The 115,343-nt window shown below is 47.3% G+C and carries 112 protein-coding genes, 1 other RNA gene and 1 pseudogene (1 of these 114 running past the window's edge); 59 read left to right on the plus strand and 55 right to left on the minus strand.

The genetic code is table 11. The annotated features are described in order from the left end of the window. From BQ5809_RS06830 to BQ5809_RS06860, 7 genes are all read right to left on the minus strand, one after another. Nucleotides 1–298 (minus strand): transposase (locus BQ5809_RS06830; protein WP_143452387.1); only part of this gene is annotated, 298 nt, incomplete at its 3' end. A gap of 17 nt (nt 299–315) precedes the next feature. Continuing rightward, nucleotides 316–582: a transposase gene (locus tag BQ5809_RS06835; protein WP_071461636.1), complete on the minus strand. Its 267-nt coding sequence runs from the start codon at nt 580–582 to the stop codon at nt 316–318. An 83-nt stretch (nt 583–665) separates the two neighbouring features. Next, nucleotides 666–1,883, minus strand: coding sequence for an IscS subfamily cysteine desulfurase (locus BQ5809_RS06840; RefSeq protein WP_003787742.1), 1,218 nt, complete (start codon nt 1,881–1,883; stop codon nt 666–668). Nucleotides 1,884–1,918: 35 nt separating this feature from the next. Continuing rightward, nucleotides 1,919–2,368 (minus strand): Fe-S cluster assembly transcriptional regulator IscR, encoded by a 450-nt coding sequence (iscR, locus tag BQ5809_RS06845; RefSeq protein ID WP_003787741.1) that lies wholly within the window; start codon nt 2,366–2,368, stop codon nt 1,919–1,921. Nucleotides 2,369–2,510: 142 nt separating this feature from the next. Next, entirely contained in the window at nt 2,511–3,986 is a 1,476-nt protein-coding gene (gene trpE / locus BQ5809_RS06850; RefSeq protein ID WP_003787739.1) for an anthranilate synthase component I, read from the minus strand. Nucleotides 3,987–4,011: 25 nt separating this feature from the next. Next, the gene (locus BQ5809_RS06855) at nt 4,012–5,031 is read right to left on the minus strand and encodes a glycosyltransferase family 4 protein (protein ID WP_003787736.1); all 1,020 of its coding nucleotides are present in this window, start codon (nt 5,029–5,031) and stop codon (nt 4,012–4,014) included. Then, the gene (locus BQ5809_RS06860) at nt 5,018–5,800 is read right to left on the minus strand and encodes a glycosyltransferase family 2 protein (RefSeq protein WP_003787735.1); all 783 of its coding nucleotides are present in this window, start codon (nt 5,798–5,800) and stop codon (nt 5,018–5,020) included. Before BQ5809_RS06860 ends, BQ5809_RS06855 begins: the two co-directional genes overlap by 14 nt. 414 nt (nt 5,801–6,214) lie before the next feature. Here BQ5809_RS06860 and tkt point away from each other — a divergent pair, with 414 nt between their 5' ends. Together tkt and BQ5809_RS06875 are read left to right on the plus strand one after the other, a co-directional pair. Then, nucleotides 6,215–8,191 carry a transketolase gene (gene tkt / locus BQ5809_RS06870; RefSeq protein ID WP_032827801.1) on the plus strand — a complete coding sequence of 659 codons (1,977 nt, stop codon included), beginning with the start codon at nt 6,215–6,217 and terminating at the stop codon, nt 8,189–8,191. 68 nt (nt 8,192–8,259) lie between these two features. After that, the gene (locus BQ5809_RS06875) at nt 8,260–8,955 is read left to right on the plus strand and encodes a hypothetical protein (RefSeq protein ID WP_003787728.1); all 696 of its coding nucleotides are present in this window, start codon (nt 8,260–8,262) and stop codon (nt 8,953–8,955) included. Between the two features lie 130 nt (nt 8,956–9,085). Here the strand turns inward: BQ5809_RS06875 and BQ5809_RS06880 are convergent, their stop codons facing one another. The 6 genes from BQ5809_RS06880 to BQ5809_RS06905 form a co-directional block, all read right to left on the minus strand. Further along, complete coding sequence (locus tag BQ5809_RS06880) at nt 9,086–9,913, minus strand: ATP-grasp domain-containing protein (protein WP_003787727.1); 828 nt, start codon at nt 9,911–9,913, stop codon at nt 9,086–9,088. Between the two features lie 85 nt (nt 9,914–9,998). Beyond that, nucleotides 9,999–10,430: a pseudoazurin gene (locus BQ5809_RS06885; RefSeq protein ID WP_003787724.1), complete on the minus strand. Its 432-nt coding sequence runs from the start codon at nt 10,428–10,430 to the stop codon at nt 9,999–10,001. 11 nt (nt 10,431–10,441) lie between these two features. Then, complete coding sequence (locus BQ5809_RS06890) at nt 10,442–11,236, minus strand: ABC transporter ATP-binding protein (RefSeq protein WP_003787722.1); 795 nt, start codon at nt 11,234–11,236, stop codon at nt 10,442–10,444. Between the two features lie 10 nt (nt 11,237–11,246). Then, complete coding sequence (locus BQ5809_RS06895) at nt 11,247–12,485, minus strand: ABC transporter substrate-binding protein (RefSeq protein ID WP_003787721.1); 1,239 nt, start codon at nt 12,483–12,485, stop codon at nt 11,247–11,249. A 209-nt stretch (nt 12,486–12,694) separates the two neighbouring features. After that, nucleotides 12,695–13,735 carry a FecCD family ABC transporter permease gene (locus BQ5809_RS06900; protein WP_032827770.1) on the minus strand — a complete coding sequence of 347 codons (1,041 nt, stop codon included), beginning with the start codon at nt 13,733–13,735 and terminating at the stop codon, nt 12,695–12,697. Between the two features lie 177 nt (nt 13,736–13,912). Then, complete coding sequence (locus BQ5809_RS06905) at nt 13,913–15,016, minus strand: ABC transporter substrate-binding protein (protein WP_003787718.1); 1,104 nt, start codon at nt 15,014–15,016, stop codon at nt 13,913–13,915. 151 nt (nt 15,017–15,167) lie between these two features. Between BQ5809_RS06905 and trkA the strand changes: the two genes are divergently transcribed. The 4 genes from trkA (at nt 15,168) to accC (ending at nt 19,588) form a co-directional block, all read left to right on the plus strand. Then, the gene (trkA, locus tag BQ5809_RS06910; protein WP_003787715.1) at nt 15,168–16,589 is read left to right on the plus strand and encodes a Trk system potassium transporter TrkA; all 1,422 of its coding nucleotides are present in this window, start codon (nt 15,168–15,170) and stop codon (nt 16,587–16,589) included. A 115-nt stretch (nt 16,590–16,704) separates the two neighbouring features. Next, entirely contained in the window at nt 16,705–17,490 is a 786-nt protein-coding gene (locus BQ5809_RS06915; RefSeq protein WP_032827769.1) for a TrmH family RNA methyltransferase, read from the plus strand. Nucleotides 17,491–17,716: 226 nt separating this feature from the next. Then, the gene (accB, locus tag BQ5809_RS06920) at nt 17,717–18,181 is read left to right on the plus strand and encodes an acetyl-CoA carboxylase biotin carboxyl carrier protein (RefSeq protein ID WP_003787710.1); all 465 of its coding nucleotides are present in this window, start codon (nt 17,717–17,719) and stop codon (nt 18,179–18,181) included. A 45-nt stretch (nt 18,182–18,226) separates the two neighbouring features. Then, the gene (accC, locus tag BQ5809_RS06925) at nt 18,227–19,588 is read left to right on the plus strand and encodes an acetyl-CoA carboxylase biotin carboxylase subunit (protein WP_003787708.1); all 1,362 of its coding nucleotides are present in this window, start codon (nt 18,227–18,229) and stop codon (nt 19,586–19,588) included. Nucleotides 19,589–19,654: 66 nt separating this feature from the next. Here the strand turns inward: accC and BQ5809_RS06930 are convergent, their stop codons facing one another. The 5 genes from BQ5809_RS06930 to BQ5809_RS06950 form a co-directional block, all read right to left on the minus strand. Next, a complete protein-coding gene (locus BQ5809_RS06930; protein ID WP_003787705.1) occupies nt 19,655–20,347 on the minus strand; it encodes an LrgB family protein in 693 nt (230 codons plus the stop codon). Beyond that, on the minus strand, nt 20,344–20,712 hold the full coding sequence (locus tag BQ5809_RS06935) for a CidA/LrgA family protein (RefSeq protein WP_003787703.1): 369 nt from the start codon (nt 20,710–20,712) through the stop codon (nt 20,344–20,346). Before BQ5809_RS06935 ends, BQ5809_RS06930 begins: the two co-directional genes overlap by 4 nt. A gap of 146 nt (nt 20,713–20,858) precedes the next feature. Further along, complete coding sequence (gene acnB, locus BQ5809_RS06940; RefSeq protein WP_003787700.1) at nt 20,859–23,444, minus strand: bifunctional aconitate hydratase 2/2-methylisocitrate dehydratase; 2,586 nt, start codon at nt 23,442–23,444, stop codon at nt 20,859–20,861. A gap of 199 nt (nt 23,445–23,643) precedes the next feature. After that, a complete protein-coding gene (aat, locus tag BQ5809_RS06945; protein WP_003787696.1) occupies nt 23,644–24,360 on the minus strand; it encodes a leucyl/phenylalanyl-tRNA--protein transferase in 717 nt (238 codons plus the stop codon). Nucleotides 24,361–24,667: 307 nt separating this feature from the next. Further along, on the minus strand, nt 24,668–25,654 hold the full coding sequence (locus BQ5809_RS06950; protein WP_003787695.1) for a class 1 fructose-bisphosphatase: 987 nt from the start codon (nt 25,652–25,654) through the stop codon (nt 24,668–24,670). A 113-nt stretch (nt 25,655–25,767) separates the two neighbouring features. On the opposite strand from BQ5809_RS06950, the gene ygiD reads away from it, so the two are divergent. From ygiD to BQ5809_RS06975, 5 genes are all read left to right on the plus strand, one after another. Beyond that, nucleotides 25,768–26,550, plus strand: coding sequence for a 4,5-DOPA-extradiol-dioxygenase (ygiD, locus tag BQ5809_RS06955; RefSeq protein WP_003787693.1), 783 nt, complete (start codon nt 25,768–25,770; stop codon nt 26,548–26,550). Nucleotides 26,551–26,902: 352 nt separating this feature from the next. Then, the gene (locus BQ5809_RS06960) at nt 26,903–28,249 is read left to right on the plus strand and encodes an SLC45 family MFS transporter (RefSeq protein WP_003787691.1); all 1,347 of its coding nucleotides are present in this window, start codon (nt 26,903–26,905) and stop codon (nt 28,247–28,249) included. A 318-nt stretch (nt 28,250–28,567) separates the two neighbouring features. Continuing rightward, entirely contained in the window at nt 28,568–30,832 is a 2,265-nt protein-coding gene (locus BQ5809_RS06965) for a glycoside hydrolase family 65 protein (protein WP_003787689.1), read from the plus strand. 2 nt (nt 30,833–30,834) lie between these two features. After that, nucleotides 30,835–31,503, plus strand: coding sequence for a beta-phosphoglucomutase (gene pgmB / locus BQ5809_RS06970; protein WP_003787686.1), 669 nt, complete (start codon nt 30,835–30,837; stop codon nt 31,501–31,503). 201 nt (nt 31,504–31,704) lie between these two features. After that, complete coding sequence (locus tag BQ5809_RS06975) at nt 31,705–32,562, plus strand: DUF808 domain-containing protein (RefSeq protein ID WP_003787681.1); 858 nt, start codon at nt 31,705–31,707, stop codon at nt 32,560–32,562. Between the two features lie 95 nt (nt 32,563–32,657). On the opposite strand, the gene lpxK is transcribed toward BQ5809_RS06975, so the two are convergent. The 13 genes from lpxK to BQ5809_RS07040 all read right to left on the minus strand — a co-directional run bounded on the left by lpxK (nt 32,658) and on the right by BQ5809_RS07040 (nt 46,272). Beyond that, the gene (gene lpxK / locus BQ5809_RS06980) at nt 32,658–33,686 is read right to left on the minus strand and encodes a tetraacyldisaccharide 4'-kinase (protein WP_003787678.1); all 1,029 of its coding nucleotides are present in this window, start codon (nt 33,684–33,686) and stop codon (nt 32,658–32,660) included. Between the two features lie 82 nt (nt 33,687–33,768). Beyond that, nucleotides 33,769–35,046 (minus strand): sigma-54-dependent transcriptional regulator, encoded by a 1,278-nt coding sequence (locus BQ5809_RS06985; RefSeq protein ID WP_032134191.1) that lies wholly within the window; start codon nt 35,044–35,046, stop codon nt 33,769–33,771. Nucleotides 35,047–35,051: 5 nt separating this feature from the next. Further along, complete coding sequence (locus BQ5809_RS06990) at nt 35,052–37,181, minus strand: sensor histidine kinase (protein ID WP_003787675.1); 2,130 nt, start codon at nt 37,179–37,181, stop codon at nt 35,052–35,054. A 155-nt stretch (nt 37,182–37,336) separates the two neighbouring features. Next, nucleotides 37,337–37,978 carry a DUF4390 domain-containing protein gene (locus BQ5809_RS06995; RefSeq protein ID WP_003787673.1) on the minus strand — a complete coding sequence of 214 codons (642 nt, stop codon included), beginning with the start codon at nt 37,976–37,978 and terminating at the stop codon, nt 37,337–37,339. Then, nucleotides 37,944–39,200: a 16S rRNA (cytosine(967)-C(5))-methyltransferase RsmB gene (gene rsmB / locus BQ5809_RS07000; RefSeq protein ID WP_003787671.1), complete on the minus strand. Its 1,257-nt coding sequence runs from the start codon at nt 39,198–39,200 to the stop codon at nt 37,944–37,946. The genes BQ5809_RS06995 and rsmB overlap by 35 nt, the downstream gene beginning before the upstream one ends. A gap of 104 nt (nt 39,201–39,304) precedes the next feature. Next, complete coding sequence (gene pth / locus BQ5809_RS07005; protein WP_003787669.1) at nt 39,305–39,886, minus strand: aminoacyl-tRNA hydrolase; 582 nt, start codon at nt 39,884–39,886, stop codon at nt 39,305–39,307. 13 nt (nt 39,887–39,899) lie between these two features. Further along, nucleotides 39,900–40,181 carry an RnfH family protein gene (locus tag BQ5809_RS07010; protein ID WP_003787667.1) on the minus strand — a complete coding sequence of 94 codons (282 nt, stop codon included), beginning with the start codon at nt 40,179–40,181 and terminating at the stop codon, nt 39,900–39,902. Beyond that, a complete protein-coding gene (locus tag BQ5809_RS07015; protein ID WP_003787665.1) occupies nt 40,174–40,602 on the minus strand; it encodes a type II toxin-antitoxin system RatA family toxin in 429 nt (142 codons plus the stop codon). Before BQ5809_RS07015 ends, BQ5809_RS07010 begins: the two co-directional genes overlap by 8 nt. 49 nt (nt 40,603–40,651) lie before the next feature. Continuing rightward, on the minus strand, nt 40,652–41,773 hold the full coding sequence (rodA, locus tag BQ5809_RS07020; protein ID WP_003787663.1) for a rod shape-determining protein RodA: 1,122 nt from the start codon (nt 41,771–41,773) through the stop codon (nt 40,652–40,654). Continuing rightward, complete coding sequence (gene mrdA / locus BQ5809_RS07025) at nt 41,770–43,821, minus strand: penicillin-binding protein 2 (protein ID WP_003787661.1); 2,052 nt, start codon at nt 43,819–43,821, stop codon at nt 41,770–41,772. Before mrdA ends, rodA begins: the two co-directional genes overlap by 4 nt. A gap of 4 nt (nt 43,822–43,825) precedes the next feature. Continuing rightward, the gene (mreD, locus tag BQ5809_RS07030) at nt 43,826–44,329 is read right to left on the minus strand and encodes a rod shape-determining protein MreD (RefSeq protein WP_003787660.1); all 504 of its coding nucleotides are present in this window, start codon (nt 44,327–44,329) and stop codon (nt 43,826–43,828) included. Beyond that, nucleotides 44,326–45,198: a rod shape-determining protein MreC gene (mreC, locus tag BQ5809_RS07035; protein WP_003787658.1), complete on the minus strand. Its 873-nt coding sequence runs from the start codon at nt 45,196–45,198 to the stop codon at nt 44,326–44,328. The genes mreD and mreC overlap by 4 nt, the downstream gene beginning before the upstream one ends. 36 nt (nt 45,199–45,234) lie before the next feature. Continuing rightward, the gene (locus tag BQ5809_RS07040) at nt 45,235–46,272 is read right to left on the minus strand and encodes a rod shape-determining protein (protein ID WP_003787655.1); all 1,038 of its coding nucleotides are present in this window, start codon (nt 46,270–46,272) and stop codon (nt 45,235–45,237) included. A gap of 187 nt (nt 46,273–46,459) precedes the next feature. Here BQ5809_RS07040 and gatC point away from each other — a divergent pair, with 187 nt between their 5' ends. From gatC to BQ5809_RS07095, 11 genes and pseudogenes are all read left to right on the plus strand, one after another. Then, on the plus strand, nt 46,460–46,750 hold the full coding sequence (gene gatC / locus BQ5809_RS07045) for an Asp-tRNA(Asn)/Glu-tRNA(Gln) amidotransferase subunit GatC (protein WP_026036285.1): 291 nt from the start codon (nt 46,460–46,462) through the stop codon (nt 46,748–46,750). Nucleotides 46,751–46,908: 158 nt separating this feature from the next. Next, nucleotides 46,909–48,357 (plus strand): Asp-tRNA(Asn)/Glu-tRNA(Gln) amidotransferase subunit GatA, encoded by a 1,449-nt coding sequence (gene gatA / locus BQ5809_RS07050; RefSeq protein ID WP_003787651.1) that lies wholly within the window; start codon nt 46,909–46,911, stop codon nt 48,355–48,357. Nucleotides 48,358–48,464: 107 nt separating this feature from the next. Beyond that, nucleotides 48,465–48,653: a DUF3460 family protein gene (locus BQ5809_RS07055; protein WP_003787650.1), complete on the plus strand. Its 189-nt coding sequence runs from the start codon at nt 48,465–48,467 to the stop codon at nt 48,651–48,653. 18 nt (nt 48,654–48,671) lie between these two features. Then, on the plus strand, nt 48,672–49,340 hold the full coding sequence (locus BQ5809_RS07060) for an O-methyltransferase (protein WP_003787647.1): 669 nt from the start codon (nt 48,672–48,674) through the stop codon (nt 49,338–49,340). A gap of 2 nt (nt 49,341–49,342) precedes the next feature. After that, on the plus strand, nt 49,343–50,620 hold the full coding sequence (gene tilS / locus BQ5809_RS07065) for a tRNA lysidine(34) synthetase TilS (RefSeq protein ID WP_003787646.1): 1,278 nt from the start codon (nt 49,343–49,345) through the stop codon (nt 50,618–50,620). A 43-nt stretch (nt 50,621–50,663) separates the two neighbouring features. Beyond that, nucleotides 50,664–51,257 (plus strand): hypothetical protein, encoded by a 594-nt coding sequence (locus BQ5809_RS07070; protein ID WP_003787645.1) that lies wholly within the window; start codon nt 50,664–50,666, stop codon nt 51,255–51,257. Nucleotides 51,258–51,463: 206 nt separating this feature from the next. Further along, nucleotides 51,464–54,085 carry an alanine--tRNA ligase gene (alaS, locus tag BQ5809_RS07075; protein WP_032827797.1) on the plus strand — a complete coding sequence of 874 codons (2,622 nt, stop codon included), beginning with the start codon at nt 51,464–51,466 and terminating at the stop codon, nt 54,083–54,085. 69 nt (nt 54,086–54,154) lie between these two features. Beyond that, nucleotides 54,155–54,388, plus strand: coding sequence for a hypothetical protein (locus BQ5809_RS07080; protein ID WP_230478942.1), 234 nt, complete (start codon nt 54,155–54,157; stop codon nt 54,386–54,388). A gap of 3 nt (nt 54,389–54,391) precedes the next feature. Then, nucleotides 54,392–54,940 (plus strand): hypothetical protein, encoded by a 549-nt coding sequence (locus tag BQ5809_RS07085; RefSeq protein WP_003787640.1) that lies wholly within the window; start codon nt 54,392–54,394, stop codon nt 54,938–54,940. A 30-nt stretch (nt 54,941–54,970) separates the two neighbouring features. Beyond that, a pseudogene (locus BQ5809_RS07090) lies at nt 54,971–55,642 on the plus strand (IS1595 family transposase). A gap of 102 nt (nt 55,643–55,744) precedes the next feature. Next, nucleotides 55,745–56,914 carry a methyltransferase family protein gene (locus BQ5809_RS07095; protein ID WP_003787639.1) on the plus strand — a complete coding sequence of 390 codons (1,170 nt, stop codon included), beginning with the start codon at nt 55,745–55,747 and terminating at the stop codon, nt 56,912–56,914. 284 nt (nt 56,915–57,198) lie between these two features. On the opposite strand, the gene BQ5809_RS07100 is transcribed toward BQ5809_RS07095, so the two are convergent. Beyond that, entirely contained in the window at nt 57,199–57,927 is a 729-nt protein-coding gene (locus tag BQ5809_RS07100; protein ID WP_032827796.1) for an amino acid ABC transporter ATP-binding protein, read from the minus strand. Nucleotides 57,928–57,989: 62 nt separating this feature from the next. Continuing rightward, nucleotides 57,990–58,763: a 16S rRNA (adenine(1518)-N(6)/adenine(1519)-N(6))-dimethyltransferase RsmA gene (gene rsmA, locus BQ5809_RS07105; protein WP_032827795.1), complete on the minus strand. Its 774-nt coding sequence runs from the start codon at nt 58,761–58,763 to the stop codon at nt 57,990–57,992. A gap of 160 nt (nt 58,764–58,923) precedes the next feature. Between rsmA and zupT the strand changes: the two genes are divergently transcribed. Next, a complete protein-coding gene (gene zupT, locus BQ5809_RS07110) occupies nt 58,924–59,733 on the plus strand; it encodes a zinc transporter ZupT (protein ID WP_003787636.1) in 810 nt (269 codons plus the stop codon). A gap of 77 nt (nt 59,734–59,810) precedes the next feature. Here the strand turns inward: zupT and fabI are convergent, their stop codons facing one another. Together fabI and rpsU are read right to left on the minus strand one after the other, a co-directional pair. Then, nucleotides 59,811–60,596, minus strand: coding sequence for an enoyl-ACP reductase FabI (gene fabI / locus BQ5809_RS07115; RefSeq protein ID WP_003787635.1), 786 nt, complete (start codon nt 60,594–60,596; stop codon nt 59,811–59,813). Between the two features lie 177 nt (nt 60,597–60,773). Next, nucleotides 60,774–60,986 carry a 30S ribosomal protein S21 gene (rpsU, locus tag BQ5809_RS07120; RefSeq protein WP_003787633.1) on the minus strand — a complete coding sequence of 71 codons (213 nt, stop codon included), beginning with the start codon at nt 60,984–60,986 and terminating at the stop codon, nt 60,774–60,776. 297 nt (nt 60,987–61,283) lie between these two features. On the opposite strand from rpsU, the gene BQ5809_RS07125 reads away from it, so the two are divergent. The 8 genes from BQ5809_RS07125 (at nt 61,284) to msbA (ending at nt 71,199) form a co-directional block, all read left to right on the plus strand. Continuing rightward, complete coding sequence (locus BQ5809_RS07125) at nt 61,284–61,481, plus strand: zinc-finger domain-containing protein (protein ID WP_003787631.1); 198 nt, start codon at nt 61,284–61,286, stop codon at nt 61,479–61,481. A gap of 75 nt (nt 61,482–61,556) precedes the next feature. Further along, nucleotides 61,557–62,228 carry an epoxyqueuosine reductase QueH gene (locus BQ5809_RS07130; protein ID WP_019389619.1) on the plus strand — a complete coding sequence of 224 codons (672 nt, stop codon included), beginning with the start codon at nt 61,557–61,559 and terminating at the stop codon, nt 62,226–62,228. Between the two features lie 35 nt (nt 62,229–62,263). After that, nucleotides 62,264–63,178 carry a CobW family GTP-binding protein gene (locus tag BQ5809_RS07135; RefSeq protein ID WP_003787629.1) on the plus strand — a complete coding sequence of 305 codons (915 nt, stop codon included), beginning with the start codon at nt 62,264–62,266 and terminating at the stop codon, nt 63,176–63,178. 154 nt (nt 63,179–63,332) lie between these two features. Further along, a complete protein-coding gene (locus BQ5809_RS07140; protein WP_003787627.1) occupies nt 63,333–65,414 on the plus strand; it encodes a carbon starvation CstA family protein in 2,082 nt (693 codons plus the stop codon). Between the two features lie 7 nt (nt 65,415–65,421). Next, on the plus strand, nt 65,422–65,616 hold the full coding sequence (locus BQ5809_RS07145; RefSeq protein WP_032827794.1) for a YbdD/YjiX family protein: 195 nt from the start codon (nt 65,422–65,424) through the stop codon (nt 65,614–65,616). An 86-nt stretch (nt 65,617–65,702) separates the two neighbouring features. Continuing rightward, a complete protein-coding gene (gene ppsR, locus BQ5809_RS07150) occupies nt 65,703–66,527 on the plus strand; it encodes a posphoenolpyruvate synthetase regulatory kinase/phosphorylase PpsR (protein WP_003787625.1) in 825 nt (274 codons plus the stop codon). A gap of 175 nt (nt 66,528–66,702) precedes the next feature. Further along, on the plus strand, nt 66,703–68,982 hold the full coding sequence (locus BQ5809_RS07155; protein ID WP_003787624.1) for a DNA internalization-related competence protein ComEC/Rec2: 2,280 nt from the start codon (nt 66,703–66,705) through the stop codon (nt 68,980–68,982). A 366-nt stretch (nt 68,983–69,348) separates the two neighbouring features. Next, nucleotides 69,349–71,199, plus strand: coding sequence for a lipid A export permease/ATP-binding protein MsbA (gene msbA / locus BQ5809_RS07160; RefSeq protein WP_003787620.1), 1,851 nt, complete (start codon nt 69,349–69,351; stop codon nt 71,197–71,199). Between the two features lie 205 nt (nt 71,200–71,404). Here msbA and dinB read toward each other — a convergent pair whose 3' ends face one another. Further along, the gene (gene dinB, locus BQ5809_RS07165; protein WP_032827768.1) at nt 71,405–72,454 is read right to left on the minus strand and encodes a DNA polymerase IV; all 1,050 of its coding nucleotides are present in this window, start codon (nt 72,452–72,454) and stop codon (nt 71,405–71,407) included. A 188-nt stretch (nt 72,455–72,642) separates the two neighbouring features. On the opposite strand from dinB, the gene leuC reads away from it, so the two are divergent. From leuC to nagZ, 5 genes are all read left to right on the plus strand, one after another. Then, entirely contained in the window at nt 72,643–74,049 is a 1,407-nt protein-coding gene (gene leuC, locus BQ5809_RS07170; protein WP_003787616.1) for a 3-isopropylmalate dehydratase large subunit, read from the plus strand. Between the two features lie 136 nt (nt 74,050–74,185). Further along, entirely contained in the window at nt 74,186–74,326 is a 141-nt protein-coding gene (locus BQ5809_RS07175; RefSeq protein WP_003791058.1) for an entericidin A/B family lipoprotein, read from the plus strand. A 425-nt stretch (nt 74,327–74,751) separates the two neighbouring features. After that, nucleotides 74,752–74,964, plus strand: coding sequence for a peptidyl-dipeptidase (locus tag BQ5809_RS07180; RefSeq protein ID WP_003787613.1), 213 nt, complete (start codon nt 74,752–74,754; stop codon nt 74,962–74,964). Between the two features lie 87 nt (nt 74,965–75,051). Next, nucleotides 75,052–75,690 (plus strand): 3-isopropylmalate dehydratase small subunit, encoded by a 639-nt coding sequence (gene leuD / locus BQ5809_RS07185; protein WP_003787610.1) that lies wholly within the window; start codon nt 75,052–75,054, stop codon nt 75,688–75,690. A 75-nt stretch (nt 75,691–75,765) separates the two neighbouring features. Further along, nucleotides 75,766–76,848: a beta-N-acetylhexosaminidase gene (nagZ, locus tag BQ5809_RS07190; protein WP_003787608.1), complete on the plus strand. Its 1,083-nt coding sequence runs from the start codon at nt 75,766–75,768 to the stop codon at nt 76,846–76,848. 73 nt (nt 76,849–76,921) lie between these two features. Here nagZ and BQ5809_RS07195 read toward each other — a convergent pair whose 3' ends face one another. From BQ5809_RS07195 to BQ5809_RS07205, 3 genes are all read right to left on the minus strand, one after another. Then, complete coding sequence (locus BQ5809_RS07195) at nt 76,922–77,752, minus strand: substrate-binding periplasmic protein (protein ID WP_003791064.1); 831 nt, start codon at nt 77,750–77,752, stop codon at nt 76,922–76,924. A 219-nt stretch (nt 77,753–77,971) separates the two neighbouring features. Continuing rightward, the gene (locus BQ5809_RS07200) at nt 77,972–78,538 is read right to left on the minus strand and encodes an ISAs1 family transposase (protein WP_071461637.1); all 567 of its coding nucleotides are present in this window, start codon (nt 78,536–78,538) and stop codon (nt 77,972–77,974) included. Between the two features lie 27 nt (nt 78,539–78,565). After that, nucleotides 78,566–78,814, minus strand: a complete 249-nt coding sequence (locus BQ5809_RS07205) for a transposase family protein (protein ID WP_231954140.1) — start codon at nt 78,812–78,814, stop codon at nt 78,566–78,568. Nucleotides 78,815–79,117: 303 nt separating this feature from the next. Between BQ5809_RS07205 and mgtE the strand changes: the two genes are divergently transcribed. From mgtE to argA, 4 genes are all read left to right on the plus strand, one after another. Next, the gene (gene mgtE, locus BQ5809_RS07210) at nt 79,118–80,551 is read left to right on the plus strand and encodes a magnesium transporter (protein WP_003787603.1); all 1,434 of its coding nucleotides are present in this window, start codon (nt 79,118–79,120) and stop codon (nt 80,549–80,551) included. Nucleotides 80,552–80,673: 122 nt separating this feature from the next. After that, nucleotides 80,674–81,561, plus strand: coding sequence for a 50S ribosomal protein L11 methyltransferase (gene prmA, locus BQ5809_RS07215; protein WP_003787600.1), 888 nt, complete (start codon nt 80,674–80,676; stop codon nt 81,559–81,561). Between the two features lie 15 nt (nt 81,562–81,576). Then, nucleotides 81,577–82,371 (plus strand): hypothetical protein, encoded by a 795-nt coding sequence (locus tag BQ5809_RS07220; RefSeq protein ID WP_003787599.1) that lies wholly within the window; start codon nt 81,577–81,579, stop codon nt 82,369–82,371. Between the two features lie 76 nt (nt 82,372–82,447). Further along, nucleotides 82,448–83,767 carry an amino-acid N-acetyltransferase gene (gene argA / locus BQ5809_RS07225; RefSeq protein WP_003787597.1) on the plus strand — a complete coding sequence of 440 codons (1,320 nt, stop codon included), beginning with the start codon at nt 82,448–82,450 and terminating at the stop codon, nt 83,765–83,767. A 68-nt stretch (nt 83,768–83,835) separates the two neighbouring features. On the opposite strand, the gene ssrA is transcribed toward argA, so the two are convergent. Continuing rightward, nucleotides 83,836–84,201, minus strand: a transfer-messenger RNA (tmRNA) gene (gene ssrA, locus BQ5809_RS07230). A gap of 99 nt (nt 84,202–84,300) precedes the next feature. On the opposite strand from ssrA, the gene BQ5809_RS07235 reads away from it, so the two are divergent. The 4 genes from BQ5809_RS07235 to BQ5809_RS07250 all read left to right on the plus strand — a co-directional run bounded on the left by BQ5809_RS07235 (nt 84,301) and on the right by BQ5809_RS07250 (nt 87,264). Beyond that, nucleotides 84,301–84,804 carry a DUF1841 family protein gene (locus BQ5809_RS07235; RefSeq protein ID WP_003787595.1) on the plus strand — a complete coding sequence of 168 codons (504 nt, stop codon included), beginning with the start codon at nt 84,301–84,303 and terminating at the stop codon, nt 84,802–84,804. A 12-nt stretch (nt 84,805–84,816) separates the two neighbouring features. Continuing rightward, entirely contained in the window at nt 84,817–85,815 is a 999-nt protein-coding gene (holB, locus tag BQ5809_RS07240; RefSeq protein WP_003787593.1) for a DNA polymerase III subunit delta', read from the plus strand. Between the two features lie 50 nt (nt 85,816–85,865). After that, nucleotides 85,866–86,258: a PilZ domain-containing protein gene (locus BQ5809_RS07245; RefSeq protein WP_003787592.1), complete on the plus strand. Its 393-nt coding sequence runs from the start codon at nt 85,866–85,868 to the stop codon at nt 86,256–86,258. 226 nt (nt 86,259–86,484) lie between these two features. Further along, complete coding sequence (locus tag BQ5809_RS07250; RefSeq protein WP_003787590.1) at nt 86,485–87,264, plus strand: TatD family hydrolase; 780 nt, start codon at nt 86,485–86,487, stop codon at nt 87,262–87,264. A gap of 183 nt (nt 87,265–87,447) precedes the next feature. Here BQ5809_RS07250 and fur read toward each other — a convergent pair whose 3' ends face one another. Beyond that, nucleotides 87,448–87,873: a ferric iron uptake transcriptional regulator gene (fur, locus tag BQ5809_RS07255; protein ID WP_003791078.1), complete on the minus strand. Its 426-nt coding sequence runs from the start codon at nt 87,871–87,873 to the stop codon at nt 87,448–87,450. Between the two features lie 180 nt (nt 87,874–88,053). Between fur and BQ5809_RS07260 the strand changes: the two genes are divergently transcribed. From BQ5809_RS07260 to pssA, 3 genes are all read left to right on the plus strand, one after another. Then, entirely contained in the window at nt 88,054–88,431 is a 378-nt protein-coding gene (locus BQ5809_RS07260; protein WP_003787585.1) for an outer membrane protein assembly factor BamE, read from the plus strand. Then, nucleotides 88,428–89,237 carry a 4-hydroxy-tetrahydrodipicolinate reductase gene (gene dapB, locus BQ5809_RS07265; protein WP_003787583.1) on the plus strand — a complete coding sequence of 270 codons (810 nt, stop codon included), beginning with the start codon at nt 88,428–88,430 and terminating at the stop codon, nt 89,235–89,237. The genes BQ5809_RS07260 and dapB overlap by 4 nt, the downstream gene beginning before the upstream one ends. Before the next feature lie 168 nt (nt 89,238–89,405). Continuing rightward, complete coding sequence (gene pssA, locus BQ5809_RS07270; protein WP_003787578.1) at nt 89,406–90,224, plus strand: CDP-diacylglycerol--serine O-phosphatidyltransferase; 819 nt, start codon at nt 89,406–89,408, stop codon at nt 90,222–90,224. A gap of 187 nt (nt 90,225–90,411) precedes the next feature. Here the strand turns inward: pssA and nudE are convergent, their stop codons facing one another. The 6 genes from nudE to BQ5809_RS07300 all read right to left on the minus strand — a co-directional run bounded on the left by nudE (nt 90,412) and on the right by BQ5809_RS07300 (nt 96,075). After that, nucleotides 90,412–90,969: an ADP compounds hydrolase NudE gene (nudE, locus tag BQ5809_RS07275; RefSeq protein WP_003787577.1), complete on the minus strand. Its 558-nt coding sequence runs from the start codon at nt 90,967–90,969 to the stop codon at nt 90,412–90,414. 22 nt (nt 90,970–90,991) lie between these two features. After that, nucleotides 90,992–91,528 carry a hypothetical protein gene (locus BQ5809_RS07280; protein ID WP_003787574.1) on the minus strand — a complete coding sequence of 179 codons (537 nt, stop codon included), beginning with the start codon at nt 91,526–91,528 and terminating at the stop codon, nt 90,992–90,994. Between the two features lie 15 nt (nt 91,529–91,543). Further along, nucleotides 91,544–92,074, minus strand: a complete 531-nt coding sequence (locus BQ5809_RS07285; protein WP_003787572.1) for a PqiC family protein — start codon at nt 92,072–92,074, stop codon at nt 91,544–91,546. 1 nt (nt 92,075) lies between these two features. Further along, nucleotides 92,076–93,716 carry an intermembrane transport protein PqiB gene (pqiB, locus tag BQ5809_RS07290; RefSeq protein WP_003787570.1) on the minus strand — a complete coding sequence of 547 codons (1,641 nt, stop codon included), beginning with the start codon at nt 93,714–93,716 and terminating at the stop codon, nt 92,076–92,078. Between the two features lie 76 nt (nt 93,717–93,792). Then, nucleotides 93,793–95,103 (minus strand): paraquat-inducible protein A, encoded by a 1,311-nt coding sequence (locus tag BQ5809_RS07295; RefSeq protein WP_003787567.1) that lies wholly within the window; start codon nt 95,101–95,103, stop codon nt 93,793–93,795. Between the two features lie 153 nt (nt 95,104–95,256). Further along, nucleotides 95,257–96,075 (minus strand): beta-1,6-N-acetylglucosaminyltransferase, encoded by an 819-nt coding sequence (locus tag BQ5809_RS07300; RefSeq protein ID WP_003787566.1) that lies wholly within the window; start codon nt 96,073–96,075, stop codon nt 95,257–95,259. Between the two features lie 114 nt (nt 96,076–96,189). Between BQ5809_RS07300 and BQ5809_RS07305 the strand changes: the two genes are divergently transcribed. From BQ5809_RS07305 to BQ5809_RS07320, 4 genes are all read left to right on the plus strand, one after another. After that, the gene (locus BQ5809_RS07305; RefSeq protein ID WP_003787564.1) at nt 96,190–97,233 is read left to right on the plus strand and encodes a histone deacetylase family protein; all 1,044 of its coding nucleotides are present in this window, start codon (nt 96,190–96,192) and stop codon (nt 97,231–97,233) included. A gap of 56 nt (nt 97,234–97,289) precedes the next feature. Beyond that, nucleotides 97,290–98,141, plus strand: coding sequence for a bifunctional methylenetetrahydrofolate dehydrogenase/methenyltetrahydrofolate cyclohydrolase FolD (folD, locus tag BQ5809_RS07310; protein WP_003787562.1), 852 nt, complete (start codon nt 97,290–97,292; stop codon nt 98,139–98,141). 142 nt (nt 98,142–98,283) lie between these two features. Further along, entirely contained in the window at nt 98,284–99,669 is a 1,386-nt protein-coding gene (locus tag BQ5809_RS07315) for a GntP family permease (RefSeq protein WP_003787560.1), read from the plus strand. Nucleotides 99,670–99,793: 124 nt separating this feature from the next. Further along, a complete protein-coding gene (locus BQ5809_RS07320; RefSeq protein ID WP_003787558.1) occupies nt 99,794–100,303 on the plus strand; it encodes a gluconokinase in 510 nt (169 codons plus the stop codon). A 70-nt stretch (nt 100,304–100,373) separates the two neighbouring features. Here the strand turns inward: BQ5809_RS07320 and BQ5809_RS07325 are convergent, their stop codons facing one another. The 6 genes from BQ5809_RS07325 to BQ5809_RS07350 all read right to left on the minus strand — a co-directional run bounded on the left by BQ5809_RS07325 (nt 100,374) and on the right by BQ5809_RS07350 (nt 106,260). Next, complete coding sequence (locus BQ5809_RS07325; protein WP_003787555.1) at nt 100,374–100,751, minus strand: diacylglycerol kinase; 378 nt, start codon at nt 100,749–100,751, stop codon at nt 100,374–100,376. Beyond that, nucleotides 100,748–101,191, minus strand: a complete 444-nt coding sequence (locus BQ5809_RS07330) for a peroxiredoxin (protein WP_003787553.1) — start codon at nt 101,189–101,191, stop codon at nt 100,748–100,750. Before BQ5809_RS07330 ends, BQ5809_RS07325 begins: the two co-directional genes overlap by 4 nt. 77 nt (nt 101,192–101,268) lie before the next feature. Further along, nucleotides 101,269–102,549, minus strand: coding sequence for a PilT/PilU family type 4a pilus ATPase (locus BQ5809_RS07335; RefSeq protein ID WP_003787551.1), 1,281 nt, complete (start codon nt 102,547–102,549; stop codon nt 101,269–101,271). A 19-nt stretch (nt 102,550–102,568) separates the two neighbouring features. Further along, complete coding sequence (locus BQ5809_RS07340; RefSeq protein WP_003791105.1) at nt 102,569–103,609, minus strand: type IV pilus twitching motility protein PilT; 1,041 nt, start codon at nt 103,607–103,609, stop codon at nt 102,569–102,571. Nucleotides 103,610–103,814: 205 nt separating this feature from the next. Then, the gene (pseC, locus tag BQ5809_RS07345) at nt 103,815–104,972 is read right to left on the minus strand and encodes a UDP-4-amino-4,6-dideoxy-N-acetyl-beta-L-altrosamine transaminase (protein WP_003787545.1); all 1,158 of its coding nucleotides are present in this window, start codon (nt 104,970–104,972) and stop codon (nt 103,815–103,817) included. A 112-nt stretch (nt 104,973–105,084) separates the two neighbouring features. Further along, nucleotides 105,085–106,260 (minus strand): alpha-hydroxy acid oxidase, encoded by a 1,176-nt coding sequence (locus BQ5809_RS07350; RefSeq protein WP_003787543.1) that lies wholly within the window; start codon nt 106,258–106,260, stop codon nt 105,085–105,087. Between the two features lie 226 nt (nt 106,261–106,486). On the opposite strand from BQ5809_RS07350, the gene hflX reads away from it, so the two are divergent. The 4 genes from hflX to BQ5809_RS07365 are packed head-to-tail and all read left to right on the plus strand — an operon-like array spanning nt 106,487 to nt 108,699. Beyond that, on the plus strand, nt 106,487–107,623 hold the full coding sequence (hflX, locus tag BQ5809_RS07355) for a GTPase HflX (protein ID WP_003787541.1): 1,137 nt from the start codon (nt 106,487–106,489) through the stop codon (nt 107,621–107,623). Between the two features lie 4 nt (nt 107,624–107,627). Next, complete coding sequence (locus BQ5809_RS07360) at nt 107,628–108,158, plus strand: hypothetical protein (protein WP_003787539.1); 531 nt, start codon at nt 107,628–107,630, stop codon at nt 108,156–108,158. 12 nt (nt 108,159–108,170) lie between these two features. After that, a complete protein-coding gene (locus tag BQ5809_RS11005; RefSeq protein ID WP_155114353.1) occupies nt 108,171–108,338 on the plus strand; it encodes a hypothetical protein in 168 nt (55 codons plus the stop codon). Beyond that, nucleotides 108,316–108,699, plus strand: coding sequence for an AEC family transporter (locus tag BQ5809_RS07365; RefSeq protein ID WP_003787535.1), 384 nt, complete (start codon nt 108,316–108,318; stop codon nt 108,697–108,699). Before BQ5809_RS11005 ends, BQ5809_RS07365 begins: the two co-directional genes overlap by 23 nt. Before the next feature lie 83 nt (nt 108,700–108,782). Here BQ5809_RS07365 and BQ5809_RS07370 read toward each other — a convergent pair whose 3' ends face one another. Both BQ5809_RS07370 and fba read right to left on the minus strand, forming a co-directional pair. Further along, the gene (locus BQ5809_RS07370; RefSeq protein ID WP_003787534.1) at nt 108,783–109,982 is read right to left on the minus strand and encodes a Slam-dependent surface lipoprotein; all 1,200 of its coding nucleotides are present in this window, start codon (nt 109,980–109,982) and stop codon (nt 108,783–108,785) included. A 93-nt stretch (nt 109,983–110,075) separates the two neighbouring features. After that, nucleotides 110,076–111,140 (minus strand): class II fructose-bisphosphate aldolase, encoded by a 1,065-nt coding sequence (gene fba, locus BQ5809_RS07375; protein WP_003787531.1) that lies wholly within the window; start codon nt 111,138–111,140, stop codon nt 110,076–110,078. A 247-nt stretch (nt 111,141–111,387) separates the two neighbouring features. Here fba and BQ5809_RS07380 point away from each other — a divergent pair, with 247 nt between their 5' ends. The 4 genes from BQ5809_RS07380 to oppD all read left to right on the plus strand — a co-directional run. Next, nucleotides 111,388–113,052, plus strand: coding sequence for an ABC transporter substrate-binding protein (locus BQ5809_RS07380; RefSeq protein WP_003787526.1), 1,665 nt, complete (start codon nt 111,388–111,390; stop codon nt 113,050–113,052). Nucleotides 113,053–113,156: 104 nt separating this feature from the next. Then, complete coding sequence (oppB, locus tag BQ5809_RS07385; RefSeq protein ID WP_003787523.1) at nt 113,157–114,077, plus strand: oligopeptide ABC transporter permease OppB; 921 nt, start codon at nt 113,157–113,159, stop codon at nt 114,075–114,077. Between the two features lie 159 nt (nt 114,078–114,236). Further along, entirely contained in the window at nt 114,237–115,145 is a 909-nt protein-coding gene (oppC, locus tag BQ5809_RS07390) for an oligopeptide ABC transporter permease OppC (RefSeq protein WP_003787521.1), read from the plus strand. Between the two features lie 93 nt (nt 115,146–115,238). Further along, on the plus strand, nt 115,239–115,343 hold the 5' portion of the coding sequence (gene oppD, locus BQ5809_RS07395; protein WP_003787519.1) for an oligopeptide ABC transporter ATP-binding protein OppD. It continues 891 nt past the right edge of the window; only the first 105 of its 996 coding nucleotides appear in the window; it begins with the start codon at nt 115,239–115,241; its stop codon lies beyond the right edge, outside the window.

The raw sequence follows: 115,343 nt of genomic DNA on the forward strand, positions 1-115,343 counted from the left end.
CAACAGTTAAACCCAATTGCTCTGATACTTCACGCTCAAATGTATTCCGATAACCTGCGTCTGCACAGAAACCTTTTAAACTCGGATAGGTCTCAAACGCTTTTTTTGCTACAAAAATACCTGCTTTTGTGTCATGAATATTGGCTGCATGAATCACAACAGACAATAGATTACCCAACGTATCAACAGCTATATGTCGCTTACGACCTTTGATTTTTTTACCTCCATCAAAACCTTTATCATGTGCGCTAGAAGCTGTTTTGACACTTTGTGAATCAATAATGGCATAAGTTGGCATTGCTTGTTTTTGATGGATTAAACGTTTTTTTGAACCAATGCCAAAAGAATTCTATCCCATAAGCCTGATTGATTGGCTCTGCGATAGAAACTCCATACGGTTGAATAAGGTGGAAAATCATTGGGCAGCATACGCCATTGGCAACCTGTTTTGGTCATGTACAAAACGGCATTCACTAATAATTTACGTTTATCCCATTTGTAGTGGCGTAGCTGGTTAAAATATGGCTCAATCGCTTGCCATTGGGCATCTGTTAAGTCTGTTGGGTAGGATTTTCTGGTCATAAAGATATTTTATTATTTTTGTGAATACAGGTTCTAATTTCCCACACTTTCAGGCAGCCTGCACACTTAAATCATCAAAAAAATCAATGCTCCGCCCACTCCACCGTACTCAAATCCACACCGTCTTTAAACATTTCCCACAACGGCGACATTTCACGCAATTTGCCGATTTGCGATTTGATGAGTTCGGCGGCGAATTTCACTTCGTCTTCGGTTGTCATGCGACCGAATGTGATGCGCAGCGATGAGTGCGCCAACTCGTCATTGCGACCGAGTGCGCGTAAAACGTAGCTGGGTTCAAGGCTGGCTGAAGTACACGCCGAGCCACTGGATACGGCGATTTCTTTCACTGCCATAATCAAACTTTCGCCTTCCACAAAGTTAAAGCTCACGTTCAAATTGGTTGCCACGCGGTTTTCCAAATCGCCGTTGATGTAAACTTCTTCGATGTCTTTGATGCCGTTCAAGAAAATTTCGCGCAATTTTAAAGCGTGTGCCGTGTCTTTTTCCAATTCCAATTTTGCCAAACGGAACGCTTCGCCCATGCCTACGATTTGGTGTGTCGGTAATGTGCCAGAACGGAAACCGCGTTCGTGTCCGCCACCGTGCATTTGCGCTTCCAAGCGTACGCGTGGTTTGCGGCGAACATATAATGCGCCGATGCCTTTCGGACCATAGATTTTGTGTGCCGACATAGACAGCAAATCTACATTTGCGGTTTCTACGTCCACAGGCGTTTTACCACAGGCTTGGGCTGCATCCACATGGAAAATAATTTTGTGTTCACGACAAATTTTGCCGATTTCTGGGATATTTTGGATTACGCCAATTTCATTGTTTACCCACATCACAGAAATCAAAATCGTGTCGGGGCGAATGGCGGATTTTAATTCTTCCAAATCCAACAAGCCGTTTTCTTGCACATTTAAATAAGTTACTTCAAAGCCTTGACGCTCCAACTCGCGCATGGTGTCCAACACAGCTTTGTGTTCGGTTTTTAAGGTAATCAGGTGTTTACCTTTGGTTTTGTAGAATTGCGCTGCACCTTTGATTGCCAAGTTGTTGGATTCAGTCGCGCCGCTTGTGAATACGATTTCTTTGCTGTCGGCATTAATCAAATCGGCGATGTTTTTACGCGCTTCTTCTACGGCTTCTTCTGCTTCCCAGCCGTAAGCGTGGCTGTTTGACGCTGGATTACCAAACATTTCAGTCATATACGGCAACATTTTATCCAAGACACGGCGGTCAATCGGGGTTGTGGCTGCGTAATCCAGATAAATCGGTTTTTGTTTTTGAGTCATGGTTTTTTGTCCTTAATGTGTGTTTTTATTGAAAATTAAACGTGAATATGGGTCATGCGTACAATTTGCGTGGCTTTGTCGGGCTGTTGCTGCTCCAACAAGCTGGCGAGTGTTACGCTGCTCAAATAGTTGTCAATCGTGTGGTTTAGGTTTTCCCACAGATTGTGCGTTAAACAGGGCGCGCCGCTTTGACAGTTGGCTTTACCGCTGCACAAAGTCGCGTCCAAACGGTCTTCGGCGGCGGCAATAATTTGCGAAATATTGATTTGGTCGGCAGACTTGCCCAACACATAACCGCCACCTGGCCCGCGTATGCTTTCTACCAAGCCTGCGCGGCGAAGTTTGCTAAACAGTTGTTCTAAATAGGAAAGTGAAATTTGTTGGCGTTCGCTAATCGCGTTGAGTTTAACGGCGTGGCTTTGTGCATTCATCGCTAAATCTATCATGGCGGTTACGGCGAAACGTCCTTTTGTGGTCAATCTCATGGTTTATGTACTCCACTTTTTTATTGGTTTTGTGGACGCGATTGTCTAATATCCGACTATTTTAGTCAAGATTAAAAAAAGCTATAAGCGATATAGTTTGCAGGCTGCTTTTTTTCTGTATCAAAGCAGCCTGCACTTTCAATCAACAATCCAAACCTTCTTGCACCATTTGCGCCGCACGCAAAACTGCACGCGCTTTATTTTGCGTTTCCTGCCATTCGCTTTCTTCCACGCTGTCCGCGACAATGCCCGCACCGCTACTCACAAACAGCTCGCCATTTTTCACAATCGCCGTACGAATCACAATCGCCAAATCCATATCGCCATTAAAACCCCAAACGCCCACCGCGCCACCAAAAATATTGCGCTTAATCGGTTCTAATTCTTCAATAATTTCCAAAGCGCGAACCTTCGGCGCACCCGACAATGTGCCAGCAGGGAAAGTCGCCGCGAGAATGTCCATATTAGTCGTATTCGGTTTCAGGCAGCCTTCCACATTGGAAACGATGTGCATAACGTGCGAATATTTCTCAATCACCATTTTATCCGTAACCGCCACTTGCCCCGTTTGGCTAATTCGCCCCACATCATTGCGCCCCAAATCAATCAACATCGTGTGTTCCGCGATTTCTTTCGGGTCGTTGAGCAAATCTTGTGCGTTTGCCGCGTCCTGTTCTGGCGTTGCACCGCGCAAACGTGTGCCAGCAATCGGGCGAACCACCACCGTTTCACGTTCACGGCGCACCAAAATTTCAGGCGACGAGCCAATAATATGAAAATCGCCAAAATCGTAGTAAAACAAATACGGCGATGGATTGAGCGTCCGCAACGCACGATACAAATGCAACGGCTTGTCGGTAAACGGTAATTTCATCGTTTGAGCTGGCACAACCTGCATACAATCGCCATTCAAAATGTATTCACGCACACGGCGCACATACGATTTAAATGTCTCTTCGCCTGTTAAATGTTCAGGCTGTGTCGTTTGGCTGCCAAGCGAAAGCGAAATCGCAACACTCTGGCGCAATTTTTCGCGCAGATTTTCCAATTTTTCACGCGCCAATTCATAGCCTTGCGGATTGCTTGGGTCGGCATACACAATCAAATAAATTTTGCCGCTCAAATTATCAATGACCGCCAATTCTTGCGACAACATCAACAAAATATCAGGCGTACTCAACGGATTAGATTTTGCAGGCTGCTTTAAACGGTGCGCGATGTGTTCAAAATAATAAATGCTTTCATAGCCAAAATAACCCACCAAACCGCCTGTAAAACGCGGTAATTTGTCAATCTCTGGTGTTTTAAATTTCGCGTGAAATTGCTCAATAAATGGAAGTGGATTGCCATCATGAGTTTGAGTAAGTTGATGATTTTCGTACAATTCGGTGCGGCTGCCTGAAACTTTAATGTAAGTATGGCACGGCAGCCCGATAAACGAATATCGCCCAAAGCGTTCGCCACCCACCACCGATTCCAGCAAATAAGTAAACGGTTGATTGGCAAGTTTCAAATACAGCGACAATGGCGTGTCCAAATCCGCCAGCAATTCTTGCACAAGCGGAATGCGGTTGTAGCCTTGCGCGACTTGGTTTAGGTATTGTTGTTTGGTAATCATGGGGTTATTCTCGGTTATTGATTTTTTATAACAGTTTTTTATACAACTGCACATATTCCTGCGCCATACGTTTTCCTGAAAAATCACGCTGTTGCCAATACAAAGCTGTGCTTTGTTTCAGTTTCGCTAATTGTGCAGGCTGCTTGGATAATTCAAGCAAATAAACGCGGTAGTTTTCCATTTGATTGTGTTCTATTAAATAGCCTGTTTTACCGTGTTCCACAATTTCAGGAATGCCACCCACCGCGTGCGCCAAAATAGGCACATCGTATTGATAACCTTCCAAAATAACCATAGACAAACCCTCCGAATGAGACGGCAAAATTTGCACATCAACCTGCTTGAACACGCTGCCAATATAAGGCGTAAACGGAACAAATGTGATATTAGCCACATCTTTGGCGGCGGTTTTCAATTCCTGCTCCAACTCGCCCGAACCCACCAAATAAAATTGCACAGACGGCAGAGATTTCGCCAATTCAATCGTTAAAGGAAAATTTTTAACCGCTTGAAAATTACCAATTTGCGCGACTTTCAGCGTATTTGGTGCTGATTGAAAATAAGCATCTATACTTTTGTGTTCACGCAATTTTTCTATACCACCGTAAATGGTGTGGGTTTGTGCGTTGAGCGATTTGAGTTTATCGCTGGCGGTTTGGCTCACACCGACCACCGCATCGGCATAGCGATAACTGATTTGCGATGATTTGCGCTTCAAGGGAAAAATAACGTGGCGCGTTATCAACAAAGGTTTTTTAAAACAAAATTTTAGAGCAGCCGCCAAATGTACCGAACGCCCGTCACAAGCGTGAATTAACACCGAAGAATGCTGTCGCAAAAATTGCCCAACTGTCCATAAATTCGGCAAAACCAAAATGCTCTGTTTGGCTAATTTTTGCCCCAATACACCATTGGCTTTGCCGTAAAACGCGACATCAAAACCCAGTTGGCGAATATTTTGTATCAACAATTCGGTTTGCACTTCGCCGCCACCAAATTTTTTGGCTAAACTGATGAATAAAATGGTTGATTTAGCATTTGGCATGATTTTGTACCCAAAGTTGTGCGTATTTGCAAAAAACCGAATAAGCCGATAAAACAGAAATCAAAAAGCCTTGTTTACCGTCCAAAAATCCCGCCTTGAACACATACATTTTCACAAAACTATTTAATGCGTGAATGACCGCTGAAAATAAGCTGGCTTGTTTGCCCTGCTGCTGTTTTTGTTTTGCCCACAATAAAGCGTAATTGGCGGATTTATTGAGATATTGCGCCACGCTGTCATAAGTATAATGCAACACATCGCCCGACAAATCCACCACGTTTGTACCGCTCGGCACAACCACAGATTCATGCACCAAATCATCACTATATTTTGCAAATTCAATCGGATACACACGCACCACTTTATCAGGATACCAACCGCAATGACGGATTTCTCGTCCGTATGCCACGCTCAAACGGTTGATTGCAAAAACGGTTTTGCCGTCTGCTGGCGTTTGCGAAAGTTGGCGGATTAGGTCTTGGCGCGTGGTTTCGCTTAATCGCTCGTCTGCGTCTAGCCACAAAACCCACGGCGTTTGAATAAATGGAATCGCGCGATTGCGTTGTACGCCAAAGCCTTGCCAATCCGTGAACGTGTGGCATTGTGCACCAAATTGTTTGGCGATTGCTAGCGTGTTGTCGCTGCTGCCTGAATCAATGACGACAATCGGGCAGCCCAACGGTTGTACGCTGTTTAGGCAGTCGGGCAGATGTTTGGCTTCGTTTTTGGTAATCAGGGCAACAGTTAAAAGTGATGAAATGTGGGTCATAGCGAATCGGCATCAACAAGAAACGGCTATTTTACACGGCTATGGGATATTGCAAAATGTTTGCAGGCTGCTTTTTCGCACTTCAAAAGCAGCCTGCACATTGTAAACAGATTGTAAAGCTGCCATAATCAAATTTCTTTCCTATTTAAGTAGGTGCAGTTATGAATAGGTTCACACGCTGGTTCAAACAATGTTGGAATCATTGGCTAACACAGGGATTTTTACTATTTATTGTATCCATGCAATGTTTCCGACATTAAAAGGATTGATGATTGCCACTTTTGCTATTGTTTTAGCAATAATCATTTTGCTGTTAAGAGACGGTATTCATTGGTTTAAAACAAAAAACAATAGCAAATCAGGCATCCTGAAATCATGACACACTTTTTAATCACTCAACGCAAAGGACAAATTATGGCAACCAAAACCGCCAACGCTATCCGCTTCCTGTCAATGGACATGGTTCAACAAGCCAACTCTGGACACCCCGGTGCGCCAATGGGCATGGCAGACATGGCAGACGTTTTGTGGCGCGAATTTTTGCAACACAATCCAGCCAATCCCAAATTCCCTAACCGCGACCGCTTTGTTTTGTCAAACGGACACGCATCAGCCTTGCTTTACAGCGTATTGCATTTGAGCGGCTACAATTTGTCGGCTGACGATTTGAAAAATTTCCGCCAACTGCACAGCAAAACCGCAGGACACCCAGAATACGGCTACGCGGACGGCGTGGAAACCACCACAGGGCCACTCGGTCAAGGCATTGCGAATGCAGTCGGCATGGCATTGGCAGAACGCTTGTTAGCAAAAGAATTTAACCAAGACGGTTTGGACATCGTCAATCACCACACCTACGTTTTCTTGGGTGACGGCTGTTTAATGGAAGGCGTATCGCACGAAGCGGCATCATTGGCTGGCACATTGGGCTTGGGCAAACTGATTGTTTTGTATGATGATAATAATATTTCCATTGACGGCAAAGTAGATGGCTGGTTTACCGAAAATATCCCAGCGCGTTTTGAAAGCTACGGCTGGCAAGCAATCCGCGATGTAGATGGACACAATCCCGAAGCCATCCGCGCAGCCATTCAGGCAGCCCAAGCCGAAACCAACAAACCAACAATCATTTGCTGCAAAACCTTAATCGGCAAAGGCGCAGCCAACAAAGAAGGCAGCCACAAAACGCACGGCGCACCATTGGGCGCAGACGAAATCGCCGCCACTCGCGCCCATTTGGGTTGGGAATACGCACCGTTTGAAGTGCCAGCCGACGTGTACGCCGCTTGGGACGCAAAAGAAAAAGGCGCGAAATTGGAAAGCGCGTGGAACGAGTTGTTCGCGCAATACGCCGCTAAATTCCCCGAAAAAGCAGCCGAATTTACGCGCCGCATTAACGGAACGCTGCCTGAAAACTTTGACGCTCATGTGCAGGCTGCATTAACCGAAATCAGCGAAAAAGCAGAAAAAATCGCCACACGCAAAGCCAGCCAAAACAGCATTGAAATTTTGGCAAAAGTGCTGCCTGAATTTGTGGGCGGTTCGGCGGATTTGACCCCGTCTAATTTGACCGATTGGTCTAACAGCGTTTCCGTGAAACCGCAACAAGGCGGCAACTATGTTCATTATGGCGTGCGCGAATTTGGTATGGCGGCGATTATGAATGGCATGGCATTGCACGGCGGCGTGAAACCGTTTGGCGCGACATTCTTGATGTTTAGCGAATACGCGCGTAATGCCTTGCGTATGGCGGCGTTGATGAAAATTAACCCGATTTTCGTGTTCACGCACGACAGCATTGGTTTAGGCGAAGATGGCCCAACGCACCAACCTGTTGAGCAAACCGCGACTTTGCGTATGATTCCGAATATGGCGGTTTGGCGTCCTTGCGACACAGCAGAAAGCCTGATTGCGTGGGCGGAAGCAGCAAAAGCGAAAGACCACCCAAGCTGCTTGATTTTCAGCCGTCAGAATTTGCCATTTGTGCCACGCAGCGCGGAGCAGTTGGCGAATGTGAAACATGGCGGCTATGTGATTTCCGCAAAAGACAACGCGAAAGCCGTGATTATCGCCACAGGTTCGGAAGTGGAATTGGCATTGAACGCACAAAAAGCGTTAGCAGAACAAGGCGTTTCTGTGAACGTGGTTTCTATGCCGTCCACCAATGTATTTGATAAACAAGACGTGGCGTATAAAGCGAGCGTGTTGCCTGCGGATTTGCCGAAAGTGGCTGTGGAAGCTGGTGTAACAGACGGTTGGTATAAATATGTTGGTAATGGCGCAGTTGTGGGTATCAATCGCTTTGGCGAATCTGCACCTGCTGATTTGTTGTTTAAAGAATATGGTTTCACGGTTGAGAATGTGGTTTCGGTTGTGAAGTCGGTTTTGTAATGTGATTCAGGCAGCCTGAAACTATTTTTCAGGCTGCCTTTTTTATATGCTAATTAAAGGGATTTGAAATGTTCAAAAAATCGTTATGCACGATTTTAACCGCAGCCGTTTTATCACAATCAAGTTGTACAACGCTCTTTCTATGGGGCAAGAATCCACCTACCACCCACACCACCGCTTACCAAGATATAGGTAGCGACCAAGTTCATGCTTTTGGACGAGCCGAACTCGACAGCAACCAACTCAAAGCAGGTTCATTGCTGATGATGGGCGATAAATATTGGTATGCGCTAGACGCAGACGATTCAACCAATTTATTGCCCGTGTTGAATGCAAAATTAACCAACCGCTACCAAATCTATTACGGCGATGAAATCTTAACCGCAATGCCTGTGGTGCTAACAGAAAAATCACGATTTAGCAGCGATTTCTGTTTGAAATACACACCAGCAGGCAGCCTGAAAACGCAAGAAGCACAAACGCTGCAATCCTTGCAATTTAAACCATTGGGTAAGCAACCTAAAACCTATGCGCGTTGCTTCTACACCAACGGCACGTTATTTGCCAAACCCACGCAATCACCCGTAGATTACCGCTTTGAGCAAGTTGTGCCTGTAAAACTGTCGCAAGAAATCACACACAGCAAAATCAATGGAGAAAATTTGATAGGAAATATTCTGTTTACACCCATTGCATTGGCGATGGACGCAATGATTGGCATTGTTGTGCTGCCATTGACCATTTTTGCGCCTATGGCTCGGTAGAAAGAAAAGCACACACTACATTTTCAGGCTGCCTGAATTTGTAGAATAACATATCATTCGTTTATGCGAACATAACCATAAATAAAAAGCAGCCTGCACTTTGCATCATACAAAAAGTGCAGGCTGCTTTCTATTGTTTGACCCACTCCGCCACCACATCAACAAAACGCGCCACGCTTTCGGGACACAAATACCAATACAACGCAGGTTCAATCAACTCCACTTCGTTGATATAAAATTGGTTTTGCCGCATTACGCCGTCTATTCGGGCATAGCGTGGCATTTGTGGCAGCCAATTTAGCACTTGTTGTGCGGTTTGCTGGGCAATTTGGGGAGCGCAAGCAGCCTGCACTTGTGCGCCATAAGCGGAATTGGCACGCCATTCGCCTTGTACTGGCAATCGGCGCACGGCGTGGCTAAATCGCCCTGCAAAATAAATCAGACACCATTCGCCCTGCTCTGCCACTTCGGGCAAATAGGCTTGTAATAGCCAATCGCCTGATGTGTCGGTTAGCTTAATATCTTGTGGCGATTGAATTTTTTGTACGCCATAACCACTTTGCCCTACGGCTGGTTTGAGTACGGCTTGTTGCCATGATTGCGCTTGCATGGTTTGCCAAATATCGTTGGCGTGAGTAGAGACAATTTGCGTGGGCGCAACAGGAAAATCAGCGCGAATTAAATCTAGCAAATAATGTTTACGGCTGTTCCAGCGCATTAAATCAACCGAATTGGCAAACAAGCAGCCTGCACTTTGCATTTGGTTTAGCCATGTATCCCATGCGTCAAACCTTTGGGCGTAATCCCATGCACACAAAGGCAAAATATAAGGCGTAGCTGGACAAGTTTGCCATGGCGCAAATTGGGTAGCGATGCCGCGTTGTTGCAAAGCAGCCTGCACGGGAAGCAGATTGCTGGGTGGTTCGGGGTAACTTTGACAAGTGGTGATGGTGAGCATTTGGGTGTTTTCTTGAATATTGAATATAGCGCGCTATAAATAATGCAGGCTGCTTTTTCTGGTTCAAAAGCAGCCTGCACATGGTTTATTTAACCTGATTTAAATAACCTGTTAAACGTCCTTTGTTTTGCATAGAGCGGTTTTCTAGCTCTGCCACAACAGGTTTCACTTCGCTCAAATTAGTCGGCTTGCCCACTTGAATAATACCGCTCATATTCATCATGCGGTGCGGTGGGCAGTTGTACACATACACGCCTTCGTGGGTCAATTTCACCACCAATTCTTCATCTTCTCCCGAAACAAAGCTTTCTGCACCTTTTGGAACGGCTTGGCTTTTAACCGAATGCCCAGTTGTGCTGGCTTTGAATGTAACCGTGTCGCCGACTTTGGCTTTCACAAACGCTGGCTCAAACACCATGCTACCGTCTTTGCCTGTGTTAAGCATTTTGATGTCGTAATTGGCAGCATGAGCCGACATCGCTGCCAATAAAGTGGCACAGAATAAGATTTTTTTCATGAATATCACTCCTATATGGTCAAAAAATGACGTTGCGGACGAATAACAGGCAAACCTTGGCTACACGTCAAAACTTCTACCGACACGCGATATAAATCACGCAACACATCGGGCTGCAACACTTGTGCAGGCTGCCCTTGCGCTTGAATTTTGCCGTTTGCCAACAAAATCAATTCATCAGAAAACTGTCCTGCCAAGCTCAAATCGTGCAACACCATGAGCGTGATGATTTGATGTTCGCGTGTGTAGCGGCTAACCTGTTCCAGCAAATTGAGTTGATGATACATATCCAACGCGCTAACAGGTTCATCTAGCAACAAAATTTTAGGTTGGCGCAACAACACTTGGGCAAACATGGCAAGCTGTCGTTGTCCGCCACTCAATGCTGTGATGGGGCGATGTGCCAAATGCGCGATACCCAATTCGTCTAACAAACTGGCGGCTTGGTTCAAAACGTCATCGCCAACGTGCATATGCAGCGCGTCCATTCGCCCTAGCAATACGACTTCTAGCGTGCTTAATGCGGCATCAACATGGCTATCTTGCGGCATATAGCCAATCGGCTTAACCCAATCGCTGCGAGCGGTTTGCGTTTGTGCCTGCCCTTGCCACGAAATCGTGCCTGTGTGCGCCAGTTCGCCAAAAATTGCTTTGATTAAACTGGATTTGCCTGTGCCGTTGGGCCCCAACACGGTATAAATTTTGCCTGCGTGCAAATCCAAATCAATTTGCTGGGCAACGTGCAGGCTGCCACGCCGAATGCTGACTTGGTTGAGCGACAAAATGGGAAGATTGCTGTGATTCATAGTGCGTCAATTACGAGAAAAGTCCAAACAGCCAATTAATAAAACGTTGCCACAAAGACGGTGTTTCTTCCGTTGCAGGCGCAGATGTCGCAGCCGATGCCGTTGCAGGCTGCTTTTCATCGTTAGCGCAAGCAGCTTGGTTGCAATCTAGCTGGATAAAAAACGTGCCTTTGGGTTCAATCGGCAAATATTTTTTGTGGAAATCTTGATACGTTTGCTCGGGGTTTACATCGGCAAACGCATCGGGGTACAAGGTTTTTGCCATAAATTGCGCCGATGCCAAATCGCTAATAGAACGCGATGCGGTGTGGTAAATGCCGTAAACACGGTTGTTTTTAACCGCTGGCAAATCGTGCCAACCTTGGCGTGTCAAAAAGCCAGCCAAGCGTTTTTGGGCATCAGCTTGGGTAACGCCAATCCCCATTGCCATGATTTCGGGCTGCTTATCAATATTCATTTCTGTACCAGAAATAATGATGACTTCGGGCTTGGTTGCCAATAATTGCTCGGCGTTAATCGGGCCCCAGTTTTCTACATAAGGCTTACTCACATTGTCGCCGCCCACCGTGTCGGCAATCGCGCCCCACATATTTTTGCCAAAGGTAAAGCTATGTTCTTGCGGGCCTTTGTTACCAAATTCCACATAAATTTTGGGTTTGGGCAACTGGGCAGCCTGCACTCGTTTTTGAATATCGGCAATGCCTTGTGCGTATTCATTGGCAATTTGCTCGGCGCGTTGCTCTGTACCTGCAATTTGACCGAACAATTTAATGCTGGCGGTGTGTTTTGCCACGCTTTGTTCGTTGAAATCCACCACCACAATCGGAATGCCTGCCTGTTCTATTTTGGGAATTTCGCTAGACAGGGTTTGGAATTGCCAATCGGCAAGCACCAACACATCGGGCTTCATTGCCAAGGTTTTTTCCAGCGAAAATGTGCCTGTGTTCACGTTGCCAATGTCGCCAATGTTTTTGAGTTCGGGTATTTTTTCGGCAAACAAAGACCAACTGCCCGAATTGAATTTTTCCCAAAATTCACGCGAAATGCCGACTACGTTTTTGAAATTGTCCACACCTGCGGCAGCGATGTAATCGGGAAAATAAAAGCCCAACACCACGCGCTTGGCTGGCACATCTACTTTAACTTCGCGTCCGCGCACGTCAGTCAAGGTTTGCACTTGCGCGTAGGCTTGGCTGGTTAATAGGCTCAATAGCGCAATGGCTAAACTTTTTTTGATGTTTGATTTCATGATGTTATGTGTTTCCTTGTTCAAAAAACAAATCAAAAGCAGCCTGCATTTGTATTTAAGTCGTCATTCCCACATAGTTCGTAGGGTGGATGCTCGCACCCACGCAACTTGGGGTTTCCTAAAATTTGAGTGCGCGTGGGTGCAGGCACCCACCCTACTGCACTATAAATAAATCAAAAGCAGCCTGCACTTTTAATATCGCAAACCGTTTACCGCTTGCTCCAAATAATCCAAAAGAAAAATGGCACGCCCACAAACGAAGTCACAATCCCGACAGGAAACAACGCGCCTGGGATAATCACTTTGGACAACACGGACGACACGGATAAAAATGCCGCACCTGCCAAAATAGTCACAGGCAAGAAAAAGCGTTGGTCTTCGCCCACCAGCATTCGGGCAACGTGTGGCGCGACCAGTCCAATAAAGCCAATCACGCCGACAAAACTAATCGCGGTTGCTGTCATCATGGCGACCAACACCAGCGTTTTGATGCGTAAAGCGGTTAAGTTCACGCCCAATGCAGCGGCACGGTCTTCGCCCAAACGCACGGCGGTCAATTTCCACGCATCGCGCAACAATAGGCTAATGCACACCGCGCTTACCACGCTAATCACGGTTAAATTTTCCCAAGTGGCTTTGGTTAAACTGCCAAACAGCCAAAACAGAATTTGTTGCGAGATTTCGGGCGCGGAAATAAATTGCACCAGCGACAACATAGACTGAAAAATAAACAACAAGGCAATGCCCACCAACACCAAAGTCGCCGAGCCAAATCGTTGCATGGACGCAAACAAAAACAGCACCACCGCCGCCAGCATAGTCATAGTAAACGCGCCCACAGGCACAGCATATTGCAACGACAAACCAAAGCTGCCAAACGCAATCACCAGCGATGCGCCAAAACCTGCGGCAGCCGCCAATCCTAATGTGTAGGGGCTTGCCATGGGGTTGTTGAGTAGGGTTTGGATTTCTGCGCCACCTGCGCCCAAAGCTGCACCCACCACCAACGCCATCAAGGCAATCGGCAAGCGCAAATCGTGCACAATGGTGTGGGTCATTTCATCTACATCGGCTGCGCCCAATAGCGATTTAACCACTTCGCCCACAGGCAACATGGACGGGCCTGTTACCACGTCCAGTACCAAACCAATCAGGCCCACCGCAGCAAACGCAATCAACACCAGCCAGCGTTTGCGCTCCACCGCGCGTTGTTGGCGCACAATTTCTGTAATTTGAGTAGAGTTTGTCATATTGGGTTTTATCAATAATGTGCAGGCTGCTTTGTTGGAAAAAACAGCCTACATCGTTGGTTTAACATTTATTGAAACATTGTAAAACAAGTGATAACAATTTTCAAATTATGTAAACATAATCATCGTGCAGGCTGCTTTTTTCAGCTAACCAAAGCAGCCTGCACATCAACCGACTTATGGATACAAATACAACGTACCCGTTGGCACAACAGGCAAATATTTGCGATAGAAATCGGTGTAGGTTTTTTCTGGGTTGATGTCTTTAAACAGCGTTGGATACGCCGCTTTGGCAACGAATTGAACCGATGCAATATCCGACATCGTGCGCGAATTGGCGTGGTATGCGCCATAAACACGATTGTTTTTCACCGCAGGCAAAGCACTCCAACCTGCACGCGCTTTAAAGCCATTCAAACGGCGTTGCGCTTCGTCTTTGGGAATATTAAAGCCCAGCACCATACCTTCGCGGTTTTTGTTTAACTCGGTTTCGCGTCCAGTCATAATCACGACATCGGGTTTGGCTGCCAATACCGCTTCTGCCGTCATCGCACCCCACGCACCAATAGATTTAGGGGCAACATTTTGTGCGCCCACCAAATCAATCATCGGCCCCCACATACTAGACGAGAACGTGAAGCCTTGTTCCGCAGGGCCACCGCGTCCAAATTCCACATACACTTTTGGTTTAGGCAAACGAGCTTGCTGCACGCGTGTTTGAATCTGACGCACCGCCGCTTGGTATTCGTTGGCGATTTGATTGGCGCGCGCCGTTTGTCCCGTTAATTGACCCAGCAATTTGGTAGATTGAACGTGTTTGGCAACGGTTTGCGCGTTGTAGTCCAACACCACGATTGGGATATTCGCGTTTTTTAGTTTATCCAAATCCGAGCCTAATGCTTTGTATTGCCAATCCGCCAAAATCAACAAATCGGGTTTCAATGCCAACACTTTCTCAATAGAGAACGTGCCTTCTTCCACTTCGCCCACATCGGTTAATTGATTTAATTTAGGAACGGCTTTGCTAAACAATTCCCAGCTAGGTGGTGCCCAACCAGACCACACTTTTTTAGAAAAACCCACCACATTGTCCAAAGCCTTATTGCCACCCACCGCCATATAGTCTTGATAATAAAAGCCCAACACCACGCGCTTGGCAGGCAAATCTACTTTTACTTTGCGATTTAAAATATCGGTTACTTCCACAGGTGCAGCAGTTGCCAAAGCACTACTCAATGCCAAAGCCATTGCAGTTGCTACTGCTGAAAAAGAACGCTTCATTGCTTGTACTCCATTTCAAGTTGGTTGATGAACTAAATTCCGCGCATTGTAAATGAAATGATAATGATTTTCAAATTTAATTAAGAAACGTTAATTTTGTGCAGGCTGCTTTCGCTATATAATCACGTTTTCTATAAAAAGCAGCCTGCACATGAAAATTATCATTCTAGGCAGCGGACAAGTTGGCTCAACCATTGCCCACGAACTCGCGTCCATGCCCAATCACGATGTAACCATTATTGATACAGACGAAACCGCCCTACGCAACATCAGCAGCCGTTTGGACGTGCAAACCATGATTGGCAACGGCGCATCGCCCCAACTGTTGGAACGCGCAGGCGCACACGACACCGATATGCTGCTCGCACTCACACGCAGCGATGAAACCAATTTGGTTGCCTGCAAACTGGCTGCCGAATTGTTCAACATTCCGCAACGCATTGCGCGAGTTCGTTTGGCGGACTATTTGGAATACGGGCGCGAACAAACCGATTTAGCCACGCTAGACGATGAATTATCCAGCAGCCTAAACGCCTTTGCCGTAACCGATTCGATTCACCCCGAGCATTTGGTAACCGAGCATTTAATCGGCTTATTAAGTTACGCGCGCGCCTTGCAAGTTTTGCCGTTTGCAGGCGACCAAGTCCGCATGATAATCGTCCAAGTCAAAGCCGAAGACGAAATCGTTGGCAAAACGCTAGAAGAAGTCATGACCATGCTGCCCGAGCATTCCGATTGTCAAATTTGCGCGATTTACCGCAGCACGCGCATGATTGTGCCGCAACCCAGCACCGTGATTTTGGAAGGCGATGAAATCTGTTTTGTGGCAGACGCGCAATACATGGCAACCGTGATGTATGTGCTGTTTCACTACAAACAGTCCAACCACCGCATTATGATTGCAGGCGGCGGCAGCATTGGTTATCGCCTAGCCAAACATATGGAAGACAAATTCAACGTCAAAATCATTGAATACAACGAAAACCGCGCCGAATGGTTGGCAGAAAATTTGGACAACGCGCTGGTGCTACACGGTTCTGCCACCGATGAAGACTTGCTCAACCGAGAATACATTGACGAAATTGACGTATTCTGCGCCCTGACCAATGACGATGAAAACAACATCATGGCAGGTTTGTTGGCAAAAAATTTGGGTGCGAAGCGCGTGATTAGCATCATCAACCGTTCGCGTTATGTGGATTTGCTTACAGGCAATCAGATTGATATTGTCGTGTCGCCGCATCAAATCACGATTGGTAGCGTGTTGTCGCACGTTCGGCGTGGCGACATTGCCGCCGTGTATCCATTACGCCGTGGCACAGCCGAAGCGATTGAAGTCGTGGTGCATGGCGACAAACACACATCGGCTTTGGTTGGACGGCGCGTAGATGAAGTCAAATGGCCCGCAGGCTGCCACATTGCCGCGATTGTGCGTGGCGATGAAGTCATCATGGGGCGCGACCACAGCCAAACCCTGCACGATGGCGACCACATTGTCTTTTTCGTTTCGCGCCGCCGCGTGTTGCGCGAATTGGAAAAATTGATTCAAGTGAAAATGGGCTTTTTTGGTTGATTTAAAGTGCAGGCTGCTTTTTAGTTGCTCAAAAAATAAGCAGCCTGCACTTTTCATCATACAATCAAGCCACAAACCCACTTATCCACACCCTTGCCCACATGTGCTACACAAAATGAACCCAGTTATTCAATCCCCCCAAAACAACCAACTCAAACATTTAGCGAAACTGCTATCCGCCAGCAAACACCGCCGCGAACACCAACAAACCGTGCTAGAAGGCGTACATTTACTGTCTGCCTACTTGGACGCAGGCAACACGCCCGAACAAGTCTATGTACCCGAACATCGCGCCCAAAGCCCCGAAATTGCCGCGCTATTGTGCAGGCTGCCTGCAAACCGCGTTCACTTGGTCAGCCACAACGCGCTACGCAAAATCAGCAGCCTTGCCGATGCCAATGACATCATGGCACTCATCGCCCTGCCCCAACCCAGCCCATTGCCCGAGCAAGGCGATTGCGTGGTATTGGAGCGCATACAAGACGCAGGCAATGTCGGCGCGGTGTTACGCAGTGCGGCCGCAGCAGGCATTGTCCACATTATTTTGAGCGATGGTTGTGCCGATGCCTACGCCCCCAAAGTGTTACGCGCAGGCATGGGCGCACATTTTTTGCTGCACATTCACGAGCGCGTAGATTTAACCCAATGGCGCAGCCAATACCACGACCGTGTTTTGGTTACCGCGTTGAGCGAACACAACAATTTTTCGCTATACGATTTAACCTTGCAGCAACCGAGCGCGTGGATTTTTGGCAACGAAGGCAGCGGCGTGTCGCCCCAAATACAAAATATCGCCACCGCCAACGTCAAAATCCCAATGCTGGGCGCGACCGAATCGCTAAATATTGCCCAAGCCGCGACTGTTTGCTTGTTTGAGCAAATGCGCCAACGTTTGAAATAAAAAGCAGCCTGCACTTGGTAAAATAGATTTTATGTTCTAAAATATGATTTGCGCGAAATTTCATAAAAAAGTCGCTTTTTTGATGATAAAACTAGACTTTTTGCAGCATTTTCGCCAAAATCGTTTTTTCTTTTTTTTTCAGATTACGGATTCATGGTCTAAACACTCTCACATTATTTAACCATGAATCGCAATATTTTTTATCCACGCATAGGAATCACACAAAATGGATTTACGCAAATTACAAAAACTGATTGAATTGGTTGAAGGTTCTGGCATTGCCGAATTAGAAATCACCGAAGGCGAAGAAAAAGTCCGTATCACACGCTCGGTGGCTGCGCCTACGGTGCAAACGGTTTACGCGCCTGCACCTGTTGCTGCACCACAAGTCGCACCTGCTGTCGCTGCGCCCGTTGCTGCGCCTGCTACACCTAGCGCACCTGCGGCAGCAGATACAACAAACGCGCAAAAATCGCCTATGGTTGGCACATTCTATCGCGCAGCCAGCCCAACGGCTGCACCGTTTGTGGAAGTTGGCGCAACGGTAAAAGAAGGTCAAACCATCTGCATCATTGAAGCGATGAAATTGATGAACGAAATTGAAGCCGAGAAATCAGGCGTAATCAAAGCGATTTTGGTGGAAAACGGTCAGCCAGTAGAATACGGCGAGCCTTTGTTTATTATTGAATAATGTGCAGGCTGCTTTTGAGTAGCCTAAATAATTTGGAATAAAACCATGTTAAAAAAAGTGTTAATTGCCAACCGTGGCGAAATTGCTTTACGCATTTTACGCGCTTGCCGTGAAATGGGCATTGCCACCGTTGCCGTGCATTCCGAAGCCGACCGCGAAAGCCTGCACGTTAAATTGGCAGACGAAAGCGTGTGTATTGGCCCTGCACCGTCGCCACAAAGTTATTTGAATATTCCAGCGTTGATTGCCGCCGCAGAAGTGACAGGCTCGGACGCGATTCACCCAGGTTATGGCTTTTTGGCGGAAAACGCGAATTTCGCAGAACAAGTTGAAAAATCAGGCTTTATTTTCATTGGTCCGAAAGCCGATACCATCCGTTTAATGGGCGACAAAGTGTCTGCCAAACACGCGATGATTGCGGCTGGCGTACCTTGCGTCCCAGGCTCAGATGGCGCATTGCCCGATAATCCTGATGAAATTTTGAAAATCGCCGATAAAGTCGGTTTCCCAGTCATCATCAAAGCGTCTGGCGGTGGCGGTGGTCGCGGTATGCGTGTCGTTGAAAAGAAAGAAGATTTGCTCAAATCGGTGGAAATGACCAAAGCCGAAGCGGAAGCAGCATTTGGTAATCCTATGGTTTACATGGAACGCTTTTTGCAACGTCCACGCCATGTGGAAATTCAAGTATTGGCGGACGAACACGGCAACGCGATTTATTTGGGCGAACGTGATTGCTCTATGCAACGCCGTCATCAAAAAATCATTGAAGAAGCCCCTGCACCGTTTATCACACCAACAGAACGTGAAAAAATCGGCACGGCTTGCGCGGACGCTTGCAAGCGCATTGGCTATCGCGGTGCAGGTACATTTGAATTTTTGTATGAAGACGGCGAGTTTTTCTTTATTGAAATGAATACACGTGTACAAGTGGAACACCCTGTTACCGAACTGATTACTGGCGTGGACATCGTGCAAGAACAGTTGCGCGTGGCGGCTGGTTTGCCGTTGCAATACGCGCAATCCGACATCGTGATTGAAGGTCATGCGTTTGAATGCCGTATCAATGCCGAAGACCCATACAACTTTATTCCAAGCCCTGGCAAAATTGAATCTTGCCATTTACCTGGGGGATTGGGGGTGCGCGTGGATAGCCATATTTATCAAGGCTATCGCATTCCGCCCAATTACGACAGCTTGATTGGCAAAATCTGCGTTCATGGTAAAGACCGCGACCAAGCCATCGCCAAAATGCGCGTGGCAATGGACGAATTGGCGGTTACAGGTATCAAAACCAATGCGCCGTTGCACCGTGATTTGTTCCGTGATGCTGGCTTTATTCAAGGCGGTGTGAGCATTCACTACTTGGAACATTGGTTGCAAGAACGCAAAGAAAAACAAGCGAAGTAATGCTGATTTAAATACAAAGCAGCCTGCACTTTTTGTTGATTCAAAGTGCAGGCTGCTTTGTATTATTCAAATCAAAAACGGCACAATCAATGGTGCAATCAACGAAGTGATGACACCGTTCAAAATCAAGCCAACAGTCGCATACGCGGCAAAATGTCCGCTTTTCTCCAAACACGCCACAATGCCCATGGCATGTGAAGTCGTGCCTTGCGCCAATGATTTGGCAATCGGATTTTTTGTCCAATTTTTCATCAACATAAAACCAAACATCTGTCCCGTCAGCCCTGCCAAAATCACGCCAGCCGCGCTAATGGACGGAATACCGCCCAAAACTTGCGTAATTTCCAACGCAATCGGCAACGTAACCGATTTTGCCGCCACCGCCATACTCACTTCACGCGCTGCGCCCATAAAATGCGCTATCCACACGCCCGACACCACGCCCACCACGCTACCAGCCAGTTGTGACAACAAAATCGACAACCATTGCGCCCGAATTTTCTGCCATTGCAAATACAACGGCACAGCCAAACACACAATCGCAGGCTGCAACCACACGCTCACTAATTGTCCTGTTTTTTGGAAATCGGCGTAGGGTGTATCGGTAACTTTCAGATAAATAATGAAAATAGTCGTGCAAATCAGCACAGGATTCACAAAAGGGCTGCCTGTGCGTTTGCGAATCACAATACACAGCCAATACAAACTCACAAGCATAAACAGCAGCAAAAACGAATTAGATGCAAAACTGGTTTTCATGCAGATTTTCCTTTTTTGTTGTTTTGGCTGAATTTTTTCCGCGCCCATTCGTAGGTTTTGGCGGTGGCGAGCAAGACTAACACGCTGCTGCCGACTGCCGATACAAAAATTGCGCCAATATCTTTTGACAATAAATCAAGGTATTGCACCAACGCCACGCACGGCGCAATCAGAATTAACATCAAATTTTGCATTAAAAAATCGGTAATCGGTTTAAACCAATCGGGCTTGACCCATTTGCCTTGCAATAAACCAAATAAAATCAACAAGCCAATAATGCCTGACGGCAATTTGATGTGGGTTAGATAAATAATCAGCTCGCCCAACGCCAAACAGCCCAAGATAATAGAAAGTGAACGTATCATGATGATTTCTCTTGAATAATATGAAATATGTGAAAAGCAGCCTGCACTTTTTGTCCAAATCTTTGATTTGGGTATAAAAAGGGTATGCCGTAGGTGGCACATCCTTTTTAACAAAAAGTGCAGGCTGCTTTGTTATTTTAAAACGCTTATACGTTTACGCTTTCCGCCACATCATTATATTCAGCGATTTCATTAAAATTCATGTATTTATAAATTTTATCGCCGTTTTCATTGATAATGCCGATGTTGGCTTGATACTCTTCCACAGTCGGAATTTTGCCCAATTTAGAACAAATCGCCGCCAATTCCGCCGAACCCAAGAACACATTGGTATTTTTACCCAAGCGGTTTGGGAAATTGCGCGTAGAAGTGGACATCACAGTCGCGCCTTCGCGTACTTGCGCTTGGTTGCCCATGCACAATGAACACCCAGGCATTTCCATACGCGCACCTGCACGACCCAACACACCGTAGTGTCCTTCGTCTGACAACTGTTTCGCGTCCATTTTGGTTGGCGGCGCAATCCACAAACGCACAGGCGTATCCGCTTTGCCTTCCAACAATTTAGACGCAGCGCGGAAATGTCCAATATTCGTCATGCACGAACCGATGAACACTTCATCAATTTTCGTACCTGATTTTTCAGACATGAAGCACACGTCATCAGGGTCATTCGGACACGCGATAATCGGCTCTTTGATGTCGTCCATATTGATTTCAATCACGGCAGCGTATTCCGCGTCCTTGTCCGCTTCCAACAGTTGCGGATTGGCAATCCACGCTTCCATTGTCTTAATGCGGCGTTCCAAAGTACGCGCATCTGCATAGCCGTCCGCAATCATGTTTTTCATCAACACGATATTGGATTTCATGTATTCAATAATCGGCTCTTGATTCAATTTAACCGTACAACCAGCCGCCGAGCGTTCCGCAGAAGCGTCTGTCAATTCAAAGGCTTGTTCCACTTTCAAATCTGGTAAACCTTCAATTTCCAAAATGCGACCCGAGAAAATATTTTTCTTACCTGCTTTGGCAACCGTCAGCAAACCTTGTTTAATCGCATACAAAGGAATCGCATTAACCAAATCGCGCAGCGTTACGCCAGCTTGCAGGCTGCCTGAAAAGCGCACCAACACCGACTCAGGCATATCCAACGGCATCACGCCAGTTGCCGCGGCAAACGCCACCAAACCCGAACCTGCTGGGAACGAAATACCAATCGGGAAACGCGTGTGCGAGTCGCCGCCCGTGCCGACTGTGTCAGGCATCAACAAGCGGTTCAACCACGAGTGAATCACGCCATCGCCAGGGCGCAACGATACGCCGCCACGCGTTGAGATAAATTCAGGCAGCTCTTTGTGGGTTTTTACGTCCACAGGTTTCGGATACGCCGCGGTATGGCAGAACGATTGCATCACCAAATCTGCCGAGAAACCCAAACACGCCAAGTCTTTCAATTCATCGCGTGTCATTGGACCTGTTGTGTCTTGTGAACCGACCGTAGTCATGCGTGGTTCGCAGTAAGTGCCGGGGCGAACGCCTTTACCTTCAGGCAGCCCACACGCACGACCAACCATTTTTTGCGCCAACGTAAAACCAGCATTGCTTGCGGCAGGTGCTTGCGGCAAACGGAATTTGTCTGACGCGGGCAAACCCAAGGCTTCACGCGCTTTGGCTGTCAAACCGCGACCAATAATCAAATTAATGCGACCGCCTGCCTGAACTTCGTCCAACAACACTTGCGATTTCAGCTCAAACGTGGACACGGTTTCGCCGTTTTTCACGATTTTGCCCTCGTAAGGGAAAATGTCTACCACGTCACCCATTTTCAGGCTGCTCACATCTACTTCAATCGGCAGTGCGCCGCTATCTTCTTGTGTATTAAAGAAAATCGGGGCAATTTTGCCACCCAAGCACACGCCGCCAAAGCGTTTGTTTGGAACAAAAGGAATGTCTTCGCCTGTATGCCAAATCACGGAATTGGTTGCGGATTTGCGTGATGAACCCGTGCCGACCACATCGCCGACATACGCCACCAAATTGCCTTTGGCTTTCAATTCTTCCAACAATTTGATTGGACCGACTTCGCCCGCTTTATCAGGCGTAATACCGTCGCGTGGATTTTTCAACATTGCCAATGCGTGCAACGGAATATCAGGGCGCGACCAAGCGTCAGGGGCTGGCGACAAATCATCGGTATTGGTTTCGCCATCTACTTTGAACACGGTAACGGTGATTTTTTCAGGTACAGCTTGGCGCGAAGTGAACCATTCCGCGTCCGCCCAAGATTGCAACACGGCTTTGGCGTGTGCGTTGCCTTTGTCGGCTTTTTCTTTCACGTCGTGGAATGAATCAAACATCAACAAAGTATGTTTCAAACCTTCCGCCGCGATTGGGGCTAATTTTTCATTGTCCAACAATTCAATCAATGGGTGAATGTTGTAACCGCCCAGCATCGTGCCTAATAATTTGGCTGCCAATTCAGGCGACACGAGCGGACTGGTTACGCTGCCATCGGCAATCGCCGCCAAAAACGATGCTTTCACTTTGGCAGCATCGTCCACACCAGCAGGGACGCGGTTGGTCAATAAATCAACCAAAAATTCGCCTTCGCCAGCAGGGGGATTTTTCAGCAAATCGGCTAAATCAGCCATTTGTGCGGCGGTCAATGGAAGAGCGGGAATGCCCAAGGCAGCGCGTTCTGCTGCGGCTTGACGGTATTCTTGTAACATTGCTTTGTTCCTTATGTAAATGGTTTTCTTCTTGTTTGACGTTTGCAAACTGTGATAAACGGCTTGAAACTGTCTAAATCATAAACTAATTTTACACAGCTTGGGAATTTTTTTACACGGTAAATTGGGCTATGTGCAGGGACGTGGGTATGGCGGCGCAACGCCATGTACGAACGAGATCATATAGGCAAACGTAAACTTAATTTTGGGCGATATTTATGGCTTGGATTGATTGGTTTAACGGCTGGTCGTTTAAATCTAAAAGCAGCCTGCAATATTGGTCTATCGGCAAGAGCTGTGAGCCGAAGCGGCACATGTGGTCGGTGTCTTGTTGGCAGTCTATTAGGGCGATACCGCAGTCGCGCAAATACGGCACGGCGTGGGCAAAGGCGATTTTGGAGGCGTTGTCGTGCTGGCAAAACATGGATTCGCCATAAAATACGCACCCGATTTGTACGCCATAAAATCCGCCTGCCAAGTGCAGGCTGCCCGCATGGTCGGGATACCAGCATTCAAATGAATGGGCTTTGCCTTGTTGATGTAGTGCGCCGTAGGTTTGTATGATGTCGTGGTTTATCCATGTGCCGTTTTGTCCTGCGCGTGGCACGGTGGAACAGGCGCGAATCACGTCATCAAAGGCGCGATTGACGCTGACTTGGTAGCGTTGTTGGCGCAAGGCTTTGCGTAGATTGTGTCCGATGTGCAATTGGTTTGGAAAGATAACGGCGCGTGGGTGTTGGGTGAACCATAGCCAATAGCCATGTGCTTTGAGCCATGAAAACAGTCCGTTGCGATAAGCAGCCTGCACCATGTTTGGTGTGATGATTTCGCTAGCGGCAATTAAGCCGTCTTGTGGTGTGTTGCTGGGATTGAGCTTGGGGAAATGGGGATTGTCTGGGTCTATAAGTGTGAGCATGGCGTATGATTTATGCAGACTGCTTATTTTTTAAGCAGCCTGCACTTTTTGTTGTGGGTTGAATGATTTAGATGACTTATCCACAAGTTATCCTGTGGATTGTACCGAATCATATGGGTAAAAGTGGATTAGATTCTAACTAGAACAAGGCGACAACGACCGCCGTGTACATCTAGTACATAAGGGAGTTGGCAACGCGGTACTAATCTAAATTTAATTCACTATATTCGTACACGGCGGTCGTTGTCGCCTTGTCATAATCTAAATTTAATCCACTATAGTACATAAAGGCGTTGGCAACGCAGTGCTAGTTTGAAGATAATCCACTGTGTAATGTTTGTACTTTATCCACTTCTTCCACGCTACCCAACACCACCGCTACACGTTGATGTAAGCCAGTCGGTTGAATCTGCAACATATTTTCACGCGCATTGGTGATTTTGCCGCCTGCTTGTTCCACCACCAAGCCCAGCGGATTGGCTTCATACATCAAACGCAATTTGCCTGCTTTGCTGGGGTCGCGGTTGTCTTTGGGATAGAGAAACACGCCGCCGCGCGTCAAAATGCGATGGACTTCTGCCACCATGCTCGCCACCCAGCGCATATTGTAATTTTTGCCGCGCACGCCGTCTTTGCCTGCCAGCAATTCGCCAATATATTGCTGAATCGGCTGCTCCCAGTGGCGTTGGTTGGACATATTGATGGCAAATTCTGCCGTTTGCGTGGGAACTTGCAAAGCAGCCTGCGTTTGAATGAACTCGCCTTGTTCGTTGAGTGTGAACGCTGCCACGCCGTGTTTGAATGTCAGCACCAAAATCGTTTGTACGCCATACAACACATAGCCTGCTGCCACTTGCTTGCTGCCTGCTTGCAAGAACGATTGCGTGTGCAGGCTGCCCGCTGGTTTTGCCAGCACCGAAAAAATCGTGCCAATAGAAATGTTTACATCAATATTAGACGAACCGTCCAACGGGTCAAACAACACCAAATAACCGCCCTGCTCGCTAGTGGCGACAAAATCGTCTTCTTCTTCGCTGGCGATGCCTGCCACATTGGCGTTGTCGCGCAAAGTGTCGATTAAGATTTGATTGGCAAGCACGTCCAATTTTTTTTGCGCTTCGCCCTGAATATTGCCTGTGCCAGCCTCGCCCAACACGCCCGACAACGCGCCCAATCGCACATGACGGCTAATTTGCGTGCAGGCTGCCACGATGCTGCCAACCGTGCTAATCAGCTCGGGTGCAATCACGTATTGTTGGCTGTGTTGTTGCAGATAGTGGGTTAAGGTTTGCATGATGTTCTCCGTTGTTTCATGTAGATTAAAATTGTGTTGATAAAATGCCTATTTATTTTCTTGTATAACAAAATTAAACTGGCGATATATTAAAAACACAAAGAAATTCTATCATGCAATCCAATCCAAACAAAAAGCAGCCTGCACTTTTTTTGGGACACGGCAGCCCAATGAACATGTTGCGCCCCGAATTAGACATCAACCAAAACATCACGCGCATTGCCCAAACCTTTGCCAAACCCAAAGCGATTGTGTGCGTGTCGGCGCATTGGTATGACGGTTTGTGGATAACGGGCGCAGCGCAGCCTGACACCATTTACGATTTTTATGGCTTTCCCGAAGCCTTGTATCAACAAAATTATCCAGCCGCTGGCAGCCCCGAATTGGCGCAACAATTATGCGATTTATTGCCCGAAGCACAAATCCACCCTACTCGCGGTTTAGACCACGGCGCATGGGCGGTGCTGAAATTTTTGTCCCCCCAAGCCGATGTGCCTGTGGTGCAACTGGGTTTGGATTTATCGCAGCCGCCGCAATGGCATTACGAGCAAGCCCAGCGTTTGCGTGTGTTGCGCGAACAAGGCGTGTTGATTGTGGGCAGCGGCAATATTGTGCATAACCTACGCGCCGCGCAACGCACCGACCACGCGCCTGCATACGATTGGGCAGAGCAATTTTTGGCGCACATCAACCATGCGATTGAATATCGCCAGCACGACAACATCATCAACTATCATCAATTTGGCGACGTCGCGCGGCTGTCTGTGCCCACGCCCGAGCATTTGTTGCCGCTGCTGTATGTGTTGGCGCAACAAGACGATAGCGACCGCGTGGCGTTGTTCAATAATCAAATGGATATGGGGTCTATTAGCATGACTTCGGTTTTGCTGCATTGATTGATTAAGCATGCCTACGACATACCCTTTTATAACCAAATCATAGATTTGGACAAAAGGGCAAAGCAGCCTGCACTTTGAATCAACAAAAAGTGCAGGCTGCTTTTTTACTTAATTTTGACTTATTGCAACAAATAATGAATTTCCTTTGACTTTTTACAACCCCTGAAATAGTATTAGACGCGCTTAACTCGCTAAAACCGATTATTTAAAATAGCTAACTGATATAACTAATATTATTTTTATTTGCACACAAAATTAGCAAAATCTGGCGCATATCGTATCGTTATCCGCACCAAAACAGTAAACTACCATCAAAATGATTTTATTTTAAACCTCTCGGAGTAATACTATGGCAACAGACAATCAAACCCCAACCAAACAAGGGCTGCCAACGCTATCCAAAAACACCATTTGGATGATGAGTTTCGGTTTTTTGGGTGTGCAAACCGCGTTTACGCTGCAAAGTTCTCAAATGAGCCGCATTTTCCAAACGCTAGGCGCAGACCCACACAGTTTGGGTTGGTTTTTCATTTTGCCACCGCTCGCTGGCATGATTGTGCAGCCGATCGTGGGGCATTTTTCTGACCGCACTTGGTCGCCGCGTTTGGGTGGTCGCCGTTTGCCGTATTTGATTTATGGCTCGTTGATTGCGGTGATTGTGATGTTGTTGATACCCAATTCAGGTAGCTTGGGTTTGAGTTATGCGATGGCGTTGATGTTTGGTGCGTTGATGATTGCGCTGTTGGACGTGTCGTCTAATATGGCGATGCAGCCATTCAAAATGATGGTCGGCGACATGGTAAACGAAGAACAAAAAAGCTATGCGTATGGCATTCAAAGTTTCTTGGCGAATACAGGCGGTATTGTTGCGTCAATTTTGCCGTTTTTGTTTGCGATTATTGGTTTGAGCAACGTGGCGGAAAAAGGCGTTGTGCCGCAAACGGTTGTCGTGTCGTTTTATGTGGGCGCGGCGTTGTTGATTGTTACCAGCGCATTGACCGTGTTCAAAGTGAAAGAGTACGACCCTGAAACCTATGCGCGTTATCACGGCATTGACGTAAAAGCCAATGAAGAAAAAGTAAGCTGGATTGAATTGCTCAAACGTGCGCCAAAAGCATTTTGGACGGTGTCATTTACGCAATTTTTCTGCTGGTTTGCGTTCCAATATTTGTGGACGTATTCGGCTGGCGCGATTGCAGCGAATGTGTGGAATGCAACCGATGCGGCTTCGGCTGGTTATCAGGAAGCGGGCAACTGGTTTGGCGTGTTGGCGGCGGTGCAATCGGTGGCTGCGGTGGCGTGTTCGTATGTTTTGGCGAAAATTCCCAATCAATATCATAAACAAAGCTATTTTGGCTGCTTGGCGTTGGGCGCGTTGGGCTTCTTGTCTATTGCGTTTGCGACCAATCAATATTTGTTAATCGTGTCGTTTATTTTGGTGGGGATTGCTTGGGCGGGTATTTTGACTTACCCATTGACGATTGTTACCAATGCTTTGTCGGGCAAACACACAGGCACTTATTTGGGTTTGTTTAACACGTCTATTTGTTTGCCGCAAATTGTGGCTTCGTTGTTGAGTTTCGCACTGTTCCCGATGTTGGGCGGTGTGCAAGCAAATATGTTTATCATGGCAGGGATTGTGTTACTGTTGGGCGCATTCTCGGTGTTTTTGATCAAAGAAACGCACGGTAATTAACCATTTCAGGCAGCCTGAAAATGGTGGAAATGTTTCAGGCTGCTTTTTGATACGACAGAAATTTTTATATATAAGCAAATCTACTCCCTCTCCTGTGGGAGAACGGAAAACTTTTCAGCCTTAACTAAAGATTTGTTTTATTCAGCGATTTTTCCCTCTCCCTAGCCCTCTCCCAAAGGAGAGGGAACAAGATTACTGCAACTAAAAGTTTTGTCGTATATTTCAGGCTGCCTGAAAATATGCAGGCTGCTTTTTCAATAAAATTTATCCATTCAAAAATTCAATTTTTTCGCTTCAATTTTCATAAGGAATAACACTATGTATTTGAGAATTATGGACGTTCTGCCATGGGCGATTCGCTCAACCAAATTGGAAAAAGAACACAAACGCTTACAAGAAAGCCTGACCAGTATCGGTAATGGCTACATGGGTATGCGCGGCAATTTTGAAGAAACGTATTCTGCCGACAGCCATTTGGGTACTTACATCGCAGGCGTGTGGTTTCCCGATAAAACGCGTGTGGGTTGGTGGAAAAACGGCTATCCAAAATATTTCGGTAAAGCGATTAACGCCTTAAATTTCAGCAAAGTAGCGATTTTTGTGGACAATCAAGAAGTGGATTTGGCGAAAAATGAAGTTGCTAATTTCGCGATTGAATTGGACATGAAAACAGGCGTATTCCGCCGTCAATTTACCGTGTTTGGCGTGAAATTTGCGATTACCAAATTTTTGTCGGTGGCACAAAAAGAATTAGCCGCCATCCGTTGGGAAATGGTTGCGGTGGACGGCAAAACGCACGAAGTCCGCATCAATTCTATGATTGACGCTGACGTGAAAAACGAAGATTCCAACTACGAAGAAAAATTCTGGCAAGTGTTGGCGCGTGAAGTGAACGCGGAAACTTCGGCGATTGCCACTCAAACCGTTGCCAATCCATTTGGCGTGGAACAATTTATCGTGAACGCGGAACAACATTTCGCAGGCGATTTCAACGTTTCAAGCAGCCAAGAACAAGATTGGCAAGTAAGCAATGAATTTTCAGGCAGCGTTGGCAGCGAAACGCAATTTTTTGAAAAACGTGTGATTATTACCACAAGCCGCGATTATGCTGATTTGGAAGCTGTGCAAAAAGCAGGACGCGAATTGTCTGAAAAAGTGGCTAAACAATCATTTGCCGATTTGTTGGCGGCGCACAAAGCAGGCTGGCTGAAACGTTGGGAAAGCGCGGACGTGGTGATTAGCGGCAACAATGAAGCGCAACAAGGTATCCGCTTCAATTTATTCCAATTATTCGCGACTTACTACGGCGAAGATGCGCGTTTGAATATCGGTCCAAAAGGTTTCACAGGCGAAAAATACGGTGGCGCAACGTATTGGGATACGGAAGCCTATGCTGTGCCGTTGTATTTGGCGTTGGCAGAACCACAAGTTACACGCAACTTGTTGAAATATCGCCACAATCAATTACCGCAAGCGAAACACAACGCAGGACAACAAGGTTTGGCAGGCGCGTTGTACCCAATGGTTACGTTCACAGGCGTGGAATGCCACAACGAATGGGAAATCACGTTTGAAGAAATTCACCGCAACGGTGCGATTGCCTACGCGATTTACAATTACACCAACTACACAGGCGACGAAAGCTATTTGGCAAAAGAAGGCTTGGAAGTGTTGGTAGAAATTTCACGTTTCTGGGCTGACCGCGTGCATTTCTCAAACCGCCACGGCAAATACATGATGCACGGCGTAACCGGTCCAAACGAATACGAAAACAACATCAATAATAACTGGTACACCAACAATTTAGCTGCTTGGGTATTGGAATACACGTCTGCGGCATTGGCAAAATACCCACGCCCAGATTTGAACGTGAGCGCGGAAGAATTGGCAAAATGGGCGGATATTATCGCGAATATGTACCGTCCGTTTGACGCGGAATTGAATGTATTTGTACAACACGATGGTTTCTTGGACAAAGATTTGCGCCCAGTTTCGGCATTGTCCAAAGACGATTTGCCATTGAACCAAAAATGGTCTTGGGACAAAATTTTGCGTTCGCCATTCATCAAACAAGCGGACGTGTTGCAAGGGATTTACTTCTTCGGCGACCGTTTCACATTGGACGAAAAACGCCGCAATTTTGATTTCTACGAACCGATGACCGTTCACGAAAGTTCATTATCGCCATCAATCCACGCGATTTTGGCAGCGGAATTGGGCAAAGAAGAAAAAGCAGTTGAAATGTACCAACGCACGGCGCGTTTGGACTTGGATAATTACAACAACGACACGGAAGACGGTTTGCACATCACGTCTATGACGGGTTCTTGGTTAGGCATTGTGCAAGGTTTCGCACAAATGAAAACTTGGGGCGGCAAATTGAGTTTTGCGCCATTCTTGCCAAGCGTTTGGACAGGTTACGCATTCCACATCAATTATCGCGGTCGCTTGATTAAAGTAACCGTTGATAGCGCAAATGTGAAATTGAATTTGCTCAAAGGCGACGCATTGAAATTGAGCGTTTACGGTCAAGAAGTTGAATTACAAAGCGAATTTGTAACCGCATTGCAACGTGGAGAATAAGCATGACTTTTGAAGCGGTACTTTTTGATTTGGACGGCGTGATTACCGACACGGCGGAATATCATTTTCTCGCGTGGCAAAAGTTGGCGGAAGAATTGGGGATTAGCATTGACCGCCAATTCAACGAGCAACTGAAAGGCGTGTCGCGTGATGATTCGCTCAAACGCATTTTGGTGCACGGCAATAAAACCGTTTCGCCAGAAGAATTTAAGCAATTAACCGAACACAAAAACGCGAATTATTTGACGATGATTGAAGCGGTTTCGCCGAATGATGTTTACGCTGGCATTTTGGATTTGCTCAAAGCGTTGCGTGCGAGTGGTAAAAAAATCGCGTTGGCATCAGCAAGCAAAAATGGCCCGAAATTGTTGCAGCAAATGCAATTAACGGAATATTTTGATTGCATCGCCGACCCTGCAAAAATCGCGCAATCCAAGCCAGCACCTGATATTTTTTTGGCAGCGGCGGCTGGTGTGGATGTAGCGATTGAAAACTGCATTGGCATTGAAGACGCGGCGGCTGGCGTGGCAGCGATTAAAGCGGCTGGCGCGTTGCCGATTGGCGTGGGCAAAGCCAGCGATTTGGGCGATGATATTGCGATTGTGGCTGACACCAGCTTTTTGACGTTGAATTATTTGGAAAACGTTTGGCAAAGCGCGAAGTATAGTTGATTAAAATAAAAATGAGACAAGGCGACAACGCCCGCCGTGTACGATAAGTACATAAGGGCGTTGGCAACGCTGTATCATTGCAATTTTAATCAACTAGAATACCTAAATGCTAAACAAAGCAGCCTGCACTTTGAATCAACAAAAAGTGCAGGCTGCTTTTTACGCTATAATCTTGCCTTTTCAATTTGTTAGGATATTAAAATGGCTTTTGCATCTTTGTTTACCTTGTTGGACGACATCGCATCGGTGCTGGACGATGTGGCACTCATGACCAAAATGGCAGCCAAAAAAACCGCAGGCGTGGTAGGCGACGATTTGGCGTTGAATGCCAACCAAGTAACAGGCGTACAAGCCGACCGCGAATTGCCGATTGTGTGGGCGGTGGCAAAGGGCTCGCTCATCAACAAAGTCATTTTGATTCCCATCGCCCTATTGTTGTCGATTTTTTTGCCAAAGTTGATTACGCCGTTGCTGATGATAGGCGGCGCATATTTGTGTTTTGAAGGTGTAGAAAAATTGCTGCACAAGTTTTTACATCACCACGAAGAAGCGCATGAAGCCACGCACATTCCCGATTCACTCGACAGCGAAAAAGACAAAATCAAAGGTACAATTCGCACCGATTTTATTTTGTCGGCAGAAATCATCATCATCGCGTTGGGTGTGGTACAAGAATCCACGCTCATGGTTAAAATTTTCGCTTTGTCGGCGGTTGGCATCGGCATTACGATTTTTGTTTACGGCTTGGTGGCGATGATTGTCAAAGCCGATGATGTGGGCTTGTATTTGATGCAGGCTGCTTCGTCTGGCAAACGCGCGATTGGACGCATGATTATCGCCATTATGCCTTGGGTGATGCGTGCGCTGGCGTTTGTTGGCACGCTAGCAATGTTCTTGGTGGGTGGCGGCATTTTTACCCACAACATAGACGCGCTGCACCACATTCAATGGAGCAACGCTTTAATTGCCACAGGATTTGATTTAGTCGTAGGCTTGATTGTGGGCGTGATTTGCTGCGCTGTGATTTTGCCGTTGAGCAAAAGATTGGCGGTGAAATAATCACACTAGGATATTGAATAGAAAAAGTGCAGGCTGCTTTTGAAATACTCAAAAAAGCAGCCTGCACTTTTTTTGTTTGATTTAAATCACTCACATCACAAACCCAATTTCGCGCAAACCCAATCCGCCAAATCAGGCTCAATCCGCGCTTCAATCGGCAACACCCAAATGCAATCGGGCGCATGGGTCGGCAATTTCACCGCATCTTTTTCCGTAATCAACACATAATCCGCAGCAGGCAAATCATCAAGCGACAACACCGCGTGGTCAGCCAAAGCCAGCGTTTGCGCCAATTCAATCCCCATATCGCGCAAAGACTGAAAAAACCGTTCGGGACGTGCAATGCCAGCCACCGCCACGCAGGTTTGATTGGGGTGCAGGCTGCTTGGGTCTAGCTTTTCGTTTGCTTGATTGAAGCGATACGGCGCACCGCAAACCACGCTGCTGGCAAATAAATCGTGCGGAAAAACCGTTTGTTCTTGCGCCCACGTTATATCGTCTGCGTTGGCTTGGCTTAACACCACGCCGTCTAATTCGCCCAATCGTGCAATCGGTTCGCGCAGGCTGCCGTTGGGCAACACGTCCAATTCGCTTAATCGGCGCAAATCGGCGGCTGGGAACACGCCAATTTCCATATCGCGGTGCAACGCGTAATGCTGCAAACCATCGTCCGCCACCAACAGTTGAATGTCGGGATAATGCGCCAACAACGCTTGCCCAGTCACATAGCGATTCGCTCCCACCGCCATCGGTGCAGCGGTTTGACGATACAGCATCAACGGTTCATCACCAACATCTGCTGCTTGACTGTGCGCGTGCAGCACATAAATTTCGCTGCTTTGTCTGCCATAGCCGCGACTGATGATGCCAACACGCACGCCACGTTGTTGCAAGCCGCGAACCAAAGCAGCGGTAATGGGCGTTTTGCCCGTGCCACCCGCGTGAATATTGCCCACAATCACCACAGGCACAGGCAATTTTTGGATTTTGTGCGGATTGTGTTGATAGCGTTGGCGACGATGTTGTGCAATCAGCGCAAACAAACGCGAAAGCGGAGTCAGCAAAACACGCAAAATTGGATTGGGCGTTTGCCAATGTTGTTCGATGAGTTGATGTAGTTTCATGTGCAGGCTGCTTTTTTACTACGACTACGCCGTCATTTCTGCATCAAGCAAAAATGACGGCGATGATTGGTTTGATGTAGATTTACTCTTTCTCGCCACCGCGTCGAGTAAACGAAATGCCCAGTTGTTTGAGTTTGCGATACAAATGCGTGCGTTCCAAGCCCACTTTTTGCGCCACGCGGCTCATATTGTGGTTTTCTTGCTGAATGTGGAACTCAAAATAACGGCGTTCCAATTCTTCGCGCAATTCACGCAGCGGCAAGTTGAAGTTAAAACCGCCTTTTACTTCTTGCGCGGTTTCGTTTTGATTAAACTGGCTCAATACGCGCGTTACTGCGCCGTCGTGGACTTCGTTGCCCTCGCAGTTGAGCGCAAGGCTTTTAATCACATTACGAAATTGCTCCAAATTGCCCGGCCAGTCGTATTGGCGCAAGCGGTTGTAGGCGGCTGATGTAAATTTAACGTGCGTTTCTTCTTGCAGGCTACTGGATAATTCGCGCAGAATTTGCCCTGCCAAAAACGGAATGTCTTCAATTTGATGACGCAGCGGCGGCAACGAAATCACCGCGCCCGACAATAAATTGGATAAGCGCGTGTCCGATTGGACGTTTAACCATTCGTTTACAGGTGTGCTGCTGCAACACACAATGCGCACATTGAACCGCTCTGCCTTGCCCAATATCACGCCCATGCTTTGCAAAATACATTTGTCGTATTGTGAAATATCGCCCAAATACAAAATGCCGCCTGATGCTTTTTCCAATAAATCCAAAGGCATACTGGAAATATGTTCGGGTTTATGTGCTTCCACCCAAGGAGTGTTGTTTTTGTGGAATGTCCGCGCCACCGTTTCAAATGGGCAGCCTGCTTCACCCAGCAATAAAACTGCATTATTGTGGCGATACGCTAGTTCTAACTGCTTATTCAATTCTTTAATCACCGCGCTGCTACCCAAATTGTTTGCTGTTATCGGGGCTTGGGTTTGCGATTCGCCGTATTTGAGTGCGCGTTCCACCGTTTGCAACAATTTTTGTAGCGGAATCGGCTTTTCCAAAAAGTCCAACGCGCCGATTTTGGTGGCTTCTACGGCGGTGTCGATGCTGCCGTGTCCGCTCATCATCACCACAGGCATGGTCAGCAAGCCGTTGGTTGCCCATTCTTTGAGCAACGTGATGCCATCGCTATCGGGCATCCAAATATCCAGCAACACCAAAGATGGGCGCGTTTTGATACGCAATTTGCGTGCTTCTTCGGCATTTTCGGCAACAGCAACGGTGTAGCCCTCGTCCTCCAAGGTTTCTTGCAATACTTCACGAATGCCAATTTCATCGTCAACAATTAAAATATCTGTGCTTTTCATGATTATTATTTTTCTGATGGTTCAGTTAAATTTGCTACAAAAGGAAAATAAAGGTTTAGGCACGCACCACCTTCTGCACGATTGTGGAGCGTGATGCGTCCATTATGGTCTTCTACAATTTTTTTCACAACCGCTAGCCCCAAGCCTGTACCATTGGATTTATCGGTTTTATATGGCTCAAAAGCAGCCTGCAACATTTCGTGACTAAACGATTTGCCGTTGTTGCTCACGCTAATGTGAATTTGTTCGTTTTGGATTTGTGTGCTAACCCAAACTTGTGGTTTGACGTCGCTTTCGGCAGCTTCGGCAGCATTTTTGAACAAATTGTGTAACACTTGACGCATTGCCGTGGTATCGGCATTGAGCCACATAGGTATATTACTCAATTCTGTATGGAATGTACAAGGTACACTTTCGTATAGCACCAATACTTCACCAATTAACACATTTAAATCAACAGGTTTCAAACGAATAGACGGCGCACGAGCGTAATTGCGAAAGGCTTCTACCATTTCTTTTAGTGCGGCGACTTGTTTAATGATTGTGTTGGTGGATTTGTCTAGCGTTTGCACATCGGGGTCGGAAAGTTTATCACGCAATTTCCATGCCAATCGCTCGGCAGAAAGCTGGATTGGCGTGAGTGGATTGCGGATTTCGTGTGCCAAGCGTTTTGCCACTTCACCCCATGCGGCTTCTTTTTGCGCTTGAACCAAAGTGGTGATGTTGTCAAACACCAAAACCAAGCCGTTGCCGTTTTCGGCTGGCAGGCGCACGGCTTTGCCCAGCAAAATGCGGCTTTCGTCTTGGGCAAGATAGGTCAATTCAATCGCTTTGTTGGCATTTTCGCTTTCAATCAACGGCGTTAGGGCTTGGTTGAGTGCGTGGTATTGCGGCGATTGCTGCGCCCAGTCTTGCGGATTTTGTCCCAAAATAGCCGACAAAGAACAATCCAAAATCGTTTCTGCGCTGCGATTATAGGTATTCAAGCAGCCTGCACTGTCTAGCGTAATCACGCCTGCGCTCAAACTGTCCAACACGCGCTCCAAATAATGTCGGGCGGCTTCTTGTTCTTGTCGATGCTGCTCATCGGCTTGTTTGGCAATGGCAAGTTGTTCACTCATGTGGTTGAACAACAAAGTTAATTTTCCCAATTCGTCTTGGCGAATAATGTGCAATCGGCGTTGAAAATTGCCTTGCGCCACTTCTCGCGCACCGTCTGCCAACTGCACAATCGGTTCAACAAAACGTCGTGCAAAATACAAGGCAGCCGCAATCGCTAACAAAATCGCCAACAATGCCGCAATCAACAAAGTGACCAAGAAAAAGGTTTGTAAGCCTTTTTGCGCGAAGGCTAGTTCGGCGTATTTGGAACGGGCGGCTTCAATTAATTCGGCATCTTGCGCCACTTGCTGCGGCACGGCTTGGCGGAAAAACAGTGCGTATTGCTGATGATTGTATTTGGGCAACAGCAGCCAGCCGTTGGTATAAAGCGTGTGGTTGATGCTTTCTATGCTGTGATGCGTGTCGGATTGGTGGATTTTGTGCAGGCTGCTTTCGTCCAATTCGGGCGGCGTAAATTGATTGGGATTGCGTTCAACAAGCGGTTGGCGCGTATCTAAATTCCACACGGCAAGATGGGCAAATTCGCGCGCTTCGGTGGTGTTGAGTGCTGGGGCGACATCGTTTTGCTGCATGACTGCGGTTAGCACATGGGCGCGAACCGAAGCAGCCTGCACCATGCTGTGTTGCGCGGCATTGTTCAACGCCGATTGACTGAGTTTTAAACTGCGCTCCAACGCTTCTTTTGTGTCGTTGCCAAACCACGAGTCAATGCTGTATGCAATGAACTGCGCGGCAACGCCCAGCAAGAAAATGGCAGGCAAGGCGGCAACCAACGTGAACATACCCGACAATTTTCGTGCGATGACCGAGCCGAATACTTGGTTGTTTTTGTCGCTTAAAATCAACCAAATATAGCGGACGATGACGGTAAACAGCATCGATGCCAACAAGGCTGCCGCCACCGCAATCCACCAAAAATAAGGCGCAAAACGGCTGTCGCTGTCGGTGGAAAACGTGAGCAAATACAAAACGGCAAATGATGCGATGCCACAGAAAATGAGAAAACGGCGCATGGGAACTCGTGAGTTAATGGATTTGCCGTCATTCCTGCGTAGGCAGGAATCTATCTGGCTGATTCAGTTATAGAAATGGATTTTGTATAACCGAAATAAAGCATTGGATTCCCGCCTGCGCGGGAATGACGGTTGTTGCAAGTGCAGGCTGCTTTTTAACGAATAATCAAATCTTGCCAACCCGAATCCAAATTCCAGCCACGCGATGTGATGGCGTTGATTTGAAACGGTTTGGGCAATTTGCTCACACTCAAACTCAACCGAACGCTGGCTTCTACATCGCTTGGCGTGGCGTTGAGCAACGTGCCTTGTTTGAGCGTGCGCCAATTTGCAATCGCACCGACTGCTTTGAGTGCGGTGGTTAAGCTGCTGTATTCAGTAGAAAATGTGCCAACCGATACGCGATAACGGCTGGTGAGTGGGTGATACGATAGACGATAGTTTACGCGGTTTTCGTTGCTGACCAGTTGCGTGATTTTGCTGCGATACGATGCAAATGTCGGGCGTTCCAGTTGATACGACAACTCAAAATCCAGCGACACGCCTTGTTGCAGCGCATCGGTTAGCTGTTCGGGCAATTCGGTGGCAAAACGTGTGCTAATCGCCAGTTGTCCGTTGGGCAAGATTTGTGCTTCGCGGCGCGTGGACTGAATGTTTTCGGCATGGGCAATGGGCAACGTCATCAAGCCAATCATCAACACAAACACGCGCAAGCAGCCTGCACCCCAAAAAAGTGCAGGCTGCTTTGGTTTGGCTAACACATTATTTTTTGTGAATAAGCGCATAATAAAACCCATCTTGTTTTTCGTTGGGAATCAAAACTTTTTCTTCTAGCAAAGTGGCATCGGCATGACGGCGCAGGAATTTTTGGCATTGCAACTGGTTTTCCGCTTCAAAAATAGAACACGTTGCCAGCAACATTCGTCCGCCTTGTTTCAAGGTTTTCCACAATTCATCTAGCATGATTTCTTGCTGTTGCGCGGTTTTGAGCGCGTCGTTGGGGCGGCGCAACCATTTGATGTCGGGATTGCGTTTAATTGTGCCTGATGCGGTGCAAGGTACGTCTGCCAAAATCACATCAAACGGCACACCGTCCCACCATTCGGCTAAATTTTGGGCAGGTGAGCAATACAAAGCAGCCTGCAATTTTAATCGCGCCAAATTGTCTTGCACGCGAGCCAAACGTTTTTTGTCTATGTCTAACGCGGTGACGCTGCAATTGGCCAGTTCCAACAAATGCCCTGTTTTGCCGCCTGGAGCAGCGCAAGCGTCCAACACACGTTCGCCGTTTTGCGGATTGAGCAAATACGCCGCTTGCTGTGCGCCCCAGTCTTGCACCGACACCGCGCCATTGGCAAATTGCGGCAACTGGTTCACAGGCACAGGCGTGGTAATGCGAATGGCATAATCGTCCAATTTTTTGGCGGCAATGCCTGCTTGTTCCAACAGCAGCAAATAAGCATCGGCATTCATGTGGCGGCGATTGACGCGCAAGGTGAGCGGTGGGTGCGATTGAAACGCCGTTACCATATTGTGCCAATGTTTTGGGTACTGCGTTTGCAGGCTGCTTTGCAACCAAGTCGGCAAATTGAATTTGGCTATATTATTGAATTGACACGATTTATTCAACCCTTCTTGTTCGCGCTGAAAACGGCGCAAAATCGCATTGGCAAACGAGCGGTATTGTCCACGCCCCATTTTGCCGATGTATTCCACCGCTTCGTTTACAACTGCGTGTGGCGCGTTTTTGGTGTGATTGAGTTGATACATTGCCACCAGTAAATGCGCTTCTAGCAATGGGTTGTCCAACGGTTTGTTGAGCAATTTGCCCAGCATATAACGCAGGCTGCCCAAAAATCGCTGGCAACCATATGCCAAGTCTTGCAGCATGCCTTTGTCTTGCGCGGTTAAATCGGGATTTTGGGCGATGATGTTTGCCAATTCATCGGCAAGATTTTTGCCATTTGCTACCGCCAACACGGTTTGTGCAGCGAGTTTTTGTACCAAAGATAAAGACATCGTTTTGTTCTGAAATTGAAAAATAAATAGGGGGCAAGTGTATCACAACAAAAAAGCAGCCTGCACTTTTTGTTGATGAAAAGTTGCAGGCTGCTTTTTGTCATTCAAACCGCATTCTTACTATGCAAATACCGCACCGCTTCTTCCTGTTTGCCTGCCATAATATCGTCCATAGCGCGTAAGGATTTAGCGATTGCCGCATCCACCAATTCGCGTTCGGCAGCCGATGGCTTGTTCAACACAAAACCCACCACCAAAGCGCGGTCGCCAGGGTGTCCAATCCCCAAGCGTAGGCGATAAAAATTGGGCGTACCCATTTTCGCTTGAATGTCTTTTAAGCCATTGTGTCCGCCATTGCCGCCGCCCAGTTTGAAGCGAATTGCACCGCAATCAATGTCCAGTTCATCGTGTACCACCAAAATTTCTTCGGGCGCGATTTTGTAGAACTGCGCCAACGCCTGCACCGCCTTGCCCGACAAATTCATATAAGTATCGGGTTTGAGCAACCACACTTCGCCACCGGGGCGCGACACGCGAGCAACATCGCCAAAAAATTTCTTTTCGTTTTTCCAACTGGCTTTCCATTGCCACGCCAATTCGTCCAAAAACCAAAAACCAGCATTGTGGCGCGTTTTTTCGTATTCGGCAGTGGGGTTGCCCAAGCCGACAATCAATTTAATTTTCATGTTGATGAGATTCCTATTTTTTCTGCGCGACTCGTTTGCGGCGAGCGTCTTTTGGGTCAGCAAGCAAGGGGCGATACACTTCCACGCGGTCGCCATCGCGCAATACTGTGTCGTCTTTAACCGCTTTGCCGAATATGCCCAACAAAGCAGCCTGCACATCGGCATCGGGGAAATCGTGCAAAATCGGTGCTGCCAAAACGGCTTGTCGCGCCGTGCAGTCAGCGGCTAGGTGCAAGCGATACAATTTTTGCTGCGTGGCGGTGCCGTATGCCACTTCCACGGCGATTTTATCCATAGCGGCGATTCGCTTCCTGCACAAAGGCATCAACCAAACGATTGGTTACCACCGAAAACACAGGCGCAATCACACGGCTCAACAGTCCTGTTAATTCGTAGTGCAGCGTAAATTCAATCTGACACATGCCATCGCCCAAATCTACAAATTGCCAAGTGCCGTGCAGCGATTTAAACGGTCCTTCCAGCAAATTCATTTGGATTTGACGCAGCGGCTGGTTGTGGTTGTGCGTGGCAAAAGACTGGTTGATGCCCATGTAATCCATGTGTAGCCGCGCTTTGAGTTCGGTGTCGGTGCGCGACAAAATTTCGGTTTTGCCATACCACGGCAAAAATTGCGGGTAGTCTTCCACCCTGTCCACCAGCGCATACATCTTTTCCGCGCTGTGTAGCACCAAAACAGATTTTTTAATCGTTGCCATATTAAAGATTGCTTTCAAAATTTTGGGAGTGCAGGCTGCTTTTTATCGTTTATTCTTTCTTTTTACCTTGATTGGCAATGCCCATCAACAAAGCCAAAATAAACATAATCGACAAAGTTGCTGTGCCACCGTAGCTCACCAACGGCAATGGCACGCCCACCACAGGCAAAATGCCGCTTACCATGCCCATGTTCACAAAAGCGTAACAGAAAAAAGTCATGGTTAATGCGCCAGCCAAAGTGCGACTATACAAAGTCGGTGCGCGAGCAGCAATCACCAAACCGCGCCCCAAAATAATGGTGTACACCAACAGCAGCAAAATATTGCCCAGCAAACCAAACTCTTCCCCATACACGGCAAAAATAAAGTCGGTGGTGGATTCGGGAATGTAGTCCAAATGCGTTTGTGTGCCGTTGAGCCAGCCTTTGCCCCAAACGCCGCCCGAGCCAATCGCAATCATCGATTGCAAAATGTGATAGCCTGCGCCCAATGGGTCTTTGGTTGGGTCGAGCAGCGTGAGTACGCGCGTTTTTTGGTAGTCGTGCATGCCGTAATTCCAAATCAAGGGCAGCGATACGAAAAATAAAGTAAGCGAGCCAAACAGAGCTTTCCACGGCAATCCTGCAAAGAAAATCACAAACAAACCCGATGCCATAATCAGCGTGGCTGTGCCTAAATCGGGCTGCTTCAAAATCAAGCCACCTGGGATAATGATGATGCCCAGCGCGACAATGTAGTGATACCACGCCAAGCGTCCGTCATAGCGTTGGAAAAACCATGCCACCGTCATTGGCAAACCAATTTTCATGATTTCGGACGGCTGCAAGCGCACAATGCCCAAATTAAGCCAGCGTGTTGAGCCATTTACGGTGATGCCAAAAAAATGTACGCCCAGCAGCAAAACCACGCCAATCACATAAATCGGCAAGGCGAATTTGCTTAATATTTGTGGGCGAATTCGGGCAAAAATCGGCAACAAGCCCACGCCCAAAATGGTGTGTAGGGTTTTGTTTTCCAGTCGCCCAATGTCTCGTCCATCTGCGGAATACAGCAAAAACATACTCATCAAATACACCGCCAACACGGCATAAAACAGCCATGGGTCTAATGGATCCCATAGCAGGCGTTTGATTTTGATAAGCCAGTTATCAGTTGGTTGTTTCATGCTCATGGTTGTAAACTCGGTGATGAAGCAGCCTGCACTGCGGCTTTTTCCTGCGCTACGGCTTCAAAAGCAGCCTGCACTGGGCTTTTTTTCGTATTCAAGGGTGCAGTTAATTGCAACAATGGGTTAGACGTGCGTCTTGCGCCTTGCACTTCTGCGCTAACTTGCCCTGTTTGCAGGCGCAATAAATAAAAGTCGGTTAGTTGTCGTGCCAAAGGTGCGGCGTTTGCGCCCCAGCCTGCATTCTCCAAAATAACAGCAACGGCAATTTGCGGTTTATCCACAGGTGCAAAGGCAATGAACCATGCGTGGTCGCGGTGCTGTTCACGCAAAGCTGCGGCGTTATAAGTTTTGCCTTGTGCGATTTGCACCACTTGCGCCGTGCCTGTTTTACCGCCCATGGTATAGCTTAAACCTTCGCCAATTTTTCGCGCCGTGCCGCCTGCTTGCAATACGCGCTGCATCGCACGTTTTAAGTAATTGAAATTACTTAAAGAATAGGGCAGTTTACGCTCGGGCTGTGGGTCAATCACAGTAATTTGTTGGTTTTCGTGGTCGAGCATTTCTTTGACCAAATGTGGACGATACACCACGCCATTGTTCGCCAAAATCGCGGTGGCGTGTGCCATTTGCAATGGCGTGTAGGTGTTGTAACCCTGACCAATGCTCACAGGCACCATTTCGGCAATATTCCAACGGCGTTTGTTTTCGGGCAAGCGCGCAAAACGTTTTTCTTTCCACTCGGGCGTGGGCAAAATGCCTTGGTATTCGTTGGGCAGGTCGATGCCTGTTTTTTGCCCCAAACCAAATGCCGCCAAATAAGGCGCGGTTTTTTCTATGCCCAACTCAAAGCCGAGCTTATAGAAAAACGTGTCTGATGATACTTGAATCGCCTTGCTCAAATTTACCGAGCCGTGTCCGCTGCGAACCGAATCGCGGAACAAGTGCGATGTATTGGGAATACTCCACACACCTGGTGCAGACACAACCGTGTGTTGATTGATTTTGCCGCTTTCCAGCAACGCCATACCCATAAACGGTTTAAAAGTCGAACCTGGTGGATACAAACCTTGCGTAACACGGTTGATAAGCGGACGTTGCCAGTTTTCGTTTAGAGCTTTCCAACTGTCGCTGTCAATGCCATCGATAAAAATATTCGGGTCAAAATTGGGCTTGGACACAAACGCCAAAATGCCGCCTGTTTGTGGGTTAATCGCCACCATTGCGCCACGTTTATTGCCCATTAAGCGGTCGGCTTCTTGCTGCAAGCGAATATCCATCGACAAACGCAAGGTTTGCCCTGTTTGTGGCGGTTCGGAGCGAATCACGCGAATAATATTGCCTGCTGCGTCTTTTTCCACTTCTTGATAACCAGGTTTGCCGTGTAGCTGTTCTTCGTAATACGATTCCAAGCCCGATTTGCCGATGTGGGTTGTGCCACGATAGGCAATGGCACGATTGGTTTCGGTTAATTTGGTCATATCGTGGTCGCTGATGCGTCCGATGTAGCCCAAAAAGTGCGCGGTGAGCGAGCCAAATGGGTATTCGCGAAACGTGCGTGCGTTGATTTCTACGCCTTTAAAGCGATACAACTGTGCGGCAAGGCGCGAGGCTTCATCGGGCGTGAGTTTGAGTTTGAGCGGTACTTTTTCATACGAACGATAGTCGGCACGAAATTTGCGAAAACGGCGCAAATCGGCATCGTCCAACGCCACATAGCTGCGTAGCGATTCGATTAAATCGTCGATTTTGCCTTCGACTTGATTGGGGATAATTTCCAAAGAATAAGCAGGATAATTTTGCGCCAACACCACACCGTTTACATCGGTGATTTCGCCACGAATGGGTGGTGTGGGGATTAAACTAATACGGTTGGTGGCGGCTTGTGCCACATATTCATTGTGTTTTTCGACTTGTAAATAAACAAATCGCGCAATCAAAATCCCAAAAAACAATAAGATAAACATAAAAGCCACCACCAGTCGAAGCGCGAAATCACGCTGACGGGTGTTGGAATTGGAATAATTACCTGAAAGCTGGCGAGATGTTTTCATGAAATTAACGACGTAGATAACGGAAGTTCAAAATGGAAACCATGATTTTGTTGAGCAGCGGCCACAACAATGCACCCACAAGCGGAGATAAGAACACCAACCAGTCAGAAAAATGATGAGTAAAACGCAAACGCACCAACGTCAAAACCACTTCGTTGCACAACAGAGCAACAAAAACCACAACGGCTTGTATACCATAATTGTGCAGCACAATTTGACGGCGATTGCGAATAATCAAATAGGCAGAAAACATATAAGACAACGCATGCTGCCCCAGAGGCGCAGCTACACCAATATCGGTTAATAGTCCTAATAAAAATGCTGTGCCAATATCTACACTTTGTGGGCGATTAATCAGCCAATACATCAACATCATGGCAGTAAATTCGGGTAACCAATGAAACAAATCGCTCGATAAAGGAATAAAGTCCAAAAGCATCGCAATAGCAAAGCTAATATAAATCAGATGCTTTGGTATTCTACTGTAAAAATTTTCGGATTCAATCATGGCGTGGTAATCGGTGCAGATACAGGCGCAGAAGCAGCCTGCACAGGTTGTTGCGGTAAGATTAAAACAAATTTGCTGCGATGCAAGGCAGCAATAGGTTCAAGCTGCACACGATAAAACGGCGTACCTGCATTGCGGCTGGTTTGCATCACACGCGCCACAGGAATCCCCGCAGGATAAATGCTATCCAAGCCCGATGTGATTAAAACATCATTGGGCTGCAAATCGGAATCGGTTGGGAAATAGCGCAAAGTTAAGCTGCCACTGCCGCCATACACCAAAGTTCGCATACCTGTACGCATCACCATCACTGGAATGGTTAGGCTGCCATCGGTTAAAGGGCTAATTTCGGCAGAAATTGGATGGACTTGGCTCACTTGTCCAATCAAACCTGCATCGTCCACCACCGCATCGCCCACTTGAATGTGATGATTGCTGCCCTTGTTAATCACCAATCGGCTGCCCACAGGCTCGCGACCATTGGAGATGACTTCGGCTGCTAAACCATCGCTTAATGCTTTTTGTTTTAACGATAACAAAGACTTAACATCGTTTAATTCGCGCAACTGAATTTCTGCCTGACGTGTTCGCATTTTTAATTGCGTGTTTTCCAAAGTCAAGCGTTGATTTTCAGCCAATAAATAATTTTGCGATTGAAACAATGCGCTGCTGTATTCGTACCATTCAATCGGTTGATTGGCGAGCCATTGCAGCGGATACAAAGCCGTAGCGACATATCGCTTGGCATTTTGTACCGCCGCATAACGGCTATCGAGCATCAACAAGGCAATCGCCACCAATGACAAACAAATCAGTTTGTTGGCGGAGCTAATACCTTTTTTGGAAAACGACAAAGAATGGTCAGACATAATGTTTCTCGTGCAAAAGCAGCCTGCACCTTAATATTAAAGATTATTCACAAATACCGAATTCAATTTACCAATCATATCCAGCGCACGACCTGAACCGCGCACCACGCAAGTTAAAGCATCTTCTGCAATCAAAACAGGCAAGCCTGTTTCTTCGGCAAGCAAGCGGTCAATCCCTTTGAGCAATGCACCGCCGCCAGTCAAAACCATACCACGTTCGGCAATGTCCGCACCCAATTCGGGTGGTGTTTGCTCCAAAGCATTGCGAACCGCCTGCACGATTTGGCTCAATGGGTCTGCCAAGGCTTCCAATACTTCGTTTGATGTAATGGTAAACGCGCGTGGAATACCTTCTGCCAAATTGCGACCTTTCACTTCCATTTCGGTTACTTCGGTGCTTGGGAACGCCGAGCCAATGCGTTTTTTGATTTCTTCCGCAGTCGCTTCGCCAATGACCATGCCATAGTTACGGCGCACATATTGAATAATCGCTTCGTCAAAGGTATCGCCACCAATGCGAATAGAGTGTGAATACACCACGCCCGACAAAGAAATCACGCCCACTTCGGTTGTGCCACCGCCAATATCCACCACCATCGAACCCGTTGGCTCATCAACTGGCAAGCCTGCACCAATCGCCGCTGCCATAGGCTCTTCAATCAAATATACTTCTGACGCGTTCGCTTCTTTGGCAGAGTCGCGAATCGCTTTGCGTTCTACTTGCGTTGCGCCACAAGGTACACAAATCACAATGCGTGGCGACGCCGCCCATTTGCTGTTGTTTACTTTGCGGATAAATTCTTTGAGCATTTTGCCTGTGATATAAAAGTCTGCAATCACGCCATCTTTTAAAGGACGAATTGCTTGAATACCACTTGGTGTACGACCTAACATTTTTTTTGCATCTGCACCCACTGCTAACGTATCGTTTTTGCCATATTGGTCCGTTTGCACAGCAACCACAGATGGCTCGTCCAGCACAATGCCTTTGCTTTTGATATAAATTAATGTGTTGGCAGTGCCTAAATCAATCGCGATATCATTAGAAAAATAGCGAGTCAAAAAATCAAACATGTCAAAATCCTGAATAAAATATTAAATATAAACAACTAGTAAAGCATGATAATCTTAGCAAGCAGCCTGCAAAATCATCATGCTTATGAATCTTTTTTCGGTTATAATCACGCAATTTGCGGATAAAATAACGCGCAATGATACCCTAAATCAAGCCATTGCAAAATTAAATTTAAAGGATTTAACCATGTCTTTAACCATGAACGATGTAGAAAAAATTGCCCAACTTTCACGCCTTGCCTTAAACGAAACCGAAAAACAAGCCACGTTGGACAAACTCAATTCCATTTTTGAGCTAGTAGAAAAAATGCAAGCCGTAGATACCACAGGCGTAGAGCCACTGACCCACCCACACGAAGTTGCCTTGCGTTTGCGCGATGATGCGGTTACCGAAACCGACCACGCCGCTGAATACCAAGCCGTTGCGCCCGAAGTAAAAAATCGCTTGTATATTGTGCCGCAAGTGATTGGCGAATAAGTGCCAAGTGCAGACTGCTTTTTGAACGTCAAACGTAGGTTGAGGTCTTGCCTCTAACATTTTCTCCGTAAATATCATTGAATTTGGAAAATGTCGGGGTCAAACCCCGACCTACAATCGTTCTATTCAAATTATTGTCAAAAAACAGAAAGAAAACAATGCCAACTTACACCCTAAAACAAGCCAGCGAATTGCTGCAAACCAAACAAATCTCTGCCGTAGAATTGGCAACCGAATACCTAAACGCCATTGACGCGCAAAACGCCACCATCAACGGCTACATCACATTAGAACGCGACAAAACCCTAGCCGAAGCCGAAGCCGCCGATGCCAAAATCGCCGCAGGCAACGCCCACGCATTAACAGGCGTACCAGTCGCATTCAAAGACATTTTCTGTCAAACAGGTTGGCGCACCGCTTGCGCGTCCAAAATGTTGGACAATTTCATCGCGCCCTACACCGCAACTGTGGTGCAAAACCTGTTGGACGTGGGCATGGTAACGCTCGGTCGCACCAATATGGACGAATTTGCGATGGGTTCAACCAACGAAAATTCATTCTATGGCGCGGTTCACAATCCGTTTAATCACGGACACGTTGCGGGCGGCTCTTCGGGCGGTTCGGCGGCGGTGGTGGGTGCACGTTTAGCCCCTGTTGCGTTGGGTTCGGACACGGGCGGCTCAATCCGCCAACCTGCTTCACATTGCGGCATTACGGGCTTGAAACCGACTTATGGCATGGTGTCGCGTTTCGGTATGATTGCCTACGCTTCAAGTTTTGACCAAGCTGGTCCAATGGCGCAAACCGCGGAAGATTGCGCGATTTTGTTGAACCAAATGGCAAGTTTTGATGAACGCGATTCCACCAGTTTAGAACGCGAGCGCGAAGATTACACACGCGATTTAAATCAACCGCTTAAAGGTTTGAAAGTCGGTCTGCCAAAAGAATATTTCACGAATAACAACAGCGCGGACGTGCAGGCTGCTTTGGAAAACGCGAAAACGCTGTTGCAACAACAAGGAGCGGAATTGGTGGAAGTGTCGTTGCCGCAAACGGAATTGTCTATTCCAGCTTATTATGTGTTGACTTCGGCGGAAGCGAGTACGAATTTGTCGCGCTATGACGGCGTTCGCTACGGACACCGCGCCGCGCAGTTCGGCAATTTGGACGAGATGTACAGCAACACGCGCACCGAAGGTTTTGGCAGCGAAGTGAAACGCCGCATTATGATTGGCACTTATGTGTTGTCGCACGGTTATTATGACGCTTACTATTTGAAAGCGCAGAAATTGCGCCGTTTGGTGGCGAATGATTTTCAGGCTGCCTTTGCGAAATGTGATGTGATTTTAGCGCCGAATGCGCCGACTGCTGCGCCTGCGTTGAACAGTTTAAATCAAGACCCTGTTCAAGCGTATTTGTCTGATATTTATACGATTGCGGTGAATTTGGCTGGTTTGCCAGCGTTGAGTTTGCCAGCAGGCATGGGCGCGGACGGTTTGCCGATTGGCGTTCAGTTGATTGGCAATTATTTCAGCGAAGCGAAGATTTTGGGCACAGCGCATCAAATGCAGTTGAATAGCGATTGGCATACGAAAACGCCAGTGTAAATGCGTTGATTAAAAGTGCAGGCTGCTTTTATCCCCCAAAAAACCAGCCTGCACATTCTCCCACAAATTTTATATAATCCCATTTTCCCAACACAAGGAACACCACCATGTACGACAAATACCAATCCGATACCACGCAATTTTTAAATGAATACTTAAAACAACACCCCGAAGAAGAAGCCAAACGCTTAAACAACCGCAATTTGTTGTGGGACGTGGAACTCAATCCCGAAGAACAAGCAGGCTTTGAAGCGGCAAAATTACCAAAAAAACCCTACGCCTACCAACCCGACTAATCCCAAAGCAGCCTGCACATGACGGTTCAAGCCACAAACTTCACGCCCGAATTGCTGGATTATTTGCGCCAAATCAGTGCGACCGAATCACCTGTGTTGGCGCAAATTCGCGCTCAAACGGCACAGCATCGCTTGGGTAAAATGGCGATTGCGCCCGAACAATCCGCGCTGCTGACTTGGTTGGCGCAACTTTTGGGCGTTCGCAAATATTTGGAAGTGGGCGTGTTCACAGGGTATAGCAGCACCGCAATGGCGTTGGCGTTGCCCGATGACGCGCGGCTCACTTGTTGCGACATCAACGTAACCTTCACCGATGAAGCGCAACAGCATTGGTGCAACGCAGGCGTGTCGCACAAAATCACTTTGCACTTGCAGCCTGCACTCATCACGATGGACGAACTCATCGCAGCAGGCGAAAACAATAGCTACGACATGGCGTTTATTGATGCCGACAAACCGCCCACGCCACATTATTTTGAACGTGCGTTGCAGCTGGTGCGTTCGGGCGGCATTATCGCGATAGACAATTTATTGTTGGGTGGACGCATTGTGCAGGCTGCTTCGGCGCACAGCCCAGCCAGCCATGCGATTTTGCGTGATTTCAATGCCAGCCTGCCCCACGATTCACGCATTGTGCCTTTAACCCTGCCTTTGGGTGATGGCTTAACCCTAGTCCGCAAAAAATAATCATGAAACATGGTTTATCTGTTGATTTATTTGCCGCGCAGTTGCCCGATTTGCGCGGCAAACACGTTTGTGTCGCATTAAGCGGCGGCGTAGATTCGGTGGTGTTGCTGCATTTGTTCGCGCAAGCCCAAAGCAGCCTGCAACTTACCAGCTTATCTGCACTACACATTCATCACGGCTTAAACGCGCAAGCAGACCAATGGCAAGCATTTTGCGCGGATTACGCCAGCAGCCTGCATATTCCGTTTACCGCACAATCGGTTCGCATACAAACAAACGGCTTGGGGATTGAAGCTGCCGCCCGACAAGCGCGTTATCAAATCTTCGCCCAACAAAATGCCGATTTCATTGCGCTGGCACATCATCAAAACGACCAAATCGAAACGTTTTGGCTTGCTGCATTGCGCGGAGGCAGCCTACGTGCCTTGTCTGCCATGCCCAAAATGCGCGATTTGCCACGCGAAAATCGTGCAGGCTGCTTGACTTTGTTGCGCCCCTTGTTACCGTTTACACGCGAACAAATCGTGCAATACGCACAGCAAAATCAACTGGATTTTGTGTACGACAACAGCAACGACAATCCCAATTTTTTGCGTAACTGGGTGCGCCTGCATTTGCTGCCCAGCATCGTGCAAAAGCAGCCTGCACACGCGCAACACCTGCTACACAGCATCGCCACGCTGCAAGAAGAACGCGCCCTGCTAGACGAAATCATCGCCGAAGATTGGCAACGCATTCAGCATAATGCCTTGTTTTCTCAACGCTTATGGCAAACATTAAGTCCAGCGCGACAACATCAAATGCTACACCAATTCGCACAACGCAACGAACTGGGCGCACCCAGCAAAAGCAGCCTGCACCAATTTGCCCAACAACTGCGCCATGCACAATCGGGCGAATGGACGTTGCCACGCGGACGAGCGGTATTGTATCGCGATTATTTGTTTGCCATTCCGCACGATTTGGGCGCAAGCTGGACATGGTTGCACCGCACGCAAACCAATCTACCCAACGAACTGCGTTGGCATAATCCGCCCGAACACGCAAGCAGCCTGCACTATCGTGCTGCCACACGCGATGACGTGCTACACACATCAATCGGGCGCAAAAACGTGTTCCGCTTGTTGCAAGAAAAACACGTTCCGCCATTTGCACGACCGCTTTGGGCGATTGCTTGCAACGAAGCGGGGCAATGTGTTGCCGTTGCCAATATTCGCAGCAGCAGCGAGCTGGGCGATGCGCGACTGCAATGTGATGAATTGCATAGATTTATGGCATAAATTCCAGTAAGATACGCCACCTTAAAAACCCATTTATTCAATCATGAAAGCACATTTAATTACCCTAACCACCTTATCTTTATTGGCATTGAGCGCGTGTTCCGACACACCGCCAGCTAGTCCACAAAAAACCGAAGCATCTGCACCAGCCAGCAGCCCAGCCGTTGCCAGCGAGCCAGTTGCCCAAACAAGCACCGCCAGCGCAGCAGCCACACCCGTTGTAACTGCCAGCCCTGCCGAGCAAGCGAAACAGCTGCACGATGCGATTGAACGCTTCAAAGACGAAGCCGCGCAACGTGTGGTCGAAATCCGCAAAACCACAATGCAGCCCAGCACCGCGCAAACAATAGAAATTATCCGCGCCGAAGCCGCTGCCATTCGCCAAGCCGCACAAGATTTGCAAAAGTTGCCGTTAGCTGATGCCGAAGTTGTGCAAACACGCGATTTGTTTGCAAAATATATGACCTTGTTTGCCGAAGCCAGCGAAGCACAAATCAATGCAGCAGAATTGATACAGCAAGGCAAACAAAGCGAAGTGCAAGCCATTACCGCGAATATGGACACGCTGCCAGCCGCGCAAGAAGCCGCAGATAAGGCTTATGCAGATTTGTTGAAAAAATACCAAATTGCACAATAAAAAGCAGCCTGCACTTACGCATTGCCGTCATTCCCGCGCAGGTGGGAATCTATCTAACCCATTCAGTTATCAGAATAATATTCTGTTATTTAAAAATAGTGCGTTGGATTCCTGCCTACGCAGGAATGACGGCAGATAATCGTTTTCGCAAAAAAAAGCAGCCTGCACTTTTCCCTTTCCCCTTTTTATTTGATAGACAAAACACCATGAAAACATCTGAACTACGCCAAAAATATTTACAATTTTTTGAAAGCAAAGGACACCAAATCGTCCGTTCGTCTAGCCTTGTGCCGCACGAAGACCCAACTTTGCTGTTTACCAACGCAGGCATGAACCAATTTAAAGACGTGTTTCTCGGCTTTGACAAACGCGCCTACAACCGCGCCACCACCGCCCAAAAATGCGTACGCGCAGGCGGCAAACACAACGACTTGGAAAACGTGGGCTACACCGCTCGCCACCACACATTCTTTGAAATGTTGGGTAACTTCTCATTCGGTGATTATTTCAAACAACAAGCCATTCATTACGCTTGGGAATTTTTGACATCACCAGAATGGTTGAACATTCCAAAAGAAAAATTGCTCGTAACCGTGTACGCGGAAGACGACGAAGCCTACAACATTTGGCACAACGAAATCGGCATTCCAGCCGAGCGCATTGTCCGCATTGGCGACAACAAAGGCGCGAAATACGCGTCCGATAACTTCTGGCAAATGGGCGACACAGGTCCTTGCGGTCCTTGCACCGAAATTTTCTACGACCACGGCGAAGAAATTTGGGGTGGCATTCCAGGCAGCGCAGAAGAAGATGGCGACCGTTGGATTGAAATTTGGAATAACGTGTTTATGCAATTCAACCGCGACGAGCAAGGCAATATGAATCCGTTGCCAAAACCGTCCGTAGATACGGGCATGGGCTTGGAGCGTATGGCGGCGGTATTACAACACGTTCACAGCAACTATGAAATTGATTTGTTTCAAAATTTGGTGAAAGCGGCGGCGCGTGAGACTGGCGTGGCGTTTAGCATGGACGTGCCGAGCTTGAAAGTGATTGCCGACCACATTCGTGCGTGTTCGTTTTTGATTGCGGACGGTGTGTTGCCGTCAAATGAAGGGCGCGGTTATGTGTTGCGCCGCATTATTCGCCGTGCGGTGCGACATGGTTATAAATTGGGTCAAAAAGGCGCGTTTTTTCATAAATTAGTGCCTGATTTGGTTAAAGAAATGGGCGACGCTTACCCTGAATTGAAAGAAAAACAAGCGCAAATCATGGACGCGCTGAAAAACGAAGAAACCCGTTTTGCCGAAACGTTAGAAAAAGGCATGGGTTTATTGGAAAACGCTTTAAACACAAGCACTCAAACATTATCAGGCGAAGTGATTTTCAAATTGTATGATACTTACGGTTTCCCATACGATTTGACAGCCGACATCTGCCGTGAACGCGATGTGGAAATGGACGAAGACGGCTTCAATCGCGAAATGGAAGCCCAACGCGCTCGCGCTCGTTCAGCACAAAATTTCAAAGCCAATACGCAACTGGATTACAATGGCGCAGACACCGAATTTACAGGTTACACCAACCGTTCAGGCAGCGCGAAAATCATCGCCTTATACAAAGGCAGCGAAGCCGTGAATGAATTGCGCGAAGGCGAAACTGGCGCAGTTGTGTTAGACCAAACCCCATTCTACGCAGAAAGTGGCGGTCAAGTGGGCGATGTGGGCAATATTATTGCTGGTGCAAATCGCTTTGAAGTGCGCGACACGCAAAAAATCAAAGCGGCGGTTACAGGTCAATTCGGCGCGGTTGTTTCAGGCAGCCTGAAAATTGGCGACACGGTTGTGGCGGAAGTGGACAACGCCATCCGCGACAGCATTACACGCAACCACAGCGTAACGCACTTGATGCACAAAGCCTTACGCGATGTGTTGGGCGAACACGTTGAACAAAAAGGCAGCCTGCAAAATGCGGAATTAACGCGCTTTGATATTTCGCATAATCAAGCCATTACGGCTGATGAAATCGCGCAAATTGAACGCAAAGTAAACGCGGCAATCATCGCCAACGTGCCTGTGAAAGTGGAAACCATGTCCATTGAAGACGCGCAAAAATCGGGCGCGATGATGTTGTTTGGTGAAAAATACGGCGATTTCGTTCGCGTGGTAACGATGGGCGAGTATTCAACCGAATTGTGTGGCGGTACACACGTTGCGCGGACGGGCGATATTGGTTTGTTCAAAATCATCAGCGAGGGCGGTATCGCGGCTGGTGTGCGCCGTGTGGAAGCGGTAACAGGTTTAGTGGCGTTGGATTTGGTACAAAATCAAGAAACCTTGATTAAAAACATCATCGCCGAAGTGAAAGCACAAACCGAAAAAGACGTATTGACCAAAATCCAAGCCAACGCAGCCCAAGCCAAAGCCACCGAAAAAGCATTGGCAGCCGCAAAAGCGGAATTGGCGGTACACGCTGGCGCGAAATTGTTGGATAACGCGAAAGATTTGGGCGCGGCAAGTTTGGTTGTGGCGCAAATTGACGCGGACGCTGGCGCATTGCGCGACATCGTTACCGATTTGACTGGTAAGTCGGACAAGGCGGTGGTGTTGTTGGCGGCGGTGAATGACGGCAAAGTGGCGTTGTGCGTTGGTGTATCTAAACCTTTGACAGCAAAAGTGAAAGCGGGCGATTTGGTGAAATTCGCGGCGGAACAAGTTGGCGGTAAAGGTGGTGGTCGTCCTGATTTGGCGCAAGCTGGCGGTACGGATGTTGCCAAGCTGCCTGAAACGTTGGCTAGCGTGGAAGCTTTTGTTAAAAATTTGATTTAATGTGAAAAAGGCTGCCTGAAAGTTTAAAAATGGACTTTCAGGCAGCCTGAATTTTTCGGGAGAATGAAAATGCCTGTATTTGAAACAGAACGTGCCAGTCGTATTAGTTCACGTTTTAGTTCTTCTATTATCGTTTCTAATGAAGTGATTAATGGAGAAGATGTTACTGTATTTCGTAGTAAACAGAGTATTCCTTATTTAAAAGACCAAGTATTTGACTACTATTGTGCCAATTTTCAAGTTAAAATTTTTGAATTTGAATGTGATGAAAACGGTACAGTTTTGAAATTTAAATTGGATTAAATCATGACGACCACACGACCGACTTTACCGAAATTATTAGCTAATAAAAGTGCAGATGAATTGCGAAAATTATTGATTGATTTGGCAAAATCTAGCAAAGACACACGCGAAGCCATTTTTGAATACTACGGGCAATATCAATCGCCTGAAGAATTTGAATCCACATTCAAAAAGCAAAAGAAGCAAAATTTCTACACCTATTCGCGCATGATGGACGAGTATTACGCGGATTCTGCCAAAGCCAAAAAAACTTTGCGAAAATATAGCCGACATCAGCTTTATTCGCCGTTGGTTAAAATTTTGGTCGCGGAACATTTGGGCGTGGTTTTAACGAATGATACGGAATACGATTTTGAAGAATTGCTTGATGTGTTTATGGATTGTTGTTGGGGGATTTATCAACTGGCGTTAGCGGAAAAAATTCCCGATGTTTTGTTACCGAGATTTTGGCAATTTGTTGATACGGTGAATACGCAGCATATTTATGAACAATATGAAGATTACCGTGTGTTATTTCGGGAAATTAAAAAAGGGGCTGTCCTAGATAACTAGGGAAATTCAAATTAAGTTAGAATTATCCCTATGAAAAAAAGTCGTCTAAGCCAGTATAAACAAAATAAACTCATTGAGCTATTTGTCGCAGGTGTAACCGCAAGAACAGCAGCAGAGTTAGTAGGTGTTAATAAAAATACCGCAGCCTATTATTTTCATCGTTTACGATTACTTATTTATCAAAACAGTCCACATCATTTAGAAATGTTTGATGGCGAAGTAGAAGCAGATGAAAGTTATTTTGGTGGACAACGAAAAGGTAAACGCGGTCGAGGTGCTGCTGGAAAAGTCGCTGTATTCGGTCTTTTGAAGCGAAATGGCAAGATTTATACGGTTACTGTGAATACTCAAACCGCTACTTTATTGCCTATTATCCGTGAACAAGTGAAACCTGACAGCATTGTTTATACGGATTGTTATCGTAGCTATGATGTATTAGATGTAAGCGACAAAGCCATTTTAGCTTCGCTGAAACTTCGTTTTCGTATCAATCACAGCACACATTTTGCTGAACGACAAAACCATATCAACGGAATTGAGCACTTTTGGAATCAAGCAAAAACGTCATTTACGCAAGTTTAACGGCATTCCCAAAAAGCATTTTGAGCTATATTTAAAGGAGTGCGAATGGCGTTTTAACAGCAGCGAGATAAAAGTTCTTGTTCTATTTTAAAACAATTAGTGAAATTGAGTTTATCCTAGTTATCTAGGACAGCCCCAATTTTTAACATTCGAGCACAGCCACAATGAATAATTTCTTCTAAATTTTCTGTTCATAATTCTGCATGGGCAGCTTCTTTTGTTTTGCTAATCAGTTTTTTATTGGGTTGGGCAAATGCCAAATGGCTGAGCGATTGGATTGATAATCAAGACTACATCATCAGAATTTGGTTTTTGATTTGTCTTGTTCCTTTGGTTGGTATCGCGTTCAGACAAAACCAAGCCAAATTATCGCCCACATTAAATGCGTTTAATAAACAACGAATCATAGGAAAAATGAAAGCCTTTGTATTGCAGTTGGTTTGTGTGGTTTGCATGGCATTTTTGGCGATGCAAGTGGCGAGTGAATATGCAGCAACGTTTATGACATTTGTAGGGGACATGATATTTATCATACCTGTAATTATTTTGTTATCTCCATTTTATATTACATTTGTGGACAGAAGATTAGCCAATCCAGAAGATGAATATGCCAAAATAGGTACAATGTTTGTCGATAAAAATAAAATCGATGTAGAAATCATCAAATCGTTTATGCTCAAAACATTGGTTAAGTCGATTTTTATTCCCTATATGTATGGCGGATTTATTGACAATCTAGCCCTATTATTGAGCACGCCTGTTGCTGCCAATCCTGTCACTTTGAGCCTCTTGCTGTTTAATATTGGTATTTCGATTGATATGCTAATCGGTGTATTTGGCTATTTGGTTACTTCATCGCTTATCAACAACCAAGTTAAAGACACCGATAGAAATTTTTTGGGCTGGGCATTTGCATTGGTGTGCTACCCGCCGCTTTTTGATTTGTTGCACAATCTGCATCAGCAAACCGATAATTTGATTTGGTCTGACATTTTGCCCAGTAATAGCATTGTGTACTGGATTATGTTTGGTGCGATTAATGTGTTGTGGATTATTTATTGGCTGGCAACCATTGAATTTGGTATGGGTTTTTCCAATTTAAGCTGGCGAAAATTGGTTAATACGGGCGTGTATCGCTACACCAAACACCCAGCCTATGTAGCCAAAAATTTGTATTGGTGGCTGCATACTTTGCCTTTTTGCGGTGTGGCATGGTTTAGCGCAAATTGGTGGCACAATATGCTTGCATTGTTTGGTACTAGTTTGGTTTACTATGGGCGTGCATGCAGCGAAGAGCGACACCTAATGAAGTTCCCAGAATACCGCGCCTATGCCGAACACATTAGCAAGCATGGATTATTTCGCAAATTGAAACTGCCATTTATTAAATAAAAAAATCAGCAAGATGCAGGCTGCTTTGCTGGTAAATGATGTGAAAACCTCATGATGACCAAACAATCATATCCAAGACCAAGCCACGCAAGGCTACATCAGTATCTCGTTGATGCAGACTACTGGCGGATTTGGACGCATCTTTGTTGCTATAAAATTAGAATTGTACTATTTTATTTTGAATTTACTATATTTTTTAAGCAATATGCCTTATATTATATTTTAAATGAAAAAGCAGCCTGCACTTGGTTAAACATAGTGCAGGCTGCTTTTTACGATATCCATCAATGCGACATAATCTGACTTAAAAATTGTTTCGCGCGTTCTGTTTTCGGATTGGTAAAAAACTCATCGGGTTTACGGTCTTCCAAAATTTGCCCGTGGTCCACAAAAATAATGCGGTCAGCCACTTCACGCGCAAAACCCATTTCATGCGTTACACACATCATCGTCATGCCCGATTGCGCCAAATCTTTCATCACTTTTAGCACTTCGCCAACCATTTCTGGGTCAAGCGCGGAAGTCGGTTCATCAAACAACATTACCGCAGGCTGCATTGCCAAACCACGCGCAATTGCCACGCGCTGTTGTTGTCCACCCGATAATTGCGTTGGCAGCGCGTCTTTTTTATGCGACAAGCCGACTTTTTCCAACAATTCCAACGCCAATTTTTCCGCGTCCGTCTTGCTCATACCTTTGACTTTGATGGGCGACAACGTGATGTTGTCCAACACGCTCAAATGCGGATACAAATTAAAATGTTGGAACACAAAGCCGACTTCGGTGCGGATTTTATTTAAATCGGTTTTGGGGTCGGCTACGTTTACGCCATCTACCCAAATTTCGCCCGATTGAATGCCTTCCAACTGATTTACGGTGCGAATCAACGTCGATTTGCCCGAACCCGAAGGCCCGCAAACCACGACCACTTCGCCTTGTTTAATATCCAAATTCACGCCATTGATAACGTGTAAATCTTTGAAATGCTTGTGAACATTTTTAAAGCTCACCATAATTTTTTCTGCATTGGTTACAGTCATTTTGTTTCTTTCGTTGTTTTCAGGCAGCCTGAAAATTATTTATTTACCAAATAATTAGATAATTTCACATATGTGTCAGGCGCAATTTCTTCCGCGCGTTGTTGCGGCAAAATGCCGACTGCTTGCAAATCGTCATCGCTGGCAATTTCTTTTAAATTATTGCGAATGGTTTTGCGGCGTTGATGAAACGCATCGCGCACCAAATCGCTGAAATGTTTGAAATTTTCCGCCTTGCCAATCCGATTTTCTACCGGAATCATGCGAACCACAGCAGAATCTACTTTCGGTGCAGGGTTAAACGATTCGGGCGGCACTTCAATCAACATTTCCATATCAAAGAAATATTGCAACATCACGCTCAATCGCCCGTAATCATTGGTTTTTGGCGTGGCGACCATGCGCTCAACCACTTCTTTTTGCAGCATAAAATGCATATCAATCACTTCATCAGCAATTTCCGCCAAACGAAACAGCAAAGGCGTAGAAATATTGTAGGGCAGATTGCCAACAATTTTTTTGCGCCCCGCAATGCTGCGAAAATCAAACTGCAAAACATCGCCATCATGAATAACCAATTTGTTTGCAAATGATTGTTTTTTCAGAAAAGTAATAATGTCTCGGTCAATTTCGCAAACGTGTAATTGATTCAATTTGCGCGTGAGTGGTTCGGTAATCGCCGCCAACCCAGGTCCAATTTCAATCACGATATCATCAGGCACAGGGCGAACCGCGTTCACAATATCGCTAATAATGCGCGTGTCTTGTAGGAAATTTTGCCCAAAACGTTTACGAGCTTTGTGTTCGGTCATGGTGTTCATCAACATAAAAAAATTATGCGAATTATAAGCGAAAAATGTGCAGGCTGCTTTGTTGGTAATGCGATTGTTTATTTCAATCAACCCAAATAATACGATTTGCCTTTATTATTTGTGCTATTATTTGAGAATGATTTTTATTTGAGCATAAGTTATGACCGCGATTTCTTTATCCAATCTATTGACCGCTTTTGGTATTACCTTTGCCGCTGGGCTGGCAACGGTATTGGGCAGCGCGTTGGTGTTTTTTTCCAAAACGCCGTCACCACGTGTGTTGGCGTTTGGTTTGGCGTTTGCTGGCGGCGCGATGGTGTATGTGTCACTCACGGAAATTTTTGGCAAATCGCGCGATGCGTTTGTGCAGGCTACTGGCGAACAACTGGGTTTTGCTTATACCACGTTTGCGTTTTTGGCTGGCGTGATTCTGGTGATGTTGATTGACCGCTTAATTCCCAATCCGCACGAAACGCTTGATCCCAATGACAAAAAATTCAAGCCAAAAAATCGCCAACACATCGCCCGAATCGGCACAATGGCGGCATTAGCGATTACCGCGCACAACTTTCCCGAGGGCTTGGCAACCTTTTTTGCTACGCTGGAAAATCCGTCTGTTGGCTTGCCTTTGGCGTTGGCGATTGCGATACACAATATCCCCAAGGGCATTTCCATTGCCGCGCCTGTTTATTTTGCCACGCAAAACAAAAAGTTCACAGTGTTGATGTGTTTGCTATCGGGCTTGGCTGAACCATTCGGCGCGATTTTGGGCTATGTGGCGTTGCGACCATTTTTATCGCCAATAGTGTTTGGCTCGGTGTTTGGCGTTATCGCTGGCGTGATGGTGTTTTTGGCGTTGGACGAATTATTGCCAGCCGCCAAACGCTATGCAGAAGGACACGAAACGGTGTACGGTTTGGTAACAGGTATGGCGATTATGGCGTTGAGTTTGGTGTTATTTAATTGGTAAACGTGGTAAACAAAAAGTGCAGGCTGCTTTTCAATCTTCAAAAGCAGCCTGCACTTTTATTTATTGATGATGTTTACTTATTCGCCATCATTCAACGCATTGATGCTGTAACCACCGTCCACATAAGTGATTTCGCCTGTGATGCCCGATGCCAAATCCGACAGCAAAAATGCTGCTGCATTGCCCACTTCTTCGGTGGTTACATTGCGGCGCAACGGATTTTGCGCGGCAACGTGTGCCAACAATTTGCCAAAGTCTGCAATGCCAGCCGCCGCCAACGTTTTGATTGGGCCAGCCGAAATACCATTGCAACGAATACCCTCTTTACCCAAGCATGAAGCCGTGAAGCGCACCCCTGCTTCCAAGCTGGCTTTTGCCATGCCCATTAAGTTGTAGTTTGGAACGGCACGCACCGCACCCAAATACGACAACGCCAAAATAGACGCATCGCGACCCTGCATCATCGGACGCGCCGCTTTTGCCAATGCAGGTAAGCTGTACGCCGATACTTCGTGTGCCACGCGGAACGCTTCACGCGACATACCGTCCAAAAAGTCGCCGCTCAATGCTTCTTTAGGCGCGAACGCAATCGCGTGTACCAAACCGTCCAAGCCGTCCCAATGTTTGCCCAAATCCACAAACACTTGGTTGATTTCGTCATCAGATTGCACATCGCAATGGAACACCAATTCCGAGCCAAATTCGGCTGCCAATTTACGCACGCGGTCTTCCAATTTATCCACCGCAAACGTAAACGCCAATTCCGCGCCCTGTTCGTGGCAAGCTTTGGCGATGCCGTATGCAATAGAACGGTCAGAAATCATACCTGTGATTAAGATTTTTTTGCCTTGTAAAAATGCCATTTTGTATTCCTTTTATCAGAATTCTTATCAAAAACCACGCCATTATAGCGGTTTTTATTTATCACTACACGCTATCACGCCAACAAAAAACCGCGTATTTCAAAACGAAATAGCGGCTAAATAAATATGCAGGCTGCTTTTTCCATTCAAAGCAGCCTGCACTTTTAACAAAAACGATTAGTACATTTTTGGTGGCAAAGTTTGGCTACGCAAGCGTTTTTGCAAACGTTTAACCGCAGCCGCTTTTTTGCGTTTGCGTTCTGTGGTTGGTTTTTCATACGCTTCACGCGCACGCAATTCAGTCAGCAAGCCAGTTTTTTCGATAGAGCGTTTAAAACGGCGCATCGCCACTTCAAATGGTTCGTTTTCTTTTACACGGATAGAAGGCATTTTGATGTTTCCTTATTAAATTAAATAAAAAATGTTGAAAATAAGAAAGTGTTTTTGTGTTGATTTTACTTAACTAAGTGGGCATTCAACACGCGCCCGATGATAAACATCACCCCCTAACTCACACGATTTGTCGCTGCCGCACTTGGCACAAACCGCAAAAAACACAGCCGTTTATTCAACGGCTGCACTCTTATTCAAATAAAATTGGGCGCTATTATCGCAGCGCAGCAGAGTTTTGTCAAATCTCGTTATTTTGCGTTACAATGTCGCCATTATTTTGATAAGGATAACGCCATGAGCCACACGACCAAAACCCAAGATTTAATTGTGCTGACACCACACGATTTGCCTTTGCATTGCAATGGCCCAAAAAATGAGACTTGGAACGGACACCCACGCGTATTTTTGCCGATTCAATCGCACAGCCAAATTCAATGTCCTTATTGTGGCACAACGTATTTTTTAGACGGCGAAATCGGTCATCATCATTAAACTTTGTGCAGGCTGCTTTTAAACAACATACAAAGCAGCCTGCACCCTATTATTTCAATCAAACAAAATAAAATCATGAACACACCCCGCGTAACCCAAATTAATCGCCCCAAACTGGTTCTGCCCAATGGCGCAGACAAATTATTGCTGCATTCTTGCTGTGCACCTTGCTCTGGCGAAGTGATGGAAGCCTTGTTGGCAAGCGAAATTGACTACACAATTTATTTTTACAATCCCAATATCCACCCACTCAAAGAATACGAAATCCGCAAAAACGAAAACATCAAATTTGCCGAACAACACGGCGTGCCGTTTATTGACGCGGATTACGATGTGGACAACTGGTTTGAACGCGCCAAAGGCATGGAATACGAACCCGAGCGCGGCATTCGTTGCTCTATGTGTTTTGATATGCGATTTGAGCGCACCGCCTTGTATGCCCACGAACACGGCTTCCCAGTTATTTCCAGCAGCTTGGGCATTTCGCGCTGGAAAGACATGAATCAAATCAACGATTGCGGACATCGCGCCGCTGCCAAATATCCGAATATTGCGTATTGGGATTTCAACTGGCGCAAAGGCGGCGGCTCGGCGCGTATGATTGAAATCAGCAAGCGCGAGCATTTTTATCAACAAGAATACTGCGGTTGCGCCTATTCCTTGCGCGACACCAACGCATGGCGACGCGAAAAAGGGCGCGAACCAATTAAAATTGGTGTGAAATATTACGGCGATGATGACGAATAAGCAGCCTGCACTTTTTTCCGATTGAAAGAATCAACATGAAAACCCAAGTCCACCTATTTTCTGGCTTTTTAGGCACAGGCAAAACCACCGCCATTCGCAGCCTAATCGCGCAAAAACCGCAAGACGAACAATGGCTGATTATCGTCAATGAATTTGGCGAAATTGGCATTGATGGCCCGGTACTTGCCGACAACGGCATTCCTGTGGCAGAAATTTCGGGCGGCTGCTTGTGTTGCACGGCTGGGGCGCAAATGGGCGTAACAGTCAAACAAATGCTCAAACAAAATCAACCGCATCGTTTGTTGATTGAAGCGAGCGGTTTGGCACACGCGGCAGGCGTAATTGACGAACTCAAAGCACCCGAATTTCGCGATGTATTGGACATTGCCGCCGTGTTTACCTTGATTGACCCGCGCCAATTTATCGACCCGAATTATTCAGCTAACCCATTGTATAAAGACCAAATTGGCGTGTGCGATGTGTTGGTAGCAAGCAAAATTGATTTGTGCAGCGCAAAGCAGTTGGACGAATTTAGAACGCAAGCAGCCAAACTGTTTCCGCCCAAAGCCTTGATTGTGGAAGTGCAAAACGCGCAACTGCAACTCGAATGGCTGGATACGCCTGTTACCGAAAAATCGCGTTATCGCATTAAAGCCTTGCCCGAAAACACATTGGGCTACCAATCGCAAGGCTTCACTTTCCCTGCTGGACGCAATTTTGACGGCGAAAAAATCACGCATTTTTTCAACAATCTAAACCAATTTACCGAGGGTTTGGTACGCGCAAAAGGTGTGTTTCAAGTGATGGACACTTGGGTTTGGCTCAACTGGGTTGATGGGCAATGGGGCGCAAATCAAGTGTCGTGGCGACGCGACAGCCGTTTTGAACTCATCGCCAAATCGTTTGATGCCGATGAAATTGAACGCCGTTTACAAGAAGCGTTGGAATAGAATTCATAAACATAAAAAGCAGCCTGCATTTGTATCACATCAAATGCAGGCTGCTTTTTATGTAAATTTGCATCAATATTTTTTAACATTATGTTAATATTACACGCTATTACAAGTCGATATATTCATCTCAACTTCAAGGAGTGTAATCATCATGGACAAACTCAAACAGATACTGATTTGGGGTATCGTGGTTTTAGTGGGCGTGGCATCGTTTACCACGCTTGCTATTAGCCGCGGCGAACAAGTGAGCGCAATTTGGATGGTAACCGCCGCCATTTCGGTGTATGCGGTGGCGTACCGCTATTACAGCTTATACATCGCCAAAAACGTGATGCAGCTTGACCCAAACCGCCTAACACCAGCCGAACGCCACAATGACGGCTTGGACTATGTACCAACGCACAAAGGCGTGTTGTTCGGACACCATTTTGCGGCGATTGCAGGTGCAGGCCCGTTGGTTGGGCCAGTTTTGGCAGCGCAAATGGGCTATTTACCGGGGACGCTGTGGATTATTTTTGGCGTGGTGTTCGCAGGCGCGGTACAAGACATGATGGTGTTGTTCGTGTCTATGCGCCGAGACGGTAAGTCTTTGGGCGACATCGTAAAACAAGAATTGGGCGTTATCCCAGGTGTGATTGCGTCCATTGGCATTTTGATGATTATGGTCATCATCATGGCGGTGTTAGCATTGATTGTTGTCAAAGCATTGGTACACAGCCCTTGGGGTACGTTCACGATTGCTGCAACCATGCCGATTGCGTTGTTTATGGGCATTTACACACGCTACATTCGTGTAGGTAAAATTGGCGAAATTTCCATTGTAGGCTTTATTTTGTTGATGTGTGCGATTGTGTTTGGCGAAGATGTGGCACACAGTGAATTTGGCAAATGGTTTGATTTGGACGGCATTCAATTAACTTGGGCGATTATGATTTATGGCTTTGTGGCTGCTGTGTTGCCTGTGTGGTTGTTGCTGACGCCGCGCGACTATTTGTCCACATTCCTAAAAATTGGCACGATTATTGCGCTGGCATTGGGTATTGTGATTGTGAATCCAACTTTGCAGATGCCTGATGTAACCAAATTTATTGACGGCTCTGGCCCTGTATTCTCTGGTCATTTGTTCCCATTTTTGTTTATTACCATTGCTTGTGGTGCGGTATCGGGCTTCCACGCGCTGATTTCGTCTGGCACAACGCCTAAAATGGTGGAAAACGAAACCCATGTCCGCATGATTGGTTATGGCGGCATGATTATGGAAAGTTTCGTGGCGATTATGGCATTGGCGGCGGCGGCTTCACTTGACCCAGGCGTGTATTTTGCGATGAACAGCCCTGCTGCCTTAATCGGCACAGATGCAGCACACGCAGCCGATGTAATCACCAATAAACTTGGCTTCCCAGTTGATGCCGCAACCTTGCTGCACACTGCAAAAGAAGTCGGCGAAAACACGATTTTGTCTCGCGCAGGCGGTGCGCCAACCTTGGCAGTCGGCATGGCGCACATTATGAGCCAGCTAATCCCTGGCGAAGCGATGATGGCGTTTTGGTATCACTTCGCGCTGCTGTTTGAAGCCTTGTTCATTTTGACGGCGGTGGACGCAGGTACGCGCGTGGCACGTTTTATGATTCAAGATTTGGGTAGCGTGTTCTACAAACCATTTGGCAACACAGACAGCCTACCTGCCAACTTAATCGCTACATTTATGGCGGTGGCATTGTGGGGCTACTTCTTATACACAGGCGTAACCGACCCATTGGGTGGCATCAATTCGCTGTGGCCTTTGTTTGGTATCGCAAACCAAATGTTGGCAGGTGTGGCGTTGATTATGTGTACTGTCGTACTGGTAAAAATGAAACGCGATAAATATGTATGGGTAACGCTTGTGCCTGCGTGTGGCGTTTTGTTTGTAACGTGTTACGCTGGTTTGCAAAAATTGTTCCATTCCGATGCCAAAATCAGCTTCTTGGCACACGCCAGCAAATACAGCGATGCGTTGAGCAAAGGCGAAATCTTGAAACCAGCCAAAACCGCTGAAGAAATGTCGCGCGTTATTTTCAACGACTACATCAATTCGGGTTTGACGGCATTGTTTATGGCGGTGGTAGTCATCGTGGCAACCTATGGCATTCGCGTGGCATTGAAAGCGCGTAAAGTGGGTTGGAGCACCGCGAAAGAAGTCCCAGCCGTGTTCCGCGATGGCACACAAGCGAGCGCGACCAATGAAAATTAATCAATCCATTAAACACAAATTGGCAAATTGGTGGGAAACCGCTAAATTGACTGCCAATTTAATGGCAGGCGTTCCCGATTACGATAATTACGTTGCCCAGCAGCGTAAACACAATCCCAACGTGCCTGTGATGAGCAAACAGCAATTTGACGATTATTGCCGTAAGCGCCGTTGCGGTGCGAATGGTGGACGTTGTTGCTGATGTGTTAAAACAAGTGCAGGCTGCCTTATAAAATAAACAAAGCAGCCTGCACTCAACCTATTTGTTTTGTGAAGAATCGATTTTTTATGACAACCAACCAAACACGCCGTTGCGCCTTTTTTATTTCTGACCGCACGGGCATCACGTCCGAAAACATGGGCGATGCGCTGCTGGAACAATTTGACGGCTTCAAATTCAAACGCACCACTTACCCCTTTGTCGATACCCTCGACAAAGCGCACGCCGCGGTGCAAATCATCAACCACGCTGCCGAAGAATCGGGCACAAATCCATTGGTGTTTAGCAGCATTTCCAATGACGACATTCGCGCCATCATCAAAACGTCCAAAGGCTTACATTTAAGTTTTTTTGATGCGTTTTTAACCACGCTGGAACAAGAATTGGGCGTATCGGCTCGCCATTCGGTGCAAAGCCGCGTCCACAATATCGAAAAATACGATGCGCGAATGGAAGCGGTGAATTTCGCGCTCAACCACGATGACGGCGTATCCGACAAAGATTTGCAAGTGGCTGATGTGATTTTGATGGGCGTATCGCGTTCGGGCAAAACGCCAACTTGTTTGTATTTGGCGTTGCAATATGGCATTCGTGCGGCAAACTATCCGCTCACGCCCGATGATTTGGACACGACCGACTTGCCGCGCATGGTTAAGCCCTATAAACACAAGCTGTTTGGCTTGACGATTCAGCCCGAGCGTTTGCACGACATTCGCCAAGAACGCCGCCCCAATTCCAATTATGCCAGCTTGAACACTTGCCGCAGCGAAGTGGCAGACGCGCAGGCAATGTTCCGCCGTCATGCGATTCCGCACACCAACACTACGCATAAATCGGTGGAAGAATTGGCGGTTTCTATTATGCAAGAATGTAAGTTAAAACGCCGTTTTTAAATCCAACAGCTTTCGGTTACAGCAATCCTGTTCTCTCTCCTATGGGAGAGGGTAACTCGCGGATAATAGTGAAATGAAATCGCAATAGTAAAGTTTGCCCTCTCCCACAGGAGAGGAGCGGATTGGCTGAAATCGTAAAATTGCCCCACCACTTCAATCAACCAAAGGACACATCATGCCCCCAACACGCTACTTGGCTGCCTTTTGCATTGGCGCGATAAGCAGTTTTTATTTGCCCGAACAAGGCAATGTGTGGGCGTGGTGTGTGGGTTTGCTATTGTGTGCAGGTTTGGCTTTTTGTTTACGCCGTGTCGCGTGGCAACAAAAAGCAGCCTGCACTTTTTTGTGCCTACTTTTGGGCGCGATTTATGCGATTGAGCGTACCGAAATCGCGCTATCGCAAGCCTATCCAGCACAACTGTATCCGACTTCGCAAACGATTCGCGTACAGGTAACGGGTTTGCCTGAAACCGATGAAAACGGCAGAACGCGCTTTATTGGCATCGCCCAAACAGCCAATCAACAAAACTATCGCGTGCTGTTCCAAGATTATTATGCGCGAGACTGGCGCGTGGGCGATGTGTGGCAAACGACTGCGCGTATTCGTGCGGCGGTTGCCACGCGCAATCCAGTAGGCTTTGACCGCGAAGCGTGGGCATTAGCAAACGGCATAGACGGCATGGCATCGTTGGGCAAAGAACGTGAAGCAGTCTCCGTGTCCACCAAAAGCAGCCTGCACTTTTTTAACCAACTTCGCGCCGACATCGTGCAAACATGGCAGCGCAACGCCAGCGCAGACTATCCGCAAGGCGTGGGCTTGATGACGGCTTTGGCGGTGGGCAATCGCAGCGATTTGTCGCAGGCTGCTTGGGATTCGTTTCGTCCGTTGGGACTGAATCATTTAATTAGCATTTCGGGTTTGCACATTAGCATGGTGGGCGTGTTGGCAGCGTGGTTGGCGCAGCGTTGTATGCGACTGCTGCCTGTGTTGCCAGCGCGTCCCAAAGTCATCAGCATAATCGTGGGCTGGTTGGCGGCGGTGGTTTATACGGGTTTGGCAGGCTGGGAAATTCCTGCACTTCGCAGCTTAATCATGCTCACGGTGTGGGCAATCGCGTGGCTGGCGCGTGGACATTGGGGCGTGTGGCAAACGTGGTGGGCAGCCTGCACCGCCGTGTTGCTGTATCAACCCACATCGGTGCTGGCGGTTGGGTTTTGGCTATCGTTTGGCTTGGTGGGCGCGTTGTTGTGGGCGTTATCGTGCAGGCTGCCTAGTCGCCCCAAACCATACGACACATTGCGCCAAGCATTCATCGGGCAATGGGCGGCAACGCTGGTGGGCGGCATTGCCACGATTTTTTTGTTTGGCATACTCGCCGTGTACAGCCCATTGGTTAATGCTGTTGCCATACCGTTTTTTTCTAGCATACTCACACCGCTGGCATTAGTCGCGTCCGCCCTGCCATTCGCACCACTGCAACGCCTAGCCGCATGGTTGGGCGAACACACCATACATATCTTGCTCGCATTAAGCCGACATCTGCCCGAACAAGCCTTCGCACAACCGCCTAGTTTCTTGTTTTGGCTGACCATTTTTTCCACGCTGATTATTTTGTTACCACGCGGCACAGCACTCAAACCGCTCGCTTGCGTCATCATCGCCAGTTTTTTGCTCTACACGCCCCCTGCCCCACGCGCACCGCTTGCCGTTCACGTTTGGGACGTAGGGCAAGGCTTGTCGGTGCTATTGCAAACGCGCCACCACAATCTTTTGTTTGACACAGGCACACCAGCCGCTGAAATGGCATTGTTACCCAATCTACGTGCACTCGGCATACAGCAAATAGACACGCTCGTCTTATCGCACCACGACAACGACCACGATGGCGGCTACGCAGCATTGCACCGCGCTATGCCAATCCGCCAAACATGGGCAGGGCAGCCTGCACATTACGCCAATGCCAAGCCCTGCACACACAGCACAAATTGGCAACAAGACGGCGTGTGGTTTGAATTTTTAACGCCCAACACGCAATCCGACAACGACAACGACCAAAGCTGCGTATTGCGAATTGTGGCTGGCGAACAGGCGTTGCTGATAATGGGCGATGTGGGCAACGATGGCGAAACCGCCCTGCTCCGTCAATATGGCGAACAACTAGCAAGTCAAGTATTGGTGCTGGGGCATCACGGCAGCAAATCGTCCAGCCACGCCCGTTTTTTAGACCACGTTGCGCCCAGCGTTGCCATTGCCAGCAGCGGTTTTGCCAACCATTTTCGCCACCCACACCCTGATGTACAGCAGCGTTTAGCCAGCCGACAAATTGCACTTTGGCGCACCGACACGCAAGGCAGCCTGCACTTTGAACTGGGCAACCATCGCGCGATTGAATTGATTGAACAGCAAAAAAAATGGTGGCAACGCAAGCCGTTTGCCGCGCTGCCACCCAGTTGAGAATTTGCCTATTTTTTAGGCATATTGATTTTTGTGTTTGATTTAAATGACTTGGACAACTTATCCACAAGTTATAAGCAGGCTTGTCCTGAAAATACAAGCGTGGTGTGGATTGTTGATGAAAAAGCAGCCTGCACTTTTTGTAAACCAAACATTCGAAATCCGCAAATTGATAGTGGATTAAATTTAGATTAGGACAAGGCGACAACGACCGCTGTGTACATCTAGTACATAAGGGAGTTGGCAACGCTGTACTAATCTAAATTTAATTCACTATATTTCAGCCATATTCAAAATCCAGTAGAATGCCCTGCTTCATTTGGGTTTGCCACAAAGCAGCCTGCAATTTATTTTGATACGAACAATATGATAGAAAAACTTACCTTTGGCTTATTCACCGAACAAGATGCGCGTAGTTTTACGCGCTTATTGGTTTATATCAAGCCGTATAAATTCCGATTATTTTGGGCGATTCTCGCGATTATGGGCGTGGCGTTCACCGAAAGTTATCTTGCCGCATTTATCGCGCCTTTGGTCAATCTCGGTTTTGCCGCGCCGACCACACCGCCCGAAGTATTAGTGGGCGATAGCTTCATTACCACGCTCACAAATCTGAAAAATCAATTCACTTATCTGATTTGGGGTACAGAAAACAAAGTCTGGATTGTGCCTGTTTTCTTTATTTGCTTGGTAGTATTTCGTGGCGTGTGCCGTTTTGCCAGCACTTATTTGATGACTTGGGTGTCGGTTATGGCGATTAGCCAACTTCGCCGCGATATGTTTACCAAATTGTTGTCGCTGCCGTCGTCTTTTTATCAAAGCAATCCATCGGGCAATATGCTGATGAATATTGTGCAAATGGCAGAAAGCTCCATTAGCGGTGCAAGCAATGTGTTTATTGTGTTGATTCGTGACACGTTGATTGTGATTGGTTTGGTGTGCGTGCTGTTGTATCTGAACTGGCAACTCAGTTTGGTGGTGGCGTTGATGTTTCCTGTGTTGTCACTGTTGTCACGTTACTATCGCAAACGCCTAAAAGATGTCATTAGCAGCGCACAGTTTAGTATTGGTTCGTTGAATAATGTGGTAAACGAAACGCATCAAGGACATCGCGTAGTCAAATTATTTGGTGGACAAGAACAAGCGCAAAGCAAATTTAACGAGGTGGTGAACATTATTGTTCGCCTGAACAAAAAAATCACGCAAGCCACTGCCGCACGTTCGCCGTTTAGCGAGTTAATCGCATCGTTTGCGTTGGCGATTGTGATTTTTATCGCGCTGTGGCAAAGCCAACAAGGGCATACCACCATTGGCGAATTTATGGCGTTTATTGTGGCAATGTTGCAAATGTTGTCACCCATCAAAAACTTGGCAAACATCAGTATCCCTATGCAAACCATGTTTTTAGCATCAGACAGCGTGTGTCAGTTTTTGGATAGCGATGCCGAAAAAGACACAGGCACCAAACAACTGCACCACACCGCAGGCAGCCTGCAATTTAAAAACATCAACGTCCAATATCAACAAGACGGCAAAAAAGCGTTGGATAACTTTAATTTGAATATTAAAGCGGGCGAAAAAGTGGCATTGGTTGGACGTTCGGGCAGCGGTAAAACCACCGCCGTGAATTTGTTGCCACGATTTGTTGAGCCGACATCAGGTCAAGTTTTGATTGACGATGTGGATATTACCGATTTGAAGTTGGACAATCTTCGCAGCCAATTTGCGCTGGTGTCGCAAGACGTGTTTTTGTTTGATGACACCTTGCTGGCAAACGTGCGATACAGTCGCCCCAATGCCAGCGAAGAAGAAGTGCAGGCTGCTTTGGAAGCGGCGAATTTGGGCGATTTAGTACGCAAATCGCCACAAGGTTTGCATCAACCCATTGGCGCAAATGGCAGCCAATTATCGGGCGGACAACGCCAGCGTGTCTCCATTGCTCGCGCCATTTTGAAAGACGCGCCGATTTTGCTGTTGGACGAAGCCACCAGCGCATTGGACAACGAATCGGAACATTTGGTACAGCAAGCCTTGGAGCGATTGATGTACGGCAGAACCAATATTATTGTCGCGCACCGTTTAACCACGATTGAAAATGCAGACCGCATTGTGGTGATGGACGAAGGCAAAATCATTGAAGAAGGCTCGCATCAACAGCTTATGGAACGCGGCGGCTACTATGCCAAATTGCGGAGTATGAGTAGTTTTAATCAGTAAATGCCTGCCTACGGCATACCCTTTTATACCCAAATCAAAGATTTGGACAAAAGGGTAAAGCAGCCTACACTTTTTTATGGAAAGTGCAGGCTGCTTTTTATAGTGGTCTAAATTTAGATTAGGACAAGGCGACAACAACCGCCGTGTACGCGTAGTACATAAGGGAGTTGGCAACGCCGTACTAATCTAAATTTAATTCACTATATTACCCAAACAATTCAAGCTGACTCCCTGCTGGCTGCAAATGGCTCACACCCAAGCCAATCAAGCGGAATTCGCCATCGGGCATACGCGCAATGAGTTGCAAAGCAGCCTGCAACAATCCCTGCTCTGGCAAGGCTGCTGAATACGTTTGCGAACGCGTAAACACCTGAAATTCCGTGCTTTTTAATTTTAGCGTCAGCGTGTATGCCTGCATTTTTTTGCGCTGCATTTGCTGCCATAAATCTTTGGACAAATTGTCCAAATACATGCTAATCGCCTGTTTATTTAGGTTATCCGACAAAGTCATTTCGGTGGAAATTTGCAAGCGTTCGCGCTCCGCCTGCACAGGGCGCTCATCTACGCCGCGCGCCAAATCATACAAACGATAGCCAAATTTGCCAAACCAATGCACCAATTCCGCCCGCGATACTTGACGCAAATCGCCAATCGTTTGCCAGCCGTGTTGCTGCATTTTCAACAATGTTTTCTTGCCTACGCCCCACACTTTTCCCACAGGTAAATCACGCAAAAAATATTCAATTTCATGTGGTTGAATCACAAATTGTCCGTTTGGTTTACGCCAATCCGAAGCGATTTTTGCCAAAAATTTATTCGGTGCGATGCCTGCGCTGGCGGTCAATCCTGTTTGTGCCAAAATTTCGGCGCGAATTTGTTTGGCGACTTGGCTGGCATAGGGCAACTGCTGCTTGTTTTGCGTTACGTCCAGATACGCTTCGTCCAACGAAATCGGCTCAATCAAATCGGTATAGCATTGAAAAATCGTGTGAATTTGTTGCGACACTTGCCGATACAAATCAAAATGCGGCGGCACAAAAACCGCTTGCGGACACAGTCGCTTTGCCGTGGCAACAGGCATTGCCGAGCGCAAACCAAATTGCCGCGCTTCATACGATGCCGCGCAAATCACCGAGCGCGCACCGTCCCACGCCACCACCACAGGCAATCCGCACAAATGCGGCTGCTCGCGCAATTCTACCGATGCGTAGAATGCGTCCATGTCTATGTGTATGATTTTTCGGGTTGGATTCATCTTAAAAAGCAGCCTGCACTTTAAAAACGCGTATTTTACCATAATCAAATTGGACAATTTGTCTAAAATAAGTCGCAATGTCTAATTTATACCGATTTATTTTGTGCGATTGACAAAATGTTCTTGCAGATTATGTCCAAAAAACCTAAAATTCCGCCTTTCTATTTGATATATATAAAGACAAAGTCATGGCACAAACCCTATACGACAAACTTTGGAATAGCCACATCGTCCGCGAAGAAGAAGACGGCACGGTGCTGCTGTATATTGACCGCCATTTGGTGCATGAAGTGACCAGCCCACAAGCATTTGAAGGCTTGAAAATGGCAGGGCGCAAATTATGGCGCATTGACAGCGTGGTTTCTACCGCCGACCACAACACGCCAACAGGCGATTGGGATAAGGGCATTCAAGACCCGATTTCTAAATTGCAAGTGAACACGTTGGACAGCAATATTAAAGAATTTGGCGCATTGGCGTATTTTCCATTTATGGATAAAGGTCAAGGCATTGTTCACGTTATGGGGCCTGAACAAGGGGCGACATTACCTGGTATGACCGTCGTTTGCGGCGACTCGCACACTTCTACACATGGCGCGTTTGGTGCGTTGGCGCACGGCATTGGCACGTCCGAAGTGGAACACACGATGGCAACGCAATGTATTACCGCGAAAAAATCCAAATCTATGTTGATTGACGTTTCAGGCAGCCTGAAATTTGGCGTTACCGCAAAAGACGTGGCTCTCTACATCATCGGACAAATCGGCACGGCTGGCGGCACGGGTTACGCGATTGAATTTGGCGGCTCGGCAATTCGCAGTTTGAGCATGGAGGGTCGCATGACTTTGTGCAATATGGCAATTGAAGCAGGCGCACGTTCGGGCATTGTGGCGGTGGACGATACGACGATTGATTATGTAAAAGGTCGCCCATTCGCACCAAAAGGCGAAGATTGGGATAAAGCGGTTGAATATTGGCGTACTTTGGTTTCAGACGAAGGTGCGGAATTTGACCAAGTTTACCGTTTCAAAGCGGAAGACATTGAACCGCAAGTTACTTGGGGAACATCACCTGAAATGGTGTTGGAAATCGGCAACGTAGTTCCGAATCCTGCCGATGAACAAGACGCGGTAAAACGCGCTGGCATGGAACGCGCTTTGGAATACATGGGTTTGACGGCTGGCACGCCATTGAATGAAATTCCTGTGGACATCGTGTTTATCGGCTCTTGCACCAACAGCCGCATTGAAGATTTGCGTGAAGCAGCGAAAGTGGCAAAAGGTCGCACGAAAGCGGCAAATGTGCAGCGCGTGTTAATCGTGCCAGGCTCGGGTTTGGTGAAACAGCAAGCGGAACAAGAAGGTTTGGACAAAATCTTTATTGACGCAGGATTTGAATGGCGTGAACCGGGTTGCTCAATGTGCTTGGCGATGAACGCTGACCGCCTTGAACCGCAACAACGCTGTGCTTCTACGTCCAACCGTAATTTTGAAGGTCGTCAAGGCAATGGTGGTCGCACGCATTTGGTTAGCCCTGCAATGGCAGCGGCGGCGGCGGTGATGGGGCATTTTGTTGATGTGCGCGAAATGGCGTAAATCAAAAGCAGCCTGCACTATAAAACGTAAAAATAACCCGTTTTTTAAAAATTAGTTTGTTTTTTTGATGCAATCTTGTTATGCTGCTTGTGCAGGCAACTGCAAATTGACTTCCACTCTTTATAAGGAGCTACACATGAAAAAATTGTTGTTAATCGCATTGACTTCTATGGCAGTATTATCTGCTTGCAATACCATTTCGGGCGCAGGCAAAGACATTAGCGCAGCAGGCCATGCTGTAACCGATACGGCTCAAGAAGTTAAACAAGCAATGTAATCAGCCGTTTGATTTTGAATGGATGCCCCGTATTTCGGGGCATTCGTTTATTTTCTTGGCATCAATTCAATAAATTAATTATAGTAGATTAAATTTAGATTAGGACAAGGCGACAACGACCGCCGTGTACAACTAGTACATAAGGGAATTGGCACCGCTGTACTAATCTAAATTTAATTCACTATAAAATGCAAGCTTCAAAATCCAATTGAATTTTAGGCGATAAATTCACTTGGAAATACAGAATTTGATGGCTCACTATCGAGCGAGATGTCTAAACATTTCAACCGAGCCGTCTACTTCAAATAACCATTAAGTTAAAAAACGTTAAATTAAAAAAATAAACAGAAATTTGCACGATAATTGCATGATGTTTTTTGTTCTGTTTTATTTTCTATTTATTTTACTTATTAAGGATATTTTGTATGAAAAAAGCAATGATTTTAGGTGTAATCACTCTAACTTTGGCAGCTTGTGCTGACACACGCAGCCACATCAGCAGCAATGCGACTTCGTGGGAACATAAAGAATACGAAGTAGGCAAAGCCAAACAAGACTTGGACGAGCAACAACAGGAAACTGCACGTCACGGCGAAGCACAACGTGTGTACAAAAACGGCGTGCCAACTTTCCGTTAATGGATAAAAGTGCAGGCTGCTTTGCAATGTCAACAAGCAGCCTGCACCTTCTTTTACTATTTTTTTAGATAAAACAGAACGCAAACTATGAAAGCCTTTACACAAATAACCGCCATTGTTGCCCCACTAGACCGCAGCAATGTCGATACCGATGCCATTATCCCCAAACAATTTCTCAAATCCATCAAACGCAGCGGCTTTGGCGTGAATTGTTTTGATGAATGGCGTTATCTTGACCACGGCGAACCAGGTATGGAAAACAGCAAACGCCCGTTGAACCCAGAATTTTCGCTCAATCTCCCACGCTATCAAGGCGCACAAATTCTGCTCACGCGCAAAAATTTCGGTTGCGGTTCAAGTCGCGAACACGCGCCTTGGGCTTTGGACGATTACGGTTTTCGCGCTGTGATTGCACCGAGCTTTGCCGATATTTTCTTCAACAACTGCTACAAAAATGGCTTGTTGCCGATTGTGTTGAACGAAGAGCAAGTGGAACAATTATTCCAAGAAACCTTTGCTAACGAGGGCTATCAACTGTCTATTGACTTGGCAAAACAGGAATTGACCACACCCAGCGGCGATGTGTTCAAATTTGACATTACCGAACACCGAAAACATTGTTTGCTTAACGGTTTGGACGAAATTGGTTTGACTTTGCAACACGAAGACGAAATCAAGGCATTTGAAGCCAAACGCAAACAAGCGCAACCTTGGTTGTTTAATTAATACAAAAAGCAGCCTGCACTTTGAATCAACCATCAAGTGCAGGCTGCTTGATATTTTGAATAAGAGAACCACTAAATGACCATTCAACTTCCACGTGGCGCAGTCATGGCAGACGTTGTCGCCTATGAACTCTCCGCAGACGACCGCCAACGCTTACTAGACCCAGCCATTGGCGGTGTGATTTTGTTCCGCCGCAATTTTCAAGATATCGCCCAACTTAAAAAATTGTGCCACGACATCAAATCATTACGCTCGCCAGAACTTGTGATTGCGGTGGACCACGAGGGCGGACGTGTGCAACGCTTTATTCAAGGCTTCACGCGCTTGCCTGCCATGAGCGTGTTGGGCGAATTGTGGGACACGCAAGGCGCAGAAGTCGCGCAACACGCTGCCGAGCAAGTGGGCTGGGTATTGGCAACCGAATTAGCCGCGTGTGGCGTGAATTTATCGTTTACGCCTGTACTGGATTTGAACTGGGGACAATGCGCTGTGATTGGCAACCGCAGTTTTCACAAGCAGCCTGCAATCGTGCTGGATTTGGCATTGGCGTTGCAAAAAGGTTTAAATCGCGGTGGCATGAAATCGTGTGGCAAGCATTTTCCAGGGCATGGCTTTGTGGAGGGCGACAGTCATCATGTTTTGCCGCAAGACAATCGTCATTTTGATGAATTGTGGCAAGCCGACATCGCGCCATTTGCTGCGTTGGCAGTGCAGGGCATGGCTGCGGTTATGCCTGCTCATGTTGTGTATCCGCAAGTGGATAGCCAGCCTGCTGGGTTTTCTAGCCATTGGCTCAAAACCGTGTTGCGCGAACAAATTGGCTTTGACGGCGTGATTTTTTCGGACGATTTAACGATGGAAGGCGCGTGCGGTGTGGGTGGCATTCGCGAACGTGCAGCGATTTCGTTTGCCGCAGGTTGCGATATTGTGCTGGTGTGCAATCGCCCTGATTTGGTGGACGAATTGCGCCAAGATTTTGCTGCGCCACACAATCCGCATCTGGCAGCGCGTTGGCAAAACATGGCTGGCACGTTGTCGCCCAAACAAGCGCAATCAGTGATGAACACGCCCGAATTTGCCGCCGCGCAAGCCTTGACCGCGCAACTGGCTTCGCCCAAAGATGTGGCAGGTGGGGTTAAGGTTGGGGAAGCGTTTTAGTGATTAAATGAAAATGCAGGCTGCTTTTTGATGATTGAAAAAGCAGCCTGCATTTTTATGATGACAAAATGAATTATTCTTTGCTACCAAACCATTTAATTATCAGTGCATCAAATGTGCCATTAGCTTTAATTTTAGCCAAACCATCGTTTAACTTGTTAAGCAATGTGGTGTTTCCTTTTTTAACTGCAAACGAAATACCTGTTTTGCCATCACGTATCATAATCAACCTTGCTTTGACGCCTGGATTTTTAGTCAGATAATATTGCATAACGCGCGAGTCACCCAAAGTTGCATCTGCTTTATCTGCTGATGTGTTCTTCAGACTCAAGAAGAACGAGTCTGATAAAACAGGATTAGCTTCCCATTCTTTAATTTTGGCAATATTGCCACTGCTACCCTTGTGAACAGCAATATTTTTACCTTTGAAATCTTCTATTGTGCGCAAATTAGCATTTTCTGGCGTATCCAAAACATATAAGGCGTGTTCGTATTCCAAATAAGGTTCACCCATATCTAATTTTTCAAGACGTTCAGGCGAACGAGACATGGCAGAAATAAATACTTGGTATTTGTTGCTGTTAAGTGTTGTTTCCGCTGTATTACGCGGAACATCAATCACTTGAATATTCATGCCAGCAGCTTTGGCAATTTCGGTCATCATTTCAATTTCAAAACCTTGCGGCTGACCGTGTTCATCTTTAAATTCAAATGGCTCATAGAGAACTTCGCTGCCAACCAATAATGTTTCCATATTGGGATTGGCGGTGGGAGATGTGGCAACATTGGCTGCGGAAGCAACAGGTGCTGCACTATTATTTGAATTTTGAGATGAAGGCGTTTCTGAACCGCAGGCTGAAATTAAAATGGCAAGAACCAATATAGGGAGAATGCGGCGAATCATAAAAAGACCTCTTGTTTTTAGGTTGATTAAAAAGTGGTAAAACTTTAACTAAAACGGTACTGCGCAGTAGTATGGTAGCAGAATTTGACGGGTGTGAGACATTTTAAATCTGCCCTAATCAAAAGAATATTTTTGTGATTTGAGTTCTTGGATTGAGCGGTATTCACATGGTATGTTGATATATGCGTAAGGTGGGATAAATCCCAGACCTGACAAGTTTTAAATAACAGCCACAATACGGTCAATGCGATTCGCAAAATGAGCTAACCATGGTTTCCAAGATTTGTAACCGTAAAGCCGTACTATGTTTAACACTAAACTAAATAATATAGAATAAATAAATGCTGAATTGCTATTGCGAATTAAAGAGTTATCTTCTTTAAAGTGAACATCTTTAACCCAGTGGAGATTATTTTCAATACCCCAATGGTTGCGAATCGTTTTAGCAAAAAATTCTACATTATCATGATGATAGTTACTTAAATAAAAGTGTTGTTCCACTTTGCGCGAACCATCTGCTTCTATTTTCGTATTTGTAACAACAATCATGCGTTTAGATGATTGCCAATTTTGGCTAACCCATTGTGTACATGGATAAAGAGCAACTTCACGTTGAATTTGTGCGCCTTTCTGTCTTTCCGTTGTTTGAATTTTGGAAAGTATTTGATTATTCTGAAGTTCTTGAAACTCTTTGAATAATCGGATTGCGCCTTTTTTAACACCCACAACGTAAAACTGCCCCAATTCATCAATCTCTACGAGACTTTTTTTGACAATGTAAGGCATCTAATGTCAAAACCAAACCTTTGGTCTCTAGGTTTCTGATGTGCGGATTTTTTCGTAACTGGGTGTATTATCTCTATCCCATGCAAGATATTGTTTTAATTCATCAATATTATTAGAAAGGAATGCACCTATTTCGCGATTACCTTTCGCACCGCCCAAAATGGCAACGACAATGACTGTAAGTGTTTTGGCTAGATTATAGCGTTTGCCTGCTCCACGTCTGGTATCGGGTATGCGAGCGAAATATTCTTCTAGTGAATGAATGGTGTTGTCCATTTGGTTGTTTAAACTTCGCGCATTATACTTTTAATTTAAAACTTGTCAGGTCTGGGATTTATCCCACCTTACGGCTGATGAAACACTTGTTTCACAGAAAATCTATTAAATAAAGTGCAGGCTGCTTTTAGATTAACAAAGCAGCCTGCACTTTTTCGTGTACAATACGCGCCGTTTTCAACCATTTGCCACACGGCACACAACAATATGGACGACCTTCCCAGTTTGTTCGCAATTATTATTCAACACCCCTAATCATCTTGCCTGAATGGTTCGCTTGCCAGCAGGCAGGCGGAGTATTTTATGGAACAAAATCAACCACAATTTGCCAACGATGCTGAACGCATGGCTGCCGACATCGAACAAATCCACAAACTCGCATCACAGTTATTACCGTTTTATAGCTTCATCACCGAAAACAACACGCTAGAAGAACCACTCATCAACGCCCAGCTGCAAATGCTGATTGGCGTGCTGCACGAATTGCACCCAGCCGATGTGGCGTTGGTGCTAGAAAGTTTGCCACCCAAAGAGCGCGTGTTGGTGTGGAAATTGGCGATTCCCGAAGAAGACGGCGACGTGTTGCTAGAAGTGTCCGATGCCGTGCGCGAAAGCCTGATTGAAAGCATGGACACACAAGAATTGGTTGCGGCTATGGAAGACATGGACGCAGACGATTTAGCAGATTTGGTGGAAGATTTGCCCGACAACGTGGTGCAAGAAGTCCTAAAAGATTTGGACGAAGAAGAACGCGCCCAAGTGCAGGCTGCTTTGTCCTACGAAGACGATCAAGTCGGCGCGATTATGAATTTTGATATTGTCAGCATTCGTGCCGATGTTACCTGCGAAGTGGTGCTGCGTTATTTGCGCCGCTTTGACAGCCTGCCCGACCACACCGACAAAATCTTTGTAGTGGACGACCACGACATCTTGCAAGGCGTGTTGCCCATTCGCAAATTGCTGGTTGCCGACCCCGAAGATTTGGTGGAAAACATCATGGCGCGAGAAGTCGTCAAATTCCGCCCCAGCGATGATGTGGTGGAAGCCGCCACCGCGTTTGAGCGTTATGACTTGATTACCGCACCTGTGGTAGACGAAAACAAAAAACTCATCGCCCGCTTAACGGTGGACGAAATGGTGGACGTTATTCGCGAAGAAACCGAAGCCGATATGTTGAACATGGCAGGTTTGAGCGATGAAGAAGACTTGTTCGCGCCTGTGTGGGATTCAGTTAAAAATCGCTGGGTTTGGTTGGCAGTGAACTTAGTAACCGCGTTTGTTGCCAGCCGCGTGATTGGCGCGTTTGAGCATTCCATCGCCCAAATTGTTGCGCTGGCTGCCTTGATGCCGATTGTGGCAGGCATTGGTGGTAATTCGGGCAATCAAACCATTACCATGATTGTCCGCGCCATGGCAAACGCGCAAATTTCTACCGCGCAGGCTGCTCGCTTGCTTAAAAAAGAAGTGGGCGTGGCATTGGTAAACGGCTTGATTTGGGGTAGCGTCATGGGCTTGGTGTCGTGGTTGCTGTATAGCAGCGTGGGCATTGGCTTGGTGATGGTTGCCGCCATGACGCTCAATTTGCTGCTTGCCGCCGTGTTGGGCGTGTTGATTCCTGTGGCAATGGAAAAACTGGGGTGCGACCCTGCATTGGGCAGCTCGGTTTTGATTACCGCCGTTACCGATTCGGGCGGATTTTTGATTTTCTTGGGTTTGGCGACTGTGTTTTTGTTGTAACGCATCAAGCAGCCTGCATCCGATTTCGCGTAAAAAATCCCATGCAGGCTGCTTGTTTACGTTAAAATACGCTCATTTTTTTATGAATTTAACGTGCAGGCTGCCTGCACAGACTGACCACTATGTCCTACCAACAAGCCTACATTCCCCTACCCGAATCCCTAGCCGAAGCGTTTTCAGACGCGCTCATGAACCACGGCGCATTGTCCAGCGCGATTGAAGACGCATTCGCAGGCACCGATGCCGAACAGCCGATTTTTGGCGAACCCGATATGCCGTCTCATCAAATTTGGCAGCAAAGCCGCATTATTGCTTTGTTTGATGCCGATGCCGATGTGCAGGCTGCTATTGCCGCCGCCGCTCAAGAAGCCGAAATGCCACTGCCTGCGTATGAAGTAGAATCGCTAGAAGAACAAGATTGGGTGCGTTTGACTCAATCGCAGTTTGACCCAATTCGCATTTCCGAGCGTTTGTGGATAACGCCCACTTGGCACGAAACGCCCGATGCCAACGCGATTAACTTGCGTCTTGACCCAGGTTTGGCGTTTGGCACAGGCAGCCACCCAACCACGCATTTGTGTTTGCAATGGCTAGACCAAAACCTGAAAGGCGGCGAAACCGTGTTGGACTACGGTTGCGGTTCGGGCATTTTAGCGATTGCCGCGCTCAAACTGGGTGCAGGCAGCGCAACAGGCGTGGACATTGACCCACAAGCGATTAAATCCAGCAACGACAACGCCGCGCAAAACCAAGTGCAGGCTGCTTTTTATTTGCCAGACCAAGTTCCTGCTGGGCAATTTGATGTCGTGGTTGCCAATATTTTGGCAAATCCATTGCGTATGCTGGGCGAAATGTTGGCAAGCCGCACCAAAACAGGCGGACGCATTGTGCTGTCGGGTTTGCTAGACGAGCAAATTGACGAAATGAGCGCGATTTATGCCCAATGGTTTGATATGCACCCAGCGCAAACCGAGCAAGGCTGGGCGTGTTTGAGTGGCACGAAGAAATAATGGAAAGAAATAGCAATGAGTAAAATTACTGTTAGCTGCCCCAACTGCACCGAGCAAGTGTCGTTGGATACCAAAGATTTGAAAAAAAGTGACGGTCAGGCTTTGTGTCCGCATTGCGATTATTCGTTTAAGCTGGTCAAAAAGTCCAAAAAGCAAGCACAAAATGATGTGATTGAGCAGGAAAAGCAGCCTGCACCTGCGGCAAAAAAATCGTCCACTAGCATGGACGATGATGCCGAGCAGCACGTGCGTTCTTGGTTTGGTTTTGGCAAATCGCGCGATGCAGAAGTCGCCAAAAAAGCCGAACCCGAAGTGCTGCCCGAGCCACCGCAATCGCCCAAACTGGTTAAAACCGTTGCCGCGATGAGCGCGATAAAACACGCACAAAAACCGCTTACCTACCGCGAACCGAAAGCCGCCGACAAGCCGACTTTTGCCGAAGTGGGCGAGCCGTTTGCGTTTAACCTAATGGACAGAGACAGCGTGAATGCGCAGTTGCCACAAATTTCGGTACAGCCTGCGGTGAACACGCCTGCGATGAGCGCGTCTTTGAGTGCGGATTCGCCACAAAATAATATTACGATTCATACCGATAGCTTGGTATTCACGCTGGTGGGCGATGGTCAGGGTATGTCGTTGCCGTCCACGCAAATCGCGGCAGGCGGCTTGCCTAGCACACAAGTCAATCCTGCTGCGGTTGCGCCTGTGGTGGTGCAAGCAGCAAACGACACCAACTGGACGATTGCCACGATTGCTGCAATGGCAGTGCTGGTGATGCAGTTGTTTTACTGGGTGTTGTTGGGCGCGTAGATTGGTTTGGTTGATTGAAAAACGCGGTGTTGAAAGCCGCGTTTTTTTTATGCAGGCTGCTTTTTATTAGGTGTTTATGGAAAATACTTTTGTTCACGCTTTTCGTGAAGCCGCGCCGTATATTCACTATTTGCGCGGCAAAACTGTGGTGGTTGGGCTGGCGAGTGCCTTGTTGCAGCCGTCTATTTTGCCGACTTTGGCTGCCGATTTGAATTTGCTTGCCGCATTGGGTGTACGCTTGGTGCTGGTGCATGGCGTGGACACCCAGTTGCGCCAATTATGCCAACAAAATCAATACATCATACGCGAACAATCGCAACGGCTGATTTGCGATGAAACCCTAATCCGCTGGGTCAAACAAATTAACGGCGAATTAAATTACGATGTGCAGGCTGCTTTGTCGCTCGGATTTGCCCACTCGCCGCAACGCACGCCACGCCTACGCATTGCACAAGGCAATTTCCTATCGGCAAAACCGCTGGGCGTGTTAGGCGGCGTGGATATGCTCTACACAGGCGGCGTGCGAAAAGTAGATGGCGCAGGCATCACCCACGCGCTTAACGATGGTTCAGTGGTGCTAGTGTCGCCGCTCGCCGCATCGGCAAGTGGGCAAATTTACCATTTGCCAATGGACGAAGTCGCCCAACACATCGCACAAGCCGTGTCCGCCGAAAAATTGATTTTTTTGATACCCGAATCAGGCATCATGAACGCGCAAAGCAGCCTGCACTCCGAATTGACCGCCGAACAAGCACAACAATTATTGCGCGAACAACAAATCTTGCCGCATCAAACGCATTTGCTGCAAACCGCGATTGATGCCGTGCAGCAGGGCATATCGCGCGTACAAATTCTATCGGGCGTGCAGCAGGGCGATTTATTGCGCGAATTGTTTACGCGACACGGTGCAGGCACATCTATCGCCCAAAATCCGTTTATCCACATTCGCCGCGCCCAAAGCCGCGACATTGCCGACATCATCGCGCTGATTCAGCCCCTTGCCGAGCAGGGCGTGTTGTTGCCGCGCAGCCGCGAATATTTGGAAGCGCATTTGGCGCAGTTTTATGTACTGGAACACGACCGCCAGATTAGCGGTTGCGTGGAATTGAAAACCTTTGCCAACCAAGCCAATGCCGCAGAATTGGCGTGTCTTGCCGTGTCGCAACACGCGCGAGACGGTGGTTATGGCGAGCATTTGCTGGCACATTTGGTGCAAGAAGCCAAAGCGCAGGGCAAAACACGATTATTCGCGCTTTCCACTCGCGCAACCGATTGGTTTCAGGAGCGCGGTTTTGTGCCAGCAAGCGTTGCCGATTTGCCTAACGAGCGGCGTGAACAATATCTTGCCCAAGCGCGACAATCGAAGATTTTTGTGTTGGATTTGGCGGGAGGATAAAAAGCAACCTGCACAACATCAAACAAAAAAACACCCGAAAATCCAAAAATTTTCAGGTGTTTGATATTTGGTGGAGGCGGGGGGAATTGAACCCCCGTCCGAAAATCCTCTACAAAGCGTTCTACATACTTAGTCTTGCCAACTTAAAAGTCTCGTCTTCATCGCGCCGACAGACAGGCTTTCAGAAAACCAGCTACCTTAAATCTTATTTTGTGCCAAGTAACCCGACACAAAACCAGTCAATGTAAAATGATGTTGCCGTAGGTTTGACCCTACACAGTCCATCGACCAACTGCTGCAACAGCTTGGCATTAAGCAGCCAAAGCGTAAGTTTCGTCGTTTGCGACTATTTTGATTCAGTGTTTTACGAGTCTCTGAGAACTCGGTATGCCCGCATTTGCTTTGCAACCCCCGTCGAAACCAAAGTCGCCCCCAAATGAGAATGGCGATTGTACACAAGTTTTAAGCAGCCTGCAAAACAATCCTTTATAATACGCGCTTTTATTTTGTATAGAAGTGCAGGCTGCTTGGATATGTATGACGTAAACACCCACGATGTTCGCCAATTTTTTGCCCATGTGTGGCGATTGCGTTTCGCGCCCGTGCAACTGGACGCGCTGCAAACCAAAGCCTTACGCATTTTGCAAGCGCACACCGAATACGCGCCCATTTTGGACAATATTGAGCAATATTTGGACTACGAATGGACACCCGATAAAGGCGAAAGCAACCCATTTTTGCATTTGTCTATGCACTTATCGATTCAAGAGCAAGTGGCGATTGACCAGCCGTTTGGCATACGCGACATTCACGCGCAACTGTGCGCCAAATACAATGACGATTGGGTTCGCGCCGAACACGATATGATGGAAGCCTTGGCAGAAACGCTGTGGGAAGCGCAACGCTTTGGGCGTGGACTAGATGTTAATAACTATATAACCAAATTACGAAAACTGGTTAATTTGGGGCAGGAAGACAATGCGCGAATCAATCCGCACGAAGTTCCTTTGTCCGACAAAATTAGCTGGCGAAAATAAGGCAGCCTGCACATGATTTACCCTTGGCATCAAACCGCTTGGCAACAACTGACCGAGCATTGGCAGCAGCTACATCACGCATGGTTGCTGGTTGGCAAAGAAAGCACAGGCAAGAGCGCATTTGCCACGCATTTTGCCCAAGCCTTGTTGTGCGAGCAGCCACAATCCAATCACGAAGCGTGTGGGCAATGTCCATCGTGTCATTTGTTTACCCAACACGCGCACCCCGATTTTTATTCGCTCACGCCCGAACAGCCCGATAGCAGCGAAACAGGCAATGCGCGTAAATTGCAACAAATCAAAATCGATGCCGTTCGCGCGATTTTAGAGCCTTTAACGCAGACTTCGGTGCGTGGCGGACGGCGTGTGGTGCTGATTTATCCTGCCGAAAGCATGAATGTGCAGGCTGCCAATGCTTTGCTCAAAATGCTGGAAGAGCCGCCCGAAGCTGTGGTTTTTTTGCTGGTGTCGCACAACCGCGACCGCTTGTTGCCCACCATCAAAAGCCGTTGTCGCGCTTTGACCTTGCCTGCGCCATCGCCCGAACAAGCCTTGCACTATTGGCGCGACCAGCAGCCCGAGCACGCAGAACAAGCCGAGCAGCTACTGGCATTTCACAGCCACGCGCCGTTGTTTGAACACAATCCCGAGCAAGATGATTTGCGCGAGCGTTTGTTGGCGATTTTGGCAGAACCGCGTTTGCTGGCGATTTTGGATTACGCAGCAGAATTTGATAAACAAAAATTACCGTTGGCGGTGCTGTTGGATTGGCTACATAAATGGTTGATTGATATGTCTTTGGCAACGCAATCTATGCCACCGTTGTACTATCCGCACCACGCAAGCAGCCTGCAACGTATGGCGCAAAAAACCAATCCTGCCACACTTTTTGCGTTGATTGCCCAGCTAAATCGCTTGCACCCTTACGGACATCACAGTCTCAATGTTAAAATGCAAGCCGAAAATTTATTGGGCGAATATTTGTTGATGCTGACTGCGAAGTCTAAATAAACAAAAGCAGCCTGCATTTTTTATTTATTTGTTGTTTTGAAGGAATTATTATGAGTTCTCCTGCTCCGCAAGCCACACCTGCCGCCGCCCCAGCTAGCGCACCAGGTCGTATGTTGCAACTACGCTTGGAAAGTAAACCGATTATTTACATGAGCTATATGTCGTTTTTGGAATACGGCGGCGTGTTTTTGCCGTCTAACGACAAATTCACAATGGGCGAAGAAGTGTTGTTGGTATTGGAATTGGTTGGCCCTGCGCGTACCGATAAATTGTTCATCAAATCCAATGTATGCTGGATTAACGCCAATCCCAGCGCGAGCGGTCGCCCCAAAGGCATCGGCTTGGCATTTAGTTCGGACGATTCGGGCGTAAAAGCCAAAGCCTTGTTTGAAGCGATTTTGTCGGGCTTGCTGGCAAACGAACGCGCTACTTATACGCTGTAAACTATTTTGCAACCACAAAGCAGCCTGCACTTTTTGCTGGATTCAAAGTGCAGGCTGAACCCTTTGCAAAGCCCCAGATTTGAGTGCAGTTCAAAGTGATAGCATCGTATAACGCGCAGGCAATATTGAAATATTGTCAAGCATTAGAGAAGCGCATCACGAAGAAATGCACCAAAGATGGTTTTGCAAAGGGTTCAGGGCTGCTTTTTAAATCATACATAACATCATGTTTTTAATAGACTCCCATTGCCACATCAATTTTGAAGGACTTGCCAACCGCCTGCCCGAAGTGTTCGCCAACATGACCGCCAACCAAGTACGCCAAGCCCTTGCCATTAGCGTGAGCCGCAACACCTTTGACGAAGTGTTTGCCCTAGCCCAAGCGCACGAACACATTTATGCCAGCGTGGGCGTTCACCCCGATAGCGAAACCGCTGCCGAGTTCTCCGAAAACGAATTGGTGCAACACGCGCAACACCCCAAAGTGGTCGGCATTGGCGAAACAGGTTTGGATTACCATTGGTGCGAGGGCGATTTGGCGTGGCAGCACAACCGTTTTATCACACACATTCGCGCCGCCAAACGCGCCCAAGTACCGTTGATTGTGCATACACGCGATGCCGCTGCCGACACACTCCGCCTGTTGCGCGAACAACAAGCCGAAAAAATACTAATCCATTGTTTTACCGAAGATACCGATTTTGCCAAAGCGGTGCTGGACATGGGCGGCTATATTTCTTTTTCGGGCATACTCACGTTCAAAAACGCCAAAGCCATTCAAGCCGCCGCGCAATATTGTCCGCTAGACCGCATTTTGGTGGAAACCGATGCACCATTTTTAGCCCCAGCCCCACATCGCGGCAAACCTAATGAGCCTGCTTATGTGCGCCACACCGCCGAATTTTTGGCACAACTGCGTGGCGATTCGCTAGAAAACATCGCCGCCACAACCAGCGCGAATTTTTATCGTTTGTTTGATAAAGTGAAGCCGTTGCAGGCTGCTTAATGTAGTATAGTGGATTAAATTTCGATTAGGACAAGGCGACAACGACCGCCGTGTACAACTAGTACATAAGGGAGTTGGTAACGCTGTACTAATCTAAATTTAATTCACTATAAATTAAATCCGCCATATAAAAAGCAGCCTGCACTTTAAATCAACAAAAGTGCAGGCTGCTTTTTTGGGTTTTTATCGTTTCTCTTTGCTTTGGCACGAACTGCACACACCATACATATACAATGCGTGGTCCACAATGCGGAAACCGTTTTCTTGGGCAATTTTGTCTTGCAATTTTTCGATTTCTTCGTTGTGGAATTCGGTTACAGAGCCGCATTTGACGCACACAATGTGGTCGTGATGTCCACCCTGATTTAATTCGTACACCGCTTTGCCTGTTTCAAAATGGTGGCGCAACAAAATGCCTGCTTGTTCAAATTGAGTCAAAACGCGATAAATGGTTGCCACGCCAATTTCAATGCCTTCGTCCAGCAAAATACGATAAACATCTTCCGCACTCAAATGTGCACCTGCGTGGGTTTCAAATAAATCCAAGATTTTTAGGCGCGGGCCTGTTACTTTTAAACCATTGTCTTTTAATTGTGAAATATTGTTCATATACAAATTCTTTCCTGTTGATTGAGATAGTGTTAGTAAGCGTATGAATTGCCGTATAATAGCATCTTTTATCCATTTGCCCAGTACTTTGATGATAAAAGTTTTCAATAAAACTATTTTGACAAGGGCGAGTGTGGTATCTTTCCAATTTATCTGATTTTTGAATGAAAGGTTGCAAACGTGAAACCCTTTGTTTTAGCTGTTGCTGCATTATTGGGCTTAAATGCCTGCACCCCGACTGTGGTAGAAAAACTGCCTTATTATAAATTGCCTGTGGTACAAGGCATTCCATTGGAAGCCGAAGCGGTGTTGGCGGTCAAAACAGGTATGTCACGCCAACAAGTTGCCATGGAAATTGGTATGCCGTTGCTGCGCCCGAGCTTCCGTCAAGACCGTTGGGATTATTTTTATCAAGTAACACGCGGCGGCAAAGTGAAAGAATCGCGCACTTTGGCGGTATTTTTTGATGCAAATGGCTTGGTGTCTCGCGTAGAAGGCGATGCTTTGGATTATGCACGTCAAGAAATCGCCAATAAACAACAAGGTACAGCACAATGAGTAACACAGTAAAAATCGCGATTGCAGGCGTAAACGGACGTATGGGCAAAGTGTTGGTGGAAGCGGTTTGCGCGAATCCCAATGCTACTTTGGTCGGCGCGTTGGAACGCGCTCAATCGGACGCATTGGGCTTGGACGCTGGTTACGCGATTGGCATCAAAACAGATGTAAACATCACGTCAGACTACGATGCGGCATTGAATCAAGCCGATGTGGTGATTGATTTTACGCGCCCAGACGCTTCGTTGCCGCTCATAGCAGCCTGCACGGCGCGTGGCATTAAAATGGTTATCGGCACAACGGGTTACGATGACGCAGGCAAAGCGGCGATTCAAAACGCGGCGCAGCAACACGGTATTGTGTTTGCCGCCAATTACAGCGTGGGCGTGAATTTAACGTTCCACATTTTGGACACCGTTGCGCGTGTGCTCAACGAAGGCTACGACATTGAAATTATTGAAGCGCACCATCGCCACAAGGTTGATGCGCCAAGCGGTACGGCGTTGCGTATGGGCGAAGTGATTGCCAATGCTTTGGGGCGTGATTTGAAAGAATGCGCGGTGTATGGACGCGAAGGACACACAGGCGCGCGCAACCCGAAAACGATTGGTTTTGCAACCGTTCGTGCAGGCGACGTGGTGGGCGACCACACGGCTTTGTTTGCGACCGATGGCGAACGCGTAGAAATCACACACAAAGCCAGCAGTCGCATGACGTTTGCCGCAGGTGCAGTTCGCGCGGCAGTGTGGTTGAGCGAGCGCGATACAGGCTTGTTTGATATGCAAGATGTGCTGGGCTTGAAGTAATACCAATCCATAAAAATAATCTAACCGCGTTGCCAACGCCCTTATGTGCTATTTGCATACGGCAGGCGTTGTCGCCTTGTTAGCTTACTTTTCTGGAATGGTATCCATAAAAAGTGCAGGCTGCTGTGATACAAAAAAGCAGCCTGCACTCAAAAAACGGAGTTAGGTATGAACACAGAAAGTCAACAAAATCTCGATACCGATAATACAGCAGAAACCGATTCAGCCGCGCAAACAGAAAAAGCAGCCTGCACCAGCAGCAAAATCCAAATATTGCGCGAAAACAGCATTTATTTGTTGCCCAACTCGTTCACGATTGCGGCGTTGTTTTGCGCGTTTTATGCGATTACCCAATCCATGCACGGACGCTTTGAAAGTGCCGCCATTTCGGTTTTTTATGCCATGATTTTGGACGGCATGGACGGACGTGTGGCACGTTTAACCAAAAGCCAAAGCGCGTTTGGCGAACAGCTAGACAGCTTGGCAGACATGGTCAGCTTTGGCGTTGCCCCTGCCCTGATTGTGTACAACTGGCATTTGTATCAATTTGGCAAACTGGGTTATTGCGTGGCGTTTGTGTATTGCGCGTGTGCCGCGTTGCGCCTTGCCTTGTTTAACACGCTCATTGGCAAAGTGGACAAAAAATGGTTTATCGGCATTCCCAGCCCAACTGCTGCCGCTTTAATCGCCAGCGTGGTGTGGCTAGATTATGGCTACAACGGCTTGTTTGACCACGCCAGCGTGTGGGTGATTTTGCTGACATTGTTTGCAGGCTTATCCATGGTCGCGCAAGTGAAATTTTGGAGCTTCAAAGAAATTCGCCCCAATTTAAAAGTGCCGTTTATGGGTATGATTGGCTTGCTGCTGTTTTTGATGCTGTTTGTGCTAGACCCAGCTTTGGTGTTGTTTGTATTCTTTTTTGTGTACAGCTTATCGGGCTATGTGGTTTGGTTGCGCCAAAAGTGGAAATGTTGTCAGGCGAAATAAATTGATTGTATTGAAAAGTGCAGGCTGCTTTGTAGCGGAAAAATCCGTTAAAAAGCAGCCTGCACTTTTTTATATGATTTGTAGTGGACTAAATTTAGATTAGGACAAGGCGACAACGACCGCCGTGTACAGCTAGTACATAAGGGAGTTGGCAACGCTGTACTAATCTAAATTTAATTCACTATATTTAACTACGCAGCCAACGCTGCAACAACATCAACGCCGACAAAACCCGCGCATCGCCCATTTCGCTTTGTCCAATCAAATCGTCCAAATCCGACAAGGGCAAACGCACGATTTGCAGCGGCTCTGGCTCATCACCCTGCAACACAGACGGATACAAATCCTGCGCGATAAAAACGTGCATCGGGCTATACATATGGCTGGGCGATGAATACAACTCGCGCACAAAGGTCAAATGGTTTGCGCCGTGTCCAATTTCTTCTTGCAATTCTCGGTTCGCGGCTTGCGCTGCCGTTTCGCCTGCATCAATCAAGCCTTTTACGCAAGTGAGTTCGTGGCGTTCCGTGCCAACGGCGTATTCCCGAATCATAATTAACTCATTATTTTCAATCGGCAAAACCATAACGGCAGGACGACGCGCAGGCGTTAGGCGTTCATAAGTGCGCTGTGTGCCATTGCTAAACCGCAAGTCCACCGATTGAATTTCAAACACGGCGGTTTGGGCAACGGTGCGAACCGCCAAAATTTCGGGGCGAATTTGGTCTGACTGCAAAATAGACATGATGTTTTCCTTGTGATGAAGATTAGCGGCGTTCCAACTGCTCAATGCGTTGGCGCAGTTGGCGCAATTCTTCGGTGCAGGCTGCTAATTCTTGTTGCAACGCTTGTTCGCGTGTGTTTTGCGTGCCGATTTGGCTGGCTTGGAACAGCAAGGCTTGTCCCACCACTTGTAACACATTGCCCCATTTGGACGCTTGGGCAAGCCATTTTTGTGCAACTTCATCGCCCAGTAAACGACGCAAATCGGCGTGTGGCGTGTAGCGCAACTGGCTACAACGCAACAAAATACCCATGCCGAGCGCCGCATCGCCTTCAATGGCTAAATCGCTGAAACTGGGCATTTTGCCTTGCACGATTTGACCAATGGCATCGGGGTGCAAAATCAAGCTGGCGTTGGGGTAGCGTCGCGTCGGGTCTAGCAAGCCGTGTTCGTTGAATCGCCCCACAATGTGCAGGCTGCCTGCGCGAACGGCAAGCACCAAGCCGTTGTAGCCCGATAATTCGTGGCAAACGCTTGGATTTTGTTGCAATAAGTGGTTGATTAAATTAAGGGATAGCATAGTATTGTGTTCTCTTTATGGCATCACAATCTGCGCGGCAATTTGGTTCAGCCCAGCATCTAGGCTACGCAACATCGCATCGTAACCATTGCCTTGCTGTGGCGTAACGGCGCGGACTGGGCGCATGCGTTGGTCGTGCCATTGCACGTAGCCGTTGATTTCGGTGTCGCCCATGTAGCTGCCTTGAAAGCGGTCTAGGTAAACCGTTAGCGTGTTTGGGTTGGCGTGATTCAAATCCGCTGGGCGAAAGTGCAGGCTGCTTTGTTGGCGATTGAGCTTGTTTGCCAGTGAAGTCGCCACGCTTTGATGCAGCGGACTTGCCCACAGATTCTGTTGCGCGATGTGCAGCGTGTTGGCATCGCTTTGATACAACAAACTGCTGCCGTTTAAGGGTTCGGACAGCACCACTTTGATGCTGACTACTTTTTGCGCGGCGGTTTGAGTGGGCAACAACAACGCGCTATCGGGCAGTTGATAATGCTGCGTGGGTGTGCTGGAACAAGCCGCCAGTACGGTTAAGCTGGCAAGATAAAGCCATGTTTTCATGTTATTTTCCTTGTGGCACAGGGTCGCGTCCGCTGTGGTTAAAAATCAACGCATTTGGTTTTTCGTTTAACGTGCGAATCAGCGGTTGCGCGTCTTGCAAGGTGCGGTTTAATTGGTTGAGCGTTTGCTGAATGTCTTGATACACGGGCGATTGGGGTGACACGCCTTGTAGCGTTTGACGCAATTCTTGCAAAGTGGCATTCAGTTCGGCTGGAATTTTTTGCGTGCTGTTTTGCGAAATCAATTTGTTTGCCGATGCCAAAGTCGCTTTGAGCTGTTGCAGGCTGCCATTGAGTTCGCCTACGGTTTTATCCAGTGGCAAGGCGTTGAATTTGGCTAACAAGCTGGATAACTGTGCTTGTAATTCGTCCAAACCGCCGCTGCTGGCGGTGGCAATAACGGTGTGTCCATCGTATTGCGTGTGCGGCTTCACGGTTTGCACGCTTGGGTTTTCTACCAATTCCACCATTTTGCTGCCTAAAATCAAATTGTTGCTTGCCAGCGTGGCGATTAAACCATGGTTCAAAGCAGCCTGCACTTGTTGTTGCCAATATTCACGACTTTGTGCGACATCGCCCTGCTCCATTAAATTTGGGTCAATGCGTAGGCGCACGGGAATCCAGCCGTTTTGCAATAATTTGTGGCTATCGCCGTCTTGAAAATACGGCACTTGCGCCACTGTGCCAATGCGAATGCCTTTGTATTCCACAGGTGCGCCCACGTCCAAGCCGCGAATCGATTGCTTGAAAAACGCCACATAATACAAAGTGCGTTCGCTAGGTTGGTTTTCAATTTCAGCGCGGCTGTTGTGAATGGTAAATTCTTGATTATTAGAAGCAGCCTGCACATTTTGTCCAACCGCTGCCGCAGGCGTGGTAAACGAAATCGCACCCGATAAAATGGCGGAAAGTGGTGCGCTATCAATTTTGACACCACCGCCGTCCAAACGCACATTCACTCCGCTATCTAACCAAAATTCGCTGTTGCTTTGAATCAACTTCTCGTTGGGGCTTTGTACAAAAATACTGTATTCCACGTTTTGTGTAGTTGGGTTGAATTTGGAGGATTCTACCGTACCAACAATATGATTTTCATACAAAACAGGGCTGCCTACGCCAATCATTTTGCTGTTGCGTCCAATCAGTTTTAGGCGCAAACCTTGTTGCCCCATTGCGGTAATGGGCGGCAATTCATCTACTTTAAACTCGCTGGCTTCTTCTTCGCTGCTACCTGGGGCAAACGAAATATACGAACCCGATAGCAATGTGCCTAATCCTGTTACACCGTTTTGGTCTATGCGCGGTTTAACCACCCAAAATTGCGTGTCTTTACGCATCATGTCGGCAACATCGCGGTCTAGCTGCGCGGTTACTTCCACGCCTTGTTGATTGGGGCGCAGGCGGATATGACTCACGCGCCCGACTTCTACATTCAACACGCGTACGGTGGTGGTGTTGATGGCGATGCCGTCTGCGTTGTCCATCAGAAGTTTGATTTCTGGGCCTTTGCTGTTGATTTGTTGCGTGAGTAACCAAATACCTGTTATGGCTGCCGCCACAGGAATCAGCCAAACGGTTGATGCCAGCGTGCGGCTGCCACGGACTTGGGCGGTGTGAGTGGGTTCTGGGGTGTGTTGGGTCATAATGGTTTTATGGGGGTAGTAGGTTGGGTCGCAACCCAACATGGGATTTAAATAATGCAGGCTGCTTTTTGTGTGGCTATATTGGGTCGATTTCTGTTTGTTTGGCTTGTTGTTTTTCGTGTTTATCCCACAGCAAGCGTACATCAAAAAAATGGGCGCACAGCATCGTCAAAATCACAACCAAACAAAAATAAATCGCAGCAGGGCCAGGCGTTACTCGCGCAATGTGGGTGTGAAAAGTTGTCATCATAATAATAATGACAAAAATGTCTATCATAGACCAACGCCCCACAGCTTCGGTTAGCCGATATTGCAGCGACAATGTGCCAATCGGGGCGAGCAGTTTGTATTTCGCGCTAAACAGCAAAATCGCCAGCGAGATGATTTTGAGCGTTGGCACGGCAATACTGGCAGAAAAAATAATCGCCGCAATCAGTTTATCGCCATCATTCCACATATAAATAATGCCACTCATGATGGTGCTGATTTCTTTTTCCATCGGGTTTTGCGAAATCATAATGGGCAACAAGTTGGCTGGCAGATACAAAATAATGGAAGCGAGCAAAAAGCAGCCTGCAACTTTAATGCTGTGTGGTCGGCGATTAAACAATTCGGAATCGCACACACCGCAGCGCGTTTCGCTTTTGGGGCGGAAATACAAACAGCGCGTGCAACAAATTTCATCGCTTGCAGCCTGCAATAAATCGCTGTGGCTATGGCGGCGAATTTGGTAATACACCCAATGACTTGGAATGGCAATGCTGGTACGCAATAGCAGCAATGTGAGTATCGGCATCAACCAAAACGCCATGCCAAATTCCACTTCGGCAACGGTGCGGATTTTAATGTACGCCACCAACATGGAGATGAAAAATACATCAACCATAATCCATTCGCGCAAACGCAATAGCAGGCGCGTGGTACGCAATAATATGGCTGGATAAACGCGGCGCAGTAGGCAAATGTACACAAAAATACACGCCAACAAAAACAGCACAGGCGAGCCAAATGTGAGCGCGAACATAACCAAACCCAAAAAGCCCCAGTTGTCGTGCAGCAGCGAGCCAATCATGTTGGGCAACGTGAGCGGCGAAAACATACCTGTCATCGAAATATTGGCAAATGGCAGATTATAGACCCAGCCCATCATCAATACAGCAGCAATGGCGCAAGCAAGCGGCATCAAAAAAGGCTCGGTTTCCACACGCACCAAATGATGATGACAACGTGGGCAACTGGCTTGCTGTCCTTGTCGCAGCTTGGGAATGTGGGTGCGTAAACCGCATTCGGGGCAGTCTAAAACGTGCGCGGGCAAAGTGGCAGAAGGCATATAGAGCTTCTGCCACCATTTTTGGGCGCGTTGTTGTAGCCGATAGTGGAGCGACATGAATCTGATCAATAAAAATTAAAGTCGTGATTATATAGCAAAGTGAAATCGCAATGGTACGGCATTGCCAACGCCCTTATGTACTAGGTGTACACAGCGGTCGTTGTCGCCTTGTACCATTTTTATTTCACTTTGCTAATCGCGATTGCTGCATCAGCATGCGATTTTGTCTGCCCAAAATGCAACCGCAATCTCTGGGCGCACTTTTCGAGCAAACCAGAAATCTTGTCGGCAAGCAGCCTGCACTTGGGCAAGCGTGAGAAAATCGGGGTGATTGGCGTGTCCTGCAAATTGAATGTAACGATGATTTTGGTTTACCCAGTGCAGGCTGCTTTGGTGTTGTTGCGCGATGTGCTGGAAAAAATGTTCATCGGGACACAATTTGCGTTCAAACTGCGACACCCTATCGCCTAAACTTTCGTTAAACAAAAGCTGCAACGCCACGCGGTCGGCAGAAAACCATTGGCTGCCGCTGTATGGCACGATTGAGCTGGGCAGAATTTTATCGGCAATTTGCGCGACTTTGGTCAGCAGCTTGCCTGCCAAACTGCGTTGCCAGTTGGAATCGGCGTGCGGCACGTTGAATCGCACACGATAACGCAATCGCAGCTCAACGTGGCAAGTCAAAAACAAGCAGCCTGCACCCGTTTGCTGCATGATGTTTGTCATGTGTTCGGGTGATTGAAGTGGCAGGCAATCGCCGCTAATCAAGTGAAAATACTGATTGCGCGAATCCGCCAAAGCAGCCTGCATCAATACCAGCGTGGCTTCAATCATGCTAAATCCGCCCCAATGAATGTTGATACGATTGTTCAGGATTTTGACGTTGGGCAATCCGCGCAGAAAATACAAATCGGCAAGCGGCGATTTGACATCGTAGTGCAGATAGAAACGCGCTTGCGGTTGCTGTGCGGCAAGCGTGGCAAGATGATAGGGCGGACGGTGGGCAAGCATTAAATAAGCGGTGGACATGGTGCAGGCTGCTTTTGTATCAAAACGCAGGCAATATACGCAAATTATGCGCGTTACTCAATCCCCAAAACGCGCTACAATATCGCCTGTTTTGACCGCAGCGCAATTAGTCGTATGGACTCGTCTTTATACCGCAAACCGCCCATTATCATCGCCCAGTTGCTGAGCCAATATCGCTATTGGCGCAGAAAATTGTTGCGTTTGTTGGATATAAAAGGGCGCAGCGCGTGGATTTATTCGCCCGATTGCCAAGCGCATTTTGCAGGCAGCCTGCACCCCGAAAGCCCCGAACGCACCAATGCCATTGCCCGCGCACTCAAAAATTCAGGTTTGTGGATATTGCTACAAAAAATTGAAGCCCCCGAAGTGTCGGACATTCAACTGGCTCGCGTGCATACGCGCCGTTATTTGAGTAGCCTAGAAAGCCAAGTCCCCCAAACAGGCAGCGTTAAAATCAACGAAGACACGTTTTTGAGCCGCGACAGTTTGCAGGCTGCTCGCAAAGCCGCAGGTGCAGCCGTTAAAGCAGTGGACTTGGTCATGACCAAGCAAGCCAAAAATGCGTTTTGTGCCGTGCGCCCACCAGGACATCATGCTCATGCCGACAAGGCTTCGGGCTTTTGTTTTATCAACAATATTGCCGTTGCCGCCATGCACGCGATTGCCGAATACCGCTTGGAGCGCGTTGCCATTTTGGATTTTGATTTACACCACGGCGATGGCACAGAAGACATTTTTCGCGATGACAACCGCGTGATGTTGCTCTCCACTTTTGAACACCCGTTGTACCCTTTTTGCGGCACAGAATACACAGGCAGCAACCCCAATATCGCCAACACACCGCTCAAAGCAGGCGATGGCAGCAACGCATTTCGCGATGCCGTGCGCCAAGTTTGGTTGCCCAAATTGGAGCAATTTCAACCGCAACTGATTTTATTATCGGCAGGATTTGACGCCCATCGCGATGACCCATTGGGGCATTTGAACCTGACCGAAGCCGATTTTGAATGGCTCACCAAAAAAGTGATGCTGCTTGCCAACCGTTATGCCAAAGGACGCATTGTGTCGGTGCTAGAAGGCGGCTATCAGTTGAGCAGCTTGGCAAGCAGTGCCAAAGCGCATATTGCGTGTTTGGTTAAGGCAAGTCCATTTTTTTAGTGCAGGCTGCTTTTGCACTTCATTTTTCTTTTCCCCAACTCTATTGAAAGACCATCATGACAGCACAAATCATCAACGGTAAACAAGTTTCAGAACAATGTATTGCGCGAGTTGCCGAACAAGTCGCTCAACGCAAAGCAGCAGGCTTGCGCGTACCAGGTTTAGCGGTGGTGTTGGTGGGCGATGACTCAGCCAGCGCGGTTTATGTTCGCAACAAACAATTAGCCTGCGACAAAGCCGCGCTCAAATCGTTTTCGCACATTTTGCCAGCCACAACCACCGAAGCCGAATTGCTAACGTTGATTGACGAATTGAACACCAATCTCGAAGTAGATGGTATTTTGGTACAACTGCCACTGCCCAAACACATCAACAGCCAAAACATTTTGGAGCGCATTAACCCACAAAAAGACGTGGACGGTTTCCACCCGTATAACATGGGACGTTTAGCACAAAAAATGCCCTTGTTGCGCCCCTGTACACCCAAAGGCGTGATGACTTTGTTATCTGAATACAAAATTGATATTAAAGGGAAAAAAGTGTGCATTGTGGGCGCGTCCAATATTGTTGGGCGACCACAAGCCTTGGAAATGTTGTTGGCAGGCGGCACGGTTACGGTGTGCCACAGTGCCACACAAAACTTGGCGCAAGAAGTGGCAGCCGCAGATATTGTGGTAGCCGCAGTAGGCAAACCCAATTTTGTGCAAGGCGAATGGATTAAAGCAGGCGCAGTAGTCATTGACGTGGGCATTAACCGCTTGGACAACGGCAAATTGTGCGGCGATGTGGCGTTTGACGCCGCTGCCGAACGTGCCAGCGCGATTACACCCGTACCAGGTGGCGTTGGCCCGATGACGATTGCTAGCTTGTTGGAAAATACCTTGCAAGCCGCGCAGTTGCGTGATTGATAGCGATGAATAGAGTGCAGCCTGCTTTTGTATAAAAATGCAGGCTGCTTTTTTAGGCTTCATTTTAGGCGTATGATAACTATTCCTTACATTTAAATCACAAAAACCAACATTTTTTAACCTTAAACTAGGGAGTATCAAAATGGGCGATTGGACTCAAACGCTAGGCGCAGGTTCGCTACTGGGCATTGCCGCAGGCGCGATTGCATTGATTTTGTTGTTGATTATTAAATTCCGCGTACACGCTTTGCTGACGCTGATTTTGGTCAGCTTAATAACCGCCATCGTAACAGGCGTGCCATTTGGTGCGATTGTGGGCGATGTGTTGCTTAAAAACTTTGGCGGCACATTGGGCAGCGTGGCGTTGCTGGTCGGCTTGGGCGCAATGCTCGGACGCTTGGTGGAAACATCGGGCGGCGCACAATCGCTGGCAGACGCAATGATTCGTATTTTTGGCGAAAAACGCGCACCATTCGCATTGGGCGTGGCATCGTTGCCGTTTGGCTTCCCGATGTTTTTTGATGCAGGTTTGGTGGTGATGTTGCCGATTGTGTTCGCCACCGCTCGCCGCATGAAATCCAACGTATTGGCATACGCGCTGCCGTCTATTGGCGCGTTTTCCGTAATGCACGTTTTCTTGCCACCGCACCCCGGCCCAATTGCCGCTGCCGAATTTTATGGCGCAAACTTAGGTTACATCTTGATGCTGGGCATTCCTGTCGCGCTATTAACTTGGCTAGTGAGCGGCTATTGGTGGGGCTTAACGTCCAACAAACTGTTCCCGATTCCCGTGCCAGATTTGGTATCAGGCGGCAAACAAGACGATGACCAACCACAAGCACCAGCCAGTGCAGGCTTGGTAGTCGCACTCATATTTATCCCTATGTTCTTGATTTTTATGAACACAAGTTTACACATGGCAAGCGCGAGCAACTGGGTTGATGGCAAAGCCAACTGGGTACAATTCTTACGCATGATGGGTTCAACCCCCATCGCCTTGTTGATTTCCGTGCTAGCAGCCATGTACTTTTTGGGCAGCAAACGCGGCATGAACGGCAGCGCACTAGAAAAAACACTGGACAGCACATTAGGCCCAGTTTGCTCCGTAATTTTGATTACAGGCGCAGGCGGTATGTTTGGTGGCGTGTTACGCGCATCAGGCATTGGTAAAGCCCTTGCCGACACCATGGGCGATTTAGGCGTACCCGTTTTGTTTGGCTGTTTCTTGGTTGCGCTGGTATTGCGCATCGCACAAGGTTCAGCAACCGTTGCCTTGACCACCGCCGCCTTGATGGCACCAGCCGTCGCCGCAGCAGGTTACAACGATTGGCAGCTAGCAGGCGTAGTGCTTGCCACTGCCGCAGGTTCGGTTGCCGCCAGCCACGTAAACGATTCAGGCTTCTGGCTAGTTGGTCGCCTGTTGAACATGGACGCCGCCACCACGCTCAAAACATGGACAGTCAATCAAACGCTCATTGCCGTGATTGGTTTTGTGCTGTCAGCGATTGCCGTAGCGATTTTGGGGTAAGACAAAAAGTGCAGGCTGCTTTTAATATTTGCAGATATATCAGAACATAGCGTATCGCCGCCATACCCACTCTGATTATGCTCTCCGAATCCAAGCAGCCTGCACAATCAACAAGGAAACCAACATGACCAAACATTACGTCATCATGGGCATTTGCGGTTGCGGTAAAACCACCGCCGCCCAAACCATCGAGCAACACCTAAACTGCGCCTATGCCGAAGGCGACGATTTTCACACCCAAGCCAACCGCGACAAAATGGGCGCAGGCATACCGCTCACCGATGAAGACCGCTTTCCATGGCTAGAAAACCTACGCGACTGGATGAGCGAGCAAGCCCAAAACGGCGCAACGCACACCGTTGTAACCTGTTCCGCGCTCAAAAAAATCTACCGCGACATTTTGCGTGGTGCACAAGGCGACGTGTATTTTGTCCACCTATCGCCGCCAGTTGAACTCAACCGCGAACGCATGGCAGCACGACAAGGACATTATATGAAAGCCAGCATGGTCGATTCACAACTGGCGATTTTAGAACCGCTGCAAAGCGATGAACTGGGCATTGTGATTGACAACGCGGGCTCGCCAGAAGATGTGGCGGTGGACATTCGCGCATGGCTTGATAGCGAACATTGATAAATGTAACAAAGCAGCCTGCACTTTTTGTTTATATTATAAAAGTGCAGGCTGCTTTTTTTGCGCGATTTCAATCACACAACGCCATAATCCACAAAATCCCCCACGCAAACAGCGCAATCATCTGCGCGGCAGAGCCGACATCTTTGGCACGTTTTGCTAATTCGCGTTTCTCTAACGAAATATCGTCCACCACCGCTTCAATGCCCGTGTTGAACAATTCCACTATCAGCGACACCAGCGACACCAGCACCAAAATCATTTTAATCGCCAAATCCAAATCCGCGCACCACACCGCAATCGACGATGCGCCGTGCAGCCACACCAGTTGACGAAATGCCGCTTCGTGGCGAAAAGCAGCCTGCAATCCGTCTTTGGAATAGCCGCTGGCGTTAATAATCCGTTTAAAACCTTTTGTGCCTTTGAATTCGTTGTGCGGTTGCGTCATGCTGCTGCTCCTTTAATCGCGTCCAATACGGCTTGCGCGTGTCCTGCCACTTTCACTTTGCGCCATTCGTGTGCGATTTCGCCTTGTGCGTTCAACACAAACGTGCTGCGTTCGATGCCCATGTATTCTTTGCCATACAGTTTTTTCAGTTTAATCACGTCAAACAGTTTGCATACCGTTTCGTCTGCATCGCTCAATAGCAAAAATTGAAAGCCTTGTTTATTGCAAAAATTTTGGTGCGATTTAATGCTATCGCGTGAAATGCCGACTACGGTGTAGCCCAATTCGGCAAATTCGGGTAGCAAGCGGTTAAAATCCAAGCCTTCGGTGGTGCAACCTGCGGTGCTGTCTTTGGGATAGAAATACACAACCAGCGGCAAATGTTGGCTGCTGTCAAAAGTTTCGCCGTTGGAAGCTGGCAAGGTAAAAGAATAATTCATGTGAATGACTTTCGTGAAAAAGCAGCCGTATTGTGTTGGGAATACGGCTGCTGGTTGATTAAAGTGCAGGCTGCTTTTTATTGCAAGCTCAAACCGCCCACGCGCTCAAAGATGTGGTCTTTGGCATTACCCTCTTCCCACAATTTGATTTTCAAGCGCAAGTCGTTTACCGATTCAGCTTGGCGCAAGGCTTCTTCGTAAGTGATTTTGTCTTCGGTGTACAAGCGGAACAAGTCTTGGTCAAACGTTTGCATGCCGTCTGTTTCCGAACGATTCATCAACGACATCGCTTCCATCAACTCGCCTTTGAAAATGTGGTCTTGCATCGCAGGGCTGTTAATCAACAAATCCACAATCGCCGTACGTCCGCCGCCTTTCAATCGCGCCAAACGCTGACCAATAATGCCCACTGTGTTCAACGCCAAGTCCATCAATACTTGTTGATGACGCTCTTCTGGATAGAAGTTCATAATACGCTCAATGGTTTGCACGGCATTGTTCGCATGAATGGTAAAGATACACAAGTGACCTGTTTGCGCCAGTTGCAAAGCGTATTCCATGGTGTGTTCGTTACGCACCTCACCCACACAAACCACGTCTGGTGCTTGACGCATTGCCGATTGCACCGCCATTGACCAAGAATTCGTATCCACGCCCAATTCGCGTTGCGTGAAAATACTCTTGATTGGTTTGTGCAGATATTCCACAGGGTCTTCAATGGTCACAATATGACCTGCGGCGTGTTTGTTACGCCAGTCCAGCATCGCCGCCATAGACGTAGATTTACCCGAACCCGTTGCGCCTGCCAAAATCAACAAACCGCGCGGCTGCATCGCCAAGTCTTTTAAACCTTGTGGCAACTGCAAATCATCAACCGTTAAGATTTTGGTGGTGATGCGACGCCACACCATGCCCATGCGACCTTGTTCGTGATACGAGTTCACACGAAAGCGAATGCCCTCGCTAGACGACACGGAGTAGTTCAATTCCAATTCGTGGTCAAAACGCGCACGTTGGTCTGGCGACATAGTGGAATACACCAAAATTTGCGTGTCTTGCTGCGTGAGCGGTTTGAGCGGAACAGGCGTTAATTCGCCATTGATTTTGAATGATGGCGGAAAACCTGCGCTGATAAAAATATCCGATGCACCGCGTTTTTCACATTCGGCAGCCATTTTTTCCAACAAAGGGTGTAAGCCCGATTTTTTGGCTGGCGCAATTTCCGAAGCCGTTGCCGTGGCTTGTGCCGATGCAGGCACGGCTCGTCCTGCTGGTGCAGCAGGCTTGGCGGCATCGTTGGTTACTTTGTAATTGTTTACAAAACCTTCAAGTAGGGAAGTGATGTCTTGTTCTGCCATGATAGCTGCTCTCTGTGGGTTAGTTAATCATATCTGGGTTTTGTGCTTTGGCGCGTGCTGCGTCTAACGACACAATATTGCGGCGAACCAAGTCTTGCAAACATTGGTCCAGCGTTTGCATACCAAAGTTTTGACCTGTTTGAATGGTCGAGTTCATTTGCGCGATTTTGTTTTCACGAATCAAGTTACGAATCGCAGGAGTGGATACCATGATTTCGTGCGCGGCAACACGACCTTTTCCGTCTTTAGTTTTCATCAACGTTTGCGCGATTACGGCACGCAACGATTCCGACAACATAGAACGCACCATTTCTTTTTCGCCTGCTGGGAACACGTCAATAATACGGTCGACCGTTTTTGATGCCGATGTGGTGTGCAATGTACCGAATACCAAGTGACCCGTTTCGGCAGCCGTCAATGCCAAGCCGATGGTTTCAGGGTCACGCATCTCGCCCACCAGAATGATATCAGGGTCTTCACGCAATGCCGATTTCAGTGCGTTGGCAAAGCTGTGGGTGTGTTCGTGCAATTCGCGTTGGTTTACCAAGCATTTTTTGGATTGATGCACAAACTCAATCGGGTCTTCAATCGTCAAGATATGACCTGCGTGGTTGTCGTTGATGTAGTCAATCATCGCCGCCAAGGTGGTGGATTTACCCGAACCTGTTGGCCCTGTAACCAAAACCAAACCGCGTGGTGTGTCGGCAATTTTTTGGAAAATGCGCGGTGCTTTGAGTTCGTCCAGCGTTAATACTTTGCTTGGAATGGTACGCAACACGGCTGCTGGACCGCGGTTGGTGTTAAACGCATTCACACGGAAACGCGCCACGTTGGGCAATTCAAACGAAAAGTCGGTTTCCAAGTTTTGTTGATAGTTTTTGCGCTGCAAGTCGTTCATGATAGAGCTAATCATGTTGCCGACTTGGTCTGCGCTCATTTCGGGCAAGTTGATGCGGCGCACATCGCCGTGTACGCGAATCATCGGTGGCAAGCCAGCCGAAAGGTGTAAGTCTGATGCTTTGTTTTTTACGCCAAAAGCCAGCAAGTCGGTAATTTGCATATCGCTCATGATAGAACCTTTTATTTAAGTGATTTTTGTAAATAGAATAAGGGCGGTATTGTAAAGAAATTTAGCCGTTTTGATAAGCCAATTAACCAAAATCCGACTGGGTTGATTGAATAAAACAACATGAGAAAGTGCAGGCTGCTTTTTTACAGAGTTTCCCGTAGAAAAAGCAGCCTGCATTTTTATTGGTTTGATTGAATTACCCCTGCACCAACGCCTGTTTCAAAGTCGCCACCACATAATGCTGTTGCTCGTCCGACAAATCAAAATACAAGGGCAAGCTAATCGCACCTGCATAATAGCGTTCTGCGTTTGGGAAATCGCCCTGCTCAAAGCCGAAGCGTTGGCGATAATACGGCTGCGTATGCACGGGAATGTAATGCACGTTCACGCCAATGCCGTGTTCGCGCAAAAAATTGACCACGCGCAGGCGTTGTTCGGGTGCAACTTGGATTGGATACAAATGCAAGGCAGAATAATTTTGTGGATTGCGATACGGCAACTGCACAGGCAAATCTGCCAATAAATCATCGTATTGCGTGGCTAACACATGACGGCGTGCGACAAATTCGTCCAAGCGGTGCATTTGGCTCACACCCAAAGCAGCCTGCATTTCGGTCATGCGATAATTGTAGCCCAAATCAATTTGTTGGTAATACCACGCGCCATCGGGTTCGCCCACCATTTCTTGCGGATTGCGTGTGATGCCGTGCGAGCGCAGTTGCTGCATTTTATTTGCCAAATCATCGTGTTGAGTCATGGCAACTCCACCTTCTGCGGTGGTGATGATTTTGACTGGGTGAAAGCTGAACACGGTAATGTCGCTGTATTGTCCATTGCCGACTTTACCTGTGGCGTAACTTGCACCAATCGCGTGCGAAGCGTCTTCAATAATCTTAAAGCCGTATTCCTGCGACAGCGCATGAATTGCCGCCATATCGCACGGTTCGCCGCACAAATGCACGGGAATCACGACTTTGGGCAAGCAGCCTGCACGTTTTGCTGCTGCCAGTTTTTGCGATAACAATTCGGGCGATAAATTGAACGTGCGCGAATCGATGTCCACAAAATCCACCGTTGCGCCGCAATACAACGCGCAATTTACCGATGCGACAAACGTGTTAGGCGTTGTCCACACCATATCGCCCTGCCCCACGCCCAACGCCAAGCAAGCAATGTGCAAAGCCGATGTCGCGCTGTTCACGGCAACGGCGTGTTTTGCGCCACAATAATCGCGGATAGCGCGTTCAAACGCAGGCACTTGTTCGCCCTGCGTCAAAAAATCGGAGCGCAACACCGACACCACCGCCGCGATGTCTTGTTCGGAAATGTTTTGTTTGCCGTATGGAATGTTCATGTTGATTCTTTCTGTTGGATAAAAGTGTAGGCTGCTTTTAAATAACCCAAAAAGCAGCCTGCACTATTTTACCTGTTTTTATCGAGCATGGCGTTGCGCCGCCATACCCACGCTATTTCCCACGCGCCACAGGATACGTTCCATCAATCAAAATTTCGCGTCCCACATCGTGCAAATTGCGATAACCAGCCAAAGCCATCGACACGTCCATTTCCTTATACAAAATTTCCAACACACGGCGCACACCATCTTCGCCATACGCGCCCAAGCCGTATAAGAACGCACGTCCAATCATCGTGCCTTTCGCGCCCAACGCCCATGCTTTTAAAATGTCTTGACCCGATGTAATGCCACCGTCCAACCACACTTCGGTTTGCGAGCCAGCAGCCTGCACAATATCAGGCAAGGCGTGAATGCTGGATAACGCGCCGTCTAATTGTCGTCCGCCATGATTGGAGACCACAATCGCATCTGCGCCATGTTCGGCAGCTTTAATCGCATCTTCCGCGTCCATAATCCCTTTGATGATGAGCTTACCGCCCCACAAATCTTTAATCCGCGCCACATCGTCCCAGCTCAAACGTGGGTCAAATTGCTCTGCCGTCCACGATGATAGCGATGACACGTCCTGCACATTTTTCGCGTGTCCAACAATATTGCGGAACGTGCGGCGTTGCGTGTGCAACATATGCCAACACCATTCGGGCTTCATCGCCAAGTTCAATAAGTTCAACAAAGTCGGTTTGGGCGGTGCAGACAAGCCGTTTTTGATGTCTTTGTGGCGTTGTCCTAAAATTTGCAAATCTGCCGTCAAAACCAATGCCGAGCAGTTGGCATCATGCGCACGTTTAATCAAATTTTGCATGAACTCGCGGTCGCGCATCACATAAAGCTGAAACCAAAACGGTGCGCTGGTATTTTCTGCCACGTCTTCAATCGAACAAATAGACATGGTGGACAGCGTGAATGGTACGCCAAATTTTTCGGCGGCTTTGGCTGCCAAGATTTCGCCGTCTGCGCGTTGCATGCCTGTTAAACCTGTGGGTGCGAGCGCGGTGGGCATGACCACGTCTTGCCCGATGAGTTTGGTTGCCAAGCTGCGCCCTTCCATGTCTACCAGCACTTTTTGGCGGAACTTAATCGCATCAAAATCGCTGCTGTTGGCACGATAGGTGGTTTCTGTCCACGAGCCTGAATCGGCATAATCGTAAAACATTTTGGGGACTTTGAACTTGGCGACACGGCGCAAGTCTTCAATACACGTCATTTTATTTAAACCGCAATTCATCTCTATTTCCTTTCATTTCAATACAAAAAGGGTTGGGTGGGTTACAATTCGGTTGGTTTTTAGCTCCCATTTGAGAGTTATTCTTATTTTACACGCTTTTATTTTGATGAGCAGCTTTAAAACTACATTAAATTGATGAAATAGCTGCAAATCCGTTCCCTCTCCCTAACCCTCTCCCAAAAGAGAGGGAATAAGTGGCTGATTTTATTTTGAGTACCCCATCAACATGACCCGATTTCGCACCGACAAAACCCTAGAACACGCCGAACGCATTATGCTGGTTTCGGTCATACTATCTAGCAGCTACACAGGCACAAACGAGCTGCGCGAACAGCAATTCAAAGCAGCCTGCACCGAAGCAGCAGAGCTTGTCCACGCAACAGGCGGCAAACTCGTGTGCAGCGAAACTGCCAAACGCGACAAAGCTCATTCCGCCCTGTTTGTTGGCACAGGCAAAGCCGAAGAATTGGCGCAAGTTGTGCAGCAAAACAACATTGAACTGGTTATTTTTAATCACGAATTATCGCCCACGCAAGAACGTAATCTGGAAAAAATCCTGCAATGCCGCGTGCTAGACCGCGTTGGCTTGATTTTGGCGATTTTCGCCCAACGCGCCCAATCGCAAGAAGGCAAATTGCAAGTGGAATTGGCGCAACTGTCGCATTTATCCAGCCGTTTGGTGCGCGGCTACAAACATCTACAAAGCCAAAAAGGCGGCATCGGCTTAAAAGGACCAGGCGAAACGCAACTGGAAACCGACCGCCGCTTAATCCAAACCAAAATCACGCAACTGCGCCACCAGCTAGACAACGTCAAAAAACAACGCGAAACACGCCGCAAAGCCCGATTGCAAGGCAACATCAAAACTTTTGCGATTGTGGGCTACACCAATGCAGGTAAATCCACATTATTCAACCGCTTAACCAAATCGGACGTGTTGGCGAAAGACCAACTTTTTGCTACTTTGGATACAACTGCACGGCGTTTGTATCTCAACCCCGAAGCCAGCATTATTTTGACCGACACCGTTGGTTTTGTTCAGGATTTGCCACACAAATTAGTATCGGCATTTTCCGCGACATTGGAAGAAACCGCATTGGCAGACGTGTTGCTGCATTTGGTTGATGCCAGCGACCCCGAATTGGAACGCAAAATCCAAGATGTGAACAATGTGTTAGCCGAAATCAAAGCCGACAAAATCCCACAAATTTTGGTGTACAACAAAATTGACTTGCTGCCCAAAACCGAACAAAGTGCAGGCTACTTGCGCGATTTGCAGCAACAAATTACAGCGGTGCGCGTGTCGGCAAGCAGTGGCGCAGGTTTGGACGATTTGCGTTTAGCGTTGATAGAAAGAGTTTAACCACATGAATTTCATCAAAAATATCCCTGTTTACATTATTAGCGCAGATTTGCTGGCAAGCGTGTTTTTCAATATCAAAGACGCTCTACTGCCCACTGCCACGCCTTTGCCCAGCGACCAGTTGCCCGTGTCGCCCGAATTTGCGTTTGGCTGGATTCAAGTCGGCATTAATGGCGTGATGGTATTGCTGATTTTGTGGGCAATGTGGGCGCTGTTGCGCCTAAAAAAATATGGCGACGCAGGCGAAACGCTGGCAATGACACTGCCACGCGCGTTTGCATCGCTGATTGTGCTGGCATTTAGCGTGCCTGCCACATGGCTGTGGTTCAACGCGCTGTGGGATTTGTTGATTCATCAACGCCAAACCATTTCGTTTACATCGTTGCGCTATTTGATTGTTGCAGGCTGCTTGCCCTATTTGCTGTGGCTGTTTTTGAGCGTTTGGTATCGCCAACATCGTTTGCGCCATCAAAAGCAGTCTGCACTTTTTTCGGTACAAACCAAAGTGCCAGAAAATTTTCATTCACCAGACTAAATCGTCATCATTATGACTATTTTAAATATTACACTCCCCATTTTTCTGCTCATGGCATTGGGCTTTGCCAGCTTACGTTTTGGCTTTTTTGCCCACGCCCAAATCGCACTACACGCTCGCATCGCTGCTGGCATTTGCCATTGGCTATTGATTAAACGTGCGCCGAAAATGTCCGCATAAATTAGCAGCACTCAACGGTTTGGCGGCAGGGCAAGCCAATTCGGGCTTTGTCGACTATCCGCTCTTGTCTATGGCAAGCAATGCCAACACCGCCAGCGTTTATTTTCCCATGAATGTTTTGACCGAAAACATCGTGATTATGCCTTTGCTGCTAATTTTGTTGAGCTGGGAAAAAAGCCACAACCACTTGGGCAGCGGTCTCAAAAAAATCGGCAAAACCATTTTGACCAACCCCATTATTATTGCCTTGCTGTGCGCCCTACCCTTTGCCTTTGGCTGGTTCACCTTACCCACTTTCGCGCAAGAACCTTTGCCATGCTATCGACAGCCACCGCACCGCTGGCTTTGTTTGTATCTATGACTGTGATATTGGCTTGGTGGCGTTGAATACAAAAGCAGCCTGCACTTTTTATTTACCAAGTGCAGGCTGCTTTTGACTATTTTCTACTGCTTACGCGCACCAAACGCACCTATTCTGCCATTAGCTTTTTGCTCACGGAAATCGCCAGCCAATTCTGCGGCATTGTCGCCGAAGAAGCCGCCATGCGTTTCTACATCAGCACCAATCTTGCTGTGGAACGTGTTTCCTGTAATATTGGCTTGTAAATTAATCGGATTTTTGCCGTTATTGCTCAATGAGCCTGTTAAATTTTTGTTTACAAAATTAACGTTAAATTGTGCTGTTACCTGATTATTCACATGTTGCCCATTCACAATCACACCTTGTCCAACGTATTTTGCTGAACCTGTTGTTGGCATCGTTGCGGTTGGCGTGCCTTGATAGAATGTTTGGTACAGATTTGTGCTATTGTTTTTTATCACACCAAAACGGGTATGAGCATAGCCACTTACCATACCACTATGATTATTAACGTGAATGTTTCGCCATTGCCCAGATTGCACATTAAGCGGAATATCCACGCCATCTACACGCAACGATTTTAAAGGCGTGGGATTGTTGGTTTCGGCTATGGACGAATCAAAATAATAGCTGCTGGTGGTTGCATCGCTACCAAAAATTTGCACCCAATAATAGCGGTATGTGCTACCTGGAACGTACACCACACCGATACCAATTTTGGTAAAGCCTTTGGCAATCATATTTTCATAATGTCCTTTGCTGTTTCTCCATTGAGTTAGCACAGTTGCATCGGCGGTACCGTAGCCTGCTGCAATATTTTCGCCACGATTGCCATTGGCAAATCCGACATAAATTTCTTGACCATTCAAACGCTTGTGGTTAAACAAGCGCACAATTTCTTCTGCGCGACGTTGTGCATAAGCAGACAGCCTTTCATCGTATTTCAAGTTAGATGCGCCCACTTCGGCACGAAGTTTATTGGTATTAGCGACGGCTTTTTGTACTTCGGCAGCCAATGCTCCTGTTGGTGGTACAACTTTCCAAGAATGGGTAAACGAATACAGTGTTTTGTCTTGGGCAACTGCTTTTGTAATGCCATTGTTATTGAATTTTGATGCAGTGGGTCGGGCTGGATTATTTGCGCCATTTTGATTGGCTGGGATATTATTGGGTTGGCTATTTTGGCTATTGATATTAAGGTTATTATTAGAACCACCACCGCCACCACACGCCACTAAAACCGTAGCTGTTAATAAACATAAAATAGGATGAGTTACTTTCATTGCATTATTCCTTTTTTCAGATTGGACAAAAAAACATTAAAAGTGCAGGCTGCTTTTGACTAGATTTTACACTAAAAGCAGCCTGCACTTAAATTATTTCACAATCTGATTCAATTCGCCTTTGGCATAGCGCGTTGCCATTTTTTCCAACGAAATCGGCTTGATTTTATCTGCCTGACCCTCGCAGCCAAATGCCAAATAGCGGTCAATACAAATTTGCTTCATCGCTTCAACCGTTTTGCTTAAATATTTGCGTGGGTCAAATTCGGCAGGGTTTTCCGCCATAAATTGGCGGATTGCGCCCGTGCTGGCTAGGCGCAAATCGGTGTCAATATTCACTTTTCGCACGCCGTGTTTGATGCCTTCCACGATTTCTTCCACAGGCACACCATAAGTCTCGCCAATCGCACCGCCGTATTCGTTGATGATTTTTAACCACTCTTGTGGCACGGAGCTCGAACCGTGCATGACAATATGCGTATTCGGCAACGCTGCGTGAATTTCTTTAATACGGTCAATGCGTAACACTTCGCCTGTGGGCGGACACGTGAATTTATACGCGCCATGACTTGTGCCAATCGCAATCGCCAACGCATCTACGCCTGTGTCTTGCACAAAACTCCGTGCGTCTTCCACGCTGGTTAGCATTTGGTCGTGCGACAATTTGCCTTCTGCGCCAACGCCATCTTCTTCGCCTGCTTCGCCTGTTTCCAAGTTGCCCAAAACGCCGATTTCGCCCTCAACCGACACACCGCAAGCGTGAGAAAATTGCACTACTTTGCGTGTGGCTTCTACGTTGTATTCATATGTTGATGGCGTTTTGCCGTCTTCCAACAGCGAGCCGTCCATCATCACGGAACTAAATCCAAGCTGAATAGAACGCTGGCACACATCGGGCGATGCGCCGTGGTCTTGGTGCATCACCACTGGAATGTGCGGAAATTCTTCCACCGCTGCCAAAATCAAATGACGCAAAAATGGCGCACCTGCGTATTTGCGTGCGCCTGCGCTCGCCTGAACAATAACAGGCGCATTGACTTGATTTGCGGCTTCCATAATCGCGCGCATTTGTTCCAAATTGTTTACGTTGAATGCAGGCAAGCCGTAGCTGTGTTCGGCTGCGTGGTCTAACAGTTGTCGCATGGATACGAGTGCCATTTTTTGCTCCTAATTCAAATGTAGTGGAATGTAGTTTTGTGCTGCATCGGCATTATAGCAGCATTGCTTTGTGTAAAGAAAGGGTAAATGTGCAGGCTGCTTTTAAATGTTTTTTCAATAAAAAGCAGCCTGCACTTGTGTAAAACACAATACATCGCTTGACAAATTTGTAAATTTTCTTAAAGATGCGAAAATATTTAGCCATAACGAAATGGCATCTTTAACCCTGTATGCAAAGGAACGCACCATGAGCACACCACGCACATCTTATTCACTCATGTTATTGGCATTGTCGGCTGCGTTTGGATTAGCAGCTTGCGGCGGCGGTAGCGATAAAGCCGCTGCCCCTGCTGGCAACGCTGCACCTATTTCAACCGAATTGGCTGAAAAACAAGAAATCATCATCAACAACGGCGCAGAGCCCGAATCGCTTGACCCACACAAAGTATCAGGCGTACCAGAATCCAATATTTTGCGTCAATTATTGGTCGGCTTAACTACAACCGACAATGACGGCAAAACCATTAGTGGCATGGCAGAAAAATGGGAAAGCGCGGATAACAAAGTATGGACATTCCACTTGCGCGATGCCAAATGGAGTAATGGCGACCCTGTTACTGCAGAAGATTTCGTGTACAGTTTCCGCCGTTTGACCGACCCTGCAACCGCGTCGCCCTATTCTAGCTATTTGGTTGATGTGAAAGTGGCAAACGCACAAGAAATTGTGGACGGCAAAGCCAAACCTGATACTTTGGGCGTGAAAGCGATTGATGCGAAAACGGTAGAAATTACTTTAACTGAACCCGTGCCTTATTTCCCAGACTCATTAATTCATACATCAGTGAAACCCGTAAATAAAAAAGCGGTTGAAGCACATGGCGACAAATGGACGCTGCCTGAAAATTTTGTGAGCAATGGCGCATATAAATTGAAATCGTGGGCAGTAAACGACAAAATCGTTTTGGAACGCAATCCGCAATATTACGATGATGCAAACACGAAAATTAACCAAGTTACTTTCTTGGCAGTAACATCAGCCGTAACCGACATGAGCCGCTTTAAAGCGGGCGAAATTGATGTAACGTACAACGACATTCCGTCTGAACAATTCAAATCGTTGCAAACGGAAATGGGCGAACAAATGAAAGTATCGCCATATTTGTGTACTTATTACTACGAATTCAACCACAAAAAAGCACCGTTTGATAATCCCAAAGTGCGCCGTGCGCTGTCTTTGACGTTTGACCGTGAATTATTTGCCAGCAAGATTGTGGGACGTGGCGAAACAGCAGCTTACGAATTTACCCCACCAGCCGCGCAAGGTATGAAAGAATTTACGCCTGAATGGAAATCGTGGGACGAGGCTAAACGCATTGCCGAAGCGAAAAAATTGTTGAATGAAGCTGGCTACAATGAAGGCAATCCATTGAAATTTGAATTGCTGTACAACACCAGCGAAAACCACAAGAAAAATGCGGTTGCAGCGTCGGCATTGTGGAAAGAAAAATTGGGTTTTGTTGAAGCGACTTTGAATAACCAAGAATGGAAAACGTATTTGGATACGCGCCGCACGCAAAAACATCAATTATCGCGTGGTGGGTGGTGTGCCGATTTCAATGAAGCGTCTTCATTCTTAAATACGTTTAAATCGGACAACAGTAGCAACTACGGCAAATACGCCAGCGCAGAATTTGATGATTTGATAAAACAAACATTAAGCGCAAGTATTACACCTGAACAACGCGGCGAGTTGTATCAAAAAGCCGAAGCAGTGTTGGATAAAGACGCAGCGACTATTTTTGCTTACCACTATGTGAGCGCACGTTTGGTGAAACCGTATGTGGCGGGTTATTCCAACAAAGACCCAATGGATAATTTCCAAGTGAAAAATTGGTCGATTTTGAAACACTAATCGTCAATAAATGCAGGCTGCCTGAAAGTGATTGCCTAGGTTTTCAGGCAGCCTGAATATTTTGATGATGTTATTTTTCAAATAAAAACAAATAGGCACAAACCATGTTTAAACTGATTCTACGCCGCCTATTAGAGGCGATACCCACATTATTTGTCTTAATCACCGTATCATTCTTTATGATGCGACTAGCCCCTGGTAGCCCATTCACAGGCGAACGCAATTTGCCACCAGCCGTATTGGCAAACATTGAGGCAAAATATCATCTCAATGACCCGATGTGGTTGCAATATCTCAATTATCTCAAACAATTAGTGCAGGGCGATTTTGGCCCATCGTTTAAATACAAAGATTTTTCCGTGAACGAATTATTAGCGCAAGCCTTGCCTGTTTCTGTGGAAGTGGGGTTGTACGCATTCATCATTGCTATGGTACTGGGTGTAGCGTTGGGCGTGATTGCCGCATTGAAACAGAACTCGTGGCTGGATTATGTGCTGATGACTTTGGCAATGACGGGCGTGGTGATTCCCAGTTTTGTGAAAGCCCCTTTGCTGGTGTTGATTTTTGCGATTATTTTGAAATATCTGCCTGCTGGTGGCTGGAATGATGGCGCGGCAATCAATCTGGTTTTACCTGTGATGGCGTTGGCGTTGGCGTATGTGGCGAGCATTTCGCGGATTATGCGTGGCTCAATGATTGAAGTGATGAATAGTCCATTTATCCGCACCGCGCGCGCCAAAGGTTTGTCCATGCGCTACATTGTTTTGAAACACGCACTGCGACCTGCTTTGCTGCCTGTAATTTCGTATTTAGGCCCTGCGTTTGTCGGGATTATTACAGGTTCTATTGTGATTGAAACCATTTTTGGGCTACCAGGTATTGGGCAATTATTTGTCAATGGCGCACTCAATCGCGATTATGGCATGGTGTTGAGCTTAACCATTTTGGTGGGCGTTTTGACGATTGTGTTTAATGCGATTGTGGATATTTTGTACGCCGTGATTGACCCGAAAATCCGTTATTAAATTTCAGGCAGCTTTTAATACATGATAGGAATTTTTGTATGTAAGCAAATCGACTCCCTCTCCTGTGGGAGAGGGAACAAAGTTACTACAAACTGAAAAATTTTTGCATGTATTGAAAAGCAGCCTGAAAAAAATAAAAAGAACAAAAAGGAACATTTTATGCTGGTAAGTAAACAACAATCCCAAGCCATTAGCGAAATGGCGCAAGAAGCCGAAATCAAAGGGCGCAGCCTGTGGGACGACGCATGGCGCAGATTCAAACGCAACAAAGCCGCGTTAATCAGTATGTTGATTTTATTGATGATTGCCGCGTTTGTAATTGTCGTGCCGATGATTGCGCCATTTGGTTACGCCGACACCGACTGGGGCAATATGCAAGCCGCGCCATCTTTTGACAACAAACACTATCTTGGCACGGATTCATTAGGGCGCGATTTGCTGACGCGCGTGGCGGTTGGCGGACGCATTTCGCTGATGGTTGGCTTGGCTGGCGCGTTGATTGCCGTGTTGGTTGGTACGATTTATGGCGCGGTGTCGGGCTATTTCGGCGGCAAAGTGGATATGCTGATGATGCGATTTTTGGAAATTTTGAATGCGTTTCCGTTTATGTTTTTCGTGATTTTGTTGGTTACGTTTTTCGGGCGCAATTTGATTTTCATCTTTGCGGCGATTGGCATGGTGTCTTGGCTAGACGTGGCGCGGATTGTGCGCGGTCAAACTTTGGGCTTGAAACGCAAGGAATTTATTGAAGCGGCACACGTTTGCGGTGTGTCTAGCAAAAATATTGTCATGCGCCATATTGTGCCGAATGTGTTGGGCGTGGTTGTGATTTATGCGTCTTTGCTTGTGCCGAGTATGATTTTGTTTGAATCGTTTTTGAGTTTTTTGGGCTTGGGCGTGCAAGAACCGATGACAAGTTGGGGCGCGATGTTGGAAGAGGGTGCGAAAACCATGCAAATCGCGCCATGGCAACTGCTTGTGCCGTCTAGCTTTTTGGTATTGACGCTGTTTTGCTTTAACTTTATTGGCGACGGCTTGCGCGATGCGCTTGACCCGAAAGACCGTTGATTTTTTCAGGCAACTTTTTTGGGAAATAGAAAAATTATTATTTCAAAATCAAATATATTTCACAAAAAAGCAGCCTGCACAGGAACAAAAACCATGACCACACCATTACTCCAAGTACGCGATTTGCGCGTGCAATTCAAAACCGAAGACGGCTTGGTAACGGCTGTCAATCAACTCAATTTCACGCTGAATCAAGGC

Origin of the sequence: Kingella kingae ATCC 23330, from assembly GCF_900111845.1 — a bacterium.
Lineage (GTDB): Bacteria > Pseudomonadota > Gammaproteobacteria > Burkholderiales > Neisseriaceae > Kingella > Kingella kingae.

Excerpts from the sequence above, each read along its gene's own strand:
- BQ5809_RS06835 (WP_071461636.1), bottom strand. The coding sequence starts at position 582 with ATGACCAGAAAATCCTACCCAACAGACTTAACAGATGCCCAATGGCAA.
- BQ5809_RS06840 (WP_003787742.1), bottom strand. The coding sequence starts at position 1,883 with ATGACTCAAAAACAAAAACCGATTTATCTGGATTACGCAGCCACAACC.
- iscR (WP_003787741.1), bottom strand. The coding sequence starts at position 2,368 with ATGAGATTGACCACAAAAGGACGTTTCGCCGTAACCGCCATGATAGAT.
- trpE (WP_003787739.1), bottom strand. The coding sequence starts at position 3,986 with ATGATTACCAAACAACAATACCTAAACCAAGTCGCGCAAGGCTACAAC.
- BQ5809_RS06855 (WP_003787736.1), bottom strand. The coding sequence starts at position 5,031 with ATGCCAAATGCTAAATCAACCATTTTATTCATCAGTTTAGCCAAAAAA.
- BQ5809_RS06860 (WP_003787735.1), bottom strand. The coding sequence starts at position 5,800 with ATGACCCACATTTCATCACTTTTAACTGTTGCCCTGATTACCAAAAAC.
- tkt (WP_032827801.1), top strand. The coding sequence starts at position 6,215 with ATGGCAACCAAAACCGCCAACGCTATCCGCTTCCTGTCAATGGACATG.
- BQ5809_RS06875 (WP_003787728.1), top strand. The coding sequence starts at position 8,260 with ATGTTCAAAAAATCGTTATGCACGATTTTAACCGCAGCCGTTTTATCA.
- BQ5809_RS06880 (WP_003787727.1), bottom strand. The coding sequence starts at position 9,913 with ATGCTCACCATCACCACTTGTCAAAGTTACCCCGAACCACCCAGCAAT.
- BQ5809_RS06885 (WP_003787724.1), bottom strand. The coding sequence starts at position 10,430 with ATGAAAAAAATCTTATTCTGTGCCACTTTATTGGCAGCGATGTCGGCT.
- BQ5809_RS06890 (WP_003787722.1), bottom strand. The coding sequence starts at position 11,236 with ATGAATCACAGCAATCTTCCCATTTTGTCGCTCAACCAAGTCAGCATT.
- BQ5809_RS06895 (WP_003787721.1), bottom strand. The coding sequence starts at position 12,485 with ATGAAATCAAACATCAAAAAAAGTTTAGCCATTGCGCTATTGAGCCTA.
- BQ5809_RS06900 (WP_032827770.1), bottom strand. The coding sequence starts at position 13,735 with ATGACAAACTCTACTCAAATTACAGAAATTGTGCGCCAACAACGCGCG.
- BQ5809_RS06905 (WP_003787718.1), bottom strand. The coding sequence starts at position 15,016 with ATGAAGCGTTCTTTTTCAGCAGTAGCAACTGCAATGGCTTTGGCATTG.
- trkA (WP_003787715.1), top strand. The coding sequence starts at position 15,168 with ATGAAAATTATCATTCTAGGCAGCGGACAAGTTGGCTCAACCATTGCC.
- BQ5809_RS06915 (WP_032827769.1), top strand. The coding sequence starts at position 16,705 with ATGAACCCAGTTATTCAATCCCCCCAAAACAACCAACTCAAACATTTA.
- accB (WP_003787710.1), top strand. The coding sequence starts at position 17,717 with ATGGATTTACGCAAATTACAAAAACTGATTGAATTGGTTGAAGGTTCT.
- accC (WP_003787708.1), top strand. The coding sequence starts at position 18,227 with ATGTTAAAAAAAGTGTTAATTGCCAACCGTGGCGAAATTGCTTTACGC.
- BQ5809_RS06930 (WP_003787705.1), bottom strand. The coding sequence starts at position 20,347 with ATGAAAACCAGTTTTGCATCTAATTCGTTTTTGCTGCTGTTTATGCTT.
- BQ5809_RS06935 (WP_003787703.1), bottom strand. The coding sequence starts at position 20,712 with ATGATACGTTCACTTTCTATTATCTTGGGCTGTTTGGCGTTGGGCGAG.
- acnB (WP_003787700.1), bottom strand. The coding sequence starts at position 23,444 with ATGTTACAAGAATACCGTCAAGCCGCAGCAGAACGCGCTGCCTTGGGC.
- aat (WP_003787696.1), bottom strand. The coding sequence starts at position 24,360 with ATGCTCACACTTATAGACCCAGACAATCCCCATTTCCCCAAGCTCAAT.
- BQ5809_RS06950 (WP_003787695.1), bottom strand. The coding sequence starts at position 25,654 with ATGCAAACCTTAACCCACTATCTGCAACAACACAGCCAACAATACGTG.
- ygiD (WP_003787693.1), top strand. The coding sequence starts at position 25,768 with ATGCAATCCAATCCAAACAAAAAGCAGCCTGCACTTTTTTTGGGACAC.
- BQ5809_RS06960 (WP_003787691.1), top strand. The coding sequence starts at position 26,903 with ATGGCAACAGACAATCAAACCCCAACCAAACAAGGGCTGCCAACGCTA.
- BQ5809_RS06965 (WP_003787689.1), top strand. The coding sequence starts at position 28,568 with ATGTATTTGAGAATTATGGACGTTCTGCCATGGGCGATTCGCTCAACC.
- pgmB (WP_003787686.1), top strand. The coding sequence starts at position 30,835 with ATGACTTTTGAAGCGGTACTTTTTGATTTGGACGGCGTGATTACCGAC.
- BQ5809_RS06975 (WP_003787681.1), top strand. The coding sequence starts at position 31,705 with ATGGCTTTTGCATCTTTGTTTACCTTGTTGGACGACATCGCATCGGTG.
- lpxK (WP_003787678.1), bottom strand. The coding sequence starts at position 33,686 with ATGAAACTACATCAACTCATCGAACAACATTGGCAAACGCCCAATCCA.
- BQ5809_RS06985 (WP_032134191.1), bottom strand. The coding sequence starts at position 35,046 with ATGAAAAGCACAGATATTTTAATTGTTGACGATGAAATTGGCATTCGT.
- BQ5809_RS06990 (WP_003787675.1), bottom strand. The coding sequence starts at position 37,181 with ATGCGCCGTTTTCTCATTTTCTGTGGCATCGCATCATTTGCCGTTTTG.
- BQ5809_RS06995 (WP_003787673.1), bottom strand. The coding sequence starts at position 37,978 with ATGGGTTTTATTATGCGCTTATTCACAAAAAATAATGTGTTAGCCAAA.
- rsmB (WP_003787671.1), bottom strand. The coding sequence starts at position 39,200 with ATGTCTTTATCTTTGGTACAAAAACTCGCTGCACAAACCGTGTTGGCG.
- pth (WP_003787669.1), bottom strand. The coding sequence starts at position 39,886 with ATGAAAATTAAATTGATTGTCGGCTTGGGCAACCCCACTGCCGAATAC.
- BQ5809_RS07010 (WP_003787667.1), bottom strand. The coding sequence starts at position 40,181 with ATGGATAAAATCGCCGTGGAAGTGGCATACGGCACCGCCACGCAGCAA.
- BQ5809_RS07015 (WP_003787665.1), bottom strand. The coding sequence starts at position 40,602 with ATGGCAACGATTAAAAAATCTGTTTTGGTGCTACACAGCGCGGAAAAG.
- rodA (WP_003787663.1), bottom strand. The coding sequence starts at position 41,773 with ATGAGCATGAAACAACCAACTGATAACTGGCTTATCAAAATCAAACGC.
- mrdA (WP_003787661.1), bottom strand. The coding sequence starts at position 43,821 with ATGAAAACATCTCGCCAGCTTTCAGGTAATTATTCCAATTCCAACACC.
- mreD (WP_003787660.1), bottom strand. The coding sequence starts at position 44,329 with ATGATTGAATCCGAAAATTTTTACAGTAGAATACCAAAGCATCTGATT.
- mreC (WP_003787658.1), bottom strand. The coding sequence starts at position 45,198 with ATGTCTGACCATTCTTTGTCGTTTTCCAAAAAAGGTATTAGCTCCGCC.
- BQ5809_RS07040 (WP_003787655.1), bottom strand. The coding sequence starts at position 46,272 with ATGTTTGATTTTTTGACTCGCTATTTTTCTAATGATATCGCGATTGAT.
- gatC (WP_026036285.1), top strand. The coding sequence starts at position 46,460 with ATGTCTTTAACCATGAACGATGTAGAAAAAATTGCCCAACTTTCACGC.
- gatA (WP_003787651.1), top strand. The coding sequence starts at position 46,909 with ATGCCAACTTACACCCTAAAACAAGCCAGCGAATTGCTGCAAACCAAA.
- BQ5809_RS07055 (WP_003787650.1), top strand. The coding sequence starts at position 48,465 with ATGTACGACAAATACCAATCCGATACCACGCAATTTTTAAATGAATAC.
- BQ5809_RS07060 (WP_003787647.1), top strand. The coding sequence starts at position 48,672 with ATGACGGTTCAAGCCACAAACTTCACGCCCGAATTGCTGGATTATTTG.
- tilS (WP_003787646.1), top strand. The coding sequence starts at position 49,343 with ATGAAACATGGTTTATCTGTTGATTTATTTGCCGCGCAGTTGCCCGAT.
- BQ5809_RS07070 (WP_003787645.1), top strand. The coding sequence starts at position 50,664 with ATGAAAGCACATTTAATTACCCTAACCACCTTATCTTTATTGGCATTG.
- alaS (WP_032827797.1), top strand. The coding sequence starts at position 51,464 with ATGAAAACATCTGAACTACGCCAAAAATATTTACAATTTTTTGAAAGC.
- BQ5809_RS07080 (WP_230478942.1), top strand. The coding sequence starts at position 54,155 with ATGCCTGTATTTGAAACAGAACGTGCCAGTCGTATTAGTTCACGTTTT.
- BQ5809_RS07085 (WP_003787640.1), top strand. The coding sequence starts at position 54,392 with ATGACGACCACACGACCGACTTTACCGAAATTATTAGCTAATAAAAGT.
- BQ5809_RS07100 (WP_032827796.1), bottom strand. The coding sequence starts at position 57,927 with ATGGTGAGCTTTAAAAATGTTCACAAGCATTTCAAAGATTTACACGTT.
- rsmA (WP_032827795.1), bottom strand. The coding sequence starts at position 58,763 with ATGACCGAACACAAAGCTCGTAAACGTTTTGGGCAAAATTTCCTACAA.
- zupT (WP_003787636.1), top strand. The coding sequence starts at position 58,924 with ATGACCGCGATTTCTTTATCCAATCTATTGACCGCTTTTGGTATTACC.
- fabI (WP_003787635.1), bottom strand. The coding sequence starts at position 60,596 with ATGGCATTTTTACAAGGCAAAAAAATCTTAATCACAGGTATGATTTCT.
- rpsU (WP_003787633.1), bottom strand. The coding sequence starts at position 60,986 with ATGCCTTCTATCCGTGTAAAAGAAAACGAACCATTTGAAGTGGCGATG.
- BQ5809_RS07125 (WP_003787631.1), top strand. The coding sequence starts at position 61,284 with ATGAGCCACACGACCAAAACCCAAGATTTAATTGTGCTGACACCACAC.
- BQ5809_RS07130 (WP_019389619.1), top strand. The coding sequence starts at position 61,557 with ATGAACACACCCCGCGTAACCCAAATTAATCGCCCCAAACTGGTTCTG.
- BQ5809_RS07135 (WP_003787629.1), top strand. The coding sequence starts at position 62,264 with ATGAAAACCCAAGTCCACCTATTTTCTGGCTTTTTAGGCACAGGCAAA.
- BQ5809_RS07140 (WP_003787627.1), top strand. The coding sequence starts at position 63,333 with ATGGACAAACTCAAACAGATACTGATTTGGGGTATCGTGGTTTTAGTG.
- ppsR (WP_003787625.1), top strand. The coding sequence starts at position 65,703 with ATGACAACCAACCAAACACGCCGTTGCGCCTTTTTTATTTCTGACCGC.
- BQ5809_RS07155 (WP_003787624.1), top strand. The coding sequence starts at position 66,703 with ATGCCCCCAACACGCTACTTGGCTGCCTTTTGCATTGGCGCGATAAGC.
- msbA (WP_003787620.1), top strand. The coding sequence starts at position 69,349 with ATGATAGAAAAACTTACCTTTGGCTTATTCACCGAACAAGATGCGCGT.
- dinB (WP_032827768.1), bottom strand. The coding sequence starts at position 72,454 with ATGAATCCAACCCGAAAAATCATACACATAGACATGGACGCATTCTAC.
- leuC (WP_003787616.1), top strand. The coding sequence starts at position 72,643 with ATGGCACAAACCCTATACGACAAACTTTGGAATAGCCACATCGTCCGC.
- BQ5809_RS07175 (WP_003791058.1), top strand. The coding sequence starts at position 74,186 with ATGAAAAAATTGTTGTTAATCGCATTGACTTCTATGGCAGTATTATCT.
- BQ5809_RS07180 (WP_003787613.1), top strand. The coding sequence starts at position 74,752 with ATGAAAAAAGCAATGATTTTAGGTGTAATCACTCTAACTTTGGCAGCT.
- leuD (WP_003787610.1), top strand. The coding sequence starts at position 75,052 with ATGAAAGCCTTTACACAAATAACCGCCATTGTTGCCCCACTAGACCGC.
- nagZ (WP_003787608.1), top strand. The coding sequence starts at position 75,766 with ATGACCATTCAACTTCCACGTGGCGCAGTCATGGCAGACGTTGTCGCC.
- BQ5809_RS07195 (WP_003791064.1), bottom strand. The coding sequence starts at position 77,752 with ATGATTCGCCGCATTCTCCCTATATTGGTTCTTGCCATTTTAATTTCA.
- BQ5809_RS07200 (WP_071461637.1), bottom strand. The coding sequence starts at position 78,538 with ATGCCTTACATTGTCAAAAAAAGTCTCGTAGAGATTGATGAATTGGGG.
- BQ5809_RS07205 (WP_231954140.1), bottom strand. The coding sequence starts at position 78,814 with ATGGACAACACCATTCATTCACTAGAAGAATATTTCGCTCGCATACCC.
- mgtE (WP_003787603.1), top strand. The coding sequence starts at position 79,118 with ATGGAACAAAATCAACCACAATTTGCCAACGATGCTGAACGCATGGCT.
- prmA (WP_003787600.1), top strand. The coding sequence starts at position 80,674 with ATGTCCTACCAACAAGCCTACATTCCCCTACCCGAATCCCTAGCCGAA.
- BQ5809_RS07220 (WP_003787599.1), top strand. The coding sequence starts at position 81,577 with ATGAGTAAAATTACTGTTAGCTGCCCCAACTGCACCGAGCAAGTGTCG.
- argA (WP_003787597.1), top strand. The coding sequence starts at position 82,448 with ATGGAAAATACTTTTGTTCACGCTTTTCGTGAAGCCGCGCCGTATATT.
- BQ5809_RS07235 (WP_003787595.1), top strand. The coding sequence starts at position 84,301 with ATGTATGACGTAAACACCCACGATGTTCGCCAATTTTTTGCCCATGTG.
- holB (WP_003787593.1), top strand. The coding sequence starts at position 84,817 with ATGATTTACCCTTGGCATCAAACCGCTTGGCAACAACTGACCGAGCAT.
- BQ5809_RS07245 (WP_003787592.1), top strand. The coding sequence starts at position 85,866 with ATGAGTTCTCCTGCTCCGCAAGCCACACCTGCCGCCGCCCCAGCTAGC.
- BQ5809_RS07250 (WP_003787590.1), top strand. The coding sequence starts at position 86,485 with ATGTTTTTAATAGACTCCCATTGCCACATCAATTTTGAAGGACTTGCC.
- fur (WP_003791078.1), bottom strand. The coding sequence starts at position 87,873 with ATGAACAATATTTCACAATTAAAAGACAATGGTTTAAAAGTAACAGGC.
- dapB (WP_003787583.1), top strand. The coding sequence starts at position 88,428 with ATGAGTAACACAGTAAAAATCGCGATTGCAGGCGTAAACGGACGTATG.
- pssA (WP_003787578.1), top strand. The coding sequence starts at position 89,406 with ATGAACACAGAAAGTCAACAAAATCTCGATACCGATAATACAGCAGAA.
- nudE (WP_003787577.1), bottom strand. The coding sequence starts at position 90,969 with ATGTCTATTTTGCAGTCAGACCAAATTCGCCCCGAAATTTTGGCGGTT.
- BQ5809_RS07280 (WP_003787574.1), bottom strand. The coding sequence starts at position 91,528 with ATGCTATCCCTTAATTTAATCAACCACTTATTGCAACAAAATCCAAGC.
- BQ5809_RS07285 (WP_003787572.1), bottom strand. The coding sequence starts at position 92,074 with ATGAAAACATGGCTTTATCTTGCCAGCTTAACCGTACTGGCGGCTTGT.
- pqiB (WP_003787570.1), bottom strand. The coding sequence starts at position 93,716 with ATGACCCAACACACCCCAGAACCCACTCACACCGCCCAAGTCCGTGGC.
- BQ5809_RS07295 (WP_003787567.1), bottom strand. The coding sequence starts at position 95,103 with ATGTCGCTCCACTATCGGCTACAACAACGCGCCCAAAAATGGTGGCAG.
- BQ5809_RS07300 (WP_003787566.1), bottom strand. The coding sequence starts at position 96,075 with ATGTCCACCGCTTATTTAATGCTTGCCCACCGTCCGCCCTATCATCTT.
- BQ5809_RS07305 (WP_003787564.1), top strand. The coding sequence starts at position 96,190 with ATGGACTCGTCTTTATACCGCAAACCGCCCATTATCATCGCCCAGTTG.
- folD (WP_003787562.1), top strand. The coding sequence starts at position 97,290 with ATGACAGCACAAATCATCAACGGTAAACAAGTTTCAGAACAATGTATT.
- BQ5809_RS07315 (WP_003787560.1), top strand. The coding sequence starts at position 98,284 with ATGGGCGATTGGACTCAAACGCTAGGCGCAGGTTCGCTACTGGGCATT.
- BQ5809_RS07320 (WP_003787558.1), top strand. The coding sequence starts at position 99,794 with ATGACCAAACATTACGTCATCATGGGCATTTGCGGTTGCGGTAAAACC.
- BQ5809_RS07325 (WP_003787555.1), bottom strand. The coding sequence starts at position 100,751 with ATGACGCAACCGCACAACGAATTCAAAGGCACAAAAGGTTTTAAACGG.
- BQ5809_RS07330 (WP_003787553.1), bottom strand. The coding sequence starts at position 101,191 with ATGAATTATTCTTTTACCTTGCCAGCTTCCAACGGCGAAACTTTTGAC.
- BQ5809_RS07335 (WP_003787551.1), bottom strand. The coding sequence starts at position 102,549 with ATGGCAGAACAAGACATCACTTCCCTACTTGAAGGTTTTGTAAACAAT.
- BQ5809_RS07340 (WP_003791105.1), bottom strand. The coding sequence starts at position 103,609 with ATGCAAATTACCGACTTGCTGGCTTTTGGCGTAAAAAACAAAGCATCA.
- pseC (WP_003787545.1), bottom strand. The coding sequence starts at position 104,972 with ATGAACATTCCATACGGCAAACAAAACATTTCCGAACAAGACATCGCG.
- BQ5809_RS07350 (WP_003787543.1), bottom strand. The coding sequence starts at position 106,260 with ATGAATTGCGGTTTAAATAAAATGACGTGTATTGAAGACTTGCGCCGT.
- hflX (WP_003787541.1), top strand. The coding sequence starts at position 106,487 with ATGACCCGATTTCGCACCGACAAAACCCTAGAACACGCCGAACGCATT.
- BQ5809_RS07360 (WP_003787539.1), top strand. The coding sequence starts at position 107,628 with ATGAATTTCATCAAAAATATCCCTGTTTACATTATTAGCGCAGATTTG.
- BQ5809_RS11005 (WP_155114353.1), top strand. The coding sequence starts at position 108,171 with ATGACTATTTTAAATATTACACTCCCCATTTTTCTGCTCATGGCATTG.
- BQ5809_RS07370 (WP_003787534.1), bottom strand. The coding sequence starts at position 109,982 with ATGAAAGTAACTCATCCTATTTTATGTTTATTAACAGCTACGGTTTTA.
- fba (WP_003787531.1), bottom strand. The coding sequence starts at position 111,140 with ATGGCACTCGTATCCATGCGACAACTGTTAGACCACGCAGCCGAACAC.
- BQ5809_RS07380 (WP_003787526.1), top strand. The coding sequence starts at position 111,388 with ATGAGCACACCACGCACATCTTATTCACTCATGTTATTGGCATTGTCG.
- oppB (WP_003787523.1), top strand. The coding sequence starts at position 113,157 with ATGTTTAAACTGATTCTACGCCGCCTATTAGAGGCGATACCCACATTA.
- oppC (WP_003787521.1), top strand. The coding sequence starts at position 114,237 with ATGCTGGTAAGTAAACAACAATCCCAAGCCATTAGCGAAATGGCGCAA.